This window comes from Streptomyces sp. NPDC038707 (assembly GCF_040636485.1).
In the GTDB taxonomy this organism is placed as follows: domain Bacteria; phylum Actinomycetota; class Actinomycetes; order Streptomycetales; family Streptomycetaceae; genus Streptomyces.
Genome location: NZ_JBEZUP010000008.1, coordinates 114368 through 227815, shown reverse-complemented (window position 1 = coordinate 227815; position 113448 = coordinate 114368). Strand labels below are relative to the sequence as shown.

Annotated in this window: 103 protein-coding genes and 7 tRNA genes (1 of these 110 running past the window's edge); 83 read left to right on the top strand and 27 right to left on the bottom strand. The window is 72.6% G+C overall.

Annotation, left to right across the window (positions count from 1 at the left end; translation table 11 throughout):
• The first annotated feature begins 154 nt into the window (after positions 1–154).
• The 3 genes from AB0E62_RS14210 (at position 155) to AB0E62_RS14200 (ending at position 3092) form a co-directional block, all read left to right on the top strand.
• Positions 155–952: a hypothetical protein gene (locus AB0E62_RS14210; RefSeq protein ID WP_362192158.1), complete on the top strand. Its 798-nt coding sequence runs from the start codon at positions 155–157 to the stop codon at positions 950–952.
• Entirely contained in the window at positions 949–2133 is a 1185-nt protein-coding gene (gene mycP, locus AB0E62_RS14205; RefSeq protein WP_362192156.1) for a type VII secretion-associated serine protease mycosin, read from the top strand. Before AB0E62_RS14210 ends, mycP begins: the two co-directional genes overlap by 4 nt.
• A gap of 227 nt (positions 2134–2360) precedes the next feature.
• Positions 2361–3092 (top strand): SseB family protein, encoded by a 732-nt coding sequence (locus tag AB0E62_RS14200; RefSeq protein WP_362192154.1) that lies wholly within the window; start codon positions 2361–2363, stop codon positions 3090–3092.
• 31 nt (positions 3093–3123) lie between these two features.
• Here AB0E62_RS14200 and AB0E62_RS14195 read toward each other — a convergent pair whose 3' ends face one another.
• Positions 3124–3480: a DUF1844 domain-containing protein gene (locus AB0E62_RS14195; RefSeq protein WP_362192152.1), complete on the bottom strand. Its 357-nt coding sequence runs from the start codon at positions 3478–3480 to the stop codon at positions 3124–3126.
• Between the two features lie 399 nt (positions 3481–3879).
• Between AB0E62_RS14195 and infC the strand changes: the two genes are divergently transcribed.
• From infC to AB0E62_RS14145, 10 genes are all read left to right on the top strand, one after another.
• The gene (infC, locus tag AB0E62_RS14190; RefSeq protein WP_362192259.1) at positions 3880–4530 is read left to right on the top strand and encodes a translation initiation factor IF-3; all 651 of its coding nucleotides are present in this window, start codon (positions 3880–3882) and stop codon (positions 4528–4530) included.
• Positions 4531–4654: 124 nt separating this feature from the next.
• Positions 4655–4849 carry a 50S ribosomal protein L35 gene (gene rpmI / locus AB0E62_RS14185; protein WP_004933563.1) on the top strand — a complete coding sequence of 65 codons (195 nt, stop codon included), beginning with the start codon at positions 4655–4657 and terminating at the stop codon, positions 4847–4849.
• 98 nt (positions 4850–4947) lie between these two features.
• Positions 4948–5331 (top strand): 50S ribosomal protein L20, encoded by a 384-nt coding sequence (gene rplT, locus AB0E62_RS14180; protein ID WP_006141703.1) that lies wholly within the window; start codon positions 4948–4950, stop codon positions 5329–5331.
• Between the two features lie 178 nt (positions 5332–5509).
• Entirely contained in the window at positions 5510–6376 is an 867-nt protein-coding gene (locus AB0E62_RS14175) for an RNA methyltransferase (protein ID WP_362192150.1), read from the top strand.
• Positions 6377–6423: 47 nt separating this feature from the next.
• A complete protein-coding gene (locus tag AB0E62_RS14170) occupies positions 6424–7560 on the top strand; it encodes an ATP-binding protein (protein ID WP_362192148.1) in 1137 nt (378 codons plus the stop codon).
• Positions 7561–7689: 129 nt separating this feature from the next.
• On the top strand, positions 7690–8811 hold the full coding sequence (gene pheS / locus AB0E62_RS14165) for a phenylalanine--tRNA ligase subunit alpha (RefSeq protein WP_362192146.1): 1122 nt from the start codon (positions 7690–7692) through the stop codon (positions 8809–8811).
• Positions 8811–11324: a phenylalanine--tRNA ligase subunit beta gene (gene pheT / locus AB0E62_RS14160; RefSeq protein ID WP_362192144.1), complete on the top strand. Its 2514-nt coding sequence runs from the start codon at positions 8811–8813 to the stop codon at positions 11322–11324. The genes pheS and pheT overlap by 1 nt, the downstream gene beginning before the upstream one ends.
• A 173-nt stretch (positions 11325–11497) precedes the next feature.
• Positions 11498–12559, top strand: coding sequence for a PP2C family protein-serine/threonine phosphatase (locus tag AB0E62_RS14155; protein ID WP_362192142.1), 1062 nt, complete (start codon positions 11498–11500; stop codon positions 12557–12559).
• A gap of 28 nt (positions 12560–12587) precedes the next feature.
• Positions 12588–13928, top strand: a complete 1341-nt coding sequence (locus AB0E62_RS14150) for a transcriptional regulator (RefSeq protein ID WP_362192140.1) — start codon at positions 12588–12590, stop codon at positions 13926–13928.
• A gap of 66 nt (positions 13929–13994) precedes the next feature.
• On the top strand, positions 13995–14531 hold the full coding sequence (locus tag AB0E62_RS14145; RefSeq protein WP_362192138.1) for an NUDIX hydrolase: 537 nt from the start codon (positions 13995–13997) through the stop codon (positions 14529–14531).
• On the opposite strand, the gene AB0E62_RS14140 is transcribed toward AB0E62_RS14145, so the two are convergent.
• Both AB0E62_RS14140 and AB0E62_RS14135 read right to left on the bottom strand, forming a co-directional pair.
• Complete coding sequence (locus AB0E62_RS14140; protein ID WP_030613616.1) at positions 14528–14788, bottom strand: hypothetical protein; 261 nt, start codon at positions 14786–14788, stop codon at positions 14528–14530. The two genes, AB0E62_RS14145 and AB0E62_RS14140, sit on opposite strands and share 4 nt — an antisense overlap.
• 207 nt (positions 14789–14995) lie before the next feature.
• Entirely contained in the window at positions 14996–15856 is an 861-nt protein-coding gene (locus tag AB0E62_RS14135) for a 3-hydroxybutyryl-CoA dehydrogenase (RefSeq protein WP_362192136.1), read from the bottom strand.
• 387 nt (positions 15857–16243) lie between these two features.
• Here AB0E62_RS14135 and AB0E62_RS14130 point away from each other — a divergent pair, with 387 nt between their 5' ends.
• Complete coding sequence (locus AB0E62_RS14130; RefSeq protein WP_362192257.1) at positions 16244–17362, top strand: family 10 glycosylhydrolase; 1119 nt, start codon at positions 16244–16246, stop codon at positions 17360–17362.
• Here AB0E62_RS14130 and AB0E62_RS14125 read toward each other — a convergent pair whose 3' ends face one another.
• Positions 17363–17563, bottom strand: coding sequence for a DUF1918 domain-containing protein (locus AB0E62_RS14125; protein ID WP_362192134.1), 201 nt, complete (start codon positions 17561–17563; stop codon positions 17363–17365). It abuts the gene before it with no gap.
• Between the two features lie 19 nt (positions 17564–17582).
• Complete coding sequence (locus tag AB0E62_RS14120; RefSeq protein WP_362192132.1) at positions 17583–18494, bottom strand: DMT family transporter; 912 nt, start codon at positions 18492–18494, stop codon at positions 17583–17585.
• Between AB0E62_RS14120 and AB0E62_RS14115 the strand changes: the two genes are divergently transcribed.
• Together AB0E62_RS14115 and AB0E62_RS14110 are read left to right on the top strand one after the other, a co-directional pair.
• Complete coding sequence (locus AB0E62_RS14115) at positions 18493–19926, top strand: PLP-dependent aminotransferase family protein (protein WP_362192130.1); 1434 nt, start codon at positions 18493–18495, stop codon at positions 19924–19926. The genes AB0E62_RS14120 and AB0E62_RS14115 overlap by 2 nt on opposite strands.
• 43 nt (positions 19927–19969) lie before the next feature.
• On the top strand, positions 19970–20407 hold the full coding sequence (locus AB0E62_RS14110) for a GNAT family N-acetyltransferase (protein WP_362192128.1): 438 nt from the start codon (positions 19970–19972) through the stop codon (positions 20405–20407).
• 9 nt (positions 20408–20416) lie between these two features.
• On the opposite strand, the gene AB0E62_RS14105 is transcribed toward AB0E62_RS14110, so the two are convergent.
• A complete protein-coding gene (locus AB0E62_RS14105) occupies positions 20417–20866 on the bottom strand; it encodes a DUF6314 family protein (RefSeq protein WP_362192126.1) in 450 nt (149 codons plus the stop codon).
• Between the two features lie 132 nt (positions 20867–20998).
• Here AB0E62_RS14105 and AB0E62_RS14100 point away from each other — a divergent pair, with 132 nt between their 5' ends.
• Positions 20999–23479, top strand: a complete 2481-nt coding sequence (locus tag AB0E62_RS14100; RefSeq protein ID WP_362192124.1) for an alpha-L-arabinofuranosidase C-terminal domain-containing protein — start codon at positions 20999–21001, stop codon at positions 23477–23479.
• A 15-nt stretch (positions 23480–23494) separates the two neighbouring features.
• On the opposite strand, the gene AB0E62_RS14095 is transcribed toward AB0E62_RS14100, so the two are convergent.
• Positions 23495–24727, bottom strand: coding sequence for a cysteine desulfurase (locus AB0E62_RS14095; RefSeq protein ID WP_362192122.1), 1233 nt, complete (start codon positions 24725–24727; stop codon positions 23495–23497).
• A gap of 81 nt (positions 24728–24808) precedes the next feature.
• Between AB0E62_RS14095 and AB0E62_RS14090 the strand changes: the two genes are divergently transcribed.
• The 9 genes from AB0E62_RS14090 to AB0E62_RS14050 all read left to right on the top strand — a co-directional run bounded on the left by AB0E62_RS14090 (position 24809) and on the right by AB0E62_RS14050 (position 34424).
• Entirely contained in the window at positions 24809–25411 is a 603-nt protein-coding gene (locus AB0E62_RS14090; RefSeq protein ID WP_362192120.1) for an ABATE domain-containing protein, read from the top strand.
• Between the two features lie 255 nt (positions 25412–25666).
• Entirely contained in the window at positions 25667–28207 is a 2541-nt protein-coding gene (locus AB0E62_RS14085) for a YfhO family protein (protein WP_362192118.1), read from the top strand.
• A 22-nt stretch (positions 28208–28229) separates the two neighbouring features.
• On the top strand, positions 28230–29180 hold the full coding sequence (locus tag AB0E62_RS14080) for a glycosyltransferase family 2 protein (RefSeq protein ID WP_362192116.1): 951 nt from the start codon (positions 28230–28232) through the stop codon (positions 29178–29180).
• Positions 29180–29548 carry a GtrA family protein gene (locus tag AB0E62_RS14075; RefSeq protein ID WP_362192114.1) on the top strand — a complete coding sequence of 123 codons (369 nt, stop codon included), beginning with the start codon at positions 29180–29182 and terminating at the stop codon, positions 29546–29548. The genes AB0E62_RS14080 and AB0E62_RS14075 overlap by 1 nt, the downstream gene beginning before the upstream one ends.
• 45 nt (positions 29549–29593) lie before the next feature.
• A complete protein-coding gene (argC, locus tag AB0E62_RS14070; protein WP_362192112.1) occupies positions 29594–30622 on the top strand; it encodes an N-acetyl-gamma-glutamyl-phosphate reductase in 1029 nt (342 codons plus the stop codon).
• Positions 30619–31773: a bifunctional glutamate N-acetyltransferase/amino-acid acetyltransferase ArgJ gene (gene argJ, locus AB0E62_RS14065; RefSeq protein ID WP_362192110.1), complete on the top strand. Its 1155-nt coding sequence runs from the start codon at positions 30619–30621 to the stop codon at positions 31771–31773. Before argC ends, argJ begins: the two co-directional genes overlap by 4 nt.
• Positions 31770–32669, top strand: a complete 900-nt coding sequence (gene argB, locus AB0E62_RS14060) for an acetylglutamate kinase (protein WP_362192108.1) — start codon at positions 31770–31772, stop codon at positions 32667–32669. Before argJ ends, argB begins: the two co-directional genes overlap by 4 nt.
• Entirely contained in the window at positions 32666–33871 is a 1206-nt protein-coding gene (locus AB0E62_RS14055; RefSeq protein ID WP_362192106.1) for an acetylornithine transaminase, read from the top strand. Before argB ends, AB0E62_RS14055 begins: the two co-directional genes overlap by 4 nt.
• Positions 33872–33878: 7 nt before the next feature.
• Positions 33879–34424 (top strand): arginine repressor, encoded by a 546-nt coding sequence (locus AB0E62_RS14050; RefSeq protein ID WP_362192104.1) that lies wholly within the window; start codon positions 33879–33881, stop codon positions 34422–34424.
• A gap of 402 nt (positions 34425–34826) precedes the next feature.
• Here the strand turns inward: AB0E62_RS14050 and AB0E62_RS14045 are convergent, their stop codons facing one another.
• Together AB0E62_RS14045 and AB0E62_RS14040 are read right to left on the bottom strand one after the other, a co-directional pair.
• On the bottom strand, positions 34827–35531 hold the full coding sequence (locus tag AB0E62_RS14045; RefSeq protein ID WP_362192102.1) for a L,D-transpeptidase family protein: 705 nt from the start codon (positions 35529–35531) through the stop codon (positions 34827–34829).
• 3 nt (positions 35532–35534) lie between these two features.
• Positions 35535–36122 carry a pyridoxamine 5'-phosphate oxidase family protein gene (locus AB0E62_RS14040; protein ID WP_362192100.1) on the bottom strand — a complete coding sequence of 196 codons (588 nt, stop codon included), beginning with the start codon at positions 36120–36122 and terminating at the stop codon, positions 35535–35537.
• A 126-nt stretch (positions 36123–36248) separates the two neighbouring features.
• Between AB0E62_RS14040 and AB0E62_RS14035 the strand changes: the two genes are divergently transcribed.
• From AB0E62_RS14035 to AB0E62_RS14015, 5 genes are all read left to right on the top strand, one after another.
• On the top strand, positions 36249–37451 hold the full coding sequence (locus AB0E62_RS14035) for an argininosuccinate synthase (RefSeq protein ID WP_362192098.1): 1203 nt from the start codon (positions 36249–36251) through the stop codon (positions 37449–37451).
• 116 nt (positions 37452–37567) lie between these two features.
• Positions 37568–39001: an argininosuccinate lyase gene (gene argH / locus AB0E62_RS14030; RefSeq protein ID WP_362192097.1), complete on the top strand. Its 1434-nt coding sequence runs from the start codon at positions 37568–37570 to the stop codon at positions 38999–39001.
• Between the two features lie 171 nt (positions 39002–39172).
• Positions 39173–40144, top strand: a complete 972-nt coding sequence (locus tag AB0E62_RS14025; protein WP_362192095.1) for an aldo/keto reductase — start codon at positions 39173–39175, stop codon at positions 40142–40144.
• Between the two features lie 81 nt (positions 40145–40225).
• Positions 40226–40777 (top strand): helix-turn-helix domain-containing protein, encoded by a 552-nt coding sequence (locus AB0E62_RS14020; protein ID WP_362192093.1) that lies wholly within the window; start codon positions 40226–40228, stop codon positions 40775–40777.
• Positions 40774–42300 (top strand): MFS transporter, encoded by a 1527-nt coding sequence (locus AB0E62_RS14015; protein WP_362192091.1) that lies wholly within the window; start codon positions 40774–40776, stop codon positions 42298–42300. The genes AB0E62_RS14020 and AB0E62_RS14015 overlap by 4 nt, the downstream gene beginning before the upstream one ends.
• A 13-nt stretch (positions 42301–42313) precedes the next feature.
• Here AB0E62_RS14015 and AB0E62_RS14010 read toward each other — a convergent pair whose 3' ends face one another.
• Together AB0E62_RS14010 and AB0E62_RS14005 are read right to left on the bottom strand one after the other, a co-directional pair.
• On the bottom strand, positions 42314–43921 hold the full coding sequence (locus AB0E62_RS14010) for a multicopper oxidase family protein (protein ID WP_362192089.1): 1608 nt from the start codon (positions 43919–43921) through the stop codon (positions 42314–42316).
• 122 nt (positions 43922–44043) lie between these two features.
• Complete coding sequence (locus AB0E62_RS14005; RefSeq protein WP_362192087.1) at positions 44044–44733, bottom strand: lysophospholipid acyltransferase family protein; 690 nt, start codon at positions 44731–44733, stop codon at positions 44044–44046.
• A 327-nt stretch (positions 44734–45060) separates the two neighbouring features.
• On the opposite strand from AB0E62_RS14005, the gene AB0E62_RS14000 reads away from it, so the two are divergent.
• The 3 genes from AB0E62_RS14000 (at position 45061) to AB0E62_RS13990 (ending at position 47378) form a co-directional block, all read left to right on the top strand.
• Positions 45061–46236, top strand: coding sequence for a glycerophosphodiester phosphodiesterase (locus AB0E62_RS14000; RefSeq protein ID WP_362192085.1), 1176 nt, complete (start codon positions 45061–45063; stop codon positions 46234–46236).
• Between the two features lie 92 nt (positions 46237–46328).
• Complete coding sequence (locus AB0E62_RS13995) at positions 46329–46835, top strand: sigma-70 family RNA polymerase sigma factor (protein WP_362192083.1); 507 nt, start codon at positions 46329–46331, stop codon at positions 46833–46835.
• A 45-nt stretch (positions 46836–46880) separates the two neighbouring features.
• Positions 46881–47378, top strand: a complete 498-nt coding sequence (locus tag AB0E62_RS13990; protein ID WP_362192255.1) for a GNAT family N-acetyltransferase — start codon at positions 46881–46883, stop codon at positions 47376–47378.
• A 46-nt stretch (positions 47379–47424) separates the two neighbouring features.
• Here the strand turns inward: AB0E62_RS13990 and AB0E62_RS13985 are convergent, their stop codons facing one another.
• Together AB0E62_RS13985 and AB0E62_RS13980 are read right to left on the bottom strand one after the other, a co-directional pair.
• Positions 47425–47844 (bottom strand): hypothetical protein, encoded by a 420-nt coding sequence (locus tag AB0E62_RS13985; protein ID WP_362192081.1) that lies wholly within the window; start codon positions 47842–47844, stop codon positions 47425–47427.
• Position 47845: 1 nt separating this feature from the next.
• Positions 47846–48205, bottom strand: coding sequence for a hypothetical protein (locus AB0E62_RS13980; RefSeq protein ID WP_359044840.1), 360 nt, complete (start codon positions 48203–48205; stop codon positions 47846–47848).
• 579 nt (positions 48206–48784) lie between these two features.
• On the opposite strand from AB0E62_RS13980, the gene AB0E62_RS13975 reads away from it, so the two are divergent.
• The 9 genes from AB0E62_RS13975 to AB0E62_RS13935 all read left to right on the top strand — a co-directional run bounded on the left by AB0E62_RS13975 (position 48785) and on the right by AB0E62_RS13935 (position 61455).
• Positions 48785–49819 (top strand): ATP-binding cassette domain-containing protein, encoded by a 1035-nt coding sequence (locus tag AB0E62_RS13975; protein WP_362192079.1) that lies wholly within the window; start codon positions 48785–48787, stop codon positions 49817–49819.
• Positions 49816–50553: a methionine ABC transporter permease gene (locus tag AB0E62_RS13970; protein ID WP_362192077.1), complete on the top strand. Its 738-nt coding sequence runs from the start codon at positions 49816–49818 to the stop codon at positions 50551–50553. Before AB0E62_RS13975 ends, AB0E62_RS13970 begins: the two co-directional genes overlap by 4 nt.
• A 92-nt stretch (positions 50554–50645) precedes the next feature.
• Positions 50646–51476: a MetQ/NlpA family ABC transporter substrate-binding protein gene (locus tag AB0E62_RS13965; protein ID WP_362192075.1), complete on the top strand. Its 831-nt coding sequence runs from the start codon at positions 50646–50648 to the stop codon at positions 51474–51476.
• A 22-nt stretch (positions 51477–51498) separates the two neighbouring features.
• Positions 51499–52326, top strand: coding sequence for a MetQ/NlpA family ABC transporter substrate-binding protein (locus AB0E62_RS13960; protein WP_362192073.1), 828 nt, complete (start codon positions 51499–51501; stop codon positions 52324–52326).
• A 171-nt stretch (positions 52327–52497) separates the two neighbouring features.
• On the top strand, positions 52498–53136 hold the full coding sequence (locus AB0E62_RS13955) for a GNAT family N-acetyltransferase (protein ID WP_362192071.1): 639 nt from the start codon (positions 52498–52500) through the stop codon (positions 53134–53136).
• Between the two features lie 91 nt (positions 53137–53227).
• Positions 53228–54475 carry a precorrin-6y C5,15-methyltransferase (decarboxylating) subunit CbiE gene (gene cbiE / locus AB0E62_RS13950; RefSeq protein WP_362192069.1) on the top strand — a complete coding sequence of 416 codons (1248 nt, stop codon included), beginning with the start codon at positions 53228–53230 and terminating at the stop codon, positions 54473–54475.
• A gap of 344 nt (positions 54476–54819) precedes the next feature.
• Positions 54820–59064 (top strand): nicotinate-nucleotide--dimethylbenzimidazole phosphoribosyltransferase, encoded by a 4245-nt coding sequence (gene cobT / locus AB0E62_RS13945; RefSeq protein WP_362192067.1) that lies wholly within the window; start codon positions 54820–54822, stop codon positions 59062–59064.
• Between the two features lie 222 nt (positions 59065–59286).
• The gene (gene cobA, locus AB0E62_RS13940; protein WP_362192065.1) at positions 59287–60519 is read left to right on the top strand and encodes a uroporphyrinogen-III C-methyltransferase; all 1233 of its coding nucleotides are present in this window, start codon (positions 59287–59289) and stop codon (positions 60517–60519) included.
• Between the two features lie 117 nt (positions 60520–60636).
• Complete coding sequence (locus tag AB0E62_RS13935) at positions 60637–61455, top strand: RNA methyltransferase (RefSeq protein WP_362192063.1); 819 nt, start codon at positions 60637–60639, stop codon at positions 61453–61455.
• Positions 61456–61534: 79 nt separating this feature from the next.
• Here AB0E62_RS13935 and AB0E62_RS13930 read toward each other — a convergent pair whose 3' ends face one another.
• Positions 61535–63001 carry a serine/threonine-protein kinase gene (locus AB0E62_RS13930; protein WP_362192061.1) on the bottom strand — a complete coding sequence of 489 codons (1467 nt, stop codon included), beginning with the start codon at positions 62999–63001 and terminating at the stop codon, positions 61535–61537.
• 602 nt (positions 63002–63603) lie between these two features.
• On the opposite strand from AB0E62_RS13930, the gene AB0E62_RS13925 reads away from it, so the two are divergent.
• The 3 genes from AB0E62_RS13925 to AB0E62_RS13915 all read left to right on the top strand — a co-directional run bounded on the left by AB0E62_RS13925 (position 63604) and on the right by AB0E62_RS13915 (position 65435).
• Complete coding sequence (locus AB0E62_RS13925) at positions 63604–63780, top strand: hypothetical protein (protein ID WP_362192059.1); 177 nt, start codon at positions 63604–63606, stop codon at positions 63778–63780.
• 258 nt (positions 63781–64038) lie between these two features.
• Complete coding sequence (locus tag AB0E62_RS13920) at positions 64039–65058, top strand: aminoglycoside phosphotransferase family protein (protein ID WP_362192253.1); 1020 nt, start codon at positions 64039–64041, stop codon at positions 65056–65058.
• Between the two features lie 80 nt (positions 65059–65138).
• Complete coding sequence (locus AB0E62_RS13915) at positions 65139–65435, top strand: zf-TFIIB domain-containing protein (protein ID WP_362192057.1); 297 nt, start codon at positions 65139–65141, stop codon at positions 65433–65435.
• A gap of 57 nt (positions 65436–65492) precedes the next feature.
• Here the strand turns inward: AB0E62_RS13915 and AB0E62_RS13910 are convergent.
• The 5 genes from AB0E62_RS13910 to AB0E62_RS13890 form a co-directional block, all read right to left on the bottom strand.
• Positions 65493–65564: transfer RNA gene (locus AB0E62_RS13910), tRNA-Val, on the bottom strand.
• Between the two features lie 29 nt (positions 65565–65593).
• Positions 65594–65665 (bottom strand) — tRNA-Val (locus AB0E62_RS13905).
• 39 nt (positions 65666–65704) lie between these two features.
• A tRNA-Val gene (locus AB0E62_RS13900) sits at positions 65705–65776 on the bottom strand.
• Position 65777: 1 nt separating this feature from the next.
• Positions 65778–65851: transfer RNA gene (locus tag AB0E62_RS13895), tRNA-Cys, on the bottom strand.
• Positions 65852–65889: 38 nt separating this feature from the next.
• Positions 65890–65962 (bottom strand) — tRNA-Gly (locus AB0E62_RS13890).
• 178 nt (positions 65963–66140) lie between these two features.
• Between AB0E62_RS13890 and AB0E62_RS13885 the strand changes: the two genes are divergently transcribed.
• From AB0E62_RS13885 to AB0E62_RS13875, 3 genes are read left to right on the top strand one after another with little or no spacing between them, the layout of a single operon-like run.
• On the top strand, positions 66141–67196 hold the full coding sequence (locus AB0E62_RS13885; protein WP_362192055.1) for a chorismate-binding protein: 1056 nt from the start codon (positions 66141–66143) through the stop codon (positions 67194–67196).
• Complete coding sequence (locus tag AB0E62_RS13880; RefSeq protein WP_362192053.1) at positions 67193–68014, top strand: aminodeoxychorismate lyase; 822 nt, start codon at positions 67193–67195, stop codon at positions 68012–68014. The genes AB0E62_RS13885 and AB0E62_RS13880 overlap by 4 nt, the downstream gene beginning before the upstream one ends.
• A gap of 50 nt (positions 68015–68064) precedes the next feature.
• Positions 68065–68889: a GNAT family N-acetyltransferase gene (locus AB0E62_RS13875; RefSeq protein ID WP_362192051.1), complete on the top strand. Its 825-nt coding sequence runs from the start codon at positions 68065–68067 to the stop codon at positions 68887–68889.
• 46 nt (positions 68890–68935) lie between these two features.
• Here AB0E62_RS13875 and AB0E62_RS13870 read toward each other — a convergent pair whose 3' ends face one another.
• The gene (locus tag AB0E62_RS13870; protein ID WP_362192049.1) at positions 68936–69469 is read right to left on the bottom strand and encodes a DsbA family protein; all 534 of its coding nucleotides are present in this window, start codon (positions 69467–69469) and stop codon (positions 68936–68938) included.
• A 220-nt stretch (positions 69470–69689) separates the two neighbouring features.
• Here AB0E62_RS13870 and AB0E62_RS13865 point away from each other — a divergent pair, with 220 nt between their 5' ends.
• Together AB0E62_RS13865 and AB0E62_RS13860 are read left to right on the top strand one after the other, a co-directional pair.
• The gene (locus AB0E62_RS13865; protein WP_362192047.1) at positions 69690–70142 is read left to right on the top strand and encodes a hypothetical protein; all 453 of its coding nucleotides are present in this window, start codon (positions 69690–69692) and stop codon (positions 70140–70142) included.
• A 154-nt stretch (positions 70143–70296) separates the two neighbouring features.
• Positions 70297–70449, top strand: a complete 153-nt coding sequence (locus tag AB0E62_RS13860; RefSeq protein ID WP_362192045.1) for a hypothetical protein — start codon at positions 70297–70299, stop codon at positions 70447–70449.
• An 88-nt stretch (positions 70450–70537) separates the two neighbouring features.
• Here the strand turns inward: AB0E62_RS13860 and AB0E62_RS13855 are convergent, their stop codons facing one another.
• Both AB0E62_RS13855 and AB0E62_RS13850 read right to left on the bottom strand, forming a co-directional pair.
• Entirely contained in the window at positions 70538–71098 is a 561-nt protein-coding gene (locus tag AB0E62_RS13855; protein WP_362192043.1) for a CGNR zinc finger domain-containing protein, read from the bottom strand.
• 396 nt (positions 71099–71494) lie between these two features.
• Positions 71495–71908: an SsgA family sporulation/cell division regulator gene (locus AB0E62_RS13850; protein WP_004002642.1), complete on the bottom strand. Its 414-nt coding sequence runs from the start codon at positions 71906–71908 to the stop codon at positions 71495–71497.
• A 191-nt stretch (positions 71909–72099) separates the two neighbouring features.
• On the opposite strand from AB0E62_RS13850, the gene AB0E62_RS13845 reads away from it, so the two are divergent.
• The 10 genes from AB0E62_RS13845 (at position 72100) to AB0E62_RS13800 (ending at position 82323) form a co-directional block, all read left to right on the top strand.
• Positions 72100–72564 carry a TIGR02611 family protein gene (locus AB0E62_RS13845; protein ID WP_362192041.1) on the top strand — a complete coding sequence of 155 codons (465 nt, stop codon included), beginning with the start codon at positions 72100–72102 and terminating at the stop codon, positions 72562–72564.
• A gap of 85 nt (positions 72565–72649) precedes the next feature.
• Positions 72650–72721 (top strand) — tRNA-Val (locus tag AB0E62_RS13840).
• 899 nt (positions 72722–73620) lie between these two features.
• Complete coding sequence (locus tag AB0E62_RS13835; RefSeq protein WP_362192039.1) at positions 73621–74703, top strand: alpha/beta hydrolase; 1083 nt, start codon at positions 73621–73623, stop codon at positions 74701–74703.
• 241 nt (positions 74704–74944) lie between these two features.
• Entirely contained in the window at positions 74945–76228 is a 1284-nt protein-coding gene (locus AB0E62_RS13830) for an extracellular solute-binding protein (protein ID WP_362192037.1), read from the top strand.
• 11 nt (positions 76229–76239) lie between these two features.
• Positions 76240–77199, top strand: a complete 960-nt coding sequence (locus AB0E62_RS13825; protein ID WP_362192035.1) for a sugar ABC transporter permease — start codon at positions 76240–76242, stop codon at positions 77197–77199.
• Positions 77196–78095 carry a carbohydrate ABC transporter permease gene (locus AB0E62_RS13820; RefSeq protein WP_362192033.1) on the top strand — a complete coding sequence of 300 codons (900 nt, stop codon included), beginning with the start codon at positions 77196–77198 and terminating at the stop codon, positions 78093–78095. Before AB0E62_RS13825 ends, AB0E62_RS13820 begins: the two co-directional genes overlap by 4 nt.
• 3 nt (positions 78096–78098) lie before the next feature.
• Entirely contained in the window at positions 78099–78701 is a 603-nt protein-coding gene (locus AB0E62_RS13815) for a hypothetical protein (RefSeq protein WP_362192032.1), read from the top strand.
• A gap of 198 nt (positions 78702–78899) precedes the next feature.
• Positions 78900–81638 (top strand): Tat pathway signal sequence domain protein, encoded by a 2739-nt coding sequence (locus tag AB0E62_RS13810; RefSeq protein WP_362192030.1) that lies wholly within the window; start codon positions 78900–78902, stop codon positions 81636–81638.
• Between the two features lie 127 nt (positions 81639–81765).
• Entirely contained in the window at positions 81766–82212 is a 447-nt protein-coding gene (locus tag AB0E62_RS13805) for an SRPBCC family protein (RefSeq protein WP_362192028.1), read from the top strand.
• Positions 82213–82251: 39 nt separating this feature from the next.
• Positions 82252–82323, top strand: a tRNA-Val gene (locus tag AB0E62_RS13800).
• An 83-nt stretch (positions 82324–82406) separates the two neighbouring features.
• Here AB0E62_RS13800 and AB0E62_RS13795 read toward each other — a convergent pair.
• Positions 82407–83132 (bottom strand): 3'-5' exonuclease, encoded by a 726-nt coding sequence (locus tag AB0E62_RS13795; protein ID WP_362192026.1) that lies wholly within the window; start codon positions 83130–83132, stop codon positions 82407–82409.
• 368 nt (positions 83133–83500) lie between these two features.
• Here AB0E62_RS13795 and thrS point away from each other — a divergent pair, with 368 nt between their 5' ends.
• Both thrS and AB0E62_RS13785 read left to right on the top strand, forming a co-directional pair.
• Entirely contained in the window at positions 83501–85477 is a 1977-nt protein-coding gene (gene thrS, locus AB0E62_RS13790) for a threonine--tRNA ligase (RefSeq protein WP_362192024.1), read from the top strand.
• Positions 85478–85581: 104 nt separating this feature from the next.
• Positions 85582–86139: an HIT domain-containing protein gene (locus AB0E62_RS13785; RefSeq protein ID WP_362192023.1), complete on the top strand. Its 558-nt coding sequence runs from the start codon at positions 85582–85584 to the stop codon at positions 86137–86139.
• A gap of 35 nt (positions 86140–86174) precedes the next feature.
• Here AB0E62_RS13785 and AB0E62_RS13780 read toward each other — a convergent pair whose 3' ends face one another.
• Positions 86175–87821 (bottom strand): hypothetical protein, encoded by a 1647-nt coding sequence (locus AB0E62_RS13780; RefSeq protein ID WP_362192021.1) that lies wholly within the window; start codon positions 87819–87821, stop codon positions 86175–86177.
• A 200-nt stretch (positions 87822–88021) separates the two neighbouring features.
• Positions 88022–90223, bottom strand: coding sequence for an elongation factor G-like protein EF-G2 (locus AB0E62_RS13775; protein WP_362192019.1), 2202 nt, complete (start codon positions 90221–90223; stop codon positions 88022–88024).
• 306 nt (positions 90224–90529) lie between these two features.
• On the opposite strand from AB0E62_RS13775, the gene pgsA reads away from it, so the two are divergent.
• The 15 genes from pgsA (at position 90530) to relA (ending at position 106238) form a co-directional block, all read left to right on the top strand.
• On the top strand, positions 90530–91195 hold the full coding sequence (pgsA, locus tag AB0E62_RS13770; RefSeq protein WP_362192017.1) for a phosphatidylinositol phosphate synthase: 666 nt from the start codon (positions 90530–90532) through the stop codon (positions 91193–91195).
• Positions 91192–92100 carry a phosphatidylinositol mannoside acyltransferase gene (locus AB0E62_RS13765; RefSeq protein WP_362192015.1) on the top strand — a complete coding sequence of 303 codons (909 nt, stop codon included), beginning with the start codon at positions 91192–91194 and terminating at the stop codon, positions 92098–92100. Before pgsA ends, AB0E62_RS13765 begins: the two co-directional genes overlap by 4 nt.
• Entirely contained in the window at positions 92097–93257 is a 1161-nt protein-coding gene (locus AB0E62_RS13760; protein WP_362192013.1) for a glycosyltransferase family 4 protein, read from the top strand. The genes AB0E62_RS13765 and AB0E62_RS13760 overlap by 4 nt, the downstream gene beginning before the upstream one ends.
• Positions 93258–93767: 510 nt before the next feature.
• Entirely contained in the window at positions 93768–94310 is a 543-nt protein-coding gene (locus AB0E62_RS13755; protein WP_362192011.1) for a hypothetical protein, read from the top strand.
• A gap of 114 nt (positions 94311–94424) precedes the next feature.
• Positions 94425–95330: a pyridoxal 5'-phosphate synthase lyase subunit PdxS gene (gene pdxS / locus AB0E62_RS13750; protein WP_362192009.1), complete on the top strand. Its 906-nt coding sequence runs from the start codon at positions 94425–94427 to the stop codon at positions 95328–95330.
• Positions 95331–95353: 23 nt separating this feature from the next.
• Positions 95354–95959 (top strand): pyridoxal 5'-phosphate synthase glutaminase subunit PdxT, encoded by a 606-nt coding sequence (gene pdxT, locus AB0E62_RS13745; protein WP_362192007.1) that lies wholly within the window; start codon positions 95354–95356, stop codon positions 95957–95959.
• Positions 95960–96034: 75 nt separating this feature from the next.
• Complete coding sequence (locus AB0E62_RS13740) at positions 96035–96787, top strand: YebC/PmpR family DNA-binding transcriptional regulator (protein ID WP_362192005.1); 753 nt, start codon at positions 96035–96037, stop codon at positions 96785–96787.
• Positions 96788–96913: 126 nt separating this feature from the next.
• On the top strand, positions 96914–97453 hold the full coding sequence (gene ruvC, locus AB0E62_RS13735) for a crossover junction endodeoxyribonuclease RuvC (protein ID WP_362192003.1): 540 nt from the start codon (positions 96914–96916) through the stop codon (positions 97451–97453).
• The gene (ruvA, locus tag AB0E62_RS13730) at positions 97450–98055 is read left to right on the top strand and encodes a Holliday junction branch migration protein RuvA (protein WP_362192001.1); all 606 of its coding nucleotides are present in this window, start codon (positions 97450–97452) and stop codon (positions 98053–98055) included. Before ruvC ends, ruvA begins: the two co-directional genes overlap by 4 nt.
• 27 nt (positions 98056–98082) lie before the next feature.
• A complete protein-coding gene (gene ruvB, locus AB0E62_RS13725; RefSeq protein ID WP_362191999.1) occupies positions 98083–99153 on the top strand; it encodes a Holliday junction branch migration DNA helicase RuvB in 1071 nt (356 codons plus the stop codon).
• Between the two features lie 177 nt (positions 99154–99330).
• Positions 99331–99807, top strand: coding sequence for a preprotein translocase subunit YajC (gene yajC, locus AB0E62_RS13720; protein ID WP_362191997.1), 477 nt, complete (start codon positions 99331–99333; stop codon positions 99805–99807).
• Between the two features lie 143 nt (positions 99808–99950).
• Positions 99951–101744 carry a protein translocase subunit SecD gene (gene secD, locus AB0E62_RS13715; RefSeq protein ID WP_362191995.1) on the top strand — a complete coding sequence of 598 codons (1794 nt, stop codon included), beginning with the start codon at positions 99951–99953 and terminating at the stop codon, positions 101742–101744.
• A 3-nt stretch (positions 101745–101747) separates the two neighbouring features.
• The gene (gene secF, locus AB0E62_RS13710; RefSeq protein ID WP_362191994.1) at positions 101748–102854 is read left to right on the top strand and encodes a protein translocase subunit SecF; all 1107 of its coding nucleotides are present in this window, start codon (positions 101748–101750) and stop codon (positions 102852–102854) included.
• Complete coding sequence (locus AB0E62_RS13705) at positions 102851–103390, top strand: adenine phosphoribosyltransferase (protein WP_362191992.1); 540 nt, start codon at positions 102851–102853, stop codon at positions 103388–103390. Before secF ends, AB0E62_RS13705 begins: the two co-directional genes overlap by 4 nt.
• A 310-nt stretch (positions 103391–103700) precedes the next feature.
• On the top strand, positions 103701–106238 hold the full coding sequence (gene relA, locus AB0E62_RS13700; protein WP_362191990.1) for a GTP pyrophosphokinase: 2538 nt from the start codon (positions 103701–103703) through the stop codon (positions 106236–106238).
• 81 nt (positions 106239–106319) lie between these two features.
• Here the strand turns inward: relA and AB0E62_RS13695 are convergent, their stop codons facing one another.
• A complete protein-coding gene (locus tag AB0E62_RS13695) occupies positions 106320–107549 on the bottom strand; it encodes a DUF349 domain-containing protein (RefSeq protein ID WP_362191988.1) in 1230 nt (409 codons plus the stop codon).
• A 187-nt stretch (positions 107550–107736) separates the two neighbouring features.
• Positions 107737–108582, bottom strand: coding sequence for a peptidylprolyl isomerase (locus tag AB0E62_RS13690; RefSeq protein ID WP_362191986.1), 846 nt, complete (start codon positions 108580–108582; stop codon positions 107737–107739).
• Between the two features lie 169 nt (positions 108583–108751).
• Between AB0E62_RS13690 and AB0E62_RS13685 the strand changes: the two genes are divergently transcribed.
• From AB0E62_RS13685 to rpsD, 5 genes are all read left to right on the top strand, one after another.
• The gene (locus AB0E62_RS13685) at positions 108752–109459 is read left to right on the top strand and encodes an MBL fold metallo-hydrolase (RefSeq protein ID WP_362191984.1); all 708 of its coding nucleotides are present in this window, start codon (positions 108752–108754) and stop codon (positions 109457–109459) included.
• 13 nt (positions 109460–109472) lie between these two features.
• Positions 109473–110735, top strand: coding sequence for a histidine--tRNA ligase (gene hisS / locus AB0E62_RS13680; RefSeq protein WP_362191982.1), 1263 nt, complete (start codon positions 109473–109475; stop codon positions 110733–110735).
• Between the two features lie 206 nt (positions 110736–110941).
• Positions 110942–111598 (top strand): vitamin K epoxide reductase family protein, encoded by a 657-nt coding sequence (locus tag AB0E62_RS13675; protein ID WP_362191979.1) that lies wholly within the window; start codon positions 110942–110944, stop codon positions 111596–111598.
• A 43-nt stretch (positions 111599–111641) separates the two neighbouring features.
• Positions 111642–112997, top strand: coding sequence for a replication-associated recombination protein A (locus AB0E62_RS13670; protein ID WP_362191975.1), 1356 nt, complete (start codon positions 111642–111644; stop codon positions 112995–112997).
• 303 nt (positions 112998–113300) lie between these two features.
• On the top strand, positions 113301–113448 hold the 5' end (the start) of the coding sequence (gene rpsD / locus AB0E62_RS13665) for a 30S ribosomal protein S4 (RefSeq protein ID WP_344350542.1). 467 nt of this gene lie beyond the right edge of the window; only the first 148 of its 615 coding nucleotides appear in the window; its start codon is at positions 113301–113303; its stop codon lies beyond the right edge, outside the window.

Genomic DNA, 113448 nt, shown 5'->3' with positions numbered 1-113448 from the left:
GCCTGTTCCGCCGGTGTCCGGTGGTGGTGCGGGGGCCGGGGGGCCGGTGTCCGGTGCCGGGGCCTGGGGTCCGCCGGCGGCCGGTGGGTCCGGGCGTCCTGGTGGGTCCGGCGCCGGCCGCTCCTGGAGTGCCGGCCCGGCCGGCCGGCCCCTCGTGTCGTTCGCGGAGCCCGAACTGTCCGGCGCGCACACCCGCCCCCGGGTGGGACCGCGCACCGCCGCTGCCGCCACCTGCCTCGTGCTCGGCCTCGGCCTCGTCGGCGGGGCCGCCGTCGGCAGCCGGCTCACCGGGGGCGGCGACGACGCCGCCGCCCGCACCGCGTACAGCGCCGCCGGCGCGCTCTGGCACAGCGTGCCCGTGGACCGGATTTTCCCGCCCACCGTGCGGGGCACCGGCGCCGGCCCCGGCGGAGCCGACCGCACCTGGACCCGTATCGCCGTCGCCCCGGACGGCGGCTGCGCCCACGCCTTCGACCCGCTGCTGGCCCGGACCCTCGCCCCGGCCGGCTGCCGGCGACTGCTGCGCGCCACCTACACCGACGCCACCCAGAGCCACGTCACCACCGTCGGCCTGCTGTTCACCGAGGCCGACCCCGCCGCCATGTCCGCGCTCGCCGCCCGCTTCCGCGCCGAGCGCCTGGACCGGCGCGTCGACCTGATGCCCCGGCCGTACGCCGCCGCGGGGACGGCCGCCGCCGGTTTCGGCGACCGGCAGCGGGCATCCTGGACCATCTCCGTCCTCACCGACGCCCCCGTCGTGGCGTACGCCGTCTCCGGCTGGGCCGACGGCCGTACCGTCGACGCCCCCCAGCCCGCCGCCGACGCCGTCCGGACCGGCGCCGCCACCGCACCGGCCCAGGCCGGCCTCGGCAACGAGGCCAAGGGCCTGGCCGACCGCATCGAACGGCGGCTGCGCAAGACCATCGGCACGGCCACGGAGAAGTCCGCATGACCCGATCGACCGGCGGGCGCCACGGGGCCCTCGCCGCCGCGGCGAGCCTGCTGCTCACCGCCTCCCTCGCCCTGCTGCCCGCCACCACCGCCCACGCCGACGGCCTGCGCGCCCAGCAGTGGGCCCTGTCCGCGCTCCACCTGGACGCGGCCTGGCAGACCACCAAGGGCCGGGGCATCACCGTCGCCGTCCTGGACACCGGCGTGGAGCCGGACCACCCCGACCTCGCCGGGAACGTACTGCCCGGCAAGGACATGATCGGCTTCGGCGCCGGACCCGGCCAGCGCCTGTGGGCCCGGCACGGCACCGCCATGGCCGGCATCATCGCCGGGCACGGCCACGGCCCCGGCCGTGCCGACGGCGTCCTGGGCGTGGCCCCGGAGGCGAAGATCCTGCCGGTCCGCGTGATCCTGGAGGACGGCGACCCCGCCCGCACCAAGGCCCGCACCACCCGCGGCACCGCCCTCGCCGACGGCATCCGCTGGGCCGCCGACCACGGCGCCGACGTCATCAACCTCTCCCTCGGCGACGACTCCGACTCGGCCCACCCCGAAGCCGGCGAGGACGAGGCCGTGCAGTACGCCCTGACGAAGGGCGTGGTCGTCGTCGCCTCCGCGGGCAACGGCGGCGACAAGGGCGACCACGTCTCCTACCCGGCCGCCTACCCGGGCGTCATCGCCGCCACCGCCGTCGACAAGTACGGCACCCGCGCCGCCTTCTCCACCCGCCGCTGGTACGCGGCCGTCAGCGCGCCCGGCGTCGATGTCGTCATCGCCGACCCCGACCACAAGTACTACGCCGGCTGGGGCACGAGCGCGGCCTCCGCCTTCGTCTCCGGAGCGGCGGCCCTGATCCGCTCGGCCCACCCGGACCTCGTCCCGGCCCAGATCAAGAAGCTGCTGGAGGACACCGCGCGGGACGCCCCGGCCGGCGGCCGGGACGACTCCCGGGGCTTCGGCATGATCGACCCGGCGGCCGCGCTGAAGGCCGCCGCCCGCCTCGAGCCGCGCCGCCTGCGCGCCGCGGCGTACGGCGAGAGGTACTTCGGCCCCGGCCCGGACACGCCCAGGACCGCCGGCGGCACCGCCGACTGGGCGGCGCCCCTGGCCGGCGGCGTGGGCGCGGTCCTGCTGGCGGCGGCCGGGACGATCCTCTGGCGAACCCGCAGACACCCGCGCTGAGCCTCCGCCACCCGGCGACGCCTCCCGCGTGGCCCGCGCGGGAGGAGAGGACACGGGCGGACACGGGCACCGGATCGCGCGCCGGCCCTCGCACCGGGGCAGCCGCTCCCGTCCCCCTGTCCTCGCCGCCCCCTCACCCGGCCGGGGCCGCCGACGCCCCGCGGTCGCGAGATGGGTCCCCGGCCCGGCGGCCGGGTCCCGGCCCGCCCCCGATAGGGTCGACGACCGTGGCGAACAAGAACATTCCCGACCCCGGCTTCTCCGACGACGACGGCTCCGCCGACCCCCGGCTGAGCGCCGCGCTCGCCGCCTGGGCCGAGGACCGCAGTGCCCTCGGGCCCGTCCTGGAGGCGCTCAAGGGCGCCCGTCTGCTGGTCCCCGTCGTCGCCGTGCTCGGCGAGGTGGAGGAGGACGAGAACGGGCTGCGCCGCGAGAAGACCAGCGACATGGCCGTCCCCACGCTGAAGGCGGGCGACCGCACCGCGCTGCCCGCCTTCACCTCCACCGACTCCCTGGCCCGCTGGGACCCCGCGGCGCGTCCGGTCGCCGTCCCCCTGCACCAGGCGCTGCAGGCCGCCGCGCACGAGAAGGCCGACACGGTCGTGCTGGACCTCGCCGGACCGGTGCCCTTCGAGCTGACCGGCCCGGCGCTGCTCGCCCTCGCCGAGGGCCGCACCAGTACCGACCCGCTCGCCGACCCGGCCGTGGTGGGGGCCGTCCGTACGGCGGTGGCGGCGGAACCCGCCGTGCTGCGCGCCCACCTCGGCCCCGGACGGGCCGACGGCACCCTCGCCCTCGTCCTCGACCCGGCCGCGCCGCCCGCCGAGGCCGCCCGGGCGGTCGCCGCGCGGCTCGCCGCCGACGAGACACTGCGGGCCCGCCTGGTGCGCGGCCTCGACCTGGCACTGCTGCCGGCCGGGACCACGCCTCCGGGCGAGCCCTTGTACGTGCGGGAATGAGCCCGCCGCGCGAGGCGGCGGGGGCGACGGGTCAGCCGTAGACCGGGCCGGTGTACTTCTCGCCCGGGCCCTGGCCCGGCTCGTCCGGGACGACCGACGCCTCGCGGAACGCCAGCTGGAGCGACTTCAGGCCGTCGCGCAGCGGGGCCGCGTGGAAGGAACTGATCTCGGTCGCGCTCGCGTCCAGCAGACCGGCGAGCGCGGTGATCAGCTTGCGGGCCTCGTCCAGGTCCTTGTACTTGTCGCCCTCCTCGCTCAGCCCGAGCTTCACGGCGGCGGCGCTCATCAGGTTGACGGCGACCGTCACGATCACCTCGACGGCGGGGACCTCGGCGATGTCCCGGGTCATCGCGTCGAAGTCGGGGGACTCAGGAGGGGTGTCACTCATGCCCCACACGATAGGCCCCGCCGGACGCGGCCCGGCCCGCGGGAGCCCGCCCCGCGGGGGCCGTGCGCACGGTTTGGCACCCTCTGCGGCAACCCTGTAGTCTGGGGGAAACGACCGGCCGGACACCTGCGTGTTCGGCCCACAAGTGGAGGCTCCGATCTCCCACCTGCTCCGTCCTCCGGGACGGCGGGTCCGGTCAGGTGACCGCCATCGTTCCGTACGGGCGATGGAGTCGCCCGAAGCGCGCCCCGCGACATCGCGGCGGTGCTCCGGATGTATGGGAGCCCCGCATGTGATCGTCCGGGGCATTTTTGCTGCTTCGGCGCGGTTAGGTCTAACGAACACAGACGTTACGCGGCTGTCCGCCAGACCGCCGCGTGGTGCTACCGAGGAGGATCCATCAGCGCCGAGCCCCGCATCAACGACCGGATTCGCGTTCCCGAGGTGCGACTTGTCGGTCCCAGTGGCGAGCAGGTCGGCATCGTGCCGCTCGCGAAGGCACTGGAGCTTGCGCAGGAGTACGACCTGGACCTGGTCGAGGTCGCGGCGAACGCCCGTCCGCCCGTGTGCAAGCTCATGGACTACGGGAAGTTCAAGTACGAGTCGGCCATGAAGGCCCGTGAGGCGCGCAAGAACCAGGCGCACACGGTCATCAAGGAGATGAAGCTCCGGCCGAAGATCGACCCGCACGACTATGACACCAAGAAGGGTCACGTCGTCCGGTTCCTCAAGCAGGGCGACAAGGTCAAGATCACGATCATGTTCCGTGGCCGTGAGCAGTCCCGCCCCGAGCTGGGCTACCGACTGCTGCAGCGGCTCGCGGAGGACGTCCAGGACCTCGGTTTCGTCGAGTCGAACCCGAAGCAGGACGGCCGGAACATGATCATGGTCCTCGGTCCGCACAAGAAGAAGACCGAGGCGATGGCCGAGGCCCGTCAGGCGCAGGAGGCCCGCAAGGCCGAGGCGAAGGCGAACCCCGGCAAGTCGCAGAACCCTGCCGAGGCCGAGGCGCCGTCCGAGGCTCCGTCCGAGGAGCCGGCCGAGGCGTGATCCCCGGGGGATGTGCATCCTGTACGTCCCCGAGGATGTAACCGATAGAAGAGAGCGACGCTCCACCGTGCCCGGTTTCCACGACCGGGCACCGGAGCGCCACCGACGAGGAGATAACGGCGCTATGCCGAAGAACAAGTCGCACAGCGGTGCCAGCAAGCGCTTCAAGGTCACCGGCTCCGGCAAGGTGCTCCGTGAGCGCGCCGGCAAGCGCCACCTGCTCGAGCACAAGTCGTCCCGCGTCACGCGTCGCCTCACCGGCAACGCCGAGATGGCCCCGGGCGACGCCGCGAAGATCAAGAAGCTTCTCGGCAAGTGACGCCGCGGCGCCCTGTGAGCGCCGTGCGTCTGGACCGGGACCGAATCGTTTCCGGGTCGTGTGAGGACCCCCACGACCCCGCTACAAGGAGTTAAAAAGTGGCACGCGTCAAGCGGGCAGTCAACGCCCACAAGAAGCGCCGGGCGATCCTGGAGCAGGCCTCCGGCTACCGCGGTCAGCGTTCGCGCCTGTACCGCAAGGCCAAGGAGCAGGTCACCCACTCGCTGGTCTACAACTACAACGACCGCAAGAAGCGCAAGGGCGACTTCCGTCAGCTGTGGATCCAGCGCATCAACGCCGCTGCCCGCGCCAACGGCATCACCTACAACCGCTTCATCCAGGGTCTGAAGGCCGCGAACGTCGAGGTCGACCGCAAGATCCTGGCCGAGCTGGCCGTGAACGACGCGAACGCCTTCGCGGCGCTCGTCGAGGTCGCGCAGAAGGCGCTGCCGTCGGACGTCAACGCCCCCAAGGCCGCGTGACGCTGCGCTGGCTCTAGCCGACGCTCACTTCGGGACCCGCAGGCTGCATAGCTTGCGGGTCCTGTTGTTGGGGCCCGTCGCGAGTCGTCCGGCCGCGGGCCCGTCGTGGTCGCTCGCGCAGTTCCCCGCGCCCCTTGGGGCGCCGTGCAACAGAACTCATCCGAAGGTGAAGAACAACATGCCCCCCGTCAGCCCCGAGCTGATCTCCTCCCGGTCCGCGCGTGTCTCGGCTGCTCGGCGGCTTGCCAAGCGGAACTTCCGGGGGAAGGACCGGCTGTTCCTCGCCGAGGGGCCGCAGGCCGTGCGGGAGGCCGCCGGGCACCGGGGGGCCGACGGCGGCGCGACGCTCGTGGAACTGTTCGCCACCGTCGAGGCCGCCGAGCGGTACGCCGACATCGTCGGGGAGGCGCGGGACGCCGGCGCCCGGGTGCACCTGGCCTCCGAGGAGGTCATCGCCGAGATCTCCACCACCGTCACCCCGCAGGGCCTGGTAGGGGTCTGCCGCTTCCTGGACACCCCTTTCGAGGAGATCCTCGCCGCCCGGCCGAAGCTGGTCGCCGTCCTCGCCCACGTGCGCGACCCCGGCAACGCCGGCACCGTGCTGCGCTGCGCCGACGCCGCCGGCGCGGACGCCGTGATCCTCACCGACGCCTCCGTGGACCTGTACAACCCCAAGGCCGTACGGGCCTCCGTCGGCTCCCACTTCCACCTGCCCGTCGCCGTCGGCGTGCCCGTCGAGCGGGCCGTGGCCGGTCTGAGGGAGGCCGGGGTGCGCATCCTGGCCGCCGACGGGGCCGGCGACCGCGACCTGGACGAGGAACTGGACAAGGGCACCATGGGCGGGCCCACCGCCTGGGTGTTCGGCAACGAGGCATGGGGGCTGCCGGAGGAGACCAGGGCCCTCGCCGACGCCGTGGTACGCGTCCCCATCCACGGCAGGGCCGAGAGCCTGAACCTCGCCACGGCCGCCGCTGTATGCCTGTACGCGTCGGCCCGTGCACAGCGCGCCTCCGGAGGGTGCCGCTCCGTCACCGAGAGCGAGTAGGGTGACCAGCGCGGGGCCCTGCGCCGTCTGAGAGGTGGGGTACGGGGATGAGTGTGGCCGGCACGAGCACCGCGCCGGACGAGGGACGGGACGAACGGGACACACCCGTGCCCCGGCCGGGCGGACACCGGGACCTCGACCCGGACGAGCTGCCCGACGGCCTGGTCATCGCCGACGAACAAGGCCGCGTGACCTGTTTCAACGCCGCGGCCGGGCGCATCACCGGGGTGCCGCCCGCCGAGGCCCTCGGGCAGCCGCTGGAGATGGCGCTGCCATTAGAGGACCTGGAGGGGCGCCGCTGGTGGCAGCTCACCGACCCCTACGGCGGACTGGCCGTCCGGGTCCGGCAGCCGGAGCGCAACCTGCTGCTGCCGGGCGGCCGGGAGGTGCTGGTCACCGCCCGCTACGTGCGCGACGAACCGCTGGGGCCGGTGCGGTCCGTGGTCGTCTCCCTCCGGGACACCGAGGCCCGCCGCCGCACCGAGCGCAGCCACGCCGAGCTGATCGCCACCGTCGCCCACGAACTGCGCTCCCCGCTGACCTCCGTGAAGGGCTTCACCGCCACCCTGCTCGCCAAGTGGGAACGCTTCACCGACGACCAGAAACGGCTCATGCTGGAGACCGTCGACGCCGACGCCGACCGGGTCACCCGGCTCATCGCCGAACTGCTGGACATCTCCCGCATCGACTCCGGGCGCCTCGAGGTCCGCCGCCAGCCCGTGGACATCGGTGCCGCCGTCTCCCGGCACATCCAGGCCTATGTGGCCGCCGGCCAGCCCGCCGAGCGCTTCCTGCTGCGCATCGAACAGCCGCTGCCCGCCCTGTGGGCCGACCCCGACAAGATCGACCAGGTGCTCAGCAACCTCATCGAAAATGCCGTGCGGCACGGCGAGGGAACCGTCACCATTGACGTCACGCCCTCGGCGTCCCCGCGCGAGGGCGAGGAAACCGGCACATCGGTCACGGTGAGCGACGAAGGGCCCGGCATCCCGGAGGAGTCCATGAACCGCGTCTTCACCCGCTTCTGGCGGGGCAGCAAGCGCGGCGGCACCGGACTCGGGCTGTACATCGTCAAGGGCATCGTGGAGGCCCACGGCGGCACCATCACCGTCGGCCGCGCCCAGCGCGGCGGCGCCGAGTTCCGGTTTACCCTGCCCGTGGCGGCCCCGGCGTATCTCGCCTGACGGCCCACGGGCCCTTCGTCCATCCGCGCCCCGTTAGACTCGGCCTTTGGCACCTTTGTGTCCTTCACGCGGCCCTCGCGAGTCGGTGACGGGGACCATCCGCCAGCTAATTCGGAAGCACGGGAAGAGATGTCGGCACCCAATAAGTCGTACGACCCTGTAGAGGTCGAGGCGTTGAAACCGGAAGAGATCGAGCGCATGCGGGACGAGGCGCTCGCCGCCTTCGCCGCCGCGGACTCCCTCGACGCGCTCCACGAGGCCAAGGTCGCCCACACCGGCCCCGCCTCCCCGCTGGCCCTCGCCAACCGCGAGATCGGCGCCCTGCCCCCGCACGCCAAGGCCGAGGCCGGCAAGCGCGTCGGCATGGCCCGCGGCGCCGTCAACAAGGGGCTCGCCGCCCGCCAGGCCGAGCTGGAGGCCGAGCGCGACGCCCGGGTGCTGGTCGAGGAGGACGTCGACGTCACGCTGCCGTACGACCGCGTCCCGGCCGGCGCCCGCCACCCCCTCACCACGCTCTCCGAGCGCATCGAGGACATCTTCGTGGCCATGGGCTACGAGGTCGCCGAGGGCCCGCAGGCCGAGGCGGAGTGGTTCAACTTCGACGCGCTCAACATCGGCCCGGACCACCCGGCCCGCGGCGAGGCCGACACCTTCTTCGTCCAGGGCCCGGACGGCGGCGCCGAGTCCGGTGTGGTGCTGCGCACCCACACCTCGCCCGTGCAGATCCGCTCCCTGCTCGACCGCGAACCGCCGGTCTACGTGATCTGCCCCGGCCGCGTGTACCGCACCGACGAGCTGGACGCCACCCACACCCCGGTCTTCCACCAGGTCGAGCTGCTCGCCGTGGACGAGGGCCTGACCATGGCCGACCTCAAGGGCACCCTGGACCACATGGTCCAGTCCCTGTTCGGCGCGGGCATGAAGACCCGGCTGCGGCCGAACTTCTTCCCCTTCACCGAGCCGAGCGCCGAGATGGACATGCTCTGCTACGTCTGCAAGGGCGACTCCGTCGGCAACCCCGACCGCCCCTGCCGCACCTGCTCGTCCGAGGGCTGGATCGAGCTGGGCGGCTGCGGCATGGTCAACCCGCGGGTGCTCACCGCCTGCGGCGTCGACCCGGAGAAGTACAGCGGCTTCGCCTTCGGGTTCGGCATCGAGCGGATGCTGATGTTCCGCCACAACGTCGAGGACATGCGAGACATGGTCGAGGGTGACGTCCGGTTCACCCGGCCGTTCGGGATGGAGATCTGATGCGGGTCCCGCTTTCTTGGCTGCGGGAGTACGTCGACCTGCCGGCGACGGAGACCGGCCGCGACGTCCAGGCCAAGCTCATTTCGGCCGGCCTGGAGGTCGAGACCGTCGAACAGCTCGGCGCCGACCTCAAGGGCCCGCTGGTCGTCGGCCAGGTGCTGACCATCGAGGAGCTGGAGGGCTTCAAGAAGCCGATCCGCTTCTGCACCGTCGACGTCGGCCAGGCCAACGGCACCGGTGAGCCCCAGGAGATCGTCTGCGGCGCCCGCAACTTCGCGGTCGGCGACAAGGTCGTCGTGGTCCTGCCCGGCGCCACCCTGCCCGGCGGCTTCTCCATCGCCGCCCGCAAGACCTACGGCAAGGTCTCGCACGGCATGATCTGCTCCGGCGACGAGCTGGGCATGGGCGACGACGGCACCCACGGCATCATCGTGCTGCCGCCGGAGACCGAGGTCGGCAAGGACGCCATCGAGCTGCTGGAGCTGGTCGACGAGGTCCTGGACATCGCCGTCACCGCCAACCGCGGCGACTGCCTGTCCATCCGCGGCGTGGCCCGCGAGACCGCCATCGCCTACGGCCTGCCGCTGCGCGACCCGGCCCTGATCGACGTACCGGCCCCGAACGCCTTCGGCTACCCGGTCCAGGTCTCCGAGCCGTACGGCTGCGACCGCTTCACCGCCCGCACGGTCACCGGACTGCGCCCCGAGGCGCGCTCGCCGATCTGGCTCCAGCGCCGGCTGCAGAAGGTCGGCATGCGCCCGATCTCGCTCGCCGTGGACATCACGAACTACGTGATGATGGAGCTGGGCCAGCCGCTGCACGCCTACGACCGGAAGCTGGTCCAGGGCACCATCGGCGTGCGCCGCGCGGAGGAGGGCGAGAAGCTCGTCACCCTCGACGGCGTGGAGCGCACCCTGCACGCCGAGGACCTGGTCATCACCGACGAGCGCGGCCCGATCGGCCTCGCCGGCGTGATGGGAGGCGCCCACACGGAGATCGCCGACCACGAGGACGTGGAGAACGCGACGACCGAGGTGGTCATCGAGGCCGCCCACTTCGACGCCGTCGCCGTCGCCCGTACGGCCCGCCGGCACAAGCTGCTCTCCGAGGCGTCCCGGCGCTTCGAGCGCGGTGTCGACCCGCAGGCCGCCGCCGCGGCCGCGCAGCGCACCGTCGACCTGCTGGTCCTGCTCGCGGGCGGCACGGCGGAGGCCGGTGTCACCGAGGTCATCGCGCCCTCGGCGCCGCACACCGTCACCATCCCGGCCGACCACCCGGACAAGGTCGCGGGCGTCACCTACGGCCGTGAGACGGTCGTCCGCCGCCTCCAGGAGGTCGGCTGCGACGTCTACGGACAGGACGAGCTGATCGTCACCGTCCCGTCCTGGCGGCCCGACCTGGCCGACCCGAACGACCTCGCCGAGGAGGTCATCCGCCTGGAGGGCTACGAGAACCTGCCCTCCACGCTGCCCAAGCCGCCCTCCGGCCGGGGCCTGACCCACCGTCAGCGGCTGCACCGCCGGGCCGGCCGCGCGCTGGCCGGCGCCGGGTACGTCGAGGCGCCGAACTACCCCTTCGTCAGCGAGCAGGTCTTCGACCAGCTCGGGCTGGCGGCCGACGACCCGGCCCGCCGGGTCGTCAAGCTGGTCAACCCGCTCAGCGACGAGGAGCCCGCACTGCGCACCTCGCTGCTGCCGGGCCTGCTCGGCGCCCTGCGGCGCAACGCGGGCCGGGGCGCGCACGACCTGGCGCTGTTCGAGACCGGCCTGGTCTTCCACCCGCGCGAGGAGAACCGTGCCGCCGCGCACCTGCCCGTCGACCGGCGGCCCACCGACGAGGAGATCGCCGCGCTGAACGCCGTGCTGCCCGAGCAGCCGCGGCACGCGGCCGTCGTCCTGGCCGGGGCGCGCGAGCAGGCCGGCTGGTGGGGCAAGGGCCGCCCGGCGGACTGGGCCGACGCCGTCGAGGCGGCGCGCGCCCTGGCCCGCGAGGCCGGCGCGGAACTGGTCGTGCGCAAGGGCCAGTACGGCCCCTGGCACCCTGGCCGGTGCGCCGAGCTGGCCGTCGTCGTCGACGGCGCCGAGAAGGTCGTCGGCCACGCGGGCGAGCTGCACCCGCGGGTCCTGAAGACCCTGGGCCTGCCCGAGCGCACCTGCGCGATGGAGCTGGACCTGGACGCCCTGGAGGCGGCCGGCGACGGCGTGCCGCAGGCCCCGGGCATCTCCACGTTCCCGGTCGCCACGCAGGACGTCGCCCTCGTCGTCGACAAGCCCGTACCGGCCGCCGAGGTCGAGGCGGCGCTGCGCGAGGGCGCGGGCGAACTGCTGGAGTCCATCCGGCTGTTCGACGTGTACGAGAACGCGGAGCAGCTTGGTGACGGCCGCAAGTCGCTCGCGTACGCGCTGCGGTTCCGGGCGGGCGACCGCACGCTGACCGTGGACGAGGCGTCCGCGGCCCGGGACGCGGCGGTCGCCCTCGCGGGCGAGCGGACCGGCGCGGTACTGCGCGGCTGAGCGCCACCTCCCCGTCCGAGCCGCATAAATGCGACTCGGACGGGGTGAAGCTCACTCATTCGAGTGGGAACCCAAGGTGATCCGGTCCGCCCGGAGCCTGGGCTCGACAGAATCGGACCGGCCTTTCGGGGCCGGTCCGTCTGCTCTGTCAGGCTCACACGGGGGACCACAGCATGATCCGCATCAAGGCACGGGCGCCCACCGGGCGGGCAACCCTCCTGCCCACGGTCTGGGGAGCCGTCGCGGTCGGCTACAAGGTGGGCTGCCCGCTCGCCCAGCAGAACGGGCTCGGGGCGCGCATCGTCACCAGCGCCGTCTTCTTCGCCGTCGGCACCGGCCTCGTCCTGCATGTCCGCCGCACCCTGCTCCGGGAACTGCGCATCGCCCGCCGGGTCGCGCGGGCCGCGCAGAGCGTCGTCCTGCGTCCACCGCCCCCGCGTCTGGACGGGATCGCCGTCGCCGCCGCCCAGCTCTCCGCCGACCGGGGCGCGAGTGTGGGCGGCGATCTGTACGAGGCCCTCGCCACCGAGCACGGCGTCCGCGTGGTGATGGGGGACGTGCGGGGCCACGGTCTGGCCGCCCTCGGCACCGTCGCCGCCCTGCTCGGCAGCTTCCGCGAGGCCGCCCACGACGAGGCCGGCCTGGACCGGGTGCTGCGCCGGCTGGACCGCGCCCTCGCCCGCCACCTGCGCGAACGCGCCCGCGCCGAGCACCCGGCGCACGGCGGCGCGGAGCCGGACACCCCGGTCGCGGAGGAGTTCGTCACCGTACTGCTGCTGGAGATCGGCCGGGACGGCGAGGTGCGCGCCCTCAACTGCGGCCATCCGTGGCCGTATCTGCTCAGCGGCACGACGGTCGGCCCCCTCTCGCACCTCGATCCGCTGCCGCCGCTCGGGCCGTTCCCCCTGCCGGCCGAGCTGACGGCCCGGTCCTGCGGCCGGCTGCTGCCGGGGGAGTCCCTGGTGCTGTTCACGGACGGGGCCGAGGAGGCCCGGGACGCGCGGGGGCGCCTCTTCCCGCTCCCGGAGGTGCTGGCGGACGCGGTGCGCGAGCAGCCGGCCACCCCGCGGAGAGTCCTGCGCACGGTCTTCCGCGCCCTCCTCGCCCACACGGGCGGCACCCCCGACGACGATGTCGCCCTCCTGGTGCTGGGCAACGCGCGCGGGCGCACGCCCCGGCCGGCGGCCGCGGACGCCCCGTTCACACCCCGTGTGAACGCGGGGCCACTACGCTGAGCGCACCAGGCCACTCAGGGGACATCCCATGCAGCCCAACACTCTGCTCGACGCCATCCTGGACGAGGCGGGCATCTCGCACGCCGGTCTCGCCGCCCACGTCAACCAGGCGGGCCGCGCCCGCGGTCTCGCGCTGCGGTACGAACACACCGCCGTGGCCCGCTGGCTGAAGGGCCAGCGCCCCCGCGGCCAGGTGCCCGACCTGATCTGCGAGGTCCTCGCGGCCCGGCTGCAGCGACCGGTCACGCTGGACGACATCGGGCTCGGCGTGCCCGGCGGGCCGGGCAGCCCGCACGCCGGCTCGCTGGGCGGGTTCGTGGAGCGGGCCACCGCCCTGTGGCGGTCGGACGAACAGCAGCGGCCCCATGTGCTGGGCGTCCCCGCGGTCACCGGCACCCCGGCCGTGATGCCGGTGTGGGAGTGGGAGAACCCGCCCGAGGACATCGACGTCTCGCGGGGCGGCCGGCAGCGGGTCACCGCGGCCGACATCGAGGTGCTGCGCGCCGCCCGGGCGCACTACGAGCAGATGTACCGCAAGGCCGGCGGCATCGCCACCCGCACCCGGATCGTCGGCTTCCTCAACGCCGAGGCGGCGCCGCTGCTGCGGGGCAGCTACCCCGACGCCACCGGCCGCCAACTGCACCGGGCCACCGGCGCCCTGGTGGCGATCGCGGGCATCTGCGCGTACGACTCCGACGCCCACGGCCTCGCCCAGCGCTACTTCCACCAGGCGCTGCGCCTCGCCAAGGCCAGCGGGGACCGCGGGCTGGGAGCCTATGTCATCGCGCTGCTGGTCAACCAGTCGCTGTTCATGCGGGAGTACCGGCAGGCCGTCGCCTTCGCCGAGGCCGCGCTGCGCACCGCCGGCCGGCACATCACCCCGGCGCTCGCCTCCGATCTGTACGCGATGCAGGCCAAGGCGTACGCCCACCTCGGCGACAGCGCCGGCGCGCTGGCCCGCATCCGGCGCGCGGAGACGGCGGCCGAGCGGATCCGGCGCGGCCACGAGCCCGACGAGACCGGGTATGTGCAGCCCGGGCTGGTCAATGTGCAGGTCGCCGAGGCGCTGCTCAGCCTCGGTGACCTGACCGGTGCCCGGGAGCACGCGGCGACGGCCGTCGGCACCCCCGCCCACGACCGGGGGCGGGTGCACCGGCTCGCCATGCTCAGCACCATCGAGCTGCGCCGGGGCAACGCCGACCAGGCGGTGGCCACCGCCGTGCAGATGGCGGAGCAGGCCCGCGGCACGGAGTCCCAGCGGCTGCGCGACCGGCTGCGCGCGGTGCGCGAACATCTGGTGCGGTGCGGCTCGGCCGGCACCGCCGAGGCCGCCGAACTCATCGACGGAGCGCTGCGCGTGCCGCTGTAAGGCCCACTGTGGGGTACACGGTCTCTGCTGCGATATTGCCACTCACCCGACGGAAGGTGGCATACCGTGCAGTGGACGAAACACTGTGAAAAAACCGTGTATGAGACCCGCTGGTTCCGTGTCAACCTCGCGGATGTCGAACTGCCGGACGGCCGGCACCTCGACCACTTCGTGATCCGGCTGCGGCCGGTGGCCGTGGCGACGATCGTCAACGAGGCGAACGAGGTGCTGCTGCTGTGGCGGCACCGCTTCATCACCGACAGCTGGGGCTGGGAGCTGGCGGCGGGCGTCGTCGAGGACGGCGAGGACATCGCGGGCGCCGCGGCCAGGGAACTGGAGGAGGAGACCGGCTGGCGACCGGGGCCCCTGCACCACTTGATGAGCGTGGAGCCGTCCAACGGCCTCACCGACGCCCGGCATCACGTGTACTGGTCCGACCGGGGCGAGTACGTCGGGCATCCCGTGGACGACTTCGAGTCGGACCGGCGGGAATGGGTCCCCCTCAAACTCGTCCCCGACCTCATCGCCCGTGGGGAGGTCCCGGCCGCCAACATGGCGGCCGCGTTACTTCTGCTGCACCACCTCAGGCTCGCCGAGGGCTAGTGGGCCGACAGCGCCTGCCAGAGCGTCACCACGAGCGCGCCGAGCGCGGTCAGCGCGGCGAGCGAGGGCAGCGGCCAGCGTGCGTGTTCCAGCGAGGCCATCCGGGAGTTCAGGTCGTCCAGTTCCTTGGCGGTCTCCTCGGTGCGGTGGCGCAGCAGCGCCAGTCCTCCCTCGACTCTGGCGTAGGCCACGTCGAGGCGGCGCCGTAACTCTGCGAGTTCTCCATGGACCACGGGATGCTCCGGTTCGGCGGTCACGGGTCCGCTCCTTTCGGTGGTCGAAATGAATGGTTCCGCATCCCTTGCATGCGCATGCTGAGTCAACTCGCCTGGTGGGCGCGTGGGGAGCGTGTGCGGCGGGCATCTGCGTGCCCGGCGCGCACACGGTGTGTGAAAGAGACGGGCCCGGCACCGTACTCCGGTGCCGGGCCCGTCGGGCGTCGCTCTTGGTAATCAGCCGTGGGTTCAGCCGTAGGTGTAGAAGCCCGACCCGGTCTTCCGGCCGAGCCGGCCCGCCTCCACCATGCGCTGGAGCAGCGGGGGAGCGGCGTACAGCGGCTCCTTGTACTCGGCGTACATCGAGTTGGCGATGGAGACGATGGTGTCCAGGCCGATCAGGTCGGACAGCTTCAGCGGGCCCATCGGGTGGGCGCAGCCCATCTCCATGCCGTTGTCGATGTCCTCGCGGCTCGCGATGCCGGACTCGAACATCCGGATCGCGGACAGCAGATAGGGCACCAGCAGCGCGTTCACCACGAACCCGGAGCGGTCCTGGGCGCGGATGGCGTGCTTGCCGAGCACCTTCTCGGCGAAGACCTGGGCGCGGCTGAGCGTGCCCTCGGAGGTGGTGAGCGCGGGGATCAGCTCGACGAGCTGCTGTACCGGGGCCGGGTTGAAGAAGTGGATGCCGACGACGTGGTCCGGGCGGGCGGTGGTCACCGCCAGCTTCACCAGCGGGATCGAGGAGGTGTTGGAGGCCAGGATGGCGTCCGGCCGGGTCACCACCTGGTCGAGCACCTGGAAGATCTCGGTCTTGACCTGCTCGTTCTCGACGACGGCCTCGATCACCAGGTCACGGTCGGAGAACTCGCCGAGGTCGGTGGTGAAGCTCAGCCGCGCCTGGGTGGCGTCCCGCTCGGCCTCGCTGATCTTGCCGCGCTCGGCGGCCTTGGCCAGGGAGTTGTACAGCCGGGTACGGCCGATCTCCAGGGCCTCGCCGGTGGTCTCGGCGACCTTCACGTCCAGTCCCGCACGGGCGCAAACCTCGGCGATGCCGGCGCCCATCTGGCCGCAGCCCACGACTCCGACGCGCTCGATGTCGGTCACATCGTCCCCTTCGCTGGTCTTCCGGCTGGCTGGCAGGATCTCCGGGTTCCGGCGCCTGCTCCGATCGTGCACGTTACCGCCAAGTATCGATGATCGATCGCCCGGGTGGGGTGCATCCTGGAGCGCGGAACGATCCGTGACCGAGCGGATCCACAGCGTACGGGGAGGTGCCCGGTGGTGTGTGTCTCACGGCGGACCCTCGCCCGCGCCGCGTTGTCCGTCCTGGCCACACCGGCCCCCGGGCCGGCCGCATCGCGGGCCGTCCCGGGAACACCGGGGGCCGCCGTTCCCCCTCCGGGCGCGACGCCGGCCGGGAGACCCGCTCCCGGCGTGCGGACCGCCGCCGCGGCGCCGGGCCCGCCCCGTCCGCCGCGGGCGCCCGCCGGGATGCGGGGCGTCTGGATCGCCACCGTCGCCAACCGGGACTGGCCCTCGCGGCCCGGCCTCCCGGCGGACCGGCAGCGGGCCGAGCTGACCGCCCACCTCGACCGCGCGGTCCGGTACCGGCTCAACACGGTGATCCTTCAGGTCCGCCCGGCCGCCGACGCGCTGTGGCCGTCGCCGTACGAGCCGTGGTCCGAGTGGCTCACCGGCACCCAGGGCCGCGACCCGGGCTGGGACCCGCTGGGCACGGCCGTCGAGGAGGCCCACGCCCGGGGCCTGGAACTGCACGCCTGGTTCAACCCGTACCGGGTCGCGAACCACACCGACCCCTCCCGGCTGGCCCCCTCCCACCCGGCCCGCAGGCACCCCGGCTGGGTGGTGCCGTACGGCGGCCGGCTGTACTACAACCCGGGGCTGCCCGAGGTCCGTGCCTTCGTGGAGCGGGCGATGCTGGACGCGGTCGCCCGCTATCCGGTCGACGCCGTCCACTTCGACGACTACTTCTACCCCTATCCGGTCGCCGGGCAGACCTTCGACGACGACGCGGCCTACGACCGTCACGGCGGGGCCTTCCCCGGCCGGGCCGCCTGGCGCCGGGACAACATCGACACCCTGGTGCGGGAGACGGCCGCGGGCATCCGCCGGGTCCGGCCCGGCACCCGGTTCGGGATCAGCCCCTTCGGCGTCTGGCGCAACGCCGACACCGACCCGCGCGGCTCGGAGACCCGGGCGGGCGTCCAGACGTACGACGACCTGTACGCGGACACCCGTACCTGGGTCCGCGAGCACTGGATCGACTACGTCGTCCCGCAGCTGTACTGGCACATCGGCCACGCCACGGCCGACTACGCGGCGCTCGCCGCCTGGTGGTCCGAGGCGGCCCGGGGTACAAAGACGCGGCTCTACCTGGGGGAAGCCCTGTACAAGGCGGGCGACGCCGGGCAGCCGTCGGCCTGGCAGGACCCGGTCGAGCTGTCCCGGCACCTCACCCTCGCCGCCCGGTACCCGCAGGTGCGCGGGCACGTCTTCTTCGCCGCGGCGGACGTGGCGGCCGACCCCGCCGGGGCGATGGCACGGGTGGTCGCCGACCACTACCGGGGGCCGGCGGGGCAACCGCGCTGACTACCGCTGTTGCTGCTCCCGCCCGTGCTTGACCTGGCAGTCGGGTCCGGGGGACATGATCGTCTCGTGTCCGTTCTCGGCGCGGACACGGTAGGGCGGGGTGCCGTCGGGGCCGAGGACCTCGACCACTTCCACGACATGGTCGTGTTGGCCGACCACCCTGCCGTGCTGGACCAGCCGGTCGCCCTTGGATGCGTGCATCTGACAGGCCTCCTCATGCTCACGACCGCTGCGTGACGGCGATGCACACGAGCACGGCCACGGCGGTCAGCGGTGCGGCCACCGTGAAGTGTTCGCCCAGCAGCAGCGCCGACCACACCAGTGTGAGCAGGGGCTGGGCCAACTGCAACTGACTGGCCCGAGGGATGCCGATGGCCGCCATGCCCCGGTACCAGACCACCAGGCCGGCGAACTGCGAGCCGAGGGCCACCCACAGCAGTCCGGCGATGCCGTGCCCGGTGAGGTGCACCGGCTCGTACGCCAGCGCCACCGCGGCGGCCGGCAGGCTGAGCGGCAGACACAGCACCAGGGCCCAGCCGATGACCTGCCAGCCCGGCATGACCCGGGCCAGCCGGCCGCCCTCGGTGTAACCGGCCGCGCACACCAGCAGCGCCGCGAAGAGACAGCCGTCGGCCGTGGTGAGCGCGCCGCCGCTCTGGGTGAGGGTGAAGGCGATCACGGCCGCCGCGCCCGCCACGGCCGCCAGCCAGAAGCGGCGGGAGGGCCGGGCGCCGGTGCGCAGGGCCGAGAACACGGCGGTGGTCAGCGGCAGCAGCCCCACCACCACGGCCGCGTGGGCGGTGGTGGACGTCTCCAGCGCGAGCGTGGTCAGCATCGGGAAGCCCAGCACCACGCCGGCGGCGACCACGGCCAGCCCGGCCAGCTGGCGGCGCGCCGGGAGCCGTACCCGCAGTGCCAGCAGACAGCCCCCGGCCACCACCGCGGCGAGGACCGCGCGCACCGCCACCAGCGACCACGGGCCGAAGCTCTCCAGGCCCCAGGCGGTCGAGGGGAAGGTCAGCGAGAAGGCGACCACGCCGAGACCGGCCTGGAGGGTGCCGGCGCCCCGCAGGTCCCCGGGGGCGGCGACTGCTATCGGGCTCGCGGCAGTAGCGCTACTCTGTGTTCTCATGCAGCAGCGTAGCAGCGTGGGGGAATTGGCGGAACAGCTCCGACGGGAGCTTGACCGCTACTCCCCTGGAGGAAAGCTCCCGTCGAGCCGGGCGCTGGTCGAGCGGTTCCGGGTCAGCCCGGTGACCGTCTCCCGGGCCCTCGCCCAGCTCGCCGCCGAGGGGCTGGTGGTCACCCGGCCCGGCGCCGGCGCCTTCCGGGCCCGGCCGCACCGCGCGGAGGGCCCCGCCGGGGACACCTCCTGGCAGGAGGTCGCCCTCAGCGCCGACGGCGCCGCCGACCTCGTCCCGCGCACGGTGGACGCCTCGGGCGTCACGGTCTCGCTCGCCGCCCCGCCGCCCGGGGTGCTGGAGTTCAGCGGCGGCTATCCGCATCCCTGTCTGCAACCGGAGCGGGCCATGGCGGCGGCCCTGGCCCGGGCCGGCCGGCGGCCCGGCGCCTGGGAGCGGCCGCCGCTGGAGGGGCTGCCCGAGCTGCGGGAGTGGTTCGCGCGCGGGATCGGCGGCGCCGTCACCGCCGCCGAGGTGCTGATCGCCGCGGGCGGCCAGGCGGCGCTGGCCACCGCGCTGCGCGCGCTCGCCCCGCCCGGCGCGCCGGTGCTGGTGGAGTCGCCCACCTACCCGGGCATGCTCGCCCTCGCCCGCGCGGCCGGCCTGCGGCCCGTCCCGGTGCCCGTGGACCCCGACGGGGTGCGCCCCGACCTGCTCGCGGACGCCTTCCGCGCCACCGGCGCCCGGGTCTTCGTCTGCCAGCCGCTGTTCCAGAACCCGACCGGTGCCGTGCTGGCCCCCGCCCGGCGCGCCGAGGTGCTGCGCATCGCCCGCGCGGCCGGCGCGTTCGTCGTCGAGGACGACTTCGTGCGCCGTCTCGTGCACGCCGACGCCGGACCGCTGCCCCGCCCGCTCGCCGCCGACGACCCGGACGGCGTGGTGGTGCACGTCGGCTCGCTCACCAAGGCGACCTCGCCCAGCTTCCGGGTGAGCGCGCTGGCCGCGCGCGGGCCAGTGCTGGAACGCCTGCGCGCGATCCAGGTCGTGGACAGCTTCTTCGTGCCCCGCCCGCTCCAGGAGGCCGCCCTCGAACTCGTCGGCTCCCCGGCCTGGCCGCGCCATCTGCGGGCGCTGTCGGCCGAGCTGAAGACCCGCCGCGACGCCATGACCGGCGCGCTCGCCCGGGAACTGCCCGAGCCGGCCCTGCCGCACATCCCGGCCGGCGGGTACCACCTGTGGCTGCGGCTGCCCGAGGGCGTGGACGAGGCCGCGCTGACCGCGGCGGCGCTCCGCGCGGGCGTCGCCCTCACCCCGGGCCGCCCCTACTTCAGCGCCGAACCGCCCGCCGCCCACCTCCGGCTGAGCTTCGCGGCGGTGGCGGGCACCGGGGAGATCGCGGAGGGAGTGCGGCGGCTGCGGACGGCGTACGAGGAGGTGCGGTGAAAACCGCTGGGCCGTACGGGGACCGACCTGTGAGGATCATCGTATGAGCGATGCACCCGACCTTCCCGAAGGCTACGAGTTCTCCGCCGACCCCGGCCGTGTCGACGCCGACCGTGTGCACGGCTGGCTGTCGTCCGACGCGTACTGGGCGCTCGGCCGCTCCCGTGACATGCACGAGCGGGCGATGGCGTCCTCGCTGAACTTCGGGGTCTACGCCACGGGGACCGGGGAGCAGGTGGCGTACGCCCGCGTGGTCACCGACCGGGCGCTGTTCGCCTGGCTCGCCGATGTGTACGTCGACCCCTCGGTGCGCGGCAAGGGCGTGGGCACCGCGTTCGTCGGCCGGATCCGCGACCACCTGGCGCCCTTCGGGCTGCGCCGGCTGCTGCTCGCCACCGAGGACGCGCACGAGGTGTACGCCAGGCTGGGCTTCCGGCCGCTGGAGCGCCCGGAGCAGTACATGGCGCACTCCTTCGAGTGAGCGCCCGGCTCAGTCCCCGCGGGTGTAGTCCGTGGTGAGTACGAGGTCCTTGGCCGGGCCGCCGACCCGCCACACCGTGCGCCAGCGGCCGGCGTCCAGGACGGTGAACTCGCCCCGGTAGAGGTCGGCGGCGCAGGGGTGGTCGGCGACATGCCGGCCCGTGGTCAGGTCGAGGTCGTGGAAGGGCCGCCCGTCCGCGAAGCGCACATCCGCCCGGCCCGGCGCGGGCCCCGGCAGGAACCGCAGCGTCCGCCCGGCCGGCCGGGCCGTCCCGTGCCAGGTGAAGACGCCGGACTCCTCGTGCAGCAGGCCGCCGCCGTCCAGCGGGCCGAAGACGGTGGTCCCGGCGAAGTGCCCCTCGTCGCCACTCGCCAGGTCCCGCACCGTGCGCTCGACGCGCCAGCGACCGGACAGATAGGCCAGCGCGTCGGCCACCGGCCAGAACTCGTCCTCACGCATCCCTTGCGGCCTGCCCCTCTCTCCGTGCGGTCTCGGTCCGCCCCATTGACGTGCTCATACCCCTTCCCTATCTTGCCGTTCGAAGTGCTGACCAACGTCTGATATTTCGAACAACAGAGCCGCGGAGTATCCATGTCACGCACCACCCGCTTCAGACTCGGTCTGGGAGCGGGCGCCGTCCTGCTCGCCACGGCCGCCCTCCCCGTCCCCGCCCACGCCGAGGATGTCACCGACTACGCGATCACCGTCGACCCCTCCGCCACCGGCCCCGCGATCCCCCGGACCATGTACGGGGTCTTCTTCGAGGACATCAACCGCGCCGCCGACGGCGGTCTGTACGCCGAACTCGTCCAGAACCGGTCCTTCGAGTACACGACCGCCGACAACGCCTCCTACACCCCGCTCACCGCCTGGACCGTCTCCGGCACCGCCCGCGCGGCGGACGACGCCGGCCGGCTCAACGAGCGCAACCGCACCTACCTGGCGCTGGGCGCCGGCTCGTCCGTCACCAACGCCGGTTACAACACCGGCATCGCCGTACGGGACGGTGAGAAGTACGACTTCTCGGTGTGGGCCCGCGCCGAGGCCGGCGCCACGCTCACCGTCACCCTCCAGGACTCCGGCGGACCGCTCGCCACCGCCCGCCGGATCGCCGTGAAGAAGCACGGCTGGGCCCGCTACCGGGCCACTTTCACGGCCACCCGGACGAGCACCACGGGCCGGCTCACCGTGGCCGCCGACTCCGCCGCCGCCCTGGACATGGTGTCCCTCTTCCCGCGCGACACCTACCGGCACGAGCCCAACGGCCTGCGCAAGGACCTCGCCGAGAAGGTCGCCGCCCTGCACCCCGGCTTCGTCCGCTTCCCCGGCGGCTGCCTGGTCAACACCGGCTCCATGCAGGACTACAGCGAGGCGTCCGGCTGGCAGCGCAAGCGCGCCTACCAGTGGAAGGACACCGTCGGCCCGGTCGAGCAGCGCGCCACCAACGCCAACTTCTGGGGTTACAACCAGAGTTACGGCCTCGGCTACTACGAGTACTTCCGGTTCGCCGAGGACATCGGCGCCATGCCGCTGCCCGTCGTACCGGCCCTGGTGACCGGCTGCGGGCAGAACCGGGCCGTGGACGACGACGCCCTGCTGAAGCGGCACATCCAGGACACCCTGGACCTGGTCGAGTTCGCCAACGGCCCGGCGACCTCCGCCTGGGGCAAGGTGCGGGCACGGATGGGCCACCCGAAGCCCTTCCACCTCACCCACATCGAGGTCGGCAACGAGGAGAACCTGCCCGCCGAGTTCTTCGCCCGCTTCCAGAAGTTCCGCGCGGCGATCCAGGCGAAGTACCCGTACATGAAGGTCGTCTCCAACTCCGGCCCGGACGACTCGGGCACGACCTTCGACACGGCCTGGAAGCTCAACCGGGACGCTGGGGTCGACATGGTCGACGAGCACTACTACAACAGCCCGCAGTGGTTCCTCCAGAACAACGACCGCTACGACTCCTACGACCGCCAGGGCCCCAAGGTCTTCCTCGGCGAGTACGCCTCCCAGGGCAACGCCTTCAAGAACGGACTCGCCGAAGCGGCCTTCATGACCGGCCTGGAACGCAACGCGGACGTGGTCGAACTCGCCTCCTACGCCCCGCTGTTCGCCAACGAGGACGCCGTCCAGTGGCGCCCGGACCTGGTGTGGTTCAACAACCACGCCTCCTGGGGCTCGGCCAACTACGAGGTGCAGAAGCTGTTCATGACCAACGTGGGCGACCGGGTGGTGCCGAGCACGGCCACCGGCACCCCGGGCGTCAGCGGACCCATCGCCGGCGCGGTCGGCCTGTCCACCTGGAACACCAGCGCCGCCTACGACGACGTACGGGTCACCGGCGCCGACGGCTCCGCGCTGCTCGCCGACGACTTCTCCGGTGACGCCTCGAAGTGGACCCACACCGGGACCGGCAGCTGGAGCGTCCAGGACGGCCGCTACGTCCAGACGGACGACACCGCCGAGAACACCATGGTCCAGGCCGGCGACCCCTCCTGGCACGACTACGACCTGCGGGTGAAGGCCACCAAGAAGTCCGGCAGGGAGGGCTTCCTCGTCGCCTTCGGCGTCAAGGACACCGGGAACTACTACTGGTGGAACATCGGCGGCTGGAACAACACCCAGTCGGCCGTCGAGCAGGCCGTGGACGGCGGCAAGTCCACGCTGATGACCAAGGCGGGCTCGGTCGAGACCGGCCGCGCCTACGACATCGACGTCAAGGTGCGGGGCCGCCAGGTCACCCTCTACCTCGACGGCAAGGAGTGGGGCGCCTTCACGGACGACAAGCCGGCCGAGCCGTTCCGGCAGGTCGTCACGCGCGACACGAAGACCGGCGAGCTGATCGTCAAGGTCGTCAACGCCCGGTCCGCCGCCGCCCGCACCGCCGTCGACCTGGGCGGGGCCAGGGTCGCGTCCCGGGCCACGGCGACCACGCTCGCCGCCGCGCCGGACGCCGTGAACACCGAGACGGCCACGGCGGTCGCCCCGCGCACGTCCACCGTGACCGGGGTCGCGGGGAAGTTCACGTACACCTTCCCGGCGAACTCCGTCACCTTCCTCAGGATCAAGGAGAAGTAGGGCGCGCGGGGGTGCTCAGGCGCCGAAGTACCGCTGGGCCGCCCGCACCCCCGCCACCAGCGCGTCGACCTCCTCCGGCGTGTTGTAGACGTAGAAGCTCGCCCGGGTGGTCGCCGGGACGCCGAACCGCCGGGCGAGCGGCCGGGCGCAGTGGTGGCCGACGCGCACGGCGACGCCCCGCTCGTCCAGCACCTGTCCGACGTCGTGCGGATGGACGCCGTCCACGGTGAACGAGACGGCCGAGCCCCGGTCGGCGAGGTCGCCGGGGCCGACGATCCGCACCCCGGGCACCTCGGCGAGCAGGGCCAGGGCGCGGGCGGTGAGCGTGTCCTCGTACGCCGCCACCTCCGCCATGCCCAGCCGCTCCAGGTACTCCACCGCCGCCGCGAGCCCCACCGCCTGCGCGGTCATCGGCACCCCCGCCTCGAAGCGCTGCGGCGGCGGCAGGAAGGTGGTGCGGTCCATCTCCACGACCTCGATCATCGAACCGCCGGTCAGGAACGGCGGCAGGCCGGCCAGCAGCTCCGCGCGGCCCCACAGCACGCCGATGCCGTTCGGGCCGAGCATCTTGTGCCCGGAGAAGGCCAGGAAGTCCGCGCCCAGCCCGGTCACGTCCACCGGGCGGTGCGGCACCGACTGGGCGCCGTCCACCACCACCAGCGCGCCGGCCGCGTGCGCCCGGTCGGCCAGCTCCCGCACCGGGTTCAGCGTGCCGAGGACATTGGACTGGTGGGTGAGCGCGAGCACCTTGGTGCGCTCGTCCAGCAGCTCGCCGGCCCGGGTCAGGTCCAGCCGGCCCTCGTCGGTCAGACCGAACCAGTCCAGCGTCGCGCCGGTCCGCGCGGCCAGCTGCTGCCAGGGCACCAGGTTCGCGTGGTGCTCCATCTCCGTCACCACGATCCGGTCGCCGGGGCCGATCCGGCCGGCGTTGCCGAGCGCGTACGCCACGAGGTTGACGGCCTCGGTGGTGTTCTTGGTGAAGACCACCTCGTCGTCGGCGGCGCCGATGAACCGGGCGACCGTGTGCCGGGCCTGCTCGTAGGCCTCCGTCGCCTCGCCGGCCAGCTGGTGCGCCCCGCGGTGCACGGCGGCGTTGCGGGTGAGGTAGAAGTCCCGCTCCGCGTCCAGGACCTGGAGCGGTTTCTGGGTGGTGGCCCCGGAGTCCAGGTAGACCAGCGGCGCGCCGCTCGCCACCGTCCGCCGAAGGATCGGGAAGTCCTCGCGCAGCGCGTCCACATCGAAGGCCACGGCTGTCACCTCTCACGGTTTCGTCTTCGGTTCTCCGTGAGGAACGCTAGGTCATTCTCACGGAGAACCGCAAGGAATACCATGAGAGACGTGGAAGATGAGACACCCGTCCACCTGCACCGGCTCCCGGTCCCCGGTGAGGACCGGTACGCCTCGCTGGCGCTGGTCAACACCCGGTTCACCGTCAGTCACGGCCAGGTCGACCTGCTCGACGACACCCGGGCCGCCCATCTGTGGCTGGTCCGGCACGCCCTGCTGCCCGACCCCGTCGCCCTGGCGGGCCGGCAGGCCGGCCGGCTGCGGGCCCTGCGCGAGGCGCTGCGGGACCTCTTCGCGGCCCGGGCCGCGAGGACCCGGCCGTCCGGTGACGCCCTCGACACCCTGAACACCGCCCTCGCCGCCGCCCCCGCCACGCCCCAGCTGGCCTGGGGCGCCGACGGCCCCCGCCGCGCCGACCTCCCCGACTCCGGCAACCCGGCCGCCGCCGCGCTCTCCCTGCTCGCCGAGGACGCCACCGAGCTGCTCACCGGCCCCGACGCGGCCCAGCTCACCGAGTGCGCCGCCCAGGGGTGCGCCCGCTGGTTCCTGCGCTCCCACGGCGCCCGCCGCTGGTGCACCACCAAGTGCGGCAACCGGGTCCGGGCGGCCCGGGCCTACGCGGCCCGCAAGGCCGGTTCACCCTAAAAACACCTGCCGGAAATCAAGAATTATCCGGCCGGCCATCAAATTCACGCGGTGTTTCCCCGTCCCGGAGAAAGTCACCCGATTTTTCGGTGAGCGCACAACCAACAGGAAACGCGCTCCGTCTAAGTCCGCGAATAGACGGGGTACGCATTCTGTGAGGACGCCGACAATGCACCGCAGCACTCCATGGGACGCGCCCGGCAATGCCGGGGGGAACCCGGGGCCGCACCCGGACGGGAACCGGATGTGAAAGCGATGTCCCGGCCGGGGCGGGCCGCCTGCCTGCTCGCCGCCGCCCTCGCGGTCACCGCCTTCTGCGCCGGTGACGCCCTCGCGCGCAGTTACCCCTTCGGCCCGCGCACCCGGAGCGTCAACGACCTGGGCAACCAGTTCGTGCCGTTCCACGCCCACCTGTGGGACCTGCTGCACGGCCGGGCCGAGGGCGGCCTCCTCGTCAACTGGCAGTCCGGTTACGGCGCTTCCTTCCTGCCCGACCTCGGCACCTACCTCGGCAGCCCGTTCGCCCCGCTGGTCGCCCTCTTCCCCCGCGACGAGATCGACCTCGCGGTGTACGTGATCACCCTGCTGAAACTCGCCTGCGCCGCCGCGGCCATGACCGGACTGCTGCTCGCCCTCCGGCCCGGCCGCTGGTGGGCGGCCGGGCTGCTCGGCGCCTCGTATGCGCTGTGCGGCTGGACCCTCGCCGACGCCGACTACAACCCGATGTGGCTGGACGGGCTGATCGCCCTGCCCCTGCTGTGCCTGGTCGGCGAATGGGCGCGCACCGGACGCCGGTTCCTGCCCGGCACGCTGATCGTCGCGCTCGCCTGGACCGCCAACTTCTACACCGCCTACATGGCCACCCTCGGCGCCGCCCTGGTGCTGCTGCTCCGCCTCGTGCTCGCCCGGCCGCCGGGCCGGCAGGCCCTCGCCGCGGCCGGCCGCGGCGCCCTCACCACCGTCCTCGGGGCGGGCCTCGCCGCCCCGCTGGTGCTGACCGTCTACTTCGGCACCCGGCACGCCTACCCGGGCCGGGCGCGCGCGTTCGCCCCGGTGCCGGCCGAGGACGTGCTCGCCCGGCTGCTGCCGACGGCGTACGGCTGGGGCTCCCCGGCGCTCTGCACCGGCACCACCACGCTGCTGCTCGCCCTCGCCCTGCCCTTCCACCGGGCCGTCCCCGGGCGGGTCCGGGCCGGCTGGACGGCCCTGGTGCTGCTGGCGGTCCTGTCCCTCCAGTGGGCGCCCACCCATCTGGTCTGGCACGCCTTCGCCACCCCGCAGGGCAGCCCCTACCGGCAGACCTTCGTGGTCTGCGGACTCCTCGTCATCGCCGCCTGGCACACCCTGTCCCACGGCCCGCCCGGCCCGCGCGCCCTCGGCCCGGCGGCCGGGCTGCTCGCCCTGATCACCGCCCTCGCCGGCCGCAGCACCGTGGTGCGGCCCCTCACCTGGCCGGTGCTGCTGCTCGCCGTCGCCGGCGCGCTGGGCGGCCTGGTGCTGCTGGCCCGCGCCGGGCGGCGCGGCCGGCTCGCCGGTCTGGCCGTCGTCCTGCTGCTCGGCGCGCAGACCGGGGAGAGCGCCGCCACCACGGCCGTCACCACCCGGCTGCACCTCGCGCGCCTGGACGACTACGCGCCCTGGGGCGCCCGGCAGGAACGGCAGTCCGCGCTGATCGCCGAGGCCGACGCCTGGCCCCGGTACCGCACCGACCCCGGCCGGGAGCAGACCGTCGGCAACGACCCGCTGCTGGTGGGCGGCGAGGGCGCCCAGTACTACAGCAGCCTGACCTCCGACGTCCTCAGCCGCACCCTGACCGCGCTCGGCGGCGGCTGGACCTCCCGGGGCCGCAGCGTGCAGAGCCTGGACAACGCCGTCACCGACGTGATCTTCTCCGTCGGCGCCCGGGTGCACTCCCCGCCCGACCCGCACCAGAAGCACGCGCCGCCGGACCGGCGCCCGGTGCGGCTGTCCCGGCGGGACGTGCCGCCGCTGGTCACCGTGCGGCCCGCCCCGGACCCCCGGCCCTTCGGCGACTCGCCGTACCGCAACCAGGAGATCCTGCTCGGCAGCCGCGTCTACACCGTCCCCCGGATCGCCGTACGGGACGACTCCGGCAGGCCGCTGCCGGACCGCCGCACCGGCTCCGGCACCGCCCGGACCCGGCCGGTGATCACCGCCCGCTGCCCGGCGGGCACCCAGGTCCACCTGTGGGCGCCGCACTACTCCGGCACCGCCCGGCTCGGCGACGGCACCGCCACGCCGTTCAACTCCCGGGGCGACCGCAGCCGCGCCGCCATGGCCCCGCTCGGCACCGCCCCCGCCTCGGGGCGGGTGACCGTCCGGCTCACCCCGGCCCGGCCCGGCAGCGTCCCGCCCGGCGCGATCGGCTGCCTGGACACCGGCCGGCTGCGCACCGCCGCCGCGCAGCTGACGGCCGGCGGCGCCACCGGCGTCACCGTCTCCGGCGGCACCGTCCACGCCCGGCTGCCCGCCGGGAGCCGGGGCCTCGCGGTCCTCGCCGCACCCCGCGTCGCCGGCTGGCGGTGCGCCACGGGGGACGGCCCGCAGCGGCCGGCGGGGGAGTACCACGGCCTGGTCGCCGTCCCCCTCGGCCCCGCGTCGACCAGCCTGACCTGCACCTTCCACCCGCCCGGACTCCGGCTGGGCACGGCGGTCGGGGGCGCCTCGCTGCTCGTCCTCGCCGTGCTGGCCGCCGGTTCCGCCCTGCGCCGCCGGCGCGCCCCGGCGCCGCCCACGACCACATCGCCGCGCGAGCGGGCGACCACCGCTCACTGACCGCGCCCAGGGGGAGAACACCATGCTGATATCCGTCGTCGCGCCCTGCTACAACGAGCAGGACGTCCTCGCCCGCTTCCACGAGGAGGTCCAGAAGGTCGCCGAGGAGCTGCTGCCCCTCGGCCACGACATGGAGTTCGTCTACGTCGACGACGGCAGCCGGGACCGCACGCTCGCCGTCCTCCAGGAGCTGGCCGGGCGCGACGCCCGGGTGCGGTACGTCTCCTTCAGCCGCAACTTCGGCAAGGAGGCGGCCCTGCTCGCCGGGCTGCGGCACGCCTCGGGCGACTCGGTGATCGTCATGGACGCCGACCTCCAGCACCCGCCGCAGTTGATCAAGCGCATGGTCGAGCTGCGCGAACAGGGCCACGACCAGGTCATCGCCCGGCGCACCCGCACCGGCGACCGGCTGACCCGGACCCTCACCGCGCGCCTGTACTACCGGCTCGTCAACCGCCTGGTCGACGTCGAACTCATGGACGGCGTGGGCGACTTCCGGCTGCTGTCCCGCCGGGTGGTGGACGCGGTGCTGGGGCTGACCGAGTACAACCGCTTCTCCAAGGGCCTGTTCGCCTGGGTGGGCTTCCCGAGCACCACCTTCGAGTACCGGAACGCCGTCCGCGAGGCCGGCCGCAGCTCCTGGAACCTGCGCGGACTGCTCAACTACGGCCTGGACGGCCTGCTGTCCTTCAACAACCGCCCGCTGCGCGCCGCCCTCTGGCTGGGCGTGACCCTGCTGATGTGCGCGGGCCTGTACACCGCCTGGATCGTGGGCGCCGCGCTCGTCCACGGCGTCCAGACCCCCGGCTATGTGACGATCATCACCGCGGTGACCGCCCTCGCGGGCGTGCAGATGGTCATGCTGGGAGTCATCGGGGAGTACACCGGCCGCATCTACTACGAGGTGAAGAGGCGTCCGCACTTCCTGGTGAAGGCGACCAACGTGGAACGGACGAAGGACCTCGTTCCCTGATGCGGCAGATACTGACCTTCGCGGCGGTCGGTGTCGTCAATACGGCGACCTACTACTGTCTTTACCTGTTGTTCCTGACCGGGCTTCCCTATCTCGCGGCGCACATCCTGGCTTTCGTGCTCGCCATGGTCGGCTCCTTTTTCCTGAATGCCCGCTACACCTACCGGACCCCGCCCACCTGGCGGAAATTCCTGCTGTTCCCGCTGACCAACCTCACCAACTTCGTGATCACGACGGCGGGGGTGTACCTGATCGTGGACGTGCTGCACGCGGGGAGCCGCCTCGCCCCGCTGGCCGCCTCCGCCGCGGCGATCCCGGTCACCTTCGTCGTCTCCCGCTGGGTGATGCTCCCGAAGTCCATTGCATAAACGTGCAGCGATACGTATAGTCATGCCATCCAGAGGAGGGTGGACATGGCAGTACGTGCGGCGGTGGCCGGAGCGAGCGGATACGCGGGCGGAGAAGTCCTGCGACTGCTCCTCGCGCACCCCGAGGTCGAGATCGGTGCCCTGACCGGGAACTCCAACGCCGGACAGCGGCTCGGTGCGCTCCAGCCGCACCTGCTGCCGCTGGCCGGCCGGGTGCTGGCCGAGACCACGCCCGAGGCCCTCGCCGGGCACGACGTGGTCTTCCTCGCGCTGCCCCACGGCCAGTCCGCGGCCGTCGCCGAACAGCTCGGCCCCGATGTCCTCGTGGTCGACATGGGAGCCGACTTCCGGCTGAAGGACCCGGCCGACTGGGAGCGGTTCTACGGCTCCCCGCACGCCGGCACCTGGCCCTACGGCCTGCCCGAACTGCCGGGCGCCCGCGCCGCGCTCACGGGGTCCAGGCGCATCGCGGTGCCCGGCTGCTACCCGACCGCCGTCTCCCTCGCCCTGTTCCCCGCCTACGCGGCCGGGCTGGTGGAACCCGAGGCGGTGATCGTCGCCGCGTCCGGCACCTCCGGCGCGGGCAAGGCCCCCAAGCCGCACCTGCTGGGCAGCGAGGTCATGGGCTCCATGTCGCCGTACGGCGTCGGCGGCGGCCACCGGCACACCCCCGAGATGATCCAGAACCTCGGCGCCGTCGCCGGCCGGCCCGTGAAGGTCTCCTTCACCCCGACCCTGGCCCCGATGCCCCGCGGGATCCTCGCCACGTGCAGCGCGTCCGCCGCCCCCGGCGTGACGGCCGACAGCGTCCGCGCCGCCTACGAGAAGGCGTACGCCGACGAGCCCTTCGTCCATCTGCTCCCCGAGGGCCAGTGGCCCGCCACGGCGTCCGTCCAGGGCTCCAACGCCGTCCAGGTGCAGGTCGCCCACGACGCCGCCGTGGGCCGCGTCATCGCGATCAGCGCCATCGACAACCTGACCAAGGGCACCGCCGGCGGTGCCGTCCAGAGCATGAACATCGCCCTCGGTCTTCCCGAGACCACCGGGCTTTCCACGATCGGAGTCGCACCGTGAGCGTCACGGCAGCCAAGGGATTCACGGCGGCGGGGATCGCCGCCGGGATCAAGGAGAACGGCAACCCCGACCTGGCCCTGGTGGTCAACAACGGGCCCCGCCGTGCCGCCGCGGGCGTCTTCACCTCCAACCGGGTCAAGGCGGCCCCGGTGCTGTGGTCCGAGCAGGTCCTGGCGAGCGGCCAGGTCTCGGCCGTCGTCCTGAACTCCGGCGGCGCCAACGCCTGCACCGGACCGAAGGGCTTCCAGGACACCCACGCCACCGCCGAGAAGGCCGCCGAGGTGCTCGGCCGCGGCGCCATCGAGATCGCCGTCTGCTCCACCGGTCTGATCGGCGTGCTGCTGCCCATGGACAAGGTCCTCACGGGCGTGGAGAAGGCCGCCGCCGCCCTGAGCGAGCACGGCGGCGAGAAGGCCGCGATCGCCATCAAGACCACCGACACCGTCCACAAGACCTCGGTCGTCACCACCAGGGACGGCTGGACCGTCGGCGGCATGGCCAAGGGCGCCGGCATGCTCGCCCCCGGCCTCGCCACCATGCTCGTCGTCCTCACCACCGACGCCGACCTGGAGAGCGAGGCGCTGGACAAGGCGCTGCGCGCGGCCACCCGGGTCACCTTCGACCGCGTCGACTCCGACGGCTGCATGTCCACCAACGACACCGTGCTGCTGCTCGCCTCCGGCTCCTCCGGCGTCACCCCCGGCTTCGACGAGTTCGCCGAGGCCGTCCGCCAGGTCTGCGACGACCTCGGCCGCCAGCTCATCGGCGACGCCGAGGGCGCCAGCAAGGACATCAAGGTCGAGGTGATCAACGCGGCGACCGAGGAGGACGCCGTCGAGGTGGGCCGCTCCATCGCCCGCAACAACCTCCTCAAGTGCGCGCTCCACGGCGAGGACCCCAACTGGGGCCGCGTGCTCTCCGCGATCGGCACCACCCGGGCCGCCTTCGAACCCGACCGGCTGAACGTGGCGATCAACGGCGTCTGGGTGTGCCGCAACGGCTCCGTCGGCGAGGACCGCGACCTGGTCGACATGCGCTACCGCGAGGTCCACATCGTCGCCGACCTGGCCGCGGGCACCGAGACCGCGACCATCTGGACCAACGACCTGACCGCCGACTACGTCCACGAGAACAGCGCCTACTCCTCATGACAACCCGCAAGCACACCGCGCTGCCCAAGGCCCGCATCCTCATCGAGGCGCTGCCCTGGCTCACCCGGCACCACGGCAAGGTCGTCGTCATCAAGTTCGGCGGCAACGCCATGGTGGACGAGGAACTGAAGGCCGCCTTCGCCCAGGACGTCGTCTTCCTGCACCACGCCGGCCTCAGGCCGGTCGTCGTGCACGGCGGCGGCCCGCAGATCAGCGCCGCCCTCGACCGGCACGGCATCGCCAGCGAGTTCAAGGCGGGCCTGCGCGTCACCACCGAGGACGCCATGGACGTCGTACGGATGGTGCTCGCCGGGCAGGTGCAGCGCGAGCTGGTCGGCCTGCTCAACCGGCACGGCCCGCTCGCCGTCGGCCTCACCGGTGAGGACGCGCACACCATCACCGCGACGAGGCACCTCCCCGAGATCGACGGGGAACCGGTCGACATCGGGCGGGTCGGCGAGATCACCGGCATCGACACCGGCGCCATCGAGGCCCTGCTCGCCGACGGCCGGATCCCGGTCGTCTCCTCGATCGCCCGCGCCGAGGACGACGGCCACGTCTACAACGTCAACGCCGACACGGCCGCCGCGGCACTCGCCGCCGCCCTCGGCGCCGAGACCCTCATGGTCCTCACCGACGTCGAGGGGCTCTACGTGGACTGGCCGCACTCCGACGAGGTGATCAGCCGCCTCACCGCCTCCCAGCTGGAGAAGCTGCTGCCGGACCTGAGTGCCGGCATGGTGCCCAAGATGGAGGGCTGCCTGCACGCCGTGCGCAACGGCGTCACCACCGCCCGGGTCATCGACGGGCGGGTCCAGCACTCGATCCTGCTGGAGATCTTCACCGACGAGGGCATCGGCACCATGGTCGTACCGGACGCACAGGGGGAGTCATGAGCAACCAGGAACTGACCGCGCGGTGGCAGGGCGCGCTGATGAACAACTACGGCACCCCGCGCCTGCCCCTCGTCCGCGGCGAGGGCACCCGGGTGTGGGATGCCGAGGGCCGGGAGTACCTGGACTTCGTCGGCGGCATCGCCACCAACGCGCTCGGCCACGCCCACCCGGCCGTCGTCGAGGCCGTCAGCGGCCAGATCGCCTCCCTCGGCCACATCTCCAACTTCTTCATGGCCGAGCCCACCGTCGCCCTCGCCGAACGGCTCCTGCGCCTGTTCGGCCGGGACGGCCGGGTCTTCTTCTGCAACTCCGGCGCCGAGGCCAACGAGGCCGCCTTCAAGATCGGCCGGCTGACCGGGCGCGGCCATGTGGTCGCCACCGACGGCGGCTTCCACGGCCGCACCATGGGCGCCCTCGCGCTCACCGGCCAGCCCGCCAAGCAGGACCCCTTCCGGCCGCTGCCCGGCGATGTCACCCACGTGCCCTACGGCGACCCCCAGGCGCTGGCCGCCGCGGTCACCGAGGACACCGCGCTCGTGATCATCGAGCCGGTCCAGGGCGAGAACGGCGTGATCGTGCCCCCGGCCGGCTACCTCAAGGCCGCCCGCGCCATCACCGCCGCCACCGGCGCGCTGCTGGTCCTGGACGAGGTGCAGACCGGCATCGGCCGGACCGGGACCTGGTTCGAGTACCAGGCCCACGACGGCGTACTGCCCGACGTCGTCACCCTCGCCAAGCAGCTCGGCGGCGGGCTGCCGCTCGGCGCGACCGTGGCCTTCGGCCGGGCCGCCGAACTGCTCGGGCCCGGCCACCACGGAACCACCTTCGGCGGCAACCCGGTCGCCTGCGCCGCCGGACTCGCCGTGCTCGACACCATCGAGGGCGAGGGACTGCTGGACAACGTCAAGCGGCAGAGCGAGCGGCTGCGGGAGGGAATCGAGGCGCTCGGCCACCCGTTGGTCCACGGTGTCCGGGGCGCGGGCCTGCTCCTGGGTATCGTGCTCACCGGGCCGCGCGCGCCACAGGCGCAGGCGGCGGCCCAGGAGGCCGGGTTCCTGGTGAACGCGCCCGCCCCCGACGTCGTACGGCTCATGCCGCCGCTGAACCTGCGCGACGACGAGGCGGGTGCGCTGCTCCGGGCGCTGCCCGGCATCCTCGACGCAGCGAGCCCTGTGGATGGGGACGGACGATCCGGAGAATGAGACGACGATGAGCGAGGCGCAGGACCACGAGCAGGGCGTGGGGGCCGGGCCCGCCCTACCGCAGACCCGCACCGCACGGCACCGCCGGATCGTGGACATCCTCAACCGGCAGCCGGTGCGGTCGCAGAGCCAGCTGGCGAAGCTGCTCGCCGACGACGGGCTGAACGTCACGCAGGCGACGCTCAGCCGGGACCTGGACGAGCTGAACGCGGTCAAGATCCGCAACACCGACGGCGACCTGATCTACGCGGTGCCGAGCGAGGGCGGGTTCCGTACGCCGCGGGCCCCGCTGGGGGAGTCGGCGAAGGAGGAGCGGATGCGGCGGCTCTCCCAGGAGCTGCTGATCTCCGCGGAGGCCTCGGCGAACCTCGTGGTCCTGCGCACGCCGCCCGGCGCCGCGCAGTTCCTCGCCTCCGCCATCGACCAGGCGGAACTCCACGACATCCTGGGAACGATCGCCGGCGACGACACGTTGCTGCTGATCAGCCGGGATCCCGGCGGGGGCCAGGCACTGGCGGACCATTTGCTGCGGCTGGCCCAGAACGGCCACTGAAGGGGGCGGCGCGTCCTCCCTGCCGGGCGCGGGCCCACGGCGGCCGGTCGCGCGGTTCCCCGCGCTTATGGGGTAGTTGCGGTGTCGTCTGTTGCGACGGCAGGTGTGCTGCGGTGGCCTGGAGCGGGTTGCCGGGTGCGGGTCCGCGGCGGCCGGTCGCGCGGTTCCCCCGCGCCCCTGGGGAGGTTGCGGCGTCGTCTGCTGCGGTGGCCCGGAGCGGATTGCCGGGTGTGGGTCCGTGGTGGCTGGTTGCGCCGTTTCCCCGCGCTTCTGGGGTAGTTGCGGTGTCGTCTGTTGCGGCGGCAGGTGTGCTGCGGTGGCCCGGAGCGGGTTGCCGGGTGCGGGTCCGCGGCGGCCGGTCGCGCGGTTCCCCGCGCCCCCTCTCGGGTGCCTGGGGGTGTCTCAGTAGCGGGTGACCGCGGTGGGTCCGGCCGTGGTTCCCACCGCGATGTGCGGCGCGCGTCCGGGTGCCGCCCAGCGCAGGATCCGCTCCATCGCGTCCTTGGGCACCGACACACAACCGGACGTCGCCCCCCGCCCGTTGACGTGCAGGAAGATGCCGGCGCCGCGACCGTGCACGGGCCGGTCGTAGTTGAAGCCGATGACCAGGGCGCGGGCGTACTGCTCCCCGAAGTCGGCCAGGTGCTCGGACTCGGCGGCCCGGCAGTCGGCGGGCAGCGGGTCGGCCCAGCGGTTGTAGGAGCGGGAGCCGTTGTCCTGGCACCACCAGGAACTGTCCTTGACGGCCCGGTACTCGACGCTCGTCCCGGCCGGTGCCGGCTCGGTCCCGAAGCCGAAGGGGAGGTCGTACAGGCCGGTCGGGGTCGTGCCGGTGCCCTGTACCCGGGTGCCGCCCTCCACCAGCCCGCCCGCTCCGAAGCGGGCCGGCGCGGATCCGGCCAGGGTCCACCGGCCCTCCCTGAGGTCCCACCAGCCGACCGTGCCCTCGGTGGCGCCGGTGTCCGGAGCCTCGGCGACGATCAGCTGGCTGCCGCCGCCGGTGTCCGCCATCCGGGCCGGCAGCGGTGCCGGGTCCCGGCCGGGCGCGGCGCCGAGCAGGGCGAGACAGAGGACGGGGACGAGGGCGAGGACCACACCGGGGCGCATGGCTCAGACGCTAGACGGCGGCAGCGGCAACGGCAGCCCGGGCAGTCCGTCCAGGCTGGTCGCGATGTGCTCCTTCTTGGTGAAGTACGCGCTCAGCGAGGCGTCGTCCTCGCGGGCGAAGCGCCTGGCGTGCAGATCGCGGTCCTCCTCGTACGCCATGAAGGGGACGGCGTAGCCGCAGGAGTCGCGGACCAGGTCGGCGCGCACCACGATGACGGCGCGCAGCCCGTGCGCGCCGGGGTCGATGTCCGGGAAGCGGGCGATGAGCTCCGGGAAGCGCGGGTCGTCGCGGAAGACGGGCTCGCCCCGGCCGTGCACGCGCACGATGTTGGGCGGGCCCTGGAAGGCGCACCACATCAGCGTGATCCGGGCGTTCTCCCGCAGGTGGGCGATGGTCTCGGCGGTGGACCCGGCGAAGTCCAGGTACGCCACGGTGAGTTCGTCCAGCACCGCGAAGGAGCCCTTGAGGCCCTTGGGGGAGAGGTTGACCGTGCCGTCGCCGGAGAGCGGGGCGGTCGCGGTGAAGAAGAGGGGCTGTTCCTCGATGAAGGAGCGCAGCCTGCCGTCTATGCGGTCATAGGTCTTTCCCATGTCCAAGGATTATCGGCCAAACTCTTTCGCTTGTCTAAGTATTTCTCACTCGTGAGGCTGATTGACGAATCATGCAGAGCCCTGCATACTCATGCATGTCAGCGAATGCACTGTGAGGAGAAACCCGTGACCGAGCGCGTCGTACTCGCCTACTCAGGCGGTCTGGACACCTCCGTCGCCATCGGCTGGATCGCCGAGGAGACGGGCGCCGAGGTCATCGCCGTTGCGGTCGACGTCGGCCAGGGCGGCGAGGACCTGGACGTCATCCGCAAGCGCGCCCTCGCGTGCGGTGCCGTCGAGGCCGAGGTCGCGGACGCCAAGGACGAGTTCGCCGACGAGTACTGCCTTCCGGCGATCAAGGCCAACGCCCTGTACATGGACCGCTACCCGCTGGTCTCCGCCCTGTCCCGGCCGACCATCGTCAAGCACCTGGTCGCCGCCGCCAAGAAGCACGGCGCCACCACGGTCGCCCACGGCTGCACCGGCAAGGGCAACGACCAGGTCCGCTTCGAGGCCGGCATCGTCGCCCTCGCCCCCGACCTGAAGTGCATCGCCCCGGTGCGCGACTACGCGATGACCCGGGACAAGGCGATCGCCTTCTGCGAGGCCAAGCAGCTCCCGATCGCCACCACCAAGAAGTCCCCGTACTCCATCGACCAGAACGTCTTCGGACGCGCCGTCGAGACGGGCTTCCTGGAGGACATCTGGAACGCCCCGATCGAGGACATCTACGAGTACACCTCGAACCCGGCCACCCCCCGCGAGGCCGACGAGGTGGTCATCACCTTCAAGGAGGGCGTCCCGGTCGCCATCGACGGCAAGCCCGTCACCGTCCTCCAGGCCATCCAGCAGCTCAACGAGCGCGCCGGCGCCCAGGGCATCGGCCGGATCGACATGGTCGAGGACCGCCTGGTCGGCATCAAGTCCCGCGAGGTGTACGAGGCGCCGGGCGCGATCGCCCTGATCACCGCCCACCAGGAGCTGGAGAACGTCACCGTCGAGCGCGAACTGGCCCGCTACAAGCGCCAGGTCGAGCAGCGCTGGGGCGAACTGGTCTACGACGGCCAGTGGTTCTCCCCGCTCAAGCGCGCCCTGGACGGCTTCATCAACGAGGCCAACCAGCACGTCTCCGGCGACATCCGGATGACCCTGCACGGCGGTCGCGCGGTCGTCACCGGCCGGCGCTCCGAGGAGTCGCTGTACGACTTCAACCTCGCCACCTACGACACGGGCGACACCTTCGACCAGTCGGCCGCCAAGGGCTTCATCGACATCTACAGCCTGTCGTCGAAGATCGCCGCGCGGCGTGATCTGGCAGGCGGAGCCTGACGCAGACCTGGCCCGGCACACGAGGGTCACCTCACCCGCACCGGCCTGACAGCCGCCTCCCCGCCCGGAAACGCGGGGAGGCGGTGGCACATCACGAGCTTCGAGGAGCAACGCAAGTGAGCAGCAACAGCGGTGACGTACGGCTCTGGGGCGGCCGTTTCGCCGACGGACCCGCCGAGGCCCTGGCGAAGCTGTCCGCGTCCGTCCACTTCGACTGGCGGCTCGCGCCCTACGACATCGCCGGCTCGCGGGCCCACGCCCGCGTGCTGCACCAGGCGGGGCTGCTCACCGAGGACGAGCTGACCCGGATGCTGGCCGGCCTCGACCGGCTGGAAGCGGACGTGGCGTCGGGCGCCTTCACCGGCACCATCGCCGACGAGGACGTGCACACCGCCCTGGAGCGCGGGCTGCTGGAGCGCCTCGGCCCGGACCTCGGCGGCAAGCTGCGCGCCGGCCGGTCCCGCAACGACCAGGTCGCCACCCTCTTCCGGATGTACCTGCGGGACCACGCCCGGATCATCGGCGGCCTGATCGCCGACCTCCAGGACGCCCTGATCGGCCTCGCCGAGGCCCACCCGGACGTGGCCATGCCCGGCCGCACCCACCTCCAGCACGCCCAGCCGGTGCTCTTCGCCCACCACGTCCTCGCCCACGTCCAGTCCCTGTCCCGGGACGCCGAGCGGCTGCGCCAGTGGGACGAGCGGACGGCCGTGTCGCCGTACGGCTCCGGCGCCCTGGCCGGCTCCTCCCTGGGCCTGGACCCGGAGGCGGTCGCCCGGGACCTCGGTTTCGAGCGCGGCAGCGCCGGCAACTCCATCGACGGCACCGCCTCCCGGGACTTCGTCGCGGAGTTCGCCTTCATCACCGCGATGATCGGCGTGAACCTCTCCCGGATCGCCGAGGAGATCATCATCTGGAACACGAAGGAGTTCTCCTTCGTGACCCTGCACGACGCCTTCTCCACCGGCTCGTCGATCATGCCGCAGAAGAAGAACCCGGACATCGCCGAGCTGGCCCGGGGCAAGTCCGGCCGCCTGATCGGCAACCTGACCGGTCTGCTGGCCACCCTCAAGGCGCTGCCCCTCGCCTACAACCGCGACCTCCAGGAGGACAAGGAGCCGGTCTTCGACTCCTGCGACCAGCTCGAGGTGCTGCTGCCCGCCTTCACCGGCATGATCGCCACGCTCACCGTGCACCGCGAGCGCATGGAGGAGCTGGCCCCGGCCGGCTTCTCGCTGGCCACCGACATCGCCGAGTGGCTGGTGCGGCAGGGCGTGCCGTTCCGGGTGGCGCACGAGGTCGCGGGGGAGTGCGTCAAGGCCGCCGAGGCCGAGGGCAAGGAGCTGGACGACCTCACGGACGAGCAGTTCGCGAAGATCTCCCCCCACCTCACCCCCGAGGTCCGCACGGTCCTCAACGTCCCCGGCGCCCTCGCCTCCCGCAACGCCCGCGGCGGCACGGCCCCGAGCGCGGTGGCGGTCCAGCTGGCAGAGGTGAAGGCGGACGTGGCGGAGCAGCACGCTTGGGCAACGGCTCGGCAGCAGGCCTGAGGGGCGGCGGGGCCGTGGCCGACACGCGGCCACCGCCGCGCGGGCGCGGGCAGCCACGGAGCACCCGCACCCGCGCCCGCCGACGCACCGCACGACCCGGGCACCGAGGCGAAGGTCATCAAGGGTTACGTTGGTCGGAGCCGTACCGGACCCGACCGAACGGACCCCGCGATGCCCTTCGCCCGGCTGGCGACAGCCACCACCCCCACCTGCCGCATCGGCCTCGGCCTCGCCGCGGTGGGCCGCCCCGGCTACATCAACCTGGACCGGGACAAGGACCTCGGCGAGGACCGCGGCGTCGGAGCGCTCCGCACCCGCACCCACGCACTCCTCGACGCCGCCTACGCCCAGGGCGTCCGTTACGTCGACGCCGCCCGCTCCTACGGCCGCTCCGAGGAGTTCCTCGCGGACTGGCTCCGGCGCAACCCCGGCGCCGACGACGTGGTCATCGGCAGCAAATGGGGCTACACCTACACCGCCGGCTGGTCGGCGCACGCCGGGACGCACGAGGTCAAGGACCACAGCCCGGCCGCCTACGACCGGCAGCGCGCCGAGACCGACGCCCTGCTCGGCGGCCGGCTCGACCTCTACCAGATCCACTCGGTGACCCCGGACAGCCCGGCCCTGACCGACCGGGACCTGCACGCCAGGCTGGCCGAGGCCGCCGCCCGGGGCCTCACCGTCGGCTTCTCCACCAGCGGCCCCGCCCAGGCCGACGCCATCCGCGCGGCCCTCGCCGTCACGGTCGGCGGCGAGCCCCTCTTCCGTACCGTCCAGTCGACGTACAACCTCCTGGAGACCTCGGCCGGCCCCGCCCTCGCCGAGGCCCACGACGCCGGGCTCACCGTGATCGTCAAGGAGGGCATGGCGAACGGCCGGCTGGCCGGTCCGCACGCCCCGGACGCCCTGAGGGCCGTGGCCGCCGCCACCGGACTCGGCTGCGACGCGGTCGCCCTCGGCTGGATCCTGCGCCGGCCCTGGGCGGGCGTGGTCCTCTCGGGCGCCGCGACCGTCCCGCAGCTCCTGTCCAACCTGCACGCCCCCGCCGTGGGCCTGGACACTGACCAGGCGGCCCGCCTGGCGGCGCTGCGAGAGGAGCCCGGCGCGTACTGGGAGCGGCGCCGGCGACTGCCCTGGCACTGACACACCCCGCGATACCCTGGGAAATGAGTCACGCACGCCCAGAATGAGACACTGACGTCTCATGTGGGCTACTCTTGTCGCATGGCCCTGGACCGTGACCACGTGCTGCGCAGCGCAGCCGCCCTGCTGACCCGCAAATCCACCGCGACCATGGACGAGGTCGCCAAGGCCGCCGGGATCAGCCGGGCCACGCTGCACCGCCACTTCGCCGGCCGCGACGCGCTCGTGCGGGCGCTGGAACAGCTCGGCATCGCCGAGTGCGAGGGCGCCCTGGAGCGCGCCCGGCCGGAAGAAGGCCCCGCGGCCGAGGCCGTCCGCCGGCTGGTCCGCGAGATCCAGCCGGCCGCCGGACTGCTCTCGTTCCTCTACGGCGAGAACCAGCTGTGGGAGGGCGAGGGCCTGAACGAGGGCTGGCAGCGCCTGGACGCCCGGATCGGCGCCCTGTTCCAGCGCGGTCAGCGCGCCGGCGAGTTCCGGATCGACCTCAGCCCGGTCTGGCTCACCGAGGCGCTGTACGGGCTGATCGCCTCGTGCGCCTGGGCCACCCTGGACGGCCGCGTGGCCGCCCGGGACTTCCCGACCATGATCGCCGAGCTGCTGCTCGGCGGCGCTCTGCGGAGAGAGGAACCATGACCAGCACCCTGCGGCCGGCCGACGCGACCGAGGCGGTGAAGCGCCCGGGCCGCTGGCTGGCGCTGTCCGTCCTCGTCCTGGCCGTGCTGCTGGTGGCCGTCGACGCCACCGTCCTCGGCCTGGCGACCCCCTACATCAGCGAAGACCTCCACCCCTCCGGCACCCAGTTGCTGTGGATCGGCGACGTCTACTCCTTCGTCATCGCCGGTCTGCTGGTCTCCATGGGCAGCCTCGGCGACCGCATCGGCCGCAAGCGGATCCTGCTCGTCGGCGCCACCGCGTTCGGCGCGCTGTCCGTGCTGAACGCCTACGCGACCTCGTCCGAGCTGATGATCCTGGCCCGGGCGCTGCTCGGCGTCGCGGGCGCGACCCTGATGCCGGCCACCCTGGCCCTGATCCGCAACATCTTCCACGACCCGCGCGAGCGCAGCCTGGCCGTCGGCATCTGGGGCGCCACCGCCTCCGCCGGCATGGCCGTCGGCCCGATCGCCGGCGGCTTCCTCCTGGAGCACTTCTGGTGGGGCTCGGTCTTCCTGATCAACCTGCCGGTGATGGCCGTCCTGGTGCTGGTCGGCATCCGTACCCTGCCCGAGTCCCGCAACCCCCGCCCGGGCCCGTGGGACCTGACCAGCGTGCTGCTGTCGCTGGTCGGCATGATCGGCCTCGTCTACGCGGTCAAGGAGGCGGCGGCGCACGGCTTCTCCTGGCCGGCCCTCGGCGCCGCTCTGCTGGGCGCGGCGGCGCTGTACGGCTTCGTCCGCCGTCAGCTGACCATGCCGGTGCCGCTGCTGGACATGCGCCTGTTCCGGCGGCGCGGCTTCAGCGGGGCGGTCCTCGCCGACCTGCTGACCGTCCTCGGCATGTCCGGGCTGGTGTTCTTCCTCTCCCAGTTCCTGCAGCTCGTGCAGGACCGGCACCCGTTCGAGGCGGGACTGGCCGAACTGCCCGCCGCCGTGGGCGCGGTGACGGCCGGTCTGGTCGCGGGCCGGGCCGCCCGGCGCTTCTCGGTGCGCGCGGTGGTCGCGGGCGGTCTGGCCGCGGTCGGTGTCGCCCTGGCGGTCCTGACCACGCTGGACCGGTCCGCCGGCTACCCGCTGCTCGGCGCCGCCCTGCTGGTGGTCGGCGTCGGCGCGGGCTTCTCCTTCACGGTGACCGCCGACGTCATCCTCTCCAGCGTCCCCAAGGACCAGGCGGGCGCGGCCTCGGCGGTCTCCGAGACGGCGTACGAACTCGGCGCGGCCCTCGGCATCGCCCTGCTCGGCTCCATCGTGACCGGCGTCTACCGCGACTTCACGGGCCCGGCCGGCACCCCGGCCGGGGCCCACGAGTCGCTGGGCGCGGCGGTGCAGGCCGCCGCGCACCTGCCCCCGCAGCAGGCCGGGGCACTGCTCGACGCGGCCCGCGCGTCCTTCGTCCACGGTCTGCACCTCGCCTCGGCGGCGGGCGCGGCGGTCCTGCTGGCGGCCTCGGCGGTGGCCTGGTTCCTGCTGAAGGGCCAGAAACTGGAGAGCGACCCGAGCTGAGCGGGTCCTCGGCTCACTTCTTGTAGCCGAGGACCGTCATCATCCCGCTCTCCGAGTGGTACTGGTTGTGGCAGTGCAGCATCCACAGCCCGGGATTGTCCGCGTCGAAGTCGAGCACCAGCTTCCGGTGCGGCAGCACCAGCGCGGTGTCCTTGCGCGCGCCGACGGAGTCGAGCCCGGTCACCGCGAAGGTGTGCCCGTGCAGATGCATGGGGTGCCACATGTCGGTGGCGTTGATGAGGGTGAGCCGCACCCGCTCCCCGGCGCGGACCGGGTGGCGTTGCTGCGGGGTGTAGGTCTTGTGGTCGAACCCCCAGTCGAACTTCGCCATCGTCCCGGTGATCCGGATGCGGACCTCGCGGTCGGGGTCCCGGTCGTCCAGGGCCACGGACTCGTGGGGCAGCAGCCGGCGCGCCGGGACGGTGTTGCCGTCGAGCTCGTGCGGGTGGACGTCCCCCGGGGGCAGGGACTTGCGCGTCTTGCCGGTGTGCAGGACCGCGAGGGCCCTGCCCTTCTTGCCCTCGGGGAGCGCGACCAGCGGGAACATGCCGTCCCGGGCGGTGATCAGCACGTCGTACCGCTCGGCCATCCCGACGAGGAGCGCGTCGGTCTCCTTGTGCCGCACCGGGTAGCCGTCGGTGTGGGTGACGGTCATCTTGTGGTCGCCCAGCGCCACCCGGAAGGCGGTCTCGGAGCCGGCGTTGATGATGCGCAGCCGCACCCGTTCGCCGGGGCGGCAGCGGAACACCGACGGGTGGGCGGGCAGCCGTCCGTTGACCAGGTAGCACGGGTAGGCGACGCTGCCGCCCTCCCCGTGGAGCATGCGGCTGCGCGAGTTGTGCAGCACCCGGTTCGGGCCGGTGGACTTCTTGGACGGCGCCGGATGCGCCTTCCCGGTGTGCCCCGAGCCCATGTCCATGCCGCCCATGTCCATGGCGCCGCCCGGCTTGAGCTGTTCCAGGACGTTGTCGGGGGTGGAACCCTCCACGCCGTCGAGCCAGTCGTCCAGGACCACGACCCACTCCTTGTCGTAGGAGAGGGGCTCCTTGGGATCCTCCACGACGAGCGGCGCGTACAGGGCCCGGTCGGGCTGCATCCCGACGTGGGAGTGCAGCAGATAGGTCCCCGGGTGAGCGGCGGTGAAGCGGTAGCGGAAGTCCGTCCCGGGGTGGATGGCGCGCTGGGTCAGGTCGGGGACGCCGTCCATGTCGCAGCGCAGCCGCACCCCGTGGGAGTGCAGGGTGGTGGTCGCGGGCAGCCGGTTGGCCAGCGTCAGGTCGAGCACGTCACCGGCGGTGATCCGCACCAGCGGGCCCGGCACCTCCTCGTTGTACGACCAGGTCCGGACGGAGCGCCCGCCGATGTCCAGCTCGGACTCCGCCGCCGTGAACCGCAGGACGCGTTCGCGGCCGGCCCCGCGTCTGCGCTCGGCGGCCAGGACCTCCGGGTCCGAGGGGTTGACGTACCCTCGGGGCCCGGCCGGGACGAACCTCTCCCCGCCGCCGGGGTGTTCGGGTCCGGAGCCGGACCCCGGACCGGAGCTGGTGCAGGCTGCCAGGAATCCCGCGCCGGCGGCGGCGAGGGGGGTGCGGAGCAGGGTACGCCGAGAAGGTGTGAACATGTCTAAATAAGACATGTTGGGTGGTCATATAGCCCGGTAATGCGGCCGAATGCCCGATGTGTCGGGGACAGATTCCACCGGCAGGCGGACGGGCGAGGGCGCCGCGCCCCTCGCCCGGGGTCTCAGGCGGCCTTCGCCTTCGTGGCGTACATGTCCACGTACTCCTGCCCGGACAGCCGCATCACCTCGGTCATCACCGAGTCCGTCACCGCCCGCAGGACGTACCGGTCACGGTCCATGCCGTCGTAGCGCGAGAACTCCATGGCCTCGCCGAACCGCACGGTGACCCGGCCCGGCCGCGGGAAGCCCTTGCCGCCCGGCTGGAGCTTGTCGGTGCCGATCATCGCGAACGGCACCACCGGCGCGCCGGTCATCAGCGTCAGCCGGGCGATGCCGGTACGGCCCCGGTACAGCCGGCCGTCGGGCGAGCGGGTGCCCTCCGGGTAGATCCCGAAGATCCGACCCTCCTCCAGGACGCGGCGCCCGGTCATCAGCGCGGCCACGCCGCCGTTCGCCCCGTCCCGGTCCACCGGGATCATGCCGACGCCGGTGAAGAACCAGGCCATCAGCCGTCCCTTGACGCCCTTTCCGGTGACGTACTCGTCCTTGCCGATGAAGTGCACCTGCCGCTTGGTGACCACCGGCAGCACGATCGAGTCGATGAAGGTGAGGTGATTACCGGCCAGAATCACCGGGCCGTCCCCCGGAATGTGCTCCGCGCCCTCCACCTGGGGGCGGAACATCAGGCGCATGATCGGTCCGAGCACTGCCTTGATGAGCGCGAAGCGGGACAACGGGTCCTCCGATGTCAAGGGGGGCGATATGAGTCTGTGCAGGTGAGGACATTACTCGCGGCGCACGTCCGCGCGCACATCGGGAACGCCCGCTTCGCCGAGGTCTTACGAACTGTTGACACGCGTTTACCTGCGGTGGCGCGGTCAGGACGACGTGTAACAGCCTTGTGCGCATGTGACGCACATCGCGCCGGCCGCCGGCCCCGCCCGCCGACGCCCCGTCACCCTCCGCCGCCCGCCGGACACCCGACGGCACCCCGGTGTTCGAACGAGAGCCTCCCTTCGGTCATGTGTGCGCCCCTACGATCGGCGCGCACCGGAGAAGCGAACGGCAGGAGGGCGCTCATGGGCGGCGACCAGGACAACGGGCAGACGCGGGACACGGGACGGCGGGCACTGCTCGGCGCCGCCGTACTGGGAGCGGGCGGAGCGGTCCTCGGACTGCCCGGCGCCGCCCGGGCCGACGGGACCCGCACGGCCGGGCGCCCCGGCCGCGGGCTGAAGGGCCTGCCGGTGCCCACGGTCATCGGCCACCGGGGAGCCAGCGGCTACCGGCCCGAGCACACCTTCGGCTCCTACGACCTGGCGCTGGACCTGGGCGCCGACGTGGTCGAGGCCGGCGACCTGGTGCCCACCAAGGACGGCCATCTGGTCTGCCGGCACGAGCCGGAGATCGGCGGCACCACGGACGTCGCCGCCCACCCGGAGTTCGCCGGCCGCAGGACCACCAAGGTGCTCGACGGCGTCCCCACGACCGGCTGGTTCACCGAGGACTTCACCCTCGCCGAACTGAAGACGCTGCGCGCCGTCGAGCGCGTCCCCGCCAACCGGCCGCACAACACCCTCTACGACGGCCGCTGGGAGATCCCCACCTTCGAAGAGGTCCTGAAGTGGCAGGACGAGCAGACCCGCAGGCGCGGCCGGCAGGTCTGGATCTACCCGGAGACCAAGCACCCCACCTACTTCCGCGAGCTGGGCCTCGGCCTGGAGGAGCGGGTGGCGAAACTGCTGCGCAAGTACGGCAAGGACGGCCGCCACTCCCCGGTCATCCTGCAGTCCTTCGAACCGACGAGCATCCAGCGGCTGAACCGGCTGGTCGACAACCCCCTGGTCGTCCTGCTCTCCTCGGCGAACAGCCGGCCCTACGACTTCGTGGCGGCGAACGACCCGCGCACGGTCGCCGACCTCGTCACCCCCAAGGGGCTGCGGGAGATCGCCGGCTACGCCCAGGGCATCGGGCCCACCGTCGACCTGGTCATACCGAAGAAGACGGACGGCACCCTGGCGGAGCCCACCGCGCTCGTCTCCGACGCGCACCGGGTGGGCCTGGTCGTGCACCCCTACACCCTGCGCAACGAGAATCCCTTCCTGCCCGCCGAGTACCGCAGGGGCAGCGCCGCCGACGGCTACGGCGACGTCCTCGGCGCCTTCAGAAAGTACTTCGCGACCGGCATCGACGGCGTCTTCACCGACAACCCCGACACCGGCCTGCTCGCCCGCGCCGACTTCCTCGCCGGCTGACGCCGTCAACCACCGCACCGGCCGGCACCCCGTTCGGGGTGAGTGTGCGCCGCCCCGGCAACCCGCCGCCGGGGCGGCTCGTCGTTCCGCACATGACGCACGACCTGGTCGCCGCCCTGCGCCCGCTGCTGTCCGCCGAGGCCGCCGCCGAGGCATATGCCTCCGGAAGCGAGCCGGGCGATCTGGAGCAGGCCGTGTGGCTCCGGCTGCTGGAGCGGCTGCGGACCGACGGGCCCCCGCCGGACCCGCCCGGCTGGCTGCGCGAGGCCGTCCGCGCCGAGGCCCGCCGCTGCCGGCACGCCACCTGGCGGGAGGAGCCGTACGACGGGGAACCCCCCGACGTCCTCGGCCCCGGGCCCGAACAGCACGCGCTGACCGCCGCCCGGTACCGCGCCCTGCGGCAGGCCGTCCGCCGCCTGCCCGGACGCTGCCCGCGGCTGATGGAGGCGCTGCTCTCGCCCGAGGACCTCACCTACCGGGAAATCGCGGGGGAGTTGGGTATCTCACAGGGCAGTCTGGGACCGGAACGTTCCAGATGTCTCGGTTGTCTGCGGAGATTGCTCACACCGGAGGTTGCGACGTGCGGAGCGCGGGGATAGGAGTGGGGGACGACAGGTGATCAGGTGAGCGGGAGGCGTGCGCACATGGGCATGAGCGTGACCATCTCGGCGGCGGCCGGGCAGGACGCGGAGCAGATCTTCAGGCTCCAGTACCTGTGCTTCCAGAGCGAGGCCGCGTTGTACGGCAACTACCGCATCGACCCGCTCGTGCAGACCCTGGACTCCGTCCGGCAGGAGGTCGCCACCGACTGCGTCTTCGTCGCCCGCCTCGGCGAGGAGGTCGTCGGCTCGGTGCGCGGCAAGGTGACCGAGGACGGCGCGGCGGCCATCGCCAAGCTCTGCGTCCACCCCCGCCTCCAGGGCCACGGCATCGGCGCCCGGCTGCTGCGCGCGGCCGAGGCCGCACTCGCCGAGCGGCACGGCGCCACCCGCTTCCGCCTGCACACCGGCCACCGCAGCGAGGGCAACCTCCGCCTGTACCGCAAGGTGGGCTACCAGGCGGTGGGCCGGGCCAAGGGCGACGACGGCGTGGAGCTGGTCATCCTGGAGAAGGAAGCGGGCGCCTTCGTCGCCACGGCGTGAGCGTGAGCAGGAGCACCCCGGAAGGGGCGCGGGCCGCCGGCGTTCCTCAGGCGCCCCTGCGAAGGGCCGCCTTCCGCAGCCAGTACATCGCGGACAGGGGCAGCAGCACGGGAATGAACACATAACCCATCCCGTACTCGGACCACACGGTCGCGTCCGGGAACGCCGACGGCTCCACCAGCGTCCACGTGCCGACGATCAGCACCCCCGCCAGTTCGGCGGCGCAGCACACCAGCGCCGCCCTGCGCGCCGTCTCCCCGCCGCGCACCAGCGTGTACGTGATGAACGCGTACACCACACCCGCCACGGCCGACAGCGCGTACGCCAGCGGCGCCCGGTCGAACTCCGTGGCGATCTGGTACGCCGAGCGCGACAGCGCGCCGACCACCATCACGCCGTAGAACCAGACCAGCAGCATGCCCGGCCCGCTGATCAGCCGGGCCGGCTTCTCCTGAACCGCCGTCATCTCAGCCTCCCCAGATGTCGTAGAGCCGTACTTCGAGGACGGCCAGCACCACCCCGGCCGCGGCGACCGTCACCGAGCCCCAGCGGGTCCGCTCGGCCAGCGACATGAACCCCGCGGCCGGCACGCACGCGAACGAGCCCAGCAGATACGCCACGAAGATCGTCGTGCCCTGCTCCGGCTTCTCGCCCCGCGTCAGCTGCACGATCCCAGCCACCAGCTGCACCAGGGCCAGCACCGACACCACGGCCATGCCGATGAAGTGCCAGTCCTTCGTCGGCTGGTCCCGGTAGGCGGCCCAGCCGCACCAGGCGGCGAGCAGGAGCGCGGCGACCCCGGTCACCAGCATCAGGGCGTTGAGCATGCCGCGACCTTATTACGGCCGGAACGTTCCGGAGCCGCCGCCCCCGCCGAACGCCACCGGCCTCACCCGGCTCCGCCGCACCCCCGGCGCCGGGTATCCTCTCCGCCCGGCCGCCGTGGCGTTGGCCACAACCCGCCGGCCGCACAACCGGACGCCGGTCCGGCGGCCGGCGACCCGCCGGCCTTGTCCGCACTGGTCACCGGCCGGGGCGCGGCGGCAGCCCGCCGCGGCCGGGAGCCGGGCCCGGACTGTCCGCCGGTGTCCACCATCCGGACAGCGGCGACGGTTCAGGACCGCCTGTCTGGTTTACTGACCGCATGACCACGACGAGCTGCCGCACCCTTGCGACCGAGGCGACCACGACGCCCGGTGCTCGTTGTATGTGTTGCCTGATGTGTCGAATGTGCGCCTTCTAGAGGGCCCCCGCATCAGCTGAGCCTCGCGCCCCGAAGCGAGACCGTGGCATGTCCGTGCGCCGTAGGCCGTACGAGCCGCACGAACACCCTCCATGCCGCACCCGCATGCACCCGTGCCCGGGCAACACCCACGCCCGCGCACTCGACAGTGACGGAAACCCACGTGATCACCACCTCGGGCCTGACCAAGGTCTACCGCTCCCGCGGCCGTGAGGTCACCGCCCTCGACGGCGTCGATCTGCACGTCCGCGAAGGCGAGGTCTACGGCGTCATCGGCCAGTCCGGCGCCGGCAAGTCCTCCCTCATCCGCTGCGTCAACCTGCTGGAGCGCCCCACCTCCGGCACCGTGACCGTCGCCGGGCAGGACCTCACCGCCCTGGCCGGCCGCGGTCCGCGCGCCGGCCGGGAACTGCGCCGCGCCCGCAGCCGGATCGGCATGGTCTTCCAGCACTTCAACCTGCTGTCCACGCGGACCGTGCAGGACAACGTCGAACTGCCGCTGGAGATCCTCGGCACGTCCGGCAAGGAGCGCTCCCGCAAGGCCCTGGAGCTCCTGGACCTCGTCGGCCTCGCCGACAAGGCCAAGGCCTACCCCGCCCAGCTCTCCGGCGGCCAGAAGCAGCGCGTCGGCATCGCCCGCGCCCTGGCCGGCGACCCCAAGGTGCTGCTCTCCGACGAGGCCACCAGCGCCCTGGACCCGGAGACCACCCGCTCCATCCTCCAGCTGCTGCGCGACCTGAACCGGCAGCTGGGCCTGACCGTCCTGCTCATCACCCACGAGATGGACGTCGTGAAGTCGATCTGCGACTCCGCCGCCCTCATGGAGCGCGGCCGGATCGTGGAGTCCGGCACCGTCAGCGAACTGCTCGCCACCCCGGGCTCCACGCTGGCCGCCGCGCTGTTCCCGGTGGGCGGCGAGGCCACCGGCGCCGACCGGACCGTCCTCGACGTCACCTTCCACGGCGAGAGCGCCACCCAGCCGGTCGTCTCCCAGCTCGCCCGCACCTACAACATCGACATCTCGATCCTCGGCGCCGCCATCGACACCGTCGGCGGCCTCCAGGTCGGCCGGATGCGCATCGAACTGCCCGGCCGCTACGAGGAGAATGTGGTCCCGATCGGCTTCCTGCGCGAACAGGGACTGCAGATCGACGTCGTGGGCCAGGACGCCCCGCTGGTGAAGGAAGGTGCCAAGTGACCTGGTCGGAGATGCAGCCGCTGCTGTCGGACGCGTGTAGCCAGACGTTCACCATGGTGCTCTGGTCCACCGTGATAGCCGTCGTCGCCGGCCTGCCGCTCGGCATCCTCCTGGTGCTGACGGACCGGGGCGGCCTGCTGCAGAACGTGATCGCCAACAAGGTGATCGGCCAGATCGTGAACGTCGGCCGGTCCATGCCGTTCATCATCCTGATGGTCGCGCTGATGAGCTTCACCCGCTGGGTCACCGGCACCACCATCGGCACCACCGCGGCCATCGTGCCGCTCGCCATCGGCGGCATCCCGTTCTTCGCCCGCCTGGTCGAGACGGCCGTGCGCGAAGTGGACCAGGGCCTCGTCGAGGCCGTGCAGTCCATGGGCGGCAACACCTGGACTATCGTCCGCAAGGTCCTCGTCCCCGAGGCCCTGCCCTCGCTGATCGCCTCCACCACCACCACGGTCATCGCCCTCATCGGCTACTCCGCGATGGCCGGCACGGTCGGCGGCGGCGGCCTCGGCGACCTCGCCGTCCGCTACGGCTACCAGCGCTTCGAGACCGAACTGATGTGGATCACCGTCGCGATCCTCGCCGTCGTCATCTCCCTCATCCAGTTCGCCGGCGACTTCGCCGCCCGCTCCCTGCACCGCCGCGGCGCCCGCTCCGGCCCCGCACCCAAGCTCCGCCTGCTGAAGGCCAAGGAGCCCGCGGCGGCCGAGATCAGCAAGGTCGCGTAAGGACCCGGACCAGCACGGTCGCGCAAGGCACCCTCAGGCTCCCCGGCCAGTCGTACCCGGGGTCGCACCACCCTTAAGGAAAGGCACTTTTCGTGCGTAACACCGCCAAGCTCACCACCGCCGTCCTCGCCGCTTCGGCCCTCACCCTCGGGCTGACCGCCTGCGGCTCCGACAAGGACTCCGGCTCCTCCGGCACCAGCGGCCCGCTGGTCGTCGCCGCGAGCCCGACCCCGCACGCCGAGATCCTCAACTTCGTCAAGGACAAGCTGGCGAAGAAGGCGGGCCTCGACCTGGAGGTCAAGGAGTTCACCGACTACATCACGCCGAACACGGCGACCGAGGACGGCTCGGTGGACGCCAACTACTTCCAGAACCAGCCGTACCTCGACGACTTCAACAAGAAGCGCGGCACCCACATCGTGCCCGTCGTCACGGTTCACCTGGAACCGCTCGGCCTGTACTCCCACAAGGTCAAGAAGGCCGACGCCCTCAAGAGCGGTGCGACGATCGCCGTCCCCAACGACGCCGTCAACGAGGCCCGCGCCCTGAAGCTGCTCGCCGGCAACGGACTGATCACCCTCAAGGACGGCGTCGGCAACGAGGCCACCCCGCGGGACATCACCAAGAACCCCAAGAACCTCACGTTCAAGGAGGTCGAGGCGGCCCAGACCCCGCGCTCCCTGGACGACGTCGACGCGGCCGTGGTCAACGGCAACTACGCCATCTCCGCCGGCCTGAAGCCCGCCAAGGACGCCCTCGTCCTGGAGTCCCCCAAGGACAACCCCTACGGCAACTTCCTCGCCGTGAAGAAGGGCGACGAGAAGGACCCGCGGGTGACCAAGCTGGCCAAGCTCCTCACCTCGCCCGAGGTCAAGAAGTTCATCGAGGACAAGTACCAGGGCTCGGTCATCCCGTCGTTCTGAGCCCTGAGGGGGGACTGAAGCCATGCGCGCGTCCGTCGCCGCGGTGGCGGCCCTGGCCCTCGGCCTCGGCCTCACCGCCTGCGGCTCCGGCACGGACTCCGGCAAGGGCGGTGGCAAGGACGGCACCCTCGTCGTCGGCGCCACCGCCGTCCCGGCCGGCGAGGTGCTCACCTACATCAGGGACCACCTCGCCGCCAAGGCCGGACTGAAGCTGGAGATCAAGGAGTTCACCGACTACGTCCTGCCCAACACCGCCCTCCAGGAGGGCGAGCTGGACGCCAACCTCTACCAGAACCAGCCCTTCCTGGACGACTTCAACAAGTCCAAGGGCACCGACCTGGTCCCGGTCGTCAAGCCGTACCTGCCGCCCATGGGCGTCTACTCGCACCGGATCAAGGACGTCAAGCAGCTCCCCGACGGCGCCACCGTCGCCGTCCCCAACGACGTCACCAACGAGGGCCGCGCCCTGAAGCTGCTCGCCGCCGGCGGCGTCATCGAGCTCAAGGCGGGCGCCGGCACCGACGCCTCCCCGAGGGACGTCACCGACAACCCCCGGCACCTCAGGTTCAAGGAGCTGGAAGCCGCCCAGCTGCCCCGCTCGCTCGACGACGTGGACGCCGCGGTCGTCAACAACAACTACGCCCAGGACGCGGGCCTGAGCCCCACCGAGGACGCGATCCTGCTGGAGTCGGCGAAGAACAACCCCTACGCCAACCTCCTCGCCGTCAAACGCGGCCACGAGGACGACCCACGGGTGAAGAAGCTCGCCGCGCTGCTCGTCTCACCCGAGGTCCGCGCGTTCCTCCAGGACAAGTACCACGGCTCCGTCCTGCCCGCGACCGGCGGCTGACGGCACGCACACCGGGTCCACCGGGTCCGGCGACGCACGGGGTCCGCTCCCTCACGAGGAGCGGACCCCGTCGTGCGCTCCGGTGGTTTCATGCTGCATGCTGGGCAGTTCAGCGGACCTGACGGCCCGGACGGTCTTCCGAGGAATCTTCCGAAGGTTACGGAGCGGCGCATGACGAGCACCTTCCCCAACATCTCCATCAGCACGGAGCGGTTGGTGCTGCGTCCCCTGGACGAGGACGACGTGCCCGCCCTGGCCGAGATGATGAATGACGAACAGGTCATCGCCTGGACCACCGTCCCCCACCCCTACACCGAGGCCGACGCCCGCCAGTGGATCACCCGGCTCGCCCCCGGGGAGCGCACCGGGGGCAGCGGCATCGTCCTCGCCGTCACCGAGTTCCTCACCCAGCGGCTCGTCGGCGTCGTCCACCTGAAGCACACGGACTGGCGCGTCCGCTCCAGCGAACTCGCCTACGTCATCGCCCCCTGGGCCCGCGGCGAGGGCTACGCCTCCGAAGCCGCCCTCGCCATCGCCCAGTGGTTCTTCCACGACCAGGACTTCGAACGGCTCGAACTGCGCACCCCCGCCGACAACACCGCCTCCCAGCAGGTGGCGCAGAAGATCGGCTGCATCAGCGAGGGCGTCCTGCGCAACGCCTGGATAGCCCGCGCCAGGACCGAGGACGGCACCTGGGCCCGGGTACGCACCGACGTCATCGTCTGGAGCCTGCTGCCCGAGGACCTCGCCGGGGTCGGCGAGCAGCTCGCCGACACGAGTGGTTTCACCTCGTACTCGGACTGGAACTGAGTCCTCCGAGCGTCACCAGGTACGCTCACGGAGCCCGTGCACCGGGCTCCCTCCCCGAAGACCCGCGCAGAACCACTGGAGACTGACGACGATGGCCGACCGGGTCACGGTGATCGGCTGGGACGGCTCGCCGCTGACCGCCGCGGCACGGAGCGCCCTCGGCGCCGCCACCCTCGTGGCCGGAGCCGCCCACCACCTGGCGCTGCCCGAGGTGCCGCCCAGCGCCGAACGCATCCGCCTCGGCAGCCTCCCGCTGGCCGCCCGCCGCATCGCCGCCCACCGCGGCACCGCCGTCGTCCTCGCCGACGGCGACCCCGGCTTCTTCGGCGTGGTACGCACCCTGCGCGCGCCCGAGTTCGGCCTGGAGGTCGAGGTCGTCCCCGCCGTCTCCTCCGTCGCCACCGCCTTCGCCCGGGCCGGCATGCCCTGGGACGACGCCCAGGTCGTCGTCGCCCACCCGCGCACCCTGCGCCGCGCCGTGAACGTCTGCCGCGCCCACACCAAGGTCGCCGTCCTCACCGCGCCGGGCGCCGGCCCCGCCGAACTCGGGCTGCTGCTGGAGGGCGTGCACCGCACCTTCGTCATCTGCGAGGAACTGGGCACCGGACGCGAACAGGTCAGCGTCGTCACCTCCGACAAGGCCGCCGACCACACCTGGCGCGACCCCAACGTGGTCATCGTCATCGGCGGACCGGCCGGCGCCGGGGAGGGCGGCGGCTGGATCGCCGGCCGCGACCCGGGCACGGGCCCGCGCGGCTGGGTACAGCCCGACGCGAGTTACGCGGACGGACCGGGCGCGGCCGCGGGCAGCGGTCCGGCCGGCGGGCTCGGCGAAGGGGAGCGGGAACTGCTGCGCGCCGCCCAACTCGCCCGCCTCGGGCCCCGGGTCGGCGACCTCGTGTGGGACATCGGCTGCGGCGCCGGCGCGTTCGCCGCCGAGGCCGCCCGATCCGGCGCCGCCGTCATCGCCGTCGACCACGACCCGGCCGCCTGCGCCCGCACCGAGGGGGCCGCCCGCCGCTTCGGGGTCCAGCTCCAGGTGGTCCACGGCAGCGCCCCGCACGTCCTGGAGAACCTGCCCGAGCCGGACGTCGTACGGGTCGGCGGCGGGGGACCGGCCGTCGTCACCGCGGTCGCCGACCGGCGCCCGCGGCGCATCGTCACCCACGCCGCCACCCGGGACGCCGCCGAACGCGTCGGCCGCGACCTGACCGAGCACGGATACCGGGTCCAGTGCGCCCTGGTCCAGTCCGTCGAACTCGACACCCGGGCCTGGACCGAGACCGAGCGGAACGTCGCGTTCCTGCTCAGCGGGGTCCTGCCCGAGCACGCCCCGTGATCCGGTTGTCATACCGCGCGCGGTAGGCTGGCCGATCGTTGTACCGCACCGGTGGCCCGGACTTCGTTCGCCAATGTCCGGATCGCACGCCCGTCTTGGGTCGGCTGCGGTACTGCGGAACCGGAGGACGCGCAACGTGGCGCAGTCCACAGCGGGCTGTCGCGGATCATGCTGTCGCGACGGCGGAACGGCCGGGACAATGCCACTGAATGGCTTTGTCGCCTTTTCCGGCGGGCCGTTCGTGCCGCTGGGCACGGACGCTCGTTCTTCACTGCGGGGCGGTCGGTGCGCCGTTCCGGGTGAGCTGGTCGTAGGAAGCACTAACCGATGGGCGAGGGGTACGCATGACCGACACCGGCCAGGTCCCGGGCGAGGGGCAGCCGGAGAGCGCAGGCATGGTGGAGCAGCCGGGCGTCCCCGCGCACGGCGCGTACACCTACCTCTCCGAGGCGCCCGCCGAGGACGAAGACCTGCTGCTGCCGGGTGCCCAGGGCGCGTGGGGCAACGAGGTGCCGCCCCCCGCTCCGGAACCGGTGGTGGAGGCCGTCCACGAGCCGGGCCCGCACGAGACGGCCGGCCGTGACACCGGCTCGGTCGACCTCGGCGGCGTCCGCCTGCCCGACACGGGACCGGCGTCGGTGCCGCCGTCGCCCATCCTCTCGGCGCCGCACGACCCGGCCGCCGCACCGCAGCCGCCGCGCCGTCCGCTGCACCTCGGCCCGCCGATCCCCGACGCCTCCGCGAGCCCGGTCCGTTCCCTCGCCGACCGCGGCCCCGCCGGAGTCCCCGTACGACAGCCCGGCCCGCCGGCCCCCGGCCCCGAGTACCTCGACGCCCACCCCCAGCCGGCCCCGCAGAACGCGGCCCCCTGGGGAACGGCACCCACGGCCCAGCCTCCGGTCCAGGCCGAGACCCAGGCCCCGGGTGAGGTTCAGGGCGAGACGGAGGTGCCGGTCCAGGGGGAAGAGGCTCGGGTTCCGGCCGACGCACAGGTTCAGGCCGAGGCCCCTGCCCAGGCCGAGGTTCAGGTTCAGGTTCAGCCGGAGGTTCAGGCTCCGGCTGAGGTTCCTGCGCCCGCTGAGGTTCCCGTGCAGGCCGAGGTTCCCGTACAGGCTGAGGCTCCGGTGCAGGACGAAGCTCCGGCGCAGGTTCAGGCGCGCTCCGAGGCTCCGGTCCCGGCTCCGGCCGACGGCCAGGCCGAGACTCCTGCCCAGGCCCAGGCCCAGATTCAGGCCCCGGCCCGGAGCGAGGCCCCCGCCCAGGAGCAGGTCGCCGCTGAGGCACCCGCTGCGGAAACGGTTGGCCCGGCCACGCCCCCCGCTTCCGCTGTTCCCGCTGCCCCTGCCCCCGCCGAGCCGGCCGACGCGGCCCAGGCGGCGGTGGCCCGCCTCGCGAGCCAGGCGGCGGCCCAGAGCGGGTCCGGCGACACCGGCCAGTTCTCGGTCGTGCACGGTCATGACGGGCTCCAGCCGGCGCATGGGCACGACGGGGTGTACGCCGCCCCGGCCGAGGCGCCGGGTGCCGAGGATGTGGCGGACGCGGTGGACCCGGCGGACCCGGCGGACACGGACGTTCCGGCGCAGCCGGCGCCCGAGCAGACCGTCGCCGGTCCGGCCGGGCCGGAGGAGACCGCGCAGCTCGCGCAGACCGCCGAGGACGCCGTGGCGACCGCCGAGGCTGCCGTCGCCGAGCCCGCTGCCGTGGCTCCGGAGACCGAGACGGCCGAGCCCGCGGCGCCCGACGCGGCCGTGACCGAACCGGGGGCGCCCGAACCCGTCGTCGCCGGTCCCGCCGTGACTGCGGTGGCTCAGCCGAGCGGGGACGCCGAGCCGTTCGAGGCCGCGCGGCCCGCGCAGGACCCGGAGACCAGCCACGGCGCGCAGGCCGCCCCGGGCATGCGGCCGGACGTGGCCCCGCAGGACGCCGACCCCGCCCAGCCCCAGGCAGCCGCCCTCGCCCCGGAGCCCGTCGCACCCGCCGATCCGGCCCCCGCTCAAGACGCGGCCCAGGTCGCGCCCCAGACCATCGACCCGGCTTCCGTCGAGGCCCCGGCCGGCATCCAGGAGGCGGTCCCGGCTGCCGCCCAGGAGATGGCTCAGGCCCCCGCCGAGCCCGCCCCCACCGCGGCTCCGGCCCAGTCGGCCCCGGAAGCCCTGGAAGCCCTGGAAGCCCCGGAGGCCCCGGAAGCCGTACCGGTCGCCCAGCCCGTCGTGGCCCAGGCCCCCGTGGCACCGCAGACCCAGGCACCGCAGACCCAGGCACCGGCCGAGGCGACCGAGCCGGCCGCGCGCCAGCCGCAGGGACCGGAGCCCGCCGAAGACGCCCCGCATGCCGAAGCCGTGGCCGAAGCCGTGGCCGAAGCGGTGGCGGAGGCCCCGGCTGCCCCGGCCGCCCCGGAGCAGCAGCCGCACCCGGCGGAGACCGTCGACCAGGCGCCGGTCACCGACCCGGCACCCACCGCCGGCCCGGCGCCGGTCACCGACCCGCAGCCCGCGCAACAGCCGCAGGCATCGGAGTCCGCGCCGGACACCGCCGTGCCGGCCCCGGGTCCCCAGCAGCCCCTCGGGCAGTTCGTGCCCGTGCAGGGCCAGGTGCCCAGCGATCCGCAGCCGGCGCCCACCGCGGTGCCGGACGCGGCCGGACCGCAGGCCTCGCCGCTCCCGCAGGAGCAGCCGGAGCCGGCGCCCGGGCCCGAGCCGGTGGCCACGGTGCCCGCGCCCCGTGAGGGCGAGCCGGCCGCCGTACCCCACGCCGGGCCCGTCCCCGACGTCGTACAGCAAACGGAGGACCCGGTCACCGGGGCCGCCGACCAGGAAGAGAGCACGGCCGCGGTGGCGGAAGCACGACAGTCCACCGGCCCGGCCGCGCCCGCCTACGCCGACGCCGAGCGCGAGGCCGTCCTGAAGGTGATGCGCGAGCGCCGCGACATCCGCAACGGCTTCCGCAGCGACCCCATCCCGCACGAGGTGCTGCTCCGGGTCCTGGAGGCGGCGCACACCGCGCCGTCCGTGGGCCACTCGCAGCCCTGGGACTTCGTCGTCATCAGATCCGCCGAGACCCGGCGGACGATGCACGAACTGGCGATGAGACAGCGCGAGGCCTACGCCAAGTCGCTGCCGAAGGGCCGGGCCAAGCAGTTCAAGGAACTGAAGATCGAGGCCATCCTCGACACCCCGGTCAACATCGTCGTCACCGCCGACCCCACCCGCGGCGGCCGGCACACGCTCGGCCGTCACACCCAGCCGCAGATGGCGCCCTACTCCTCGGCGCTCGCGGTGGAGAACCTCTGGCTCGCCGCCCGCGCCGAAGGCCTCGGCGTCGGCTGGGTCAGCTTCTTCGACGAGCGGGAGATGGTCCGCGCGCTCGGCCTGCCCGAGCACCTGGAGGTCGTCGCCTACCTGTGTGTCGGGTACGTCGACGAGTTCCCGGACGAGCCCGAGCTGATGCAGGCCGGCTGGTCCAAGCGACGCCCCCTGTCCTGGGTGGTGCACGAGGAGACGTACGGCCGCCGCGCCCTGCCCGGAGAGGAACCCCACGACCTGCTCGCCGAGACCGTCGCACAGATCCGCCCGCTCGACGCCAAGGCGCTCGGCGAGGCGTGGGAGCGCCAGAAGCGCATGACCAAGCCGGCCGGCGCGCTCGGCATGCTGGAGATCATCTCCGCACAGCTGTGCGGGCTGTCCCGGCAGTGCCCGCCGCCGATCCCGGAACCCGCCGCCGTCGCGATCTTCGCCGGCGACCACGGCGTGCACGCCCAGGGCGTCACCCCCTGGCCGCAGGAGGTGACCGCCCAGATGGTGGCCAACTTCCTCGGCGGGGGAGCCGTCTGCAACGCCTTCGCCGCCCAGGTCGGCGCCGAGGTGTGCGTCGTGGACGTGGGTGTCGCCGGCGACCTGCCGGCCACCCCGGGCCTGCTGCCGCGCAAGATCCGCGGTGGCACGTCCGACATGACCGCCGGCCCCGCGATGACCCGCGAGGAGGCCAAGGCGGCCATCGAGGTGGGCATCGAGACCGCCCGCGACCTGGTGGCGGCCGGCAACAAGGCGCTGCTCACCGGTGAGATGGGCATCGCCAACACCACCGCGTCCGCCGCGCTGATCTCCGTCTTCACCGGTGCCGACCCGGCCGAGGTGACCGGGCGCGGCACGGGCATCAACGACGAGACGCTGGTCCGCAAGACCGAGGTCGTCCGCCGCGCGCTGGACTTCCACCAGCCGGACCCGGCCGACCCGATCGGCGTCCTCGCGGCCGTCGGCGGCTTCGAGCACGCGGCCATGGTCGGCCTGCTGCTCGGCGGCGCGTCCCTGCGGACGCCGGTGATCCTGGACGGCGTCAGCGCCGGCGCGGCGGCCCTCGTCGCCCGCGCGATCGCCCCCGAGGTCCTCGCGGCCTGCATCGCCGGCCACCGCAGCGCCGAGCCGGGCCATGTCGCGGCGCTGAACAAGCTGGGCCTGCGCCCCCTGGTCGACCTCGACCTCCGCCTCGGCGAGGGCACGGGCGCCCTGCTGGCGCTCCCGCTGGTCCAGTCCACGGCGCGCGCCATGCACGAGGTGGCCACGTTCGATTCGGCGGGCGTCACCGAGAAGTAGGGGCCGGGCGCCCGGCACGCGCGGTGCCGGGCGCCTGACCACGTACGTTCCCGGGGTCCTGTCGGTACACCCGCGTTCGCGGGCCCGCACCACCGGGCCCCTCCACGTGGGAGCACGTCCGGGCGGCGTTGCCCAGCCACCGGACACCCGCCCCGCCCCCCACCGCCGTCACCGTAAAATCCGCACGTCAGCGCCACCGCACAGCCACCGGAGGACGCCCTCATGGCCGAACACCCCGCCTACCCCGTAGGCCTCCGCCTCTCCGGCCGCCGCGTGGTCGTCCTAGGCGGCGGCACGGTGGCCCAGCGCCGGCTGCCCGCACTGATCGCGGCCGGCGCGGACATCACCGTCGTGTCCCCGGAGGCGACTCCCTCGGTCGAGGCCATGGCGGAGGCGGGGGAGATCGCCTGGGAGCGGCGGGCCTACACCGAGGGCGACCTGGCCGAGGCCTGGTACGCCCTCATCGCCACCAGCGACCCCGACGCCAACACCCGTGCCTCCGCCGAGGCGGAGCGGCACCGGGTCTGGTGCGTCCGCTCCGACGACGCCGACCAGGCCACGGCCTGGACCCCGGCGACCGGCCACAGCGAGGGCGTCACCGTCGCCGTGCTCACCACGCACGCGCGGGGCCGCGACCCCCGCCACACCGCCGCCATCCGGGACGCGGTCGTGGAGGGCCTGCGCGACGGCACCCTCGTCGCCCCGCACCACCGCACCCGCGCCGCCGGCGTGGCCCTGGTCGGCGGCGGACCCGGCGACCCGGACCTGATCACGGTCCGCGGCCGGCGCCTGCTCGCCGAGGCGGACGTCGTCATCGCCGACCGGCTGGGCCCGCGCGATCTGCTCGCCGAGCTGCCGCCGCACGTCGAGGTGATCGACGCGGCCAAGATCCCCTACGGCCGCTACATGGCCCAGGAGGCCATCAACAACGCGCTGATCGAGCACGCCAAGCAGGGCAAGGCGGTGGTCCGGCTCAAGGGCGGCGACCCGTTCGTCTTCGGCCGGGGCATGGAGGAGGTCCAGGCACTCGCCGAAGCCGGCATCCCGTGCACGGTGGTGCCCGGCATCTCCAGCTCCATCTCGGTCCCGGGCGCGGCGGGCATCCCGGTCACGCACCGGGGGGTCGCCCATGAGTTCACCGTGGTCAGCGGCCATGTGGCGCCCGACGACGAGCGCTCGCTGGTCGACTGGCCGTCGCTGGCCAAGCTCACCGGCACCCTGGTGATCCTGATGGGCGTCGACAAGATCGGGAAGATCGCCGAGACGCTGGTCGCGCACGGCAGGCCCGCGACGACGCCGGTGGCCCTGGTCCAGGAGGGCACGACGGCCGCCCAGCGCCGGGTGGACGCCACCCTGGCCACGGTCGCCGAGACGGTCCGGGCCGAGGACGTGAGGCCCCCGGCGGTCATCGTCGTCGGCGAGGTCGTACGGGTCGGCCCGGAGCCCGCCGCCTGACCCGGCCGGGATACCCTACGGGTAACTCGACGTAACTCTGAGTAACCTGGGATAACCCGGAATGGCCCGCTTTCACCCCGCCGTTGGCAGCACACCAGGACAAGGCAGTATCACCCCGTGGCCGATCTCATCACCGTCGAGGACCCCGACGACCCGCGCCTGACCGACTACACGGACCTGACCGACGTCGAGTTGCGCCGCCGGCGGGAACCCGCGGAGGGCCTGTTCATCGCCGAGGGCGAGAAGGTCATCCGCAGGGCCAGGGAAGCGGGTTACGAGATGCGGTCCATGCTGCTCTCGGCCAAGTGGATCGACGCCATGCGCGACGTCATCGACGAACTTCCGGCCCCGGTGTACGCCGTGAGCCCGGAACTCGCCGAACGCGTCACCGGCTACCACGTGCACCGCGGCGCCCTCGCGTCCATGCGGCGCAAGCCGCTGCCGACGGCCGGCGAACTGCTCCGCACCGCCCGCCGCGTGGTGATCATGGAGTCGGTGAACGACCACACCAACATCGGCGCGATCTTCCGCTCGGCGGCGGCCCTCGGCATGGACGCGGTGCTGCTGTCGCCCGACTGCGCCGACCCGCTGTACCGGCGGAGCGTCAAGGTCTCCATGGGCGCGGTGTTCTCCGTACCGTACGCCCGCCTGGAGACCTGGCCGAAGGGGCTGGACGCGGTCCGCGAGGCCGGTTTCACGCTGCTCGCGCTCACCCCGGACGAGAAGGCCGGCAGCCTCGACGAGGCCGCGCCGCACCGCATGGACCGGGTGGCGCTCATGCTCGGCGCGGAGGGCGACGGCCTGTCCCGGCAGGCCCTGGCCGCCGCCGACGCGTGGGTCCGCATCCCGATGTCCCACGGCGTCGACTCCCTCAACGTGGGCGCGGCGGCGGCGGTGGCGTTCTACGCGGTGACGACGGGCCGGCCACAGCCCTGACGGCGGGAGCCGGACGGCCCTTCTCAGTGCCGGACCGCTCTCCTCGCCGCCGGGCGCCTCGCCGTCCGGGCCGTCACCTTCAGCTGCCGTGGCCCGGCGTCCACGCCGACCGGTCCGGGCCCGACCCGCCGTCGCCGGCCGGCGCACCGCCGGGCCGCGCCGCAAGGCTCTGGCCCGCCGGAGCGGCCGGCTGGGCGCGCCGCTCCCGCTGGACCCCGCCGTCGCCGCCCAGCCCGCGCGCCGGACCCTGGCAGCCCTGGGCCACCGCGATACCGAGCGCCACCAGCAGCGTCACCACGACGAACACGAAAAGCCGCTGCCGCAGCAGCCGCGGATTGGCGGGCCGCAGCCCGCCTCCCGCCGGGCGCCGCCCGGAACCGCCGCGCGGCGCCGGACGCCCGCCGCCGGAGCGCGGGCCGCCGCCGCGGGGTGCCGGGGTGGGACGCGCCGTACCCGGCCGGGCGGACCCGGCCCCGCCACGCCCACCACCACCGCCACGCGCGGCCACACCTCCACGGGACGGCGCGTCGCCGCGCGGGGAGACGCCTCCCCTGGACGGCACACCGCCCCGTCCCGGGATGCCCGGGCGCGGCGCCGGCGTGCCGGGGGAGGTCCGCCGCTGGACGCGCTGCGGCTCGGGATAGGTGTCGGCGAGCCGTCCGGTGGGCCGGTCGGCCTCGGCGGCCCGCGGATGGGGCGTCCGTACGTCGTTCAGCCCCTGCGCCTCCCGGGCGGCGATCTCCTTCAGCCGCAGCGACAGCTGGAGCGTGCTGGGCCGCTCCTCGGGGTCCTTCGCCAGACAGGCCCGGATCAGCGGGGCCAGCGCGTCCGGCACGCCGGCCAGCTGCGGCTCCTCGTGCACCACCCGGTACAGCATCACCTCGGAACTGCCGTGCCCGAAGGGCGAGTCACCGGTCGAGGCGTACGCCAGCGTGGCGCCGAGCGAGAAGACATCGGTGGCCGGGGTCACCGTCGCGCCGCGCACCTGCTCGGGGGCGAGGAAGCCGGGGGAGCCGACCGCGGTGCCCACGTGTGTGAGCGTGGAGGCGCCGGTGGCCCAGGCGATGCCGAAGTCGATGATCCGCGGCCCCTTGGGGGACAGCAGGATGTTGGAGGGCTTCAGGTCCCGGTGGACGACACCGGCCTCGTGCACGGCGACCAGTCCCTCGGACAGGGCCGCGCCGATCGCCGCGGTGTCCGCCGCGCCCAGCGCCCCCTCCTCGGCGACCTTGTCGTGCAGGGAAGGGCCGGGCACGTACTGCGTGGCGAACCAGGGCCGCTCGGCCTCCAGGTCGGCGGCGACCAGCCGGGCCGTACAGCCGCCGCGGATCCGCCGGGCCGCGGACACCTCGCGCGCGAACCGCGACCGGAACTCCTGGTCCTCCGCCAGATCCGGCCGGATCACCTTCAGCGCGACCCGCTGCCCCTTCTTGTCGGAGCCGAGATACACCACGCCCATTCCGCCCGCGCCGAGCCGTCGGTGAAGCCTGAACGAGCCGACGACGCGCGGGTCCTCGCGCCTCAGGCGCATCATCGCCATGTTCATCCCCGCTGCCCGGTCCCTGTGACGTGGCACAGCTTACGTTTCCCCGGCCGCCCGCGCGCAGAGGCCGCGCCCTCTCGGCGGCACGGATTGTGCGGGCCGTCCGGGTGAGGTGAAACCCGGTCAGCGAGCCACGCCGCACGGCGACTTCGGGCCGGCCGCACCCCCAACCCGCCTGCCGCTCCGGGAGGTTGAGCTCGCACGTGGGGAGGGTGTTCCGGAGGCCGCCCCCGCCGGCCGTCGGGTGCCGACCGTCCACGGGTGGGGCCGGGTCCCGGCCGGTGATCCGTCCCCGGTGCCCCTTCCGGCACCGGTCCGAGTGATCGAAGTCACTCCCCCCGGTGAGCGGGACGCTTCCGATATGACCGGACAGAGCGGGCGACCCCTCCGGGAAGACCCCGACACCCGGGCCCGCGTCTCCACCCAGGGGAGTACTCCGCCGCTCGGGGCTCATCCTCTTGGAGGCCCGGCAATCGGTACGAGGGCATGACGTCGCCCGGACGCGGCCCGCCTAGATTTGAGGTCAAGCGGCGGGTGCGGTACTCGTCCCCCGAGGTCGGACGCCCGCCGCTGCCAACGACAACCGAACAGTCAGGAGAGGAACCATGGCCCACACGGCACCGCGACGTCCGGCGTTCGCTTCCCGCCGTACGGGCCGTCGCCACCCCGTGGTGGCGACGCTCATGGCCCTTCCCCTGGCGGCCCTGCTCCTGCTCGTCTTCGACGGCTGGGAGACGGTGGCCACACAGGCGTCGTCCGTGGGTGTGATGCTGGGGCGCTGAGCGGCGACCCCAGGCCCGGAAGAGCGGTCCGGGCGGGGACATCCATCCATGAAACCCCGTGGGGACGGGGGTGCGGCGGACGGCAACGATGCCGGCGCAGCTGGGGAGCTGCGCCGGCATTAGCCGTTTCCGGCCGTCCCGGTACCCTCGGCCGCACAGCCACCCTTCCCCGAGGCAGCCTTGACCGCAGACACCGGCGCGGACACCGCCACGACCACAGGCCCGGACACCGCGACGACCGCAGGCGCGGAGACCCTCATGCCCGCCCTGACCGCCCAGGCCAGGACGGCGGCTCACGGCACCTCCGCCCCCTGCTCCTGCGCCACCACCCCCCTCGTCACCCGCCCCGACGCCACCGTCATCCGTCACGCCGGCGTCGTGGCCAAGGCACACGCCCCGGACACCGACCCCGCCGCACTGGCCCTCCGTGTCGCCGCGGCCGCCTTTCTCCCGGACGTGCTGCTGCCGCCGCTCACCCCTGCCCCGGCCCAGGAGCACGCCCCGTACGCCCCGTACGACCCGCATGACCGTTACCACCCGCACGGCCCGTACACCTCCCGCAACCCGCACGGCCGCCCGGTCACCCTCTGGCCCTACGGCGCCCCCGTGGACCCGGACGACCCGGACGCGGCCCCCTGGGAGGCCGTGGCGACCCTTCTGGCCCGGCTGCACCGCACCCCCGCCCCCGCCGGCCTCCCCCCGATGCGCGGCCCCGCCAAAGCCGCCCGCGCCCTCCACCGGCTCCGCGCGGCCCTGCGCACCACGCCCCACGGCCCGGCCGGCTCCGCCGCCCACCCGGTGCTGGCCGCCTGGTCCGCCCTGCCCGCCTGGGCCAGGGCCGGGGCCCCGATGCCCGGCCCGGCGGCGCTCTGCCACGGCGACCTGCACCTCGGGCAGCTCGTGCGGCACCCCGCCCCGGACGGCCCCTGGCGGCTCATCGACGTGGACGACCTCGGCGTGGGCGTGCCCGCCTGGGACCTCGCCCGCCCCGCCGCCTGGTACGCCTGCGGACTCCTCGCGCCCGACGAGTGGACCCGCTTCCTGACCGCCTACCGGCGGGCCGGCGGCCCGGCCGTGCCCCCGGACGGCGACCCCTGGCCCGCCCTGGACGTCCCGGCCCGCGCGCTCACCGTGCAGACGGCCGCCCTGGCGATCAGCAAGGCGCTCGCCGCCGGCCGCCCGCTGGACGAGGTGGAGCAGGCCGTGGCCGACGCCTGCGCGCGCATGCCGTCCGCCCCCGCGCACCCTCCCCGGCCGGCGTCCGAAATCCCGGGCTAGGCTGCAACCGCCCGGGGCCGGACGGAGTCTGTCCCGGGGAAACACGAAGCGGTACCGACCGGCGAGGAGTTGAGCCGAGCATGCAGTGTCCGAAGTGCCATGCGCCGATGCACACCTACAACCGCAACGGCGTCCAGATCGAGCAGTGCAGCGGCTGTCGAGGCATATTCCTCGACTACGGCGAGCTGGAGGCGCTGACCCGTCTGGAGGCCCAGTGGTCGCAGCCGGCCCCGCCCCCGCCGCCCGCCCCGCAGGCCTACCCCGCGGCCCCGCCCGCGCCCGCCTGGGGCGCCCCGCACGGCGGCCACCACGGCGACCACGGTCATTACGGCCACCACCGCCACAAGAGCTTCGGCCACATGCTGTTCTCCAGCTGACACGCTGACACGAAGGAGCCCCCGGCCGTACGAGACGGCCGGGGGCTCCTTGCTGTGTGGACGATACTGGGATTGAACCAGTGACCTCTTCCGTGTCAGGGAAGCGCTCTCCCGCTGAGCTAATCGTCCGCGGACCGTGGCTCGGAAGTCACGGACGGTGCGCGATACTGGGATTGAACCAGTGACCTCTTCCGTGTCAGGGAAGCGCTCTCCCGCTGAGCTAATCGCGCGGGGGGATCTTCGTGAAGATCCAGGATCCGAAGATCCAGTGGACGATACTGGGATTGAACCAGTGACCTCTTCCGTGTCAGGGAAGCGCTCTCCCGCTGAGCTAATCGTCCTTGGAGGTGGAGACGGGATTTGAACCCGTGTAGACGGCTTTGCAGGCCGTTGCCTCGCCTCTCGGCCACTCCACCAGGAGTGTAGGGGATCGGGATGACCCCTTCTTCCTTCGAGCGGACGACGAGGCTCGAACTCGCGACCTCAACCTTGGCAAGGTTGCGCTCTACCAACTGAGCTACGTCCGCTTGTCGTTTCGGTGCGCTTCCGCGTCCCGGCGACGTGTTGAACTCTAGCGGATTCCCCGGCCAGTACAAAAACGCGTTTGCGCAGCGTGCTGCGCTGCGCCCCGCGTACCCCGTGGTCAGCGCCCCCTCCGGGACATCCCGGGGCCACCCGGCGGACACCCGGCCTAGACTCGACCACGTGCTCGACCACCCCTTGGGACTCCCCCCACTGGCCCGCTTCGGTGACCGTGTCGCCACCGGCCTGCTCGACGTCACCAACGACCCGGCCGCCCTGGACTCCACCGGCTTCTGGGCCGTCTGCGCGGACTACGAGGGCCGGCTGACCTGCGCCCGCTTCGCGGACGTACGCGAGGAACCGGTGCCCGCGCCGCGCCCCGGCCGCTGGCGGGGCCCGCGGCCGGGGGAGTGGACCTCCTCCCTCGACCGAGCCGGGTACACGGCGGCCGTCCGCCGCATCCGGGAGCACATCGCGGCCGGCGAGGTCTACCAGGCCAACCTCTGCCGCGTGCTCAGCGCGCCCGTCGCCCCCGGCGCCGACGTGGACGCCCTCACCGCCGTACTGGCCCGCGGCAACCCGGCGCCGTACGCGGGCACGATCCGCCTGCCGGAGCACGGCGTGGAGATCGCCACGGCCTCGCCCGAGCTGTTCCTGCGCCGGGTCGGCCGCGGCGTCGAGTCGGGCCCGATCAAGGGCACCGCACGCACGGAGGCGGAGCTCCTGGACAAGGACCACGCCGAGAACGTGATGATCGTGGACCTGGTCCGCAACGACATCGGGCGGGTCTGCGAGACCGGCAGCGTGACCGTCCCCGACCTGTGCGCGGTGGAGAAGCACCCCGGGCTCGTCCACCTCGTCTCCACCGTGCGCGGCGAGCTGCGCCCGGACGCCGGCTGGCCCGAGCTGCTGGCCGCGGCCTTCCCGCCCGGCTCGGTCACCGGCGCCCCCAAGCAGAGCGCCGTGCGGATCATCGAGACGCTGGAGACGGCGCCGCGCGGCCCCTACTGCGGCGGCATCGGCTGGGTGGACGCCGACCGCGGCACCGGCGAGCTGGCCGTGGGCATACGCACCTTCTGGATCGACCGCTCCGACGGCACCCTGCGCTTCGGCGCGGGCGCGGGCATCACCTGGGGGTCCGACCCGGAAGGGGAGTGGCGGGAGACCGAGCTGAAGGCGGCCCGGCTCCTCGCGGTGGCGTCGGGCGCGTACGACGAGACGGGGGAACCACTCGGATGATGATCTGGCTGGACGGCGGGCTGCGCGAGGCGGAGTCCGCCCGGGTCTCCGTCCTCGACCGCGGCCTGACGGTCGGCGAGGGCGTCTTCGAGACCCTGAAGACGGTCCGCGGCCGGCCGTTCGCGCTCACCCGACACCTCGACCGGCTGACCCGCTCCGCCCGCGTCCTCGGCCTGCCCGACCCCGACCACGACGAGATCCGCCACGCCTGTACGGCCGTGCTGGAGGCCAATCCGATGCCGCTCGGCCGGCTGCGGATCACCTGCACCGGCGGCCGCGGCCCGCTCGGCACCGGCCGCGCCGAGCACGGCCCGACCCTGGTGGTCGCCGTCGGCGAGACCACCCGCCGCCCCGACTCCACCGCGGCGGTCACCGTCCCCTGGACCCGCAACGAGCGCGGCGCCCTCGCCGGTGTGAAGAGCACGTCGTACGCGGAGAACCTCGTCGCCCTCGACCGGGCCCGCCGGGACGGCGCCTCCGAGGCGCTGTTCGGGAACACGGCCGGACGGCTCTGCGAGGGCACCGCGACCAACGTCTTCGTCGTCCTGGACGGCGAGATCCACACCCCGCCGGTCGCCTCCGGCTGTCTGCCCGGCATCACCCGCGCCCTGGTCGTCGAGTGGACGGGAGCCCGGGAGACGGACCTGCCCCTGGACGTCCTCCAGCGCGCCGACGAGGTCTTCCTCACCTCGAGCCTGCGGGACGTACAGCCCCTGCACCGGGTCGACGGCCGCGAACTGCCCGGCAGCCGGGGCCCGGTGACCGCCGCGGCGATGCGCGTCTTCGACGAGCGGTCCGGGCAGGACCTGGACCCCTGAACCGGGAAAACCGGCTGACTCGGCGGGTGGGCGTGGGTAGAACACCTGTGATGACGACGACCCTGCGGCCGGCCGAGCCGCTCCGGCAGAACCCCGACGGGACCCGCTCACGACGCTACGCGGTGTGCGTGAACAGCCGTCCCGTCGGCGAGATCCACCTCGGCACCTCGCCGTCCCTCGGCGACTCCGTGGCCCGCGTCCTCGATCTGCGGATCGCCGAGCCCGACCGGCGGCGCGGGCGGGGCACCGTGGCGGCGCTGGCCGCGGAGGAGGTGGCCCGCGGCTGGGGCTGCGCGCAGATGGAGACCATGGTGCCCCGCTCCGCGGACGCCGCCGTGCGGCTGTTCCACACCCTCGGCTACACCGTGCGCAACCGCATCATGGAGAAACCCCTGGGTGCCGTCCCGCCCGCGCTGCCCCCGGGCAGCCGTGCGCGGCCCATGACGGAGGACGAGTTCGGCGCCTGGCTGGAGGCGGAGAGCGAACGGTTCGCGCGCACGTGGATCGACCTCGGCGTCCCGGAGGCCGACGCCCTCGCCAAGACCCGCGACGACCACGCACGGCTGCTGCCGCACGGCCTCGCGACCGACGGCATGCTCCTCACCGTGCTGGAGCACGGGGGCAGCCCGGTGGGCACCCTGTGGGTGGCACTCCAGGAGGGCAGGGCGTACGTGTTCGACGTGCGGACCCTCCCGGACCACCGGGGCCGGGGACACGGCCGTACGCTCATGCTCCTGGCGGAACGCCAGGCGACCGGCTCCGGCCGCCCGGTCCTCGGCCTCAACGTCTTCGCGGGCAACACCCCCGCCGAGCGGCTGTACGCCTCACTCGGCTACGAAACGGTGACGTACTCCTTGAGCAAGCCCCTGTTGTAGCCGCTGTAGCCGCCGGGTGTGCCGGCGGCCGGCCGGGGCCCGGCGCTCAGGCCTGTCCGGCGGCGCGGTCGGCCAGCAGGCGGTCCGCGATGCGCTCGACGCGTTCGCGCAGGCCCTCCTGGCTCTTACCGCCGTCCAGACGCTCGCCGCCGATGACGTACGTCGGCGTGCCGGTCACGCCGATGGCCTTGCCCTCGGCGTGATCGGCGTCCACGGCCAGGATGTGCCGGCCGTCGATCAACGCGGTGTCGAATTCCTCGGCGTCCAGGCCGAGTTCCCGCGCCACCTCGACCAGGAAGGGTTCTCCCCGACGGTCCAGCTCCGCCACCCGCTCCAGCACGGCCTCCGCGTACGGCCAGCCCTTGCCCTGCTCCAGCGCCTCCTCGGCGGCCTGCGCGGCGGCGAACGAGTGCTTGTGCTTCTCCAGCGGGAAGTGCCGCAGCCGCAGCTCCAGCCGGTCGCCGTAGCGGGCGCGCAGGGCGCGTACGTCGTCCAGGGCGGTGCGGCAGTCGGGGCACTGCAGCTCACACCAGACGTCGAGGACGAGGGCATCGGTGCGGGCGGGGGAGGAGTCGCTCATGCCCACCAGTCTTCCAGGCCCGGCCCCGGCGACCCAACCGGGACCGGCGGCGTGCGGGGCCGGTCGCGCACCGGTCCGTCCGCAGGAGAGGAGGGCGCGCACCCGGCACTCCCGTAGGAGGCGACCCGGAGATGTCCCTGATGTCCGGCGGGAACATGGCCTCGCGGGGATCCGGCGGTGCACGATGGAAGCGACGGACCGAGCCCGCCAGGAGGACCGGATGATTGCCGAGACAGTCTGCTCCGCCGTGTCCGCGGCGGGCCTTGGTATCGCGGTGGTCACGGCCTACCGCAAACGCTATGTGGCGGCCGCCCGCCTCGCGGCCTACTCGCTCGTCCCGGTCGGCCTGGTGATGACCGGTGTCGTCGGCTGGCTCGCCGACACCGCGCTGAGCCCCACCGCCTGGGCCGGCTTCGGAGTGCTCGGCGCCGCCTGGCTCCTGTTCACCGGCACCCGTGCCGTGGAGCGCCGGCGCGGCACCACCGCTGCCGAGCGCGGGGCGGCCGGAAAGGCGGAGCGGGAGGCGGTGGCCCCCGCGGCCGCGGCGCCGCTCCCGGGCGGGACGGCCCACGGCACGGCACGCCCGTCCACTCCTCGGCCCGCCCCGCGGTCCGCCGGAGCGCCGGAGGACTTCAGCGACATCGAGGCCATCCTCAAGAAGCACGGCATATGACAGTCACATAACTGGCCGAAGGGACACAGTGAGTCCCCGGGCGGCCGGAATCGTTCACCAGCCGGACGAGACCTCACGGCATTCGGTGAACTCCCGCAAGATCCCTGAGCGCTGATCGCGACCGGGCTCCGGGTGCGCCATGATCTGCCGCGAGATGCTCGACACTACGCAGAGCGAGGCCGCGCCGCCCAAGGACGAGCCGCGCGGGTGCCTCTTCGCCCTTTCCCAGCCACCGCTGATGATCTTCCTGGCGGTGATCGGGTTTCTGCTGCTCATGGCTGCGCTGCACGACCTGCTGTTGCTGTGAGCCGTACACGTCCGTCCCGGCGCCACCCGCCGGGACCGACGTCGCATCGGGCACCGGGCGCGGCACGGCCCCCCCGGTCCGCCCCCGCTCAGCCCGCCGCTTCCTTGCGCCGGGCCCGGTAGGCGGCGACATGCAGCCGGTTCCCGCAGGTACGGCTGTCGCAGTAACGGCGCGAGCGGTTGCGGGAGAGATCCACGAAGGCGCGCCGGCAGTCCGGTGCCTCGCAGCGCCGCAGCCGTTCCTGCTCCCCGGCCACCACGAAGAAGGCCAGCGCCATCCCGCAGTCCGCGGCGAGATGGTCGGCCACGGAGGCGCCCGGCGCGAAGTAGTGCATGTGCCAGTCGTAGCCGTCGTGGTCGGTCAGCCGGGGCGTGGTGCCCGCGGCGGCGACCAGCTCGTTGATCACCAGGGCCGCGGACCGCGGGTCCGGCGCGGCGAAGATCGCCGCGAACCGCCCCCGGATCCTGCGTACGGCGGACAGGTCCAGCTCCGACAGCACGCCGACATCACTGATCTTGTGGCTTCGCACGAAATCGGTGAGTGCCTGGACATCGGGCAGTCCGTCCGTTGCCGCATCGTCCTCGGGCGCGGAGTTCACCAGATCCACCACGGTGTCGAGGGCGCACCGGGTGTCGTGGGTGATCAGCACGTTTCGCTCCCTGGCCTGGGGGTCGGGCGGGCGCCCGCCGGTGCTGGCCGATGGTAGCGACAACCGCGCCGGCCGTACCCGTCCTTCCCCGACCCCGATCGCCCTGAGAACGCCCCCGCGCCGCGAGGGGTTCCCGCCGGGCCCCGGCCGGCTGCGGGACCGCCGGGCCCGGAGCGGCGTACCCGCACCGCGACGGCCGCGCGCCCACCGCGGCCGGTTCCATCGCGGAGTCACGCACGGCGACCGTTCGCTCGCGGACCGAAGCGGACGAGGGCACACCGGCGCCGCCCCGTGAGCGCTCACGGCGGCGGCGCCGGTCCGGTGCCGTATGCGGTTGTCTTCGCCCGAGCCGTCTCCCCGAGTGGACGGCGCCGGGCTGCTTCGTAGGGCGGCGGCCTAGCTCTCCGCCAGGATGTGCGAGAGCTCCTGATCCAGGTCGAAGTGCCGGTGTTCCGTGCCGGGCGGCACGGCGGCGTCGGTTCGCTTCAGGAAGGACTCCAGGGCCCGCGCGGGGGCCTCGAGCAGCGCCTCTCCCTCCGGGGAGCTGAGGGCGATGCACACGACGCCCTGGCCATGGCTGCGGGACGGCCAGACGCGGACGTCGCCGGTGCCGGTGGGCCGGTGCAGGCCCTCGGCGAGGAGGTCACGGGCGAACACCCACTCGACGGTCTCCTCGGCTCCGGTGTGGAAGGTGGCGTGCACGGCGTAGGGGTCGGCCGTGTCGTACCGCAGGCCTGCGGGGACAGGCAGGGAGGACTCGCTCGACACAACGAGGCGCAGGTGCAGCTCGCAGCTGACCGTGGTGTTCATAAGCGCCAGGGCCTTTCGCTCAGTGTGCGCTCGGGGATTCGCACGTCGGCGAAATCGACATGCCACCTACGGTGCCGTTGTAAACCCCTCTGAGGGTTTTGCATGGGTTTACGTAACTCTTCCGGCCGAGAACTCGTACCGGTTCTGCCGCCATTCCGGTGACTGGATTCACTCAGGTAGGGTTTGTCTGTATGAATACGGGGAGTGACGAACCGGGCGAGGTCGCCGTGGCAGCGGACGAGGCGAAGACGAACCAGCGGGAAGCCGGTGACGAGAGCGAGCGCGGGCTCGGCTCGCGGGCGCCGGAATTCGTCAAATCCCGTCGGCTCCTCCACCTGAGCTGGCAGGTCGGGGTCTTCGTGGTCGGCCTGGCGGTGGTCGCCGCGGGCATCATCATGCTGCCGCTGCCCGGGCCCGGCTGGGTCGTGATCTTCGGCGGCATGGCGATCTGGGCGACCGAGTTCGTCTGGGCCCAGCTCGTGCTCCGCTGGACCAAACGCAAGGTCACCGAGGCGGCCCACCGCGCCCTCGACCCCAAGGTGCGCCGCCGCAACATCACCCTCACCGTGATCGGGCTGGTGATCATCGGCGTGCTCGCCGGGGTCTACCTGTGGAAGTTCGGCTTCGTCATGCCCTGGAAGATCAAGGACCAGTGACGCGGCTGCGGGGGCCGGCGGCGCCCGCCGTCCGGCCCCTGGTCGGAAGCACCCTCTGACATGCGGTAATGTTCTTCCTGCGCCCGGGCGATTAGCTCAGTGGGAGAGCGCTTCGTTCACACCGAAGAGGTCACTGGTTCGAACCCAGTATCGCCCACCCGGACCGACGGCCCATCCGCACAGCGGATGGGCCGTCGGCGTGTCCGCCCGTGCCTCCGGGACTTCCCGAGCCTCGCGCAGGCGTCCTCGGGTCACTTCCGTACGCCCCGACGGCACCGTGAGGGCCGGCGCGTCCTGCACGAGCGGGGTCCACCGGCTTCCCGACCGCCTTGGCGGGACCTCCGCCCTCCCGGGCCTCGCACGTCTGCCTGACCGGCCCTGACGGGGCCCCGGGCCTTGAACTCACGCGCTCCCTGCCCGGGAGCCCCGGCTCCTCTCCTCAGGCTCCTCGGCAGGCCCTGGCCCCTGCCTCTCGTCTCCTCGCGGGGCCGGGCGCAGGCGGGCCACCCGCTCCGCTCGCCCTCCAGTCCCCCCAGAGACCGTTTTGCCGAACCGGCAACAACCCTCGTCCCGGCCGGGCCACTCACTGGATCATCGAGGCCAGGGCCCGCAGCATGAGCCACCCGCCGTCTCCCACACCCACCCGTACCCCTCCGCCCGTGCTTCCCGCGCACCGGGAGCGGGCCGACCACGTCACGCCACCGTCCCTTCCGGCCGCCGGCCCAACGAGTCACTCACCCGGCAGCTCGCCGTCCTCGTGTACCGTCCGCCCCCGCTCCGGCCGTCCGGGAAGCCGTGGCGAACCGGATGACCGCCGAGTTCGGCGGGCACCGCACCGATCCGCCGGGGCCGCCCGGCCCGACAGGCGCCGTGCAGGTCCGGGACGCCCGCCGTCCAGCCGGGCAACGTGTCACCCCGCCCGCGCCGCCCAGGAGGCGTTGCCGCACCCGCCTGCGGCCGACCGAAGCCCGTCCGAACCCTCGCAAGCCCAACCATCAGGACACCACCGCGATCCACCCCGAGCCCTCGCCACCCCCGGCAGACCCAGGAGGCCGCATGCCGCCCATCGCCAGTTCCCGACCCGCTCCTTCCGCCCCCACTCACCGCCTTCTCACCTCGCCGGCCGGCCGTATCCACCTGGTCGAGCAGGGCAGCGGTCCCTTGGTGCTGCTCCTGCACGGCTTCCCGGAGTCCTGGTACACGTGGCGGCACCAGTTGCCCGCACTCGCCTCCGCCGGTTACCGGGCGGTGGCGATCGACGTACGGGGGTACGGCCGCTCGTCCAAGCCGGAGGCCGTGGAGGCGTACCGGATGCTCGAGCTGGTCGCGGACAACGTCGCTGTGGTGGAGGGGCTGGGCGAGCGCTCCGCCGTGGTCGTCGGGCACGACTGGGGCGCGACGATCGCCGCCATGTCCACTCTGACCAGGCCGGACGTGTTCCGGGCCGTGGGTCTGCTCGGCGTGCCGTACACCCCGCCCGGCGGTCCACGCCCCAGCGAGGTCTTCGCCCGCACGCGTGGAGCCGGTGAACCCGAAACCCCTGGCGCCGAGAGGCCCGGCAGCGAGGAGACCGGCGTCGGAGGAGCTCCCCGCGACCAGCCCCGCCCCCACGAGTTCTACGTCTCCTACTTCCAGCAGCCCGGCCGGGCCGAGGCCGAGATGGAACCCGATGTCCGCGGCTGGCTGGCCGGCTTTTACGCGGCTCTGTCCGGGGACACCATGCCCGCCCCCGGCGCTCCGGATCCGCACTTCACCGGGGCCGGAGGGACGTTGCGCGAGTGTTTTCCCGTCGGTGTGCTGCCGTCCTGGCTGGGGGAGCGGGACCTCGATGTCTACGCCGGTGAGTTCGAGCGGACGGGGATGACCGGGGCCCTGAACCGGTACCGGAACATGGACCGGGACTGGGCCGACCTGGCCGGCTGGGCGGGGCAGCCGATCACGCGGCCGTCCCTGTTCGTCGGGGGTGAGCGGGACGCCTCCCTCGCCTGGCTGGCCGACGCCGTCAAGGCCTACCCCGAGACCCTGCCCGGCCTTCTCGGTGCGCACGTCCTGGACGGTTGCGGGCACTTCGTCCAGCAGGAGCGTCCCGCGGAGACCAACCGGATCCTGCTCGACTGGCTGGCCTCCCTGCCCGCCTGACGCCCCGTCCGGCTCGTTCGGCCCGTCGGTCACGCCTCCCTCACCAGTGGGAACGGCCGGCGGGTCCGTTCCTTCCCGCCGGCGGGAGCGGGCGGCGGGCCGGTCCGCCCCTGCCGTCGCCCGCAAGAAAATCCTGCCCGGGTCATTGACGCACCCCGGGCCCCTTCGTACCTTGTGCCAGCAAGCGCTTACTTGAAACGATTCATGCGCGTGGCGGAGATACTGCGGGGAGGGCCCGACTGTGGGAACCAGGAATCTTGACAGGCGTACGATCCTGAAGGCCGCCGGGGCGTCGGCGGCGACGCTCGGGCTCGCCGCGACCACCGGCTGCGGTGGCGGAAGCGGCTCCGGCAACGGCACGGTGACGATCCGTTACTCCTGGTGGGGTGCCGAGGAGCGGGCCAAGAAGATCAACCAGTCCATCGCCCTCTTCGAGCAGAAATACCCCAAGATCAAGGTAAAAACCGACTTCCAGACGTATGAATCGTTCTGGGAGAAGTTCCAGACCCAGGCCGCCGGCGGAAACCCCCCGGATGTTTTCCAAAACGCCGTCACTTTTCTCAGGAAGTACGACAAGCGCGGAATTCTGCTCGATCTCAAGCCTCAGGTGGAGGCCGGTCATCTGAGCCTGGATCACTTCCGCGCGGGCGTCACGAAGGTCGGTGAGGTCGACGGCAAGCAGCTCGGAATTCCGGTCGGCTCCAACACCATGTCACTCGTCATCGACAAGAAACTCTTCCGCAAGGCGGGCGTCGAGCCCCGGCCGGGCTGGACCTGGGACGAGTACTTCAAGGCCCTGAAGACCATCCGCGACAGGACGAATGTTCCCGGGGACACCGGCTACTTCACGATCATGTACCTGTACGACCTCTACCTCCGCCAGCACGGCAAGGCGTTCTTCACCGACGACGGACTCGGCTTCGACCGGGCCGATCTGACGGAGTGGTGGGCCGACGGCCTGGGCCGGGTCAAGGCAGGTGTCGTCACCGACCCCAAGCTCGTCCAGCAGGACAAGCCCAAGTCTTCCCTCTCCGCCGGTCACGGTGGCTCGGAGTTCACCTGGGACAACTTCACCGTCCGCTACTCGGCCGAGGGCGACAGCGAGTACGGCCTCGCGCCCATCCCCACCACGGACGGCAAGCACACCGGCCAGTACCTCGCCTCCCTGATGCTCAGTGCGTCCGCCCGCACCTCGCACCCCAAGGAGGCCGCGCAGTTCATCGACTTCATGGTCCACGACCCCCGGGTCGGCGAGATCATGGGCTACGACCGCGGCATCCTCGCCAGTACCGAGCAGTACGCGGCGTACAAGCCGGCCGACGGGATCAACAAGGAGATCGCCCGGTACGAGGAGGACACCGCCAAGGCCGGCATCCTCGGCACGATCACCCCGCACCCTTCCGGTGCCGACACCATCGAGGCCGCGTTCCTGCGCATCGGCGGCGACCTCGGCCAGGGCAAGTCCAAGGTCTCCGACGCGGTGAAGCAGTTCTTCACCGAGGCCGAAGCCGCCTTCCAGGCCTGATGGGAAACGCCGTGACGCTCGTCAAGGACTCCGTGCCCGCGACCCGCGGCGCGCGCCGGGCCGCCACCGCGAGGACGGGGCGGCCGGGCCGGCGGCGGGAGAACCTCGCCGGCTACCTGTTCATGTCCCCGTGGATCGCCGGGTTCCTGCTGCTGACCGCGGGCCCGATGGTCGCCTCCCTCTACTTCGCGTTCACCGACTACAACCTCTTCACCAGCCCCCGGTGGGTCGGCCTCGACAACTTCACCAAGATGTTCGACGACCCGCGCTGGCAGAAGTCGGTGGAGGTGACGGCCAGGTACGTCGTCATCGGCACCCCGCTCAAGCTGCTGCTCGCCCTCGGTGTCGCCCTGCTCCTCGCGCAGAGCCGCCGCGGCCAGGCCTTCTACCGGGCCGCCTTCTACGCCCCCTCGCTCATCGGCGCGAGCGTCTCGGTCGGCTTCGTCTGGCGCTCGCTGTTCTCCGACGGCGCCATGGTGGACCGTACGCAGACCTTCCTCGGTTTCCACGTCGGCGGCTGGGTCGGCAACGCCGACTGGGTGATGTACTGCCTGGTCGCGCTGACCGTCTGGCAGTTCGGGGCGCCCATGGTCATCTTCCTGGCCGGGCTCAAGCAGGTCCCCAGGGAACTGTACGAGGCGGCCGAGATGGACGGCGCCGGACCCTTGCGCAGGTTCTGGAACATCACCCTGCCGATGATCTCCCCGGTGCTGTTCTTCAACGTGCTGCTGGAGACCATCCACTCCTTCCAGATCTTCGGCTCGGCCTACGTCGTCTCCAACACCGCCTGCGGACCGGCCGACGCCACCCTCGTCTACACCTGCTACCTCTACCAGCAGGGCTTCAAGAACGCCCAGATGGGCTTCGCCTCCGCCATGGCCTGGATGCTGCTGCTCGCCGTGGCCCTGGTGACGGCCGTCCTCTTCTGGTCCCAGAAGAAGTGGGTGCACTACGAGGAGGACGCCCGATGAGCGCGACCACCACCAAGGTCCCGGTGCACGCGGCCGGCACCAGGACCCCGGGCCCGAACCGCCGGCGGGCCGGCTCCCTCGCCTGGCACCTCGGCGCGCTGCTGATCCTGGCCGTCATCCTCTACCCGGTCGTCTGGGTGATCGGTGCCTCGTTCAAGCCCAGCAAGGACATCATCAACAGCCTCACGCTGTTCCCGTCCCACCCCATCCTGTCCAACTTCAAGGGCCTCGCCGACGGCATAGCGGACATCGGGATCTGGACGTTCTTCCAGAACTCCCTGCTCTACGCGGGCGGCGCGGTCGTCGGCGTCCTCGTCTCCTGCTCGCTGACCGCCTACGCCTTCGCGCGCATCAGGTTCGCCGGCCGCAACCTGCTGTTCTCCCTCATGATCGGCACGCTCCTGCTGCCGTACCACGTGCTGCTGATCCCGCAGTACGTGATGTTCCAGAAGCTGGAGCTGGTCAACACGTACGTCCCGCTGCTGATCGGCAAGTACCTCGCCACCGAGGCCTTCTTCGTCTTCCTCATGGTCCAGTTCATGCGGAACCTGCCCCGGGAACTCGACGAGGCCGCCCGGCTCGACGGCTGCGGACACCTGCGGACCTACTGGTCGATCGTGCTGCCGCTGTGCCGGCCCGCGCTCATCACCAGTGCGATCTTCACCTTCATCAACGCCTGGAACGACTTCATGGGCCCGCTGATCTACCTCAACGAGCCCGGCAAGTACACCGTCTCCCTGGGTCTGATGATGTTCCGCGACTCCGACGGCGTGGCCGCCAACTACGGCGGCATGATCGCCATGTCCCTGGTCGCGCTGCTGCCGGTGCTGCTGTTCTTCCTCGCCTTCCAGCGGTATCTGATCGACGGCATGGCGACCTCCGGACTGAAGGGCTGAGTCATGTCCCGAGCTCGGGTGCGGACGCCCCGGGAGTCCGGGTCCGCGGAGCGGTTCGGCGTCTTCGCCGAGTCCTTGCTGACCGGCGTGTGGATCGCGGTGGCCTGCCTCGGTGTGGTCACCTGCCCGGCCGCGTTCGCCGCGGGCGCCCGGCACCTGCGCCGGCGCACGGCCCATCAGGGCGGCGGATGGCGCCAGTTCGCCGCCGACTTCCGCTCCGCGCTGCGCGGGGGCTGGGCCGTCGGCGTGGCCGGCTGGGCCGCCGTGTGGGTCGCCTGGCTGGACGTCCGGGCGGTGCGGGCGGGGCTGCCCGGCGGGCCGCTGGTCGGGGCCGTGGGCCTGCTGGCGCTGCTCGGGCTCGCCGTGGCCGGGCTGCGGGCGGCGGCGGTGTGGGCGCCGGGGGAGCGCTGGCGGGCCCTGCTCGCCGACGCCGGGCGCCGTACCGTACGGGACCCCGCGGGTTCCTTCCTGCTGGTCGGCGGAGCCGTCCTGACCTGTACGTCCGCCCTGCTGGTCGCGCCGCTGGCGGTCCCCGTGCTGGGAGCCGTGGCCGCGGCGGCCGTCGCCGTCGAGGAACGCCACCGCCGCCACCGCCGCCACCGCTGAAGCCGGCGGCGCCCCGCCCGGCGCCGCGCGGGGCGGCGAACGGCGGTCCCTGGAGCGGCGCCACCGGAACACCGGCGACCGACGCGGCTCCGGAGCCGCCGGTGACAGAGCCGCGAGTCCGGCGGCGCGGTCCGCGCGCTGAGCACCGTAACCCTCTCTGTCATGCCCCTGACCACACCGCCCTTGGAAGGAAAGGTCATGTCTCCCATCCCCCGCAGGTCCCTCCTCAAGGCCGCCGCCGTCGCCGGAGCGGCCGCCCAGTTCAGCTGGGCCCTGGGCGCCCGGGACGCCGAGGCCGCGCCCGCTGCCGCCGCCGACGGCACCGACCCGGTGACCCTGGACTGGCTGGAGGACGGCGGCCTCGGCGCCGCGCCCGGCGCCACCGTCGGCGTGCCCTGGCCGATGGGCGCCCACCCGGCGGGCCGGTCCTTCGCGGTCACCGACGCCGACGGCGCGCACGTCCCCGTACAGACCTGGCCGCTCGCCCACTGGCCCGACGGCTCCCTGAAATGGACCGCCCACGCCGTCAGCACCGGCACGGGCACGCTCACCCTCGCCCCGGGCACCCCCGCCGAGCCCGCGAAGAAGGTCACCGTCGACCGCAGCGGCGGCACCATCGACGTCTCCACCGGTGTCATCACCGCGAAGATCGGCAAGAACGGCGCCACGCTGATCAAGTCCGTCACCCGCGGCTCCACCGAGATCGCCAGGAACGGCCGGCTCGTCCTCCTCCGCCAGCCCGAGATCGAGGACGAGGACCAGGGCACCGTGAGGACCGAACGCTTCGACGGCGCCGTCTCCGAGGTCGCCGTCGAACAGGACGGACCGGTCCGGGCCGTCGTCCGCATCGACGGCAAGCACCGGAAGGGCGACCGGGAGTGGCTGCCGTTCTCCCTCCGCCTGTACTTCTACGCCGGCTCCGACTCCTTCCGCATGGTGCACACCGTCACCTACGACGGGAAGCAGGAACCCGGCAAGGCGAGCGGCGACTTCATCCGCGGCCTCGGCGTCCGCTTCACCGTGCCGATGCGCGACGCGGCCTACGACCGGCACATCCGCATCGGCGGCGAGGGCACCGGCCTGCTCCGCGAGGCTGTCCAGGGCATCACCGGACTGCGCCGCGACCCCGGCGCCGCCGTCCAGGCCGCCCAGTACGAAGGGAAGAAGCTGCCCGACCCCGCCACCTGGGACCAGCGCGTCACCACCCGACTGCAGTACGTCCCGCACTGGGGCGACTACACCCTCGCCCAGCTCTCCGCCGACGGCTTCACCGTCCGCAAGCGCACCAAGAAGGGCCACGGCTGGATCACCGCGGGCGGCGGCCGGCGCGCCTCCGGCTTCGGCTACGTCGGCGGCGCGAGCGGCGGCCTCTCCTTCGGCCTGCGCGACTTCTGGGAGAAGTTCCCCGCCCAGCTCGACATCCGCGACGCCCACACCGACGAGGCCACCGTCACCCTCTGGCTCTGGTCGCCCGAGGCCCAGCCCATGGACCTGCGTTTCTACCACGACGGCATGGGCCAGGACACCTACGCCGAACAGCTCGAAGGACTCAACATCACCTACGAGGACCACGAGCCCGGATTCGGCACCCCCTACGGGATCGCCCGTACCTCCGAACTCCTCTTCTGGGCCAACGGCTCCACCCCCGCCGCCGACACCCTCGCCCGCCAGGCCGAAGCCGTACGGGTGCTGCCCCAGCTCGCCGCCCCGCCCAGGCAGCTCATCAAGGCCAAGGTCTTCGGCCCCGGCCTGTACTCCGAGCCCGACCGCTCCACCCCCGCCAAGGCGAAGATCGAGGACCACCTCGACTTCCTCTTCACCTACTACAAGGACCAGGTGGAGACCCGCCGCTGGTACGGCTTCTGGGACTACGGCGACATCATGCACACCTACGACTCCGCCCGGCACGTGTGGCGCTACGACATCGGCGGCTACGCCTGGGACAACTCCGAACTCTCACCCGACCTGTGGCTCTGGTACGCCTACCTGAGAAGCGGCCGGTCCGACATCTTCCGCTTCGCCGAGGCCATGACCCGGCACACCGGCGAGGTCGACGTCTACCACCTCGGCACATGGGCCGGCCTCGGCACCCGGCACGGCGTCCAGCACTTCGCCGACAGCGCCAAACAGCAGCGCATCGCCAACACCACCTACCGGCGCTTCTACTACTTCCTCACCGCGGACGAACGCGTCGGCGACCTCATGCACGCCAACGTCGACTCCGACGAGACCTTCCTCGCCCTCGACCCCCAGCGCAAGGTCCGCACCGACCCCTACACCCCCGACCGGCACGCCCTCTCCATCGGCTTCGGCACCGACTGGAGCGGCCTGGTCTCCGCCTGGCTCACCGAGTGGGAACGCAAGGGCCCCAAGTGGGAGAAGGCCAGGGCGCGCGTGCTGTCCACGATGGAGGGCATCGCCGCCCAGCCCAACGGCTTCGTCCAGGGCAGCGGGCTCTACGACCTCGACACCGGCACGTTCGCCGTCGCCGGACAGCCGGCCGTCTCCGTCTCCCACCTCTCGGCCGTCTTCGGACTCAACGAACTGTGCGCCGAACTCATCCACCTCGTGGACATGCCGAGGTTCAAGGACGCCTACCTGGACTACTGCCGCTACTTCAACGCCACCAAGGCCGAACAGGCCGCACGCTACGGCACCCACTTCGGCAGTCTGCTGCTCTTCCAGGGCCATTCGCGGCTCGACGCCTACGCCGCCGTACAGACCGGCGACCCGGCCCTCGCCCAGCGCGCCTGGGCGAAGTTCTACCACTCCGACGGCTACACCGAGTCCTCCCCCTGGAAGACCGAGAAGCTGACCGGACCGGCCGCCCTGGTCGAGGGCAGCGAGGCGGCCTGGGTGTCCACCAACGACACCGCCCTCTACGGCCTCGCCGCCATCGAGAACCTCGCCCTGCTCGGCGACAGGATGCCGGCCTGACCGGCAGGGACTGAGGAGCGCCGCGGCACGGGCGGCGGCGCTCGCCCTCCGAGTGTGGCCCGCCCCACGACGGGGCACATGAGTACGCGTACTCAGATTCCCGCCCCCACCCCGGCACACTCGCCCCATGGACCCCCAGCACTACCGCTTCCACAGCCTGTGGCCCCTGCCCGCCCCGCCGGCCGCCGTGTACGCCGTACTGGAGCGGCCCCAGGACTACCCCCGGTGGTGGCCCCAGGTACGGTCGGCGACCCGCCTGGCCGAGCAGACCGGCCTGATCGTCATCCGCTCCGCGCTGCCGCTCGCCCTCACGTCCACCCTGCGGCAGACCCGCCGCGACCCGGCCGCCGGCGTCCTGGAGGCCACCCTCTCCGGAGATCTCCAGGGCTGGGCCCGCTGGACGGTCACCGCCGGCGGCCCCGGCACCCTCGCCCGCTACGAGCAGGAGGTCGACGTGGTCCGGCCGCTGCTCAGGCGGCTCGCCGTGCCCGGACGGCCCCTGTTCCGCCTCAACCACCGCCTGATGATGCGGGCCGGCCGGCGCGGACTGCTGCGCCGGCTGCGGGCGGTTTGAACGAACGGCGCCCGGGCCTGTATTGTTCAGTGCGTTCCCGGGCGATTAGCTCAGTGGGAGAGCGCTTCGTTCACACCGAAGAGGTCACTGGTTCGAACCCAGTATCGCCCACCGGGAAAGGCCGGTCCGCCGCAGCGGACCGGCCTTCTTCATGCCGCCGCACGCTTCGTGCCGCCCGCACGCCGGCGTCCGCGTCACGCCGCCGCCGGCACCTCCGGCCGCAGCGGCCACTCCGTGCACACCGTCTCCTCCGACCCACTGCGCGCGAACCACGCCTGCAGCCCGCGCGCCTGTGCCGCGTGCCACTCCACCTGGAGCGCGTGCAGCTCGGCCGGGGACAGCCGCTCCAGCCGGGTCGCGAAACGCCGCCCCAGCGCCCGTACGACATCCAGCGCGGCCAGCGCGTCCGCCGCCGCGTCATGCGCGCCCCGCAACGCCACGCCGTAGTGCTCGCACAGATCGGCCAGCGTCCGGCGGCCCTTGCGGTACCGGTCCAGCTGCCGGTCCAGCACCCGCGGATCCAGCACCTTCAGCGGCACCGAGTCGAACCAGCGCGCCAGCGACGACGCCCGGTGCCGGCGCAGCTCCCGGTCCAGCAGCGTCAGATCGAACGGCGCGTTCATCACCACCAGCGGGCGCCCCAGCGTCGCGTGCTCCGCCAGCTGCTCCGCTATCTCGTACATCACCGGCGCCGGCCAGCGCCCGTTGTGCTGGAGGTGCTCCTCCGTCAGCCCGTGCACCGCCGTGGCCTCCGCCGGCACCGGCACCCCCGGATGCACCAGCCAGCGCGACACCCGGGGCCGGGTCCCCGGCGCGTCCTGGACGACGACGGCGGCCGACACGATCCGGTCGGTCTCGACGTCCACGCCCGTCGTCTCCGTGTCGAAGGCGGCCAGCGGCCCCTCGTACCAGGTCGTCATCCCAACTCCTCGCTTCCCCGTGGCAGCTGACGTGCCGTCTTCTGCCGTTGGGTGATACCCGGACCGTTCCCGCCGTACGCCGCCGGGAGTCAACAGGGGTACGGGTCCGCGCAGTTCAGCGGCACACCAGGTCAACGAGCCGGTGACGCGCAGCGGTTGGGCGCGGCGATGACGTAGGCCGGAACCGGGGGCGGCCCCGCACCGGGCGGCTGCCGAGGTCCCCCGGGAGGACTCCGAGGCCGCGAGGGCGCGTAGTCGGACGTGTACACAGAGTAACCGTTTCGCGGTCGGTGCCGTCGGGTCGGTACGATCGCCAGTGCGCGCGCTCCTGGTATGGCGCCGCACCCACCTTCAGTCAGGAGAGACCGGTGTCAGACGTCCGTGTGATCATCCAACGCGATTCCGAGCGGGAAGAACGCGTGGTGACGACGGGCACTACGGCCGCCGACCTCTTCGCGGGCGAGCGCTCGATCATCGCCGCGCGCGTGGGCGGCGAGCTGAAGGACCTCGCGTACGAGCTGTCCGACGGCGACGAGGTCGAGGGTGTCGAGATCTCGTCCGAGGACGGTCTGAACATCCTGCGCCACTCCACCGCGCACGTCATGGCGCAGGCCGTGCAGGAGCTGTTCCCCGAGGCCAAGCTGGGCATCGGCCCGCCCGTCAAGGACGGCTTCTACTACGACTTCGATGTCGAGAAGCCGTTCACGCCCGAGGATCTCAAGGCCATCGAGAAGAAGATGCAGGAGATCCAGAAGCGGGGCCAGAAGTTCGCCCGCCGCGTCGTCACCGACGAGGCGGCCCGCGAGGAACTGGCGGAGGAGCCGTACAAGCTCGAGCTGATCGGCCTCAAGGGCTCGGCGTCGCACGACGACGGCGCGGACGTCGAGGTCGGCGCCGGCGAGCTGACGATCTACGACAACCTGGACGCCAAGACCGGCGAGCTGTGCTGGAAGGACCTGTGCCGCGGTCCGCACCTGCCCTCCACCCGGCTCATCCCGGCGTTCAAGCTGATGCGCAACGCGTCCGCGTACTGGCGTGGCAGTGAGAAGAACAAGCAGCTCCAGCGCATCTACGGCACCGCCTGGCCGTCCAAGGACGAGCTGAAGGCGTACCTCGACTTCCTCGCCGAGGCCGAGAAGCGCGACCACCGCAAGCTCGGCACCGAGCTGGACCTCTTCTCGATCCCCGAGCAGATCGGCTCCGGCCTGGCCGTCTTCCACCCCAAGGGCGGCATCGTCCGCCGGGTGATGGAGGACTACTCGCGCCGCCGCCACGAGGAAGAGGGCTACGAGTTCGTCTACACCCCGCACGCCACGAAGGGGAAGCTCTTCGAGACGTCCGGGCACCTGGACTGGTACGCCGAGGGCATGTACCCGCCCATGCAGCTCGACGAGGGCGTGGACTACTACCTCAAGCCCATGAACTGCCCGATGCACAACCTGATCTTCGACGCGCGCGGCCGGTCGTACCGCGAGCTGCCGCTGCGTCTGTTCGAGTTCGGGACCGTGTACCGGTACGAGAAGTCGGGCGTGGTGCACGGCCTGACCCGTGCGCGGGGCTTCACGCAGGACGACGCGCACATCTACTGCACCCGTGAGCAGATGTCCGAGGAGCTGGACAAGACGCTCACCTTCGTCCTCGGCCTGCTGCGGGACTACGGCCTGACCGACTTCTACCTGGAGCTGTCGACCAAGGACGAGACCAAGTTCGTCGGCTCCGACGAGGCCTGGGAGGAGGCGACCGAGACCCTGCGCCAGGTCGCCGAGAAGCAGGGCCTGCCCCTCGTTCCCGACCCGGGCGGCGCCGCCTTCTACGGCCCGAAGATCTCCGTCCAGGCGAAGGACGCCATCGGCCGGACCTGGCAGATGTCGACCATCCAGCTCGACTTCAACCTGCCCGAGCGGTTCAACCTGGAGTACACCGGCCCGGACGGCTCCAAGCAGCGTCCGGTCATGATCCACCGCGCGCTGTTCGGCTCCATCGAGCGGTTCTTCGCCGTCCTGCTGGAGCACTACGCGGGCGCCTTCCCGGCGTGGCTGGCCCCGGTCCAGGCGATCGGCATCCCGATCGGCGACGCGCACGTGGAGTACCTCCAGAAGTTCGCGGCCGCGGCCAGGAAGAAGGGCCTGCGGGTCGAGGTGGACTCCTCCTCGGACCGCATGCAGAAGAAGATCAGGAACGCGCAGAAGCAGAAGGTGCCGTTCATGGTCATCGCCGGCGACGAGGACATGTCCAACGGCTCGGTGTCCTTCCGCTACCGCGACGGCTCCCAGGAGAACGGCATCCCGTTCGACGAGGCCATCGCCAAGATCGCGAAGGTCGTGGAGGAGCGGACCCAGGTCTGATCCGCCGGGCTTCCGGGCCCCCGGGACCACCGTCCCGGGGGCCCGCTCGTGCGTGAAGCGGCCGGAGTCCGCCCCGGCCGCACGGTGGGCCGGGGTGACGCCATATGCTGCCTAGCATGACGAGTGAGCCGGAGCAGCAGATCGGAGTGGGGACGCAGGACGCGTTCCAGCGTCTGTGGACGCCCCACCGGATGGCCTACATCCAGGGCGAGAACAAGCCGACCGGTCCGGGGGCCGACGACGGCTGCCCCTTCTGCTCGATCCCGGCCAAGTCGGACGAGGACGGGCTGATCGTGCGGCGCGGTGAGCAGGTGTACGCCGTGCTCAACCTGTACCCGTACAACGGCGGCCATCTGATGACCGTGCCGTACCGGCATGTGGCCGACTACACCGAGCTGACCGGGCCGGAGACCGCCGAGCTGGCGGAGCTGACCAAGCAGGCGATGACGGCCCTGCGCACCGCGTCCGGCGCGCACGGGTTCAACATCGGCATGAACCAGGGCTCGGTCGCGGGCGCCGGCATCGCCGCGCATCTGCACCAGCACATCGTGCCGCGCTGGGGCGGGGACACGAACTTCATGCCGGTGGTGGGCCACACCAGGGTGCTGCCGCAGCTGCTGGCCGACACCCGCACGATGCTCGCGGAGGCCTGGCCGGCGTAGCCCGACGGCGGGTGCCCTCAGCGGAGGGCACCCCGTCACGCGTCGTAGAGGTCGGCCTTCCTCGGCATCGGGTCCTGCACGTTGCCGCTGAGGAACGCGGAGCGGGCGCCGAACTTCTCGGTGTCCACGCCGTTCTCCTCCAGGACCTTGATCGCCGCCGAGTGCACCACGCGCAGCACCGGCGTGGCCGCGCGCAGCGCGTCGTCGGCCATGAAACGATGCCGCCACGGCTGGTCGGCCCAGGCGTGCCGCAGACCGAACGGTTCGGGCAGGGCGAGGGAGCCGCCGAGCCAGTTCAGCAGCGGCGGGTACCAGGTCAGCGGGGCGCGGACGGCGAGCCGTACGACCTCGTCGGTGGTGACCAGCGGCAGTTTGATCGTGCGGTTCTCCCAGGGCTTGAGGGACTTGGCGACTTCCTTGGTGGGTGCCTCCGGCTTGCTGTTGAACAGTGGGTTCACCGGTCCCAGCGCATGCCCGGTGACCTCGATGCGCAGGGTCTGGTGGAGCACGGTGACGGTGATCAGCATGGTGATGACCAGCTGTCCGTCCCACAGGGTCCACTGCACGCCCAGATAGTGCCGGTCGCCGCTGCCGAACTGCTGTTTGTTGCAGATCTCCTGTATGGCGTGCGGCTTGACCTGGAACGCCTCGACGTCGGCGCCCTCGGGCCGGGAGACCGCCGTGGCCCCCTCGCCGATGGGTGTGACGATCCAGTGCCGTATGGAGGGCTTGGGGAAGCCGCCGGTGTGCAGGGGGCCGCGTTCCAGGAGGGTCAGTTTGTCGTGGATCGCGCGTATCACGTCCCAGCTGCGGAAGGGGTGGATCTCCCGGCTGGGGTCGGCGGGCACCAGGTCCTCGGCGAGCTGCCAGGCGCCCCAGCGGGTGCCCATGCCGAGTATGCCCTTGGGGCCGGCGTAGAAGACCGCGTTGGACTGCTGCTCGGCGCTCAGCCGCGCCAGGGACTGGCGCAGCTCCTCGGCGGCGGTCTCACCGGGGCCGCGCGGCACGGCCTCGGGGATCTTGGCGCCGACGCTGGTCCCGGAGAGCAGGCCGTCCCAGCGCGCGCGCAGATCCCTGGCGGTGCGCTCGCACAGCTGCTTGGCCAGGTACCAGCCGGCCACGGGGGCGACGACGGCCGCGCGGGCGTACCAGGCCCAGAAGCCGGAGAACGGCATCTTGACCAGGAACAGCGCGGCGAGCAGGCCGAAGCCCAGCAGGAGCACGGTGGCCAGCGTCCCGGCCCGCTTGTCGTCGCGGCGGGCGACGAAGGAGCGCAGCAGGAAGACGAGCAGCCAGGCCAGTGTCCCGGGCAGGAAGATCAGGCCGCATACCGCGGTGATGACCGTCAGGCGGTTGTCCCGCTCCCGGCGGATGTTGTTGGCGGCCAGGGCGTGTTCGACCACGAACTGCGGTTCTGTGCCGAAGGACTGGATGAGCGGTTTGCGGCCGGGGGACAGCATCCGGTCCACGAGGGCCCGGGAGAACGCCTCGCCCAGATTGGGCCGGAACATCTTGATCCGGCCGGGCTTGACGGTCGACTGGTGCCAGTCGTTGTCGGCCTTCTTGATCTCCTCGATCGGGCTGTCCCGGTACGCCGCGGAGGCCAGCGCGGCGGTCGCCGCCTGTCCCTCGCCGACCGAGACGGGTACCTGGGGCCCGTCCCACTCCGTTCCTATCGACATTCCCGCCCCCATCGCCGCCGGTGCCGTGCCTGCGGCCTTCCCGACTTCCTCGTTCCGCACACCTGTTGAACCGGTCGTCGGTCCGCGGCCGGGTCGGCGGCGGCGCGACGTCACCAGGTGATCAGCGTATCGGCCGGCACCGACAGCCGGGGGCGGACGGCCGAAGCCGCCCGCCCGTGCGCCGGTCCGGTGCTTCCGTGCTACCCCTCCTCACCGGCCTGTTCGCGAACGCGTCCGGCGATCTGCGGCGGCATCGGTTCGTGCCGTGCGTAGGCGCGGTCGAAGCGGGCGGTGCCGTGCGAGAGCGAGCGCAGGTCGACGGCGTACCGGCCGATCTCGAACTCGGGCACCTCGGCGCGGATCAGCGTCCGTCCGGAGCCGACCTGTTCGGTGCCGAGCAGCCGGCCGCGGCGGCTGGAGAGGTCGCTCATCACGGCACCCACGTACGCGTCGCCGACGAGCACGGTGACCTCGGCGACCGGCTCCAGCAGATGGATCCTCGCGTCGGCGGCGGCTTCGCGCAGGGCGAGCGCGCCGGCCGTCTGGAAGGCGGCGTCGGAGGAGTCCACCGAGTGGGCCTTGCCGTCCAGCAGCGTGACCCGGACGTCGACCAGGGGGTACCCGGCGGCGACGCCCTTGGCGGCCTGGGCGCGTACGCCCTTCTCGACGGACGGGATGAACTGCCGGGGCACCGCGCCGCCGACCACCTTGTCCACGAACTCGATGCCCGAGCCGCCGGGCAGCGGCTCGACCTCGATCTCGCAGATGGCGTACTGGCCGTGGCCGCCGGACTGCTTGACGTGCCGGCCCCGCCCGGTGGCCCTGGTGGCGAACGTCTCCCGGAGGGAGACCTTGTGCGGGACGACGTCGACCTGGACGCCGTAGCGGCTGCGCAGCCGTTCCAAGGCGACGTCGGCGTGCGCCTCGCCCAGGCACCACAGGACGACCTGGTGGGTGTCCTGGTTCTGTTCCAGGCGCATCGTCGGGTCCTCGGCGACCAGCCGGGCCAGCCCCTGGGACAGCTTGTCCTCGTCGGCCTTGCTGTGCGCCCGGATGGCGACCGGCAGCAGCGGGTCGGGCATCTGCCAGGGCTCCATCAGGAGCGGGTCGTCCTTGGCGGAGAGGGTGTCGCCGGTCTCGGCGCGGCCCAGCTTGGCCACGCACACCAGGTCTCCGGCGACGGCGTGGGTGACCGGGCGCTGCTGTCTGCCGAAGGGCATGGACAGGGCGCCGACCTTCTCGTCCACGTCGTGGTCCTCGTGGCCGCGGTCGGCGAGGCCGTGCCCGGAGACGTGCACCGGCTGGTCCGGGCGGAGGGTGCCGGAGAAGACGCGGACCAGGGAGAGCCGGCCCACGTAGGGGTCGGAGGCGGTCTTGACGACCTCGGCGGCCAGCGGGCCGTCGGTGTCGCAGGGTTTCAGCTCGCGCGGCCTGCCGTCGATCGTGGTGACCCCCGGCATGGGGTGTTCGAAGGGGGTCGGGAAGCCTCCGGTGACCAGTTCCAGCAGTTCCACGGTGCCGAGTCCCTGCCGGGCGCCCTCGGCGGCGGGGGCGGCGGCCAGCACGGGGAAGAAGGACCCGCGCGCCACGGCCCGCTCCAGGTCCTGGACCAGGGTCTTGACGTCGACCTGCTCGCCGCCGAGGTAGCGGTCCATGAGGGTCTCGTCCTCGCTCTCGGCGATGATGCCCTCGATGAGCCGGTTGCGGGCCTCCTCGATGCCGGGCAGCTCGTCCGCGCCGGGCTCGGACTCCTTGCGCTCCCCGGTCGAGTAGTCGAACAGCTTCCGTGACAGCAGGCCGACCAGCCCGGTGACCGGTGCGTGCCCGTCGGGCCCCTCGGGTCCGCGCAGCGGCAGGTACAGCGGCAGGACGGCGTCGGGGTCGTCACCGCCGAAGGCCTCCGCGCAGATCCGGGTCATCTCCTCGAAGTCCGCGCGCGCGGCCTCCAGGTGGGTGATCACGATCGCGCGGGGCATGCCGACGGCCGCGCACTCCTCCCACACCATCCGGGTCGAGCCGTCGACCCCGTCCGCGGCGGAGACGACGAAGAGGGCGGCGTCGGCGGCGCGCAGCCCGGCCCGCAGCTCCCCGACGAAGTCGGCGTACCCGGGGGTGTCGAGCAGGTTGACCTTGATGCCGTCCCATGCGACGGGCACCAGGGAGAGCTGGACCGAGCGCTGCTGGCGGTGCTCGATGTCGTCGTAGTCGGAGACGGTGCCGCCGTCCTCCACACGGCCCGCCCGGTTCACCGCCCCCGCGGTCAGCGCGAGGGCCTCCACCAGGGTCGTCTTCCCCGAGCCGGTGTGGCCGACCAGCACCACGTTCCGTACAGAGGCGGGCCGGTCGGCCGTGAGAGCCCTGCCGGCGGCCCCGGAGTGGTGTGTCTGTGACTTGTCGCCCATGATCCTGCCTCCCGTGCACGGTGAGGTCACTGTGGGCGCGGACACGCGGGATCCGCGTGCTCGGCGGCTCCGGCGGCGCCCGCGGTTATTCGAGCTTTCCACTGCCGTCACGTTGCGTCCATACGAAGGACTACGAAGAGTGCCCACAGGTGTCGGTTTCCGTCACGCCCGGCTCGTGGGGCGCCCCGCGCGCCGCTCGTGGGCACCGGGCGCGGGTGCCCGCCCGTCGGCCACGCCCGCGCGTGGCTACGATGGGCCAGCCGGCGGCCAGCAGGGGCCGCGGCGTCACCGACCGTCGGGAAGGCCATGCTGAACAAGTACGCGCGTGCATTCTTCACGCGTGTCCTCACACCGTTCGCCGCGTTTCTCATCCGGCGGGGGGTGAGCCCCGACACGGTGACGCTCCTCGGCACGGCCGGGGTGGTCGCGGGGGCGCTGGTCTTCTACCCCAGGGGAGAGTTCTTCTGGGGCACGGTCGTGATCACCCTGTTCGTCTTCTCCGACCTGGTCGACGGCAACATGGCCCGCCAGCTGGGCCGGTCCAGCCGCTGGGGCGCCTTCCTGGACTCCACCCTGGACCGGGTCGCCGACGGCGCGATCTTCGGCGGCTTCGCGCTCTGGTACGCGGGCCGCGGCGACGACAACGTGCTGTGCGCCGTGTCGATCTTCTGCCTGGCCAGCGGCCAGGTGGTGTCGTACACCAAGGCGCGCGGCGAGTCGATCGGGCTGCCGGTCGCCGTCAACGGGCTCGTCGAGCGCGCCGAGCGGCTGGTGATCTCGCTGGTCGCGGCCGGTTTCGCGGGGCTGCACAAGTTCGGGGTGCCGGGCATTCAGTGGCTGCTGCCGATCGCGCTGTGGATCGTCGCGGCGGGCAGCCTGGTCACCCTGGTGCAGCGGGTCGTCACCGTGCGCCGGGAGTCCGAGGAGGCCGAGGCGGCGGCCGGGCAGCGGGCCGGCGGGGCCGCGCAGTGAGCGCCGCGGACCGGTTCGCCGACGCGCTGTACGGTCTCGGCTGGAGCACCGTGAAGAAGCTCCCCGAGCCGGCCGCCGTGCGCCTGGGCCGGTCCATCGCCGACGCCGCCTGGAAGCGGCGCGGCAAGGGCGTGCGGCGCCTGGAGGCGAACTACGCGCGCGTGGTGCCCGGGGCGTCCCCGGAGCGGCTGGCGGAGCTGTCCCGCGCCGGCATGCGCTCGTACCTGCGGTACTGGATGGAGTCCTTCCGGCTGCCGGCCTGGAGCGCCGAGCGCGTGCGGACGGGGTTCGACCCGAAGGACGTGCACCATCTCACCGAGGGGCTGGCCGCAGGCCGGGGCGTGGTCCTCGCCCTGCCGCACCTGGCCAACTGGGACCTGGCCGGGGCGTGGGTCACCACCGAGCTGGAGACGCCGTTCACGACGGTCGCCGAGCGCCTGAAGCCCGAGTCGCTGTACGACCGTTTCGTGGCCTACCGCGAGGGGCTGGGCATGGAGGTGCTGCCGCACAGCGGCGGCGCGGCCTTCGGCACCCTGGCCCGGCGGCTGCGCGACGGCGGCCTGGTCTGCCTGGTCGCCGACCGCGATCTGTCCGCCTCCGGGGTCGAGGTCGACTTCTTCGGGGAGCGGGCCCGCATGCCGGCCGGCCCGGCCCTGCTCGCCCAGCACACGGGAGCGCTGCTGCTGCCCGTCACCCTGTGGTACGACGAATCGCCCGTCATGAAGGGCCGTGTCCATCCCCCGATCGCGGTACCCGGGTCAGGCACGCGCGCGGAGAAGACGTCTGTCATGACACAGGCACTGGCCGACGCCTTCGCCACCGGGATCGCCGAGCACCCGGAGGACTGGCACATGCTCCAGCGCCTGTGGCTCGCCGACCTCGACCCCGCGAAGGGACCCGCGTGAGAATCGGGATCGTCTGCCCGTACTCCTGGGACGTGCCCGGTGGCGTCCAGTTCCACATCCGTGACCTCGCCGAGTACTTCCTCCGTCTCGGCCACGATGTCTCCGTCCTGGCCCCGGCCGACGACGACACCCCGCTGCCGCCGTACGTCGTCTCCGCCGGCCGCGCGGTCCCGGTGCCGTACAACGGCTCGGTGGCCCGGCTGAACTTCGGCTTCCTGTCGGCCGCGCGGGTGCGGCGCTGGCTGCACGAGGGCGCCTTCGACGTGGTGCACATCCACGAGCCGACCTCGCCCTCGCTGGGCCTGCTGACCTGCTGGGCGGCGTCCGGGCCGATCGTGGCCACCTTCCACACCTCCAACCCGCGCTCGCGGGCGATGATCGCCGCCTACGCGATCCTCCAGGCCGCGCTGGAGAAGATCAGCGCGCGGATCGCGGTCAGCGAGTACGCCCGGCGCACGCTGGTCGAGCACCTCGGCGGGGACGCGGTGGTCATCCCCAACGGCGTCGACGTGGACTTCTTCGCCCGGGCCGAGCCCAGGCCCGAGTGGCAGGGGGGGACCATCGGCTTCATCGGGCGGATCGACGAGCCGCGCAAGGGGCTGCCCGTCCTGATGCGGGCGCTGCCGAGGATCCTGGCGGCCCGCCCCGGAACCCGCCTGCTGGTGGCCGGCCGGGGCGACGAGGAGGCCGCCGTCGCCGGCCTGCCCGAGGAACTGCGCCCGCGCGTGGAGTTCCTCGGCATGATCAGCGACCAGGACAAGGCCCGCCTGCTGCGCAGCGTCGACCTGTACGTGGCGCCCAACACCGGCGGGGAGAGCTTCGGCATCGTCCTGGTCGAGGCGATGTCGGCGGGCGCGCCCGTGCTCGCCTCCGATCTCGACGCGTTCGTGCAGGTCCTCGACCAGGGCGGGGCCGGCGAGGTGTTCGCCAACGAGGACGCCGACGCGCTGGCCGAGGCCGCCGTGCGCCTGCTCGGCGACCCGGCCCGCCTGGCCGAGCTGCGCGCGCGGGGCAGCGCCCATGTACGGCGCTTCGACTGGTCGACGGTCGGCGCGGACATCCTGTCCGTCTACGAGACGGTGACGGCGGGCGCGGCGGCGGTCGCCACGGACGAGCGCACGGGACTACGGGCCCGCTTCGGGCTCGCACGCGACTGACGCGGGACCGACGGGGGACCCACGCGGGCGGGCCCGGGCCCGGGAGGGCGCCGCACCGGTTCCGGCGTCCGGGGGCGGGCGCGGGGCCGGGCCCGGCGGCGCGTGAGCCGGGTCGCTGACCGCAGCCCCGCCGCGGAGCGGCGCGCGCCGGTCCGCCTGTGGCCGTACGGGGCGGGGACGGCCGGCGGCCGCCGGGTCCGCCGCGCCGTGCCGATTCCGCAGCGGCCCCACGGACCGCGCGCCTGCCCGGCGACGCGCACCGGGACCTGGCCGTTCGCGGTCGCGGCGGAGCCCGCGCGCCCGAGTACACGGCGAGGGCGGGAGGCGCCGCCCCGGCCGCCGCGCGCCCGTTCCTCCCTCACGCGACAGCCGGTCCCGTACGAACCCCGCCGACTGCGAGCCGGTCCCGTACCGGCCGAGCCGGGCCGGGGCGGGCCGGCACCGGACAGCGCGGCGTCACCGGCCCCGGCGGCTTGGAAGGGGCCTCCTGGCGGCCGATAGCCTTCGGGCGTGACCGCAACCCTCATCTGGATCCTCGTCGCGCTCGTCGCCGTCGGCGTCTACCTCAGCTGGACCGCCGGGCGGCTGGACCGCCTGCACGTGCGGATGGACGCCGCCCGGGCGGCGCTCGACGCGCAGCTGCTGCGGCGCGCCTCGGTGGCCCAGGAGCTGGCGACCTCGGGCGTGCTGGACCCGGCCGCCTCGATCGTGCTCTACGAGGCCGCGCACGCGGCCCGGCAGGCCGAGGAGGAGCAGCGGGAGGTCGCCGAGAGCGAGCTGAGCCAGGCGCTGCGGGCGGTCTTCGAGGACGCGGCCCAGGTGGAGGCGGTGCGCGAGGCCCCCGGCGGCGACGCGGCGGCCCGTGAGCTGGCCGAGGCGGTCCGCCGGGTGCCGATGGCCCGCCGCTTCCACAACGACGCCGTGGGGGCCGCCCGCAGACTCCGCGGACACCGCAAGGTCCGCTGGTTCCGGCTGGCCGGCCACGCCCCCTTCCCACTGGCCTTCGAGATGGACGACGAGCCGCCCGCGGCCCTCGTCGAGCGGGTCTCATGAAGACCGGGTGAACAAAAGGATCCACCGGCTTTCCATTGGCCCTTGCTGTGGCCTGGCCCGCTCGCGTTTCCTCAGTGGTGCACCAACCCTCTTTTCCCATCAGTGAGGTCACCCGTGTCCACCACCGAGAACCAGGCTCCCGAGACCGGTACCGCCCGTGTGAAGCGCGGCATGGCCGAGCAGCTCAAGGGCGGCGTGATCATGGACGTCGTCACGCCGGAGCAGGCGAAGATCGCCGAGGACGCGGGCGCCGTCGCCGTCATGGCCCTGGAGCGCGTCCCGGCCGACATCCGCAAGGACGGCGGCGTGGCCCGTATGTCCGACCCGGACATGATCGAGGGCATCATCGACGCGGTCTCGATCCCGGTGATGGCCAAGTCCCGCATCGGCCACTTCGTCGAGGCCCAGGTGCTGCAGTCCCTCGGCGTGGACTACATCGACGAGTCCGAGGTGCTCACCCCGGCCGACGAGGTCAACCACTCCGACAAGTGGTCCTTCACCACCCCGTTCGTGTGCGGCGCCACCAACCTGGGCGAGGCCCTGCGCCGCATCGCCGAGGGCGCCGCGATGATCCGCTCCAAGGGCGAGGCCGGCACCGGCAACGTCGTCGAGGCCGTCCGCCACCTGCGCCAGATCAAGAACGAGATCGCCCGCCTGCGCGGCTACGACAACCACGAGCTGTACGCCGCCGCCAAGGAGCTGCGCGCCCCGTACGAGCTGGTCAAGGAGGTCGCCGAGCTGGGCAAGCTTCCCGTGGTGCTGTTCTCCGCCGGCGGTGTGGCCACCCCGGCCGACGCGGCCCTGATGCGTCAGCTCGGCGCCGAGGGCGTGTTCGTCGGCTCCGGCATCTTCAAGTCCGGCGACCCGGCCAAGCGCGCCGCCGCCATCGTGAAGGCCACCACTTTCTACGACGACCCGAAGATCATCGCGGACGCGTCGCGCAACCTCGGCGAGGCCATGGTCGGCATCAACTGCGACACCCTCCCCGAGACCGAGCGCTACGCGAACCGCGGCTGGTGAACCGCACAGGCAACGGCACTCCCATGAACACTCCTGTCATAGGCGTCCTGGCCCTCCAGGGCGACGTACGGGAGCACCTCATCGCCCTGGCCGCGGCGGACGCCGTGGCCAGGCCGGTGCGGCGCCCCGAGGAACTCGCCGAGGTCGACGGCCTCGTCCTGCCCGGCGGCGAGTCCACCACCATCTCCAAGCTGGCCGTCCTCTTCGGCGTGATGGAGCCCCTCCGCGCGCGCGTGCGCGCCGGCATGCCCGTCTACGGCACCTGCGCCGGCCTGATCATGCTCGCCGACAAGATCCTCGACCCGCGCTCGGGCCAGGAGACGGTCGGCGGCATCGACATGATCGTGCGCCGCAACGCCTTCGGCCGGCAGAACGAGTCGTTCGAGGCCGCGGTCGACGTCAAGGGCATCACCGGCGATCCCGTGGAGGGCGTCTTCATCCGCGCCCCCTGGGTGGAGTCCGTGGGCGCGGGCGCCGAGGTGCTCGCCGAACACGCCGGCCACATCGTCGCCGTCCGCCAGGGCAACGCGCTCGCCACCTCCTTCCACCCGGAGCTGACCGGCGATCATCGTGTGCACGCGCTGTTCGTCGACATGGTGCGCGCCGACCGGGCGGCGGAGTCCTTGTAGGATCTCCGGGGGTCCCCCCGGCCTTTCGACCGAGGGGCGTTCGTACAGGATGGGTTACGCGAAGGAGACAGGCAGATGTCCGGCCACTCTAAATGGGCCACGACGAAGCACAAGAAGGCCGTGATCGACGCCAAGCGCGGCAAGCTCTTCGCGAAGCTGATCAAGAACATCGAGGTCGCGGCGCGCATGGGCGGCGCGGACCCCGAGGGCAACCCGACGCTGTACGACGCCATCCAGAAGGCGAAGAAGTCGTCGGTCCCGAACAAGAACATCGACTCCGCGGTCAAGCGCGGCGCGGGCCTGGAGGCCGGCGGCGCCGACTACGAGACGATCATGTACGAGGGTTACGGCCCGAACGGTGTCGCGGTGCTCATCGAGTGCCTCACCGACAACCGCAACCGCGCCGCCTCCGAGGTCCGTGTCGCCATGACCCGCAACGGCGGCTCCATGGCCGACCCGGGTTCGGTGTCGTACCTGTTCAACCGCAAGGGCGTCGTCATCGTCCCCAAGGGCGAGCTGACCGAGGACGACGTCCTCGGCGCCGTCCTGGACGCCGGTGCCGAGGAGGTCAACGACCTCGGTGAGACCTTCGAGGTCATCAGCGAGCCGACCGACCTCGTCGCGGTCCGCACCGCCCTCCAGGACGCCGGCATCGACTACGAGTCGGCCGACGCCAACTTCGTCCCGACCATGCAGGTCGAGCTGGACGAGGAGGGCGCCAAGAAGATCTTCAAGCTCATCGACGCGCTCGAGGACAGCGACGACGTGCAGAACGTCTTCGCGAACTTCGACGTGAGCGACGAGATCATGGAGAAGGTCGACGCGTAACGCGTACGGCTGACGACCGGGCCGACGGGACACCCCCCGTCGGCCCGTCGCGTTGTACGGCGTTGTCGGTGGCACCCGATAGCCTGCACGAACAGGCGAGCGGGTGACCGAAGGGAGGGGCGCGCGGTGCGTGTTCTGGGGGTGGACCCCGGCCTGACCCGGTGCGGGATCGGCGTCGTCGAGGGTGTCGCGGGGCGCCCGCTCACCATGCTCGGCGTCGGGGTGGTCCGCACCCCGGCCGACGCCGACCTCAGCCACCGGCTGCTCGCCGTCGAGCAGGGCATCGAGGAGTGGCTGGACGAGCACCGGCCCGAGTTCGTCGCCGTGGAGCGCGTCTTCAGCCAGCACAACGTGCGCACGGTCATGGGCACCGCCCAGGCCAGTGCCGTGGCCATGCTGTGCGCCGCCCGGCGCGGCATCCCCGTCGCCCTGCACACCCCCAGCGAGGTCAAGGCCGCCGTCACCGGTTCCGGGCGCGCCGACAAGGCCCAGGTGGGCGCCATGGTCACCCGCCTGCTGCGGCTGGCCGCGCCCCCGAAGCCCGCCGACGCAGCCGACGCCCTCGCGCTCGCCATCTGCCACATCTGGCGGGCCCCCGCCCAGAGCCGGCTCCAGCAGGCCGTCGCCCGGCACGCAGTCCACGCAACGAAAGGCCCCACGGCATGATCGCCTTCGTCAGCGGCACGGTCGCCGCGCTCGCCCCCGACACCGCGGTCATCGAGGTCGGGGGCGTCGGCATGGCCGTGCAGTGCACCCCGAACACGCTGTCGACGCTGCGCATCGGCCAGTCCGCCCGGCTGCACACCTCGCTCGTCGTCCGCGAGGACTCGCTCACGCTGTACGGCTTCGCGGACGACGACGAACGCCAGGTCTTCGAGCTGCTCCAGACCGCGAACGGCGTCGGCCCGCGGCTCGCCCAGGCCATGCTGGCCGTGCACACCCCGGACGCGCTGCGCCGCGCGGTCGCCACCGGTGACGAGAAGGCCCTCACCGCGGTCCCCGGCATCGGCAAGAAGGGCGCCCAGAAGCTGCTGCTGGAGCTGAAGGACCGGCTCGGCGAACCCGTCGGCGCCCCGGCCGTCGGCGCGCCCGTCACCCAGGGCTGGCGCGACCAGCTGCACGCCGCCCTGATCGGCCTCGGCTACGCCACCCGCGAGGCCGACGAGGCGGTGGCCGCCGTCGCGCCCCAGGCCGAGGCGGCGGACGGCACCCCGCAGGTGGGCCACCTGCTGAAGGCCGCCCTGCAGACCCTGAACCGCGCCCGCTGACCTGCGCCACCCCGCAAGGAGAACTTCGTGAACTGGGACGACACGACCGGTACCCCCGCCGAGGAGCGGCTCGTCGGTGCGTCCGCCGACCGGGAGGACCAGGCCGTCGAGGCCGCCCTGCGCCCCAAGGACCTCGACGAGTTCATCGGCCAGGAGAAGGTGCGCGAACAGCTCGACCTGGTGCTGCGCGCCGCCCGCGCGCGGGGCGCCACCGCCGACCACGTGCTGCTCTCCGGGGCGCCCGGCCTCGGCAAGACCACCCTGTCGATGATCATCGCGGCGGAGATGGGCGCCCCCATCCGCATCACCTCAGGCCCCGCCATCCAGCACGCCGGCGACCTCGCCTCGATCCTGTCCTCGCTCCAGGAGGGCGAGGTCCTCTTCCTCGACGAGATCCACCGCATGTCCCGGCCCGCCGAAGAGATGCTGTACATGGCGATGGAGGACTTCCGTGTGGACGTCATCGTCGGCAAGGGCCCCGGTGCCACCGCGATCCCGCTGGAGCTGCCGCCGTTCACCCTGGTCGGCGCCACCACGCGCGCGGGCCTGCTGCCGCCGCCCCTGCGCGACCGTTTCGGCTTCACCGCGCACATGGAGTTCTACGAACCGCACGAGCTGGAACGCGTGGTGCACCGCTCGGCGAGCCTGCTGGACGTCACGATCGAGCCGGACGGCGCCGCCGAGATCGCCGGCCGCTCCCGGGGCACGCCCCGCATCGCCAACCGGCTGCTGCGCCGAGTCCGCGACTACGCGCAGGTCAAGGCCGACGGGGTGATCACCCGGGAGATCGCCGCAGCCGCGCTGGCCGTCTACGAGGTCGACGCGCGCGGCCTGGACCGGCTGGACCGCGCCGTCCTCGAGGCCCTGCTGAAGCTGTTCGGCGGCGGACCGGTGGGCCTGTCCACCCTCGCCGTCGCGGTGGGGGAGGAGCGGGAGACCGTGGAGGAGGTCGCCGAACCCTTCCTGGTCCGCGAGGGACTGCTCGCCCGCACCCCGCGCGGCCGGGTCGCCACCCCCGCCGCCTGGGCGCACCTCGGGCTGACCCCGCCGCACGCACCCGGCGCGGGAAACGGACAACAGGACTTGTTCGGGGCGTGACGGCGGCCGGGCGGCGAGGACGGTGGCCCGGCCGGAACCCAGGTGCCATGCTGAGCGTTGTTCCATGAGAGCGGACTCGCTTAGACTCCGCCGATGCCGCCCTTGTGGGCGGCGCCGACCACACCCCCATCCAAAAGGCCGCTCACCCGCGCGGTCGCGCGAAGGAAATTCCGTCCCGTGAATGCCTATACCCTTCTCCCGTTCATCGTGCTCATCGCGGCCATGTTCCTGATGACGCGTTCGGCCAAGAAGAAGCAGCAGCAGGCCGCCGACATGCGGAACCAGATGCAGCCCGGATCCGGAGTCCGCACGATCGGGGGGATGTACGCGACGGTCAAGGAGGTCAACGAGGACACGGTCCTCCTCGACGCCGGGCCGGGCGTCGACCTCCTCTTCGCCAAGAACTCGATCGGCGCCGTCCTCACCGACGACGAGTACAACCGCATCGTCCACGGCATCGAGCACGACCTGAAGTCCGACACCGGCATCGTCCCCGACGACGCCTCCTCCCTCACCGAGACCGACGAGACCGACGGATCCGCCGACGCTGCCGCCGCCTCGGACGACAAGATCGACCTCGGTAAGAAGGACGCCCCCGAGGCCGGCGCGGACGACCAGCCGAAGAAGACCGACGGCGACTCCGACGCGAAGTAGTCACTCCTCGGGACACGCGGCGGCGGCATGATGGGCGCCCCGCGTGCCCCGGGCGCTTCTGTTTCCCGCACGGGAGCCCGACACCATGTCATGGCCGACCGCGCCGACCGGGCGCGGGGCGGCCCGAGAGGGAGTACGAGAAGGTGGCAGCACCTAAGAGGGGCCGAAGCGCGAGCGCCCCGAGCAAGCCAGGGCGCTCGCTGGCCCTCATCCTGATCGCCATCGTGGCGCTCGCCGGAGGGATGTTCGCCTCCGGGCACACCACTCCGCGTCTCGGCATCGACCTCGCCGGTGGTACGAGCATCACGCTCAAGGCGAAGGCCGATCAGGGGTCCGCGATCAACAAGGCCAACATGGACACCGCGGTCGACATCATGAACCGCCGGGTCAACGGCCTGGGTGTCTCCGAGGCGGAGGTGCAGACCCAGGGGAACGACAACATCATCGTCAACATCCCCAAGGGCACCAACTCCAAGGAGGCCCAGGAGCAGGTAGGCACCACCGCCAAGCTGTACTTCCGGCCGGTCCTGGCCAGCGAGCCCAGCGGCCCCGCCGCGAAGAACCCGTCGCCGAGCGCGTCGACCGGCAACAGCCCCTCCCCGAAGCCGAGCGGCAGCCCGTCCGCGTCCGCCTCCTCGAAGGAGAAGGCGTCCTCGACCGGCGGCTCCACCTCCCCCTCGGCCTCGGCCACCGCCCAGGGCCGCGCGGTCACCGACGCCCTGAAGGCCGGCTCCACCCCCTCCCCGGGCGGCTCCGCCGCCGGCAGCGCCAAGCCCTCGGCCACGCCGTCGGCCCCGGCCGGCAGCGGCTCCGGCTCGGACGCCCGGCTCCAGGCCCAGTACGCGGCCCTGGACTGCACCAAGCCCACCGACCGGGCGAAGGCCGGCAAGAACGCCAAGCCCGGTGAGCCCACCGTGGCGTGCGGCAAGATCGACGACGCCTGGTACAAGTACCTGCTCGGCCCGGCCGCCGTGGACGGCACCGAGGTGAAGAAGGCGCAGGCCGTCTTCGACACCCAGGGCGCCGCCGGCTGGCAGGTCCAGATGAACTTCACCAAGGGCGGGGCCAAGAAGTTCGCCGACATCACCGGCGAGCTGGCCAAGAAGACGCAGCCGCAGAACGAGTTCGGCATCGTCCTGGACGGCGAGGTCGTCTCCAGCCCGTACGTCCAGCAGTCCATCACCGGCGGCCAGGCGGAGATCTCCGGCAGCTTCCAGCAGGACGAGGCCCAGGGCCTCGCCAACATGCTGTCGTACGGCGCCCTGCCGCTCTCCTTCCAGGAGCAGTCCGTCACCACCGTCACCGCCGCGCTCGGCGGCGAGCAGCTGCACGCCGGTCTCCTCGCGGGCGCCATCGGCCTCGCCCTGGTCGTGCTGTACCTGGTGGTGTACTACCGCGGCCTGTCCCTCGTGGCCATGGCCTCGCTGGTGGTCTCCGCGATCCTCACCTACGTGATCATGTCGCTGCTCGGCCCGGCCATCGGCTTCGCGCTGAACCTGCCGGCCGTCTGCGGTGCCATCGTCGCCATCGGTATCACCGCGGACTCGTTCATCGTGTACTTCGAGCGCATAAGGGACGAGATCCGCGAGGGCCGCACGCTGCGCCCCGCGGTGGAGCGGGCCTGGCCGCGTGCCCGGCGCACCATCCTGGTCTCCGACTTCGTGTCGTTCCTCGCCGCCGCCGTGCTGTTCGTCGTCACCGTCGGCAAGGTGCAGGGCTTCGCCTTCACGCTGGGCCTGACCACCCTGCTCGACGTGGTCGTCGTCTTCCTGTTCACCAAGCCGCTGATGACGCTCCTCGCCCGCCGCAGGTTCTTCGCGGACGGCCACAAGTGGTCCGGCCTCGACCCCAAGAGCCTGGGCGCCAAGCCCCCGCTGCGCCGTACCCGCCGTCCCGCCGGTCCCGCCGCCGGCCCCGTCGACCCGAAGGAGGCCTGAGCGATGTCGAAACTCGGCACCATCGGCGCCCGGCTGCACCGCGGCGAGATCGCCTACGACTTCATCGGCAAGCGGAAGATCTGGTACGGCGTCTCGATCCTGATCACCATCACGGCCATCGTCGGCCTGGCGGTGCGCGGCCTGAACATGGGCATCGAGTTCGAGGGCGGCGCGGTCTTCACGACCCCCACGAAGATGAGCACCTCGGTGGCCCAGGCGGAGGACTACGCCAACAAGGCCTCCGGTCACCAGGCCATCGTGCAGAAGCTGGGCAACGGCAGCCTGCGCATCCAGATCGCCGGCATCGACACCGGCCAGTCGGACCGGATCAAGCAGGAGCTGGCCAAGGACCTGAAGCTCGACCCCGAGAAGCTGGCCGCCGACCTGGTCGGGCCCAGCTGGGGCGAGCAGATCGCCAACAAGGCCTGGCAGGGCCTGGCGATCTTCATGGTCCTCGTGGTGATCTACCTGGCGATCGCCTTCGAATGGCGCATGGCCGTGGCCGCGCTGGTCGCGCTGATCCACGACATCACCATCACGACCGGTATCTACGCCCTGGTCGGCTTCGAGGTCACGCCCGGCACGGTCATCGGTCTGCTGACCATCCTCGGTTACTCGCTCTACGACACGGTCGTCGTCTTCGACAGCCTCAAGGAGCAGACGAAGGACCTCACCAAGCAGACCCGGTTCACCTACAGCGAGGTCGCCAACCGGTCGATCAACGGCACCCTGGTCCGGTCCATCAACACCACGGTCGTCGCGCTGCTGCCGGTCGCCGGTCTGCTCTTCATCGGCGGCGGGTTCCTCGGCGCGGGCACGCTCAACGACATCTCGCTGTCGCTGTTCGTGGGCCTCGCGGCCGGTGCCTACTCGTCCATCTTCATCGCCACGCCGCTCGTCGCCGACCTCAAGGAGCGCGAGCCCGCGATGAAGGCCCTCACCAAGCGGGTCCGGGCCAAGCGCGCCCAGGCCGCCGCGGAGGAGGACCTCGCCGGGGTCCGCGCCGGTGCCGGTGACGACACCGACGACGGCGCCCCCGCCGTCGTGGGTCCGCGCAACCAGCCCGCACGCGGCCGGGGCCGCGGCCGTACCTCGGGGAAGCGCCGATGACCGACATCCAGGAACTGCTGCTGAGCCGCATCCGCGACGTGGCCGACTACCCGGAGCCGGGCGTGGTGTTCAAGGACATCACCCCGCTCCTGGCCGACCCGGCGGCCTTCACCGCGCTCACCGACGCGCTGGCCCAGATCGCCGCCGACACCGGCGCGACCAAGATCGTCGGACTGGAGGCCCGGGGCTTCATCCTCGGCGCCCCGGTCGCCGTCCGCGCGGGCCTCGGCTTCATCCCGGTCCGCAAAGCGGGCAAGCTGCCCGGGGCCACCCTGCGCCAGGCCTACGACCTGGAGTACGGCTCGGCGGAGATCGAGGTGCACGCCGAGGACCTGGCCGTCGGCGACCGCGTGCTGATCGTGGACGACGTCCTGGCCACCGGCGGTACGGCCGAGGCGGCGATCCAGCTGATCCAGCGCGCCGGCGCCGAGGTGTCCGGGCTCGCGGTGCTGATGGAGCTGGGCTTCCTGAGCGGCCGGGCCCGGCTGGGGACCGCGCTGGACGGGGCCCCGCTCCAGGCGCTGCTCCAGGTCTGAACGCCCCGCGGCGGACGGCCGCCCCGGTGCTTCGCGCGCCGGGGCGGCCGTCCGCGCTCCGGCGGGATCCCCGCCGGATCCCCGCGGGTCCCGGCCGGCGTATCCGCAGGTCCGCCGGGGTCCGCCCGCCCGCCGCCGGTGCCGGTGCGGGGGCCGTGCGACCGGCCGTCCGGAATCCCGGGGCAGCCTTGGGCGTTGCAGGGGTACACGGTCCTCACAGCCGCCTGAAGGCGATGACCGGGCGCAGGATGGCTACCATGGGGTCTCCGGAGCCTGACCGGGGGACCCGGATCGCGCACGAGGAGTCCTCTTGCCAGACGAGGCCCAGCCACTGACCGCCGCCAAGCCCGAGCCCGCCTCGGCCGCCGCGGCGAAGCCCGCGCCGAGCGCTTCCCAGGTGAAGAACGACACCCGCGGGGCGGTCGAGCACGCCCACTCCGCGCCCGTGGAGAAGAGCGCCGAGTCCGCGCGTCCCAAGCCGGCCCCGGCCGAACGTCCGGCGCAACCCCCGGTGGTCCGCCAGCCGGCCGCGCAGCCCACCCGCACCGCCTCCTCCAACCGGGTCCGGGCCCGCCTCGCCCGCCTCGGCGTCCAGCGCGCGAACCCCTACAACCCGGTGCTGGAGCCCCTGCTGCGGATAGTGCGCAGCAACGACCCCAAGATCGAGAACTCCACGCTGCGCCAGATCGAGCGCGCCTACCAGGTCGCCGAACGCTGGCACCGCGGCCAGAAGCGCAAGAGCGGCGACCCGTACATCACGCACCCGCTCGCCGTCACCACCATCCTCGCCGAGCTGGGCATGGACCCGGCCACCCTGATGGCGGGGCTGCTGCACGACACCGTCGAGGACACCGAGTACGGCCTCGACGACCTGCGCCGCGACTTCGGCGACGTCGTCGCCCTGCTCGTCGACGGCGTCACCAAGCTGGACAAGGTCAAGTTCGGCGAGGCCGCGCAGGCCGAGACCGTGCGCAAGATGGTCGTGGCCATGGCGAAGGACCCGAGGGTCCTGGTCATCAAGCTCGCCGACCGGCTGCACAACATGCGCACCATGCGCTACCTCAAGCGCGAGAAGCAGGAGAAGAAGGCGCGCGAGACGCTGGAGATCTACGCCCCGCTCGCCCACCGCCTCGGCATGAACACCATCAAGTGGGAGCTGGAGGACCTCGCGTTCGCGATCCTCTACCCCAAGATGTACGACGAGATCGTACGGCTGGTGGCCGAGCGGGCGCCGAAGCGCGACGAGTACCTGGCCATAGTGACCGACGAGGTCCAGTCCGACCTGCGCGCCGCCCGGATCAAGGCCACCGTCACCGGCCGGCCGAAGCACTACTACAGCGTCTACCAGAAGATGATCGTGCGGGGCCGCGACTTCGCCGAGATCTACGACCTGGTGGGCATCCGCGTCCTCGTCGACACGGTCCGCGACTGCTACGCCGCCCTCGGCACGGTGCACGCGCGATGGAACCCGGTCCCCGGCCGGTTCAAGGACTACATCGCGATGCCCAAGTTCAACATGTACCAGTCGCTGCACACGACGGTCATCGGCCCCAACGGCAAGCCGGTCGAACTCCAGATCCGCACGTTCGACATGCACCGCCGCGCCGAGTACGGCATCGCCGCGCACTGGAAGTACAAGCAGGAGGCCGTCGCCGGCGCCTCCAAGGTCCGCACCGACGCGCCGAAGACGTCGGCCAAGGACAAGGACGCCATCAACGACATGGCGTGGCTGCGGCAGCTGCTGGACTGGCAGAAGGAGACCGAGGACCCCGGCGAGTTCCTGGAGTCCCTGCGCTTCGACCTGTCCCGCAACGAGGTCTTCGTCTTCACGCCCAAGGGCGATGTCATCGCGCTGCCGGCCGGCGCCACCCCGGTGGACTTCGCGTACGCCGTGCACACCGAGGTCGGCCACCGCACGATAGGGGCGCGGGTCAACGGCCGCCTGGTCCCGCTCGAGTCCACCCTGGACAACGGCGACCTGGTCGAGGTCTTCACCTCCAAGGCGCCCGGCGCCGGCCCGTCCCGGGACTGGCTCGGCTTCGTCAAGTCGCCGCGGGCGCGCAACAAGATCCGCGCCTGGTTCTCCAAGGAGCGCCGGGACGAGGCGATCGAGCAGGGCAAGGACGCCATCGTGCGGGCCATGCGCAAGCAGAACCTGCCGATCCAGCGGATCCTGACCGGGGACTCGCTGGTCACCCTCGCGCACGAGATGCGCTACTCGGACATCTCCGCGCTGTACGCGGCGATCGGCGAGGGCCATGTCTCCGCGCAGAACATCGTGCAGAAGCTCGTCCAGGCGCTCGGCGGCGAGGAGGCGGCCACCGAGGAGATCGACGAGACGGTCCCGCCCTCGCGCGGGCGCGGGCGCAAGCGGCGCTCCACCGCCGACCCGGGCGTCGTCGTCAAGGGCGTCGAGGACGTGTGGGTCAAGCTGGCCCGCTGCTGCACCCCGGTGCCGGGAGACCCGATCATCGGCTTCGTGACCCGCGGCAGCGGCGTATCGGTTCACCGCAGCGACTGTGTCAACGTCGACTCGCTGTCCCGGGAGCCGGAGCGCATCCTCGACGTCGAGTGGGCGCCGACCCAGTCCTCGGTCTTCCTGGTCGCCATCCAGGTGGAGGCGCTGGACCGGTCCCGGCTGCTGTCGGACGTCACCCGGGTGCTGTCCGACCAGCACGTCAACATCCTGTCGGCGGCCGTGCAGACCTCCCGGGACCGGGTGGCCACCTCCCGGTTCACCTTCGAGATGGGCGACCCCAAGCACCTCGGCCACGTGCTGAAGGCGGTCCGGGGCGTGGAGGGCGTGTACGACGTGTACCGGGTGACCTCGGGACGCAGCCGCTCGTAGCCCGCGCGGCGCGAGAGCCCAGGACGCCGAGAAGGGCCCCGTACGCGCGTACGGGGCCCTTCCAGCCGGACTGCGGGGTACCTAGCCGCCGAACTCCTGCAGACCCTTCAGAGCCTGGTCCAGGAGCGCCTGGCGGCCCTCCAGCTCCTTCTCCAGCTTGTCGGCCCTGGAGTTGTTGCCCTGGGCGCGCGCCTGGTCGATCTGCGCCCGCAGCTTGTCCACGGCGGCCTGGAGCTGACCGGTCAGACCCTCGGCACGCGCGCGTGCCTCCGGGTTCGTCCGGCGCCACTCGGCCTCCTCCGCCTCCTGGAGGGCCCGCTCGACGGCCTGCATCCGGCCCTCGACCTTCGGCCGGGCGTCCCGCGGGACGTGACCGATGGCCTCCCAGCGCTCGTTGACCGAGCGGAAGGCGGCCCGCGCGGCCTTCAGATCGGTGATCGGCAGGAGCTTCTCGGCCTCCTCGGCCAGCTCCTCCTTCAGCTTCAGGTTCTCCGACTGCTCGGCGTCCCGCTCGGCGAACACCGAGCTGCGGGCGGCGAAGAACACGTCCTGGGCACCGCGGAAGCGGTTCCAGAGATCGTCCTCGTGCTCGCGCTGGGCGCGGCCCGCCGCCTTCCACTCCGCCATCAGCTCGCGGTAACGGGCGGCCGTGGGACCCCAGTCCGTCGAACCGGACAGCGCCTCCGCCTCGGCGACCAGCCGCTCCTTGACGCGGCGGGCCTCCTCGCGCTGCGCGTCCAGCTGCGCGAAGTGCGCCTTGCGGCGCTTGGAGAACGCCGACCGGGCGTGCGAGAAGCGGTGCCACAGCTCGTCGTCGGACTTGCGGTCCAGCCGCGGCAGCCCCTTCCAGGTGTCCACCAGCGCCCGCAGCCGCTCACCCGCGGCCCGCCACTGGTCGGACCGGGCCAGCTCCTCGGCCTCGGCGACCAGGTCCTCCTTGGCCTTGCGGGCCTCGTCGGACTGCTTGGCCCGCTGCGCCTTGCGCTCCTCGCGGCGCGCCTCGACGGTCGCCACGAGCTTGTCCAGCCGCTCCCGCAGCGCGTCCAGATCGCCGACCGCGTGGTGCGCGTCCACCTGTTCGCGCAGGTGGCCGATGGCGGCCTGGGCGTCCTTCGCCGACAGGTCGGTGGTCCGCACGCGCTTCTCGAGGAGGCCGATCTCGACAACCAGGCCCTCGTACTTGCGCTCGAAGTAGGCCAGCGCCTCATCGGGGGAGCCGGCCTGCCAGGAACCGACGACCTTCTCGCCGTCGGCCGTACGCACGTACACGGTCCCCGTCTCGTCGACGCGGCCCCACGGGTCGCTGCTCACAGCGCCTCCTCCACATGATGCCTGCGGGGGCCGCAGCACCCCGGGCATCGTCCACAATTTCGTCACGGCCAACATAGGCGACCAGCGGGCGGCCTGTCCGCATCCAGCGCCACCGAAATTCCGCCGCCCGCCCCGTTGACCTCCCGGTCCGGGCCCCGGAAGGGGCCGGCCGGGTCCGGGCAGCGGGTCAGGACTTGACGACCGAGGCCTTGTCGATCACGACCGTCGCGTTCGGCGCCCCGTCGCCCGCGCCCGTGTTCTCCCCGGCCGCCGCGATCTTCTCCAGCACCTTCATGCCCGCCGCGTCGACCGTGCCGAACGGGGTGTAACGGGGCGGCAGCGGGCTGTCCTTGTAGACGAGGAAGAACTGGCTGCCGCCGGTGTGCGCCTGCCCTGTGTTGGCCATCGCCACCGTGCCCGCCGGGTAGGTGCTGTTCTTCAGGCTCTTGTCCTTGAGGTTCTCGTCCGGCAGCGTGTAGCCCGGACCGCCCGCGCCGGTGCCCTGCGGGTCGCCGCACTGCAGGACGTAGATGCCCTGGGTGGTCAGCCGGTGGCACTTGGTGTGGTCGAAGTAGCCCTGCCCGGCGAGGAAGTCGAACGAGTTCACCGTGTGCGGCGCCGCCGACGTCTTCAGCGCGACGCCGATGTCACCGCACGTCGTCGCCAGCTTCAGCGTGTACTTCGCCGACGTGTCGATCGTCATCGCCGGCTCCTTCTTCCAGCTCAGCTTCTTCACCGAGCCGGCCGCCGGCTTCTCGCACGGGTCCGGTGCCTTGCTGGCCGGCGCGCTCGGCGAGGTGCTCGGGGTGGCACCCGGGGTGACCTCGGCGCCCGCGTTCGTCTTCTTGTCGTCGTCGTCCTTGAGCACCCCCGTCGTGTACAGGGCGACACTGCCGATCACGACCACGCCCAGTACCGACGCGATCACGGAGTTGCGCAGGCGGGCCTTGCGCCGCGCCTCGGTGCGTCGCTGCTGCTGCCGCAAGAACTTCTCCCGGGCGAGCTGACGCCGCCGCTGCTCCTGGCTGACCACCGGGTTCTCTCCTCATGCGTGTCGTGTGTCGGGCGGTACGCGTGCGTCCTCGTGCTCCGACCGCTGCGTGTAGCCCCGTACCGTATATGGGTTCGCTGAGGAAACGGCAGCGCCGGTAGGCTCTGGGAGCAGCTGAAGCCGCCTGTAACCGACACAACGAAGGACGATCGTGCTCATTGCCGGGTTCCCCGCCGGGGCCTGGGGGACGAACTGTTATCTCGTCGCCCCCGCCGCCGGTGAGGAGTGCGTGATCATCGACCCCGGCCACCAGGCCGCCCAAGGCGTCGAGGAAACGCTGAAGAAGCATCGGCTCAAGCCCGTGGCCGTCGTCCTCACCCACGGCCACATCGACCACGTCGCCTCGGTCGTCCCCGTCTGCGGCGCGCACGACGTACCGGCCTGGATCCATCCCCAGGACCGGTACATGATGAGCGACCCGGAGAAGGCGCTCGGCCGGTCCATCGGCATGCCGCTCATGGGCGAGCTGACCGTGGGGGAGCCGGACGACGTCAGGGAGCTGACGGACGGCGCCGCCCTGGAGCTGGCCGGCCTCACGTTCTCCGTCGCGCACGCGCCGGGCCATACCAAGGGGTCGGTGACCTTCCGGATGCCCGAGGCCGCCGACGTCCCGTCGGTGTTCTTCTCCGGGGATCTGCTGTTCGCCGGCTCCATCGGACGCACCGACCTGCCGGGCGGATCCATGGAGGACATGCTCGAGTCGCTGGCCCGCGTGTGCCTGCCGCTCGACGACTCCACCGTGGTGCTGTCCGGCCACGGCCCCCAGACGACCATCGGCCAGGAGCGCGCCACCAACCCCTATCTGCGGCAGGTGGCCGCCGGCCCGGGAAGCGCGGACGCTCCCCGACGAGGAATGTGACGAGAGACCTTTCGTGAGCACTTTTCAGGCCCCCAAGGGCACCTACGACCTGATCCCGCCGGACTCGGCCGCCTACCTCGCGGTCCGCGAGGCCATCGCCGCCCCGCTGCGCAACTCCGGCTACGGCTACATCGAGACCCCCGGCTTCGAGAACGTCGAACTGTTCGCGCGCGGTGTCGGCGAGTCCACCGACATCGTGACCAAGGAGATGTACGCCTTCGAGACCAAGGGCGGCGACAGGCTCGCCCTGCGCCCCGAGGGCACGGCGTCCGTGCTGCGGGCGGCCCTGGAGGCCAACCTGCACAAGACGGGCAACCTCCCGGTCAAGCTCTGGTACTCCGGCTCCTACTACCGCTACGAGCGCCCCCAGAAGGGCCGCTACCGCCACTTCTCCCAGGTGGGTGCCGAGGCGATCGGCGCGGAGGACCCGGCGCTGGACGCCGAGCTGATCATCCTGGCCGACCAGGCGTACCGCTCGCTGGGCCTGAGGAACTTCCGCATCCTGCTGAACAGCCTGGGCGACAAGGAGTGCCGCCCGGTGTACCGGAGCGCGCTCCAGGACTTCCTGCGCGGCCTGGACCTGGACGAGGACACCCGCCGCCGCATCGACATCAACCCGCTGCGGGTCCTGGACGACAAGCGCGAGTCGGTCCAGAAGCAGCTCGCCGGCGCCCCGCTGCTGCGCGACTACCTGTGCGACGCGTGCAAGGCGTACCACGAGGAGGTCCGCGAGCTGATCACCGCCGCGGGCGTCTCCTTCGAGGACGACCCCAGGCTGGTGCGCGGCCTGGACTACTACACCCGCACCACCTTCGAGTTCGTGCACGACGGCCTGGGCTCGCAGTCCGCGGTGGGCGGCGGCGGCCGGTACGACGGCCTGTCCGAGATGATCGGCGGTCCCGCGCTGCCGTCCGTCGGCTGGGCGCTGGGCGTCGACCGCACGGTCCTCGCGCTCCAGGCAGAGGGCGTGGAACTGGACCTGCCGACCCCGACGTCCGTGTACGCGGTCCCGCTCGGCGAGGAGGCCCGCCGGGTGCTGTTCGCCAAGGTCACCGATCTGCGCAAGGTCGGCATCGCGGCCGACTTCGCCTACGGCGGCAAGGGACTGAAGGGCGCCATGAAGAACGCCAACCGCTCCGGCGCCCGCTACACGATCGTGGCCGGCGAGCGCGACCTCGCCGAGGGCGTCGTCCAGCTCAAGGACATGGAGTCCGGCGAGCAGACCGCGATCGGCGTCAACGAGATCGTGGCGGAACTCGAGTCCCGGCTCGGCTAGCCGCAGGCGCGCGAGGGCGCCGGACGCTCCCCGCGAGGGGCGTCCGGCGCCCTCGCCGCAGCGGGGCCGGCCGCTGTCCGGAACCCGCCGGGGGCACCCGTCGTACGCAGATCCTTATGCGCAGCGAACGGTGCGCACACAGGCACGTGCGGCACAATGACCCCTGCCCGAAGATGGTCCGACCCTCGAGTGACGGAATCGGCGTGATGAGCAAGACGACAGTGAACGACGTCTCCGCGAAGCCCGGTCCGGAGCGCGCCGCCGACGCCCCGCGCGCGGCCGGCGGCAGCCGCGCCTTCGCCATCCTGCTGCTGATCACCGGCGCGGCCGGACTGCTGGCCTCGTGGGTCATCACGATCGACAAGTTCAAGATCCTCGAGGCCAAGGTCGCGGGCACGACGTTCACCCCCGGATGCAGCCTCAATCCGGTGGTCTCCTGCGGCAGCGTCATGGAGAGCGAGCAGGCCGCCGCCTTCGGCTTCCCCAACCCGATGCTCGGGCTGGTCTGCTACGGCATCGTCATCTGCGTCGGCATGAGCCTGCTGGCCCGCGCCCGGTTCCCGCGCTGGTACTGGCTGACGTTCAACTTCGGCACCCTGTTCGGCGTGGGCTTCTGCACCTGGCTGCAGTTCCAGTCCCTGTACCGGATCAACGCGCTGTGCCTGTGGTGCTCGCTGGCCTGGGTCGCCACCATCACCATGTTCTGGTACGTCACCTCGTTCAACGTCCGCAACGCCTTCCTGCCGGCCCCGCGCTGGCTGCGGTCCTTCTTCGGCGAGTTCACCTGGGTCCTGCCGGTCGCGCACATCGGCGTCATCGGCATGCTGGTGCTGACCCGCTGGTGGGAGTTCTGGACCGGCTGACGGCCCCGAGGGGATTGTCAGTGCGGTGTTCTAGGGTTTCAGCGTGGAACCCGACCTGTTCACCGCCGCAGCAGAAGAACGCCAGGAGAAGGACCCGGCGGGCAGCCCCCTGGCGGTGCGCATGCGCCCGCGCTCGCTCGACGAGGTGGTGGGCCAGCAGCATCTGCTGGGACCCGGATCCCCCCTGCGCCGCCTGGTCGGCGAGGGCTCCGGCGGGCCCGCCGGACCGTCCTCGGTGATCCTGTGGGGCCCGCCCGGCACCGGCAAGACCACCCTGGCGTACGTGGTGTCCAGGGCGACCGACAAGCGGTTCGTGGAGCTGTCCGCGATCACCGCGGGCGTCAAGGAGGTCCGCGCGGTCATCGACGGCGCCCGCCGCGCCTCCGGCGGCTACGGCAAGGAGACCGTCCTCTTCCTGGACGAGATCCACCGCTTCAGCAAGGCCCAGCAGGACTCCCTGCTGCCGGCCGTGGAGAACCGCTGGGTGACCCTGATCGCGGCCACCACGGAGAACCCCTACTTCTCGGTGATCTCCCCGCTGCTCTCCCGCTCCCTCCTGCTCACCCTCGAACCCCTCACCGACGACGACATCCGCGGCCTGCTGCGCCGCGCCCTCGCCGACGAGCGCGGCCTGAAGAACGCCGTCACGCTCCCCGAGGAGACCGAGGAGCACCTGCTGCGGATCGCCGGCGGTGACGCCCGGCGCGCCCTGACCGCCCTGGAGGCCGCCGCCGGCGCCGCCCTGGACCAGGGCGAGAGCGCGATCGGCCTGCGGACGCTGGAGCAGACCGTCGACCGCGCCGCCGTGACGTACGACCGCGACGGCGACCAGCACTACGACGTCGCCAGCGCCCTCATCAAGTCCATCCGCGGCTCCGACGTCGACGCGGCCCTGCACTACCTGGCCCGCATGATCGAGGCCGGCGAGGACCCCCGGTTCATCGCGCGCCGCCTGATGATCTCCGCCAGCGAGGACATCGGCCTCGCCGACCCCACCGCGCTGCCGATCGCGGTCGCCGCCGCCCAGGCCGTCGCCATGATCGGCTTCCCGGAGGCCGCCCTCACCCTCAGCCACGCCACCATCGCCCTGGCCCTCGCCCCCAAGTCCAACTCCGCGACCACCGCCATCGGCGCCGCCCTGGAGGACGTGCGCAAGGGCCTGGCCGGCCCGGTGCCCCCGCATCTGCGCGACGGGCACTACAAGGGCGCCGCCAAGCTCGGCCACGCCCAGGGGTACGTGTACCCGCACGACCTGCCGGAGGGCATCGCCGAGCAGCAGTACGCCCCGGACGCCCTGAAGGACCGCGAGTACTACACCCCGGGCCGGCACGGCGCCGAGGCCCGGTACGCGGACGCCGTCGAGTGGACCCGCAGACACCTCGGTCGCAAGCGGTCCTGAGCAGCCTGTAGACTGCTCCGAAGTGCCGAGTCCCGTGCTGTCAGAGCGGGGCATCCGGCCGGAGACCCGGTCCCCCGTGGACCGGCTCCAGGAGCGTCGCGCACCGTCGAAGGTGTCGCGGGCAGCCCACCACCCCCCGTGCAATCCCGGGACGGTCGGTGGGCCACTCGCGTGCTGCACGTATGTGCCCAGACCAGGGAAGCGGCTGCCCGGCAGGTCCCGCGCGGACCCGACGGGTTTTCCCGGCTGCGGATGCGACCTCCCTAAACCCTGACGAGCCGGAATCTAGGAAATGAGACAACTGTGGCGAACCAGTCCCGCCCCAAGGTCAAGAAGTCGCGTGCCCTCGGCATCGCGCTGACCCCGAAGGCCGTCAAGTACTTCGAGGCCCGCCCCTACCCGCCGGGTGAGCACGGCCGCGGCCGCAAGCAGAACTCGGACTACAAGGTCC

Bases quoted from the DNA above. Each gene is read 5' to 3' on its own strand.
- mycP (WP_362192156.1), top strand. From the start codon at position 949: ATGACCCGATCGACCGGCGGGCGCCACGGGGCCCTCGCCGCCGCGGCG.
- AB0E62_RS14195 (WP_362192152.1), bottom strand. From the start codon at position 3,480: ATGAGTGACACCCCTCCTGAGTCCCCCGACTTCGACGCGATGACCCGG.
- rpmI (WP_004933563.1), top strand. From the start codon at position 4,655: ATGCCGAAGAACAAGTCGCACAGCGGTGCCAGCAAGCGCTTCAAGGTC.
- AB0E62_RS14175 (WP_362192150.1), top strand. From the start codon at position 5,510: ATGCCCCCCGTCAGCCCCGAGCTGATCTCCTCCCGGTCCGCGCGTGTC.
- AB0E62_RS14170 (WP_362192148.1), top strand. From the start codon at position 6,424: ATGAGTGTGGCCGGCACGAGCACCGCGCCGGACGAGGGACGGGACGAA.
- pheS (WP_362192146.1), top strand. From the start codon at position 7,690: ATGTCGGCACCCAATAAGTCGTACGACCCTGTAGAGGTCGAGGCGTTG.
- pheT (WP_362192144.1), top strand. From the start codon at position 8,811: ATGCGGGTCCCGCTTTCTTGGCTGCGGGAGTACGTCGACCTGCCGGCG.
- AB0E62_RS14155 (WP_362192142.1), top strand. From the start codon at position 11,498: ATGATCCGCATCAAGGCACGGGCGCCCACCGGGCGGGCAACCCTCCTG.
- AB0E62_RS14150 (WP_362192140.1), top strand. From the start codon at position 12,588: ATGCAGCCCAACACTCTGCTCGACGCCATCCTGGACGAGGCGGGCATC.
- AB0E62_RS14130 (WP_362192257.1), top strand. From the start codon at position 16,244: ATGCGGGGCGTCTGGATCGCCACCGTCGCCAACCGGGACTGGCCCTCG.
- AB0E62_RS14125 (WP_362192134.1), bottom strand. From the start codon at position 17,563: ATGCACGCATCCAAGGGCGACCGGCTGGTCCAGCACGGCAGGGTGGTC.
- AB0E62_RS14115 (WP_362192130.1), top strand. From the start codon at position 18,493: ATGCAGCAGCGTAGCAGCGTGGGGGAATTGGCGGAACAGCTCCGACGG.
- AB0E62_RS14120 (WP_362192132.1), bottom strand. From the start codon at position 18,494: ATGAGAACACAGAGTAGCGCTACTGCCGCGAGCCCGATAGCAGTCGCC.
- AB0E62_RS14110 (WP_362192128.1), top strand. From the start codon at position 19,970: ATGAGCGATGCACCCGACCTTCCCGAAGGCTACGAGTTCTCCGCCGAC.
- AB0E62_RS14105 (WP_362192126.1), bottom strand. From the start codon at position 20,866: ATGCGTGAGGACGAGTTCTGGCCGGTGGCCGACGCGCTGGCCTATCTG.
- AB0E62_RS14100 (WP_362192124.1), top strand. From the start codon at position 20,999: ATGTCACGCACCACCCGCTTCAGACTCGGTCTGGGAGCGGGCGCCGTC.
- AB0E62_RS14090 (WP_362192120.1), top strand. From the start codon at position 24,809: ATGAGAGACGTGGAAGATGAGACACCCGTCCACCTGCACCGGCTCCCG.
- AB0E62_RS14085 (WP_362192118.1), top strand. From the start codon at position 25,667: ATGTCCCGGCCGGGGCGGGCCGCCTGCCTGCTCGCCGCCGCCCTCGCG.
- AB0E62_RS14080 (WP_362192116.1), top strand. From the start codon at position 28,230: ATGCTGATATCCGTCGTCGCGCCCTGCTACAACGAGCAGGACGTCCTC.
- AB0E62_RS14075 (WP_362192114.1), top strand. From the start codon at position 29,180: ATGCGGCAGATACTGACCTTCGCGGCGGTCGGTGTCGTCAATACGGCG.
- argC (WP_362192112.1), top strand. From the start codon at position 29,594: ATGGCAGTACGTGCGGCGGTGGCCGGAGCGAGCGGATACGCGGGCGGA.
- argB (WP_362192108.1), top strand. From the start codon at position 31,770: ATGACAACCCGCAAGCACACCGCGCTGCCCAAGGCCCGCATCCTCATC.
- AB0E62_RS14055 (WP_362192106.1), top strand. From the start codon at position 32,666: ATGAGCAACCAGGAACTGACCGCGCGGTGGCAGGGCGCGCTGATGAAC.
- AB0E62_RS14050 (WP_362192104.1), top strand. From the start codon at position 33,879: ATGAGCGAGGCGCAGGACCACGAGCAGGGCGTGGGGGCCGGGCCCGCC.
- AB0E62_RS14045 (WP_362192102.1), bottom strand. From the start codon at position 35,531: ATGCGCCCCGGTGTGGTCCTCGCCCTCGTCCCCGTCCTCTGTCTCGCC.
- AB0E62_RS14040 (WP_362192100.1), bottom strand. From the start codon at position 36,122: ATGGGAAAGACCTATGACCGCATAGACGGCAGGCTGCGCTCCTTCATC.
- AB0E62_RS14025 (WP_362192095.1), top strand. From the start codon at position 39,173: ATGCCCTTCGCCCGGCTGGCGACAGCCACCACCCCCACCTGCCGCATC.
- AB0E62_RS14020 (WP_362192093.1), top strand. From the start codon at position 40,226: ATGGCCCTGGACCGTGACCACGTGCTGCGCAGCGCAGCCGCCCTGCTG.
- AB0E62_RS14015 (WP_362192091.1), top strand. From the start codon at position 40,774: ATGACCAGCACCCTGCGGCCGGCCGACGCGACCGAGGCGGTGAAGCGC.
- AB0E62_RS14010 (WP_362192089.1), bottom strand. From the start codon at position 43,921: ATGTTCACACCTTCTCGGCGTACCCTGCTCCGCACCCCCCTCGCCGCC.
- AB0E62_RS14000 (WP_362192085.1), top strand. From the start codon at position 45,061: ATGGGCGGCGACCAGGACAACGGGCAGACGCGGGACACGGGACGGCGG.
- AB0E62_RS13995 (WP_362192083.1), top strand. From the start codon at position 46,329: ATGACGCACGACCTGGTCGCCGCCCTGCGCCCGCTGCTGTCCGCCGAG.
- AB0E62_RS13990 (WP_362192255.1), top strand. From the start codon at position 46,881: ATGGGCATGAGCGTGACCATCTCGGCGGCGGCCGGGCAGGACGCGGAG.
- AB0E62_RS13985 (WP_362192081.1), bottom strand. From the start codon at position 47,844: ATGACGGCGGTTCAGGAGAAGCCGGCCCGGCTGATCAGCGGGCCGGGC.
- AB0E62_RS13980 (WP_359044840.1), bottom strand. From the start codon at position 48,205: ATGCTCAACGCCCTGATGCTGGTGACCGGGGTCGCCGCGCTCCTGCTC.
- AB0E62_RS13960 (WP_362192073.1), top strand. From the start codon at position 51,499: ATGCGCGCGTCCGTCGCCGCGGTGGCGGCCCTGGCCCTCGGCCTCGGC.
- AB0E62_RS13955 (WP_362192071.1), top strand. From the start codon at position 52,498: ATGACGAGCACCTTCCCCAACATCTCCATCAGCACGGAGCGGTTGGTG.
- cbiE (WP_362192069.1), top strand. From the start codon at position 53,228: ATGGCCGACCGGGTCACGGTGATCGGCTGGGACGGCTCGCCGCTGACC.
- cobT (WP_362192067.1), top strand. From the start codon at position 54,820: ATGACCGACACCGGCCAGGTCCCGGGCGAGGGGCAGCCGGAGAGCGCA.
- cobA (WP_362192065.1), top strand. From the start codon at position 59,287: ATGGCCGAACACCCCGCCTACCCCGTAGGCCTCCGCCTCTCCGGCCGC.
- AB0E62_RS13930 (WP_362192061.1), bottom strand. From the start codon at position 63,001: ATGAACATGGCGATGATGCGCCTGAGGCGCGAGGACCCGCGCGTCGTC.
- AB0E62_RS13925 (WP_362192059.1), top strand. From the start codon at position 63,604: ATGGCCCACACGGCACCGCGACGTCCGGCGTTCGCTTCCCGCCGTACG.
- AB0E62_RS13920 (WP_362192253.1), top strand. From the start codon at position 64,039: ATGCCCGCCCTGACCGCCCAGGCCAGGACGGCGGCTCACGGCACCTCC.
- AB0E62_RS13915 (WP_362192057.1), top strand. From the start codon at position 65,139: ATGCAGTGTCCGAAGTGCCATGCGCCGATGCACACCTACAACCGCAAC.
- AB0E62_RS13880 (WP_362192053.1), top strand. From the start codon at position 67,193: ATGATGATCTGGCTGGACGGCGGGCTGCGCGAGGCGGAGTCCGCCCGG.
- AB0E62_RS13875 (WP_362192051.1), top strand. From the start codon at position 68,065: ATGACGACGACCCTGCGGCCGGCCGAGCCGCTCCGGCAGAACCCCGAC.
- AB0E62_RS13870 (WP_362192049.1), bottom strand. From the start codon at position 69,469: ATGAGCGACTCCTCCCCCGCCCGCACCGATGCCCTCGTCCTCGACGTC.
- AB0E62_RS13865 (WP_362192047.1), top strand. From the start codon at position 69,690: ATGATTGCCGAGACAGTCTGCTCCGCCGTGTCCGCGGCGGGCCTTGGT.
- AB0E62_RS13860 (WP_362192045.1), top strand. From the start codon at position 70,297: ATGCTCGACACTACGCAGAGCGAGGCCGCGCCGCCCAAGGACGAGCCG.
- AB0E62_RS13850 (WP_004002642.1), bottom strand. From the start codon at position 71,908: ATGAACACCACGGTCAGCTGCGAGCTGCACCTGCGCCTCGTTGTGTCG.
- AB0E62_RS13845 (WP_362192041.1), top strand. From the start codon at position 72,100: ATGAATACGGGGAGTGACGAACCGGGCGAGGTCGCCGTGGCAGCGGAC.
- AB0E62_RS13835 (WP_362192039.1), top strand. From the start codon at position 73,621: ATGCCGCCCATCGCCAGTTCCCGACCCGCTCCTTCCGCCCCCACTCAC.
- AB0E62_RS13820 (WP_362192033.1), top strand. From the start codon at position 77,196: ATGAGCGCGACCACCACCAAGGTCCCGGTGCACGCGGCCGGCACCAGG.
- AB0E62_RS13815 (WP_362192032.1), top strand. From the start codon at position 78,099: ATGTCCCGAGCTCGGGTGCGGACGCCCCGGGAGTCCGGGTCCGCGGAG.
- AB0E62_RS13810 (WP_362192030.1), top strand. From the start codon at position 78,900: ATGTCTCCCATCCCCCGCAGGTCCCTCCTCAAGGCCGCCGCCGTCGCC.
- AB0E62_RS13805 (WP_362192028.1), top strand. From the start codon at position 81,766: ATGGACCCCCAGCACTACCGCTTCCACAGCCTGTGGCCCCTGCCCGCC.
- AB0E62_RS13795 (WP_362192026.1), bottom strand. From the start codon at position 83,132: ATGACGACCTGGTACGAGGGGCCGCTGGCCGCCTTCGACACGGAGACG.
- AB0E62_RS13785 (WP_362192023.1), top strand. From the start codon at position 85,582: ATGCTGCCTAGCATGACGAGTGAGCCGGAGCAGCAGATCGGAGTGGGG.
- AB0E62_RS13780 (WP_362192021.1), bottom strand. From the start codon at position 87,821: ATGTCGATAGGAACGGAGTGGGACGGGCCCCAGGTACCCGTCTCGGTC.
- AB0E62_RS13775 (WP_362192019.1), bottom strand. From the start codon at position 90,223: ATGGGCGACAAGTCACAGACACACCACTCCGGGGCCGCCGGCAGGGCT.
- pgsA (WP_362192017.1), top strand. From the start codon at position 90,530: ATGCTGAACAAGTACGCGCGTGCATTCTTCACGCGTGTCCTCACACCG.
- pdxT (WP_362192007.1), top strand. From the start codon at position 95,354: ATGAACACTCCTGTCATAGGCGTCCTGGCCCTCCAGGGCGACGTACGG.
- AB0E62_RS13740 (WP_362192005.1), top strand. From the start codon at position 96,035: ATGTCCGGCCACTCTAAATGGGCCACGACGAAGCACAAGAAGGCCGTG.
- ruvA (WP_362192001.1), top strand. From the start codon at position 97,450: ATGATCGCCTTCGTCAGCGGCACGGTCGCCGCGCTCGCCCCCGACACC.
- secF (WP_362191994.1), top strand. From the start codon at position 101,748: ATGTCGAAACTCGGCACCATCGGCGCCCGGCTGCACCGCGGCGAGATC.
- AB0E62_RS13705 (WP_362191992.1), top strand. From the start codon at position 102,851: ATGACCGACATCCAGGAACTGCTGCTGAGCCGCATCCGCGACGTGGCC.
- AB0E62_RS13675 (WP_362191979.1), top strand. From the start codon at position 110,942: ATGAGCAAGACGACAGTGAACGACGTCTCCGCGAAGCCCGGTCCGGAG.